This window comes from Psychrobacter immobilis, from assembly GCF_904846285.1.
Lineage (GTDB): Bacteria > Pseudomonadota > Gammaproteobacteria > Pseudomonadales > Moraxellaceae > Psychrobacter > Psychrobacter immobilis_D.
In genome coordinates this window covers 1-115,343 of the sequence record NZ_CAJHAD010000007.1, presented here as the reverse complement: position 1 = coordinate 115,343, position 115,343 = coordinate 1, and the positions used below count along the sequence as shown (strand labels likewise).

The 115,343-nt window shown below is 42.3% G+C and carries 117 protein-coding genes, 2 tRNA genes and 1 pseudogene (1 of these 120 running past the window's edge); 87 read left to right on the top strand and 33 right to left on the bottom strand.

Annotated features, from left to right (window positions below):
- Positions 1-981 carry the 3' portion of an adenosine deaminase gene (locus JMX13_RS06385; RefSeq protein WP_201611129.1) on the top strand. The gene continues 18 nt to the left of window position 1, outside the view, so the window shows 981 of its 999 coding nt (coding positions 19-999); the start codon falls outside the window, past its left edge; its stop codon occupies positions 979-981.
- 113 nt (positions 982-1,094) lie between these two features.
- Here JMX13_RS06385 and JMX13_RS06380 read toward each other — a convergent pair whose 3' ends face one another.
- Positions 1,095-1,895: an SIR2 family NAD-dependent protein deacylase gene (locus JMX13_RS06380; RefSeq protein ID WP_201611127.1), complete on the bottom strand. Its 801-nt coding sequence runs from the start codon at positions 1,893-1,895 to the stop codon at positions 1,095-1,097.
- 47 nt (positions 1,896-1,942) lie between these two features.
- On the opposite strand from JMX13_RS06380, the gene JMX13_RS06375 reads away from it, so the two are divergent.
- Entirely contained in the window at positions 1,943-2,296 is a 354-nt protein-coding gene (locus JMX13_RS06375; RefSeq protein WP_227686237.1) for a hypothetical protein, read from the top strand.
- 163 nt (positions 2,297-2,459) lie between these two features.
- Here the strand turns inward: JMX13_RS06375 and JMX13_RS06370 are convergent.
- Positions 2,460-2,536, bottom strand: a tRNA-Arg gene (locus JMX13_RS06370).
- A 370-nt stretch (positions 2,537-2,906) separates the two neighbouring features.
- On the opposite strand from JMX13_RS06370, the gene JMX13_RS06365 reads away from it, so the two are divergent.
- The 5 genes from JMX13_RS06365 (at position 2,907) to JMX13_RS06345 (ending at position 7,194) form a co-directional block, all read left to right on the top strand.
- Positions 2,907-3,569 (top strand): c-type cytochrome, encoded by a 663-nt coding sequence (locus JMX13_RS06365; RefSeq protein WP_201611123.1) that lies wholly within the window; start codon positions 2,907-2,909, stop codon positions 3,567-3,569.
- 388 nt (positions 3,570-3,957) lie between these two features.
- Positions 3,958-4,920, top strand: coding sequence for an ABC transporter ATP-binding protein (locus tag JMX13_RS06360; RefSeq protein ID WP_201546332.1), 963 nt, complete (start codon positions 3,958-3,960; stop codon positions 4,918-4,920).
- Positions 4,921-4,964: 44 nt separating this feature from the next.
- Positions 4,965-5,738, top strand: a complete 774-nt coding sequence (locus JMX13_RS06355; protein WP_201611180.1) for an ABC transporter permease — start codon at positions 4,965-4,967, stop codon at positions 5,736-5,738.
- A 75-nt stretch (positions 5,739-5,813) separates the two neighbouring features.
- Positions 5,814-6,686 carry an NADPH-dependent 7-cyano-7-deazaguanine reductase QueF gene (gene queF / locus JMX13_RS06350; protein ID WP_201611121.1) on the top strand — a complete coding sequence of 291 codons (873 nt, stop codon included), beginning with the start codon at positions 5,814-5,816 and terminating at the stop codon, positions 6,684-6,686.
- Between the two features lie 106 nt (positions 6,687-6,792).
- On the top strand, positions 6,793-7,194 hold the full coding sequence (locus tag JMX13_RS06345; protein WP_201611112.1) for a lysozyme inhibitor LprI family protein: 402 nt from the start codon (positions 6,793-6,795) through the stop codon (positions 7,192-7,194).
- A gap of 77 nt (positions 7,195-7,271) precedes the next feature.
- Here the strand turns inward: JMX13_RS06345 and JMX13_RS06340 are convergent, their stop codons facing one another.
- On the bottom strand, positions 7,272-8,990 hold the full coding sequence (locus JMX13_RS06340) for a proline--tRNA ligase (RefSeq protein ID WP_201611110.1): 1,719 nt from the start codon (positions 8,988-8,990) through the stop codon (positions 7,272-7,274).
- 661 nt (positions 8,991-9,651) lie between these two features.
- Here JMX13_RS06340 and JMX13_RS06335 point away from each other — a divergent pair.
- A complete protein-coding gene (locus JMX13_RS06335; RefSeq protein WP_201611108.1) occupies positions 9,652-10,392 on the top strand; it encodes a DUF4230 domain-containing protein in 741 nt (246 codons plus the stop codon).
- A 240-nt stretch (positions 10,393-10,632) separates the two neighbouring features.
- Positions 10,633-10,887: a hypothetical protein gene (locus tag JMX13_RS06330; protein ID WP_201611106.1), complete on the top strand. Its 255-nt coding sequence runs from the start codon at positions 10,633-10,635 to the stop codon at positions 10,885-10,887.
- Between the two features lie 61 nt (positions 10,888-10,948).
- Here JMX13_RS06330 and JMX13_RS06325 read toward each other — a convergent pair whose 3' ends face one another.
- On the bottom strand, positions 10,949-12,592 hold the full coding sequence (locus tag JMX13_RS06325) for a cryptochrome/photolyase family protein (RefSeq protein WP_201611104.1): 1,644 nt from the start codon (positions 12,590-12,592) through the stop codon (positions 10,949-10,951).
- 226 nt (positions 12,593-12,818) lie between these two features.
- Here JMX13_RS06325 and JMX13_RS06320 point away from each other — a divergent pair, with 226 nt between their 5' ends.
- The 7 genes from JMX13_RS06320 to JMX13_RS06290 all read left to right on the top strand — a co-directional run bounded on the left by JMX13_RS06320 (position 12,819) and on the right by JMX13_RS06290 (position 21,061).
- Positions 12,819-13,502: a phosphoribosylanthranilate isomerase gene (locus JMX13_RS06320; RefSeq protein ID WP_201611102.1), complete on the top strand. Its 684-nt coding sequence runs from the start codon at positions 12,819-12,821 to the stop codon at positions 13,500-13,502.
- A 99-nt stretch (positions 13,503-13,601) separates the two neighbouring features.
- On the top strand, positions 13,602-14,876 hold the full coding sequence (trpB, locus tag JMX13_RS06315) for a tryptophan synthase subunit beta (RefSeq protein ID WP_227686236.1): 1,275 nt from the start codon (positions 13,602-13,604) through the stop codon (positions 14,874-14,876).
- A 141-nt stretch (positions 14,877-15,017) separates the two neighbouring features.
- Positions 15,018-15,842, top strand: a complete 825-nt coding sequence (gene trpA / locus JMX13_RS06310) for a tryptophan synthase subunit alpha (protein WP_201611100.1) — start codon at positions 15,018-15,020, stop codon at positions 15,840-15,842.
- Between the two features lie 358 nt (positions 15,843-16,200).
- A complete protein-coding gene (gene accD / locus JMX13_RS06305) occupies positions 16,201-17,097 on the top strand; it encodes an acetyl-CoA carboxylase, carboxyltransferase subunit beta (RefSeq protein WP_413786304.1) in 897 nt (298 codons plus the stop codon).
- Positions 17,098-17,310: 213 nt separating this feature from the next.
- Positions 17,311-18,678, top strand: coding sequence for a bifunctional folylpolyglutamate synthase/dihydrofolate synthase (locus tag JMX13_RS06300; protein WP_201611096.1), 1,368 nt, complete (start codon positions 17,311-17,313; stop codon positions 18,676-18,678).
- 296 nt (positions 18,679-18,974) lie between these two features.
- On the top strand, positions 18,975-20,204 hold the full coding sequence (locus JMX13_RS06295; protein WP_201611094.1) for an SPOR and LysM peptidoglycan-binding domain-containing protein: 1,230 nt from the start codon (positions 18,975-18,977) through the stop codon (positions 20,202-20,204).
- Between the two features lie 326 nt (positions 20,205-20,530).
- Complete coding sequence (locus JMX13_RS06290; protein WP_201611085.1) at positions 20,531-21,061, top strand: DUF2726 domain-containing protein; 531 nt, start codon at positions 20,531-20,533, stop codon at positions 21,059-21,061.
- Positions 21,062-21,094: 33 nt separating this feature from the next.
- On the opposite strand, the gene JMX13_RS06285 is transcribed toward JMX13_RS06290, so the two are convergent.
- Positions 21,095-22,030: a DUF1853 family protein gene (locus tag JMX13_RS06285; protein ID WP_201611083.1), complete on the bottom strand. Its 936-nt coding sequence runs from the start codon at positions 22,028-22,030 to the stop codon at positions 21,095-21,097.
- A 141-nt stretch (positions 22,031-22,171) separates the two neighbouring features.
- Between JMX13_RS06285 and JMX13_RS06280 the strand changes: the two genes are divergently transcribed.
- Positions 22,172-22,474 (top strand): monooxygenase, encoded by a 303-nt coding sequence (locus tag JMX13_RS06280; protein ID WP_201611081.1) that lies wholly within the window; start codon positions 22,172-22,174, stop codon positions 22,472-22,474.
- Between the two features lie 360 nt (positions 22,475-22,834).
- Here the strand turns inward: JMX13_RS06280 and JMX13_RS06275 are convergent, their stop codons facing one another.
- Complete coding sequence (locus tag JMX13_RS06275; protein WP_201611079.1) at positions 22,835-23,650, bottom strand: hypothetical protein; 816 nt, start codon at positions 23,648-23,650, stop codon at positions 22,835-22,837.
- 925 nt (positions 23,651-24,575) lie between these two features.
- On the opposite strand from JMX13_RS06275, the gene JMX13_RS06270 reads away from it, so the two are divergent.
- From JMX13_RS06270 to JMX13_RS06250, 5 genes are all read left to right on the top strand, one after another.
- Entirely contained in the window at positions 24,576-26,948 is a 2,373-nt protein-coding gene (locus tag JMX13_RS06270; protein ID WP_201611076.1) for a type I restriction-modification system subunit M, read from the top strand.
- On the top strand, positions 26,948-28,273 hold the full coding sequence (locus tag JMX13_RS06265; RefSeq protein ID WP_201611074.1) for a restriction endonuclease subunit S: 1,326 nt from the start codon (positions 26,948-26,950) through the stop codon (positions 28,271-28,273). The genes JMX13_RS06270 and JMX13_RS06265 overlap by 1 nt, the downstream gene beginning before the upstream one ends.
- Positions 28,274-28,339: 66 nt before the next feature.
- Positions 28,340-29,098: a hypothetical protein gene (locus JMX13_RS06260; protein WP_201611069.1), complete on the top strand. Its 759-nt coding sequence runs from the start codon at positions 28,340-28,342 to the stop codon at positions 29,096-29,098.
- Between the two features lie 144 nt (positions 29,099-29,242).
- Entirely contained in the window at positions 29,243-30,133 is an 891-nt protein-coding gene (locus tag JMX13_RS06255) for a tetratricopeptide repeat protein (protein ID WP_201611068.1), read from the top strand.
- 144 nt (positions 30,134-30,277) lie between these two features.
- Positions 30,278-33,547 carry a type I restriction endonuclease subunit R gene (locus JMX13_RS06250; RefSeq protein WP_201611067.1) on the top strand — a complete coding sequence of 1,090 codons (3,270 nt, stop codon included), beginning with the start codon at positions 30,278-30,280 and terminating at the stop codon, positions 33,545-33,547.
- Between the two features lie 190 nt (positions 33,548-33,737).
- Here JMX13_RS06250 and JMX13_RS06245 read toward each other — a convergent pair whose 3' ends face one another.
- The 11 genes from JMX13_RS06245 to JMX13_RS13770 form a co-directional block, all read right to left on the bottom strand.
- Positions 33,738-34,082, bottom strand: a complete 345-nt coding sequence (locus JMX13_RS06245; RefSeq protein WP_201611060.1) for a hypothetical protein — start codon at positions 34,080-34,082, stop codon at positions 33,738-33,740.
- A gap of 190 nt (positions 34,083-34,272) precedes the next feature.
- On the bottom strand, positions 34,273-36,552 hold the full coding sequence (locus JMX13_RS06240; RefSeq protein WP_201611058.1) for a YfjI family protein: 2,280 nt from the start codon (positions 36,550-36,552) through the stop codon (positions 34,273-34,275).
- A 223-nt stretch (positions 36,553-36,775) separates the two neighbouring features.
- On the bottom strand, positions 36,776-37,030 hold the full coding sequence (locus tag JMX13_RS06235) for a helix-turn-helix domain-containing protein (RefSeq protein WP_201611056.1): 255 nt from the start codon (positions 37,028-37,030) through the stop codon (positions 36,776-36,778).
- 2 nt (positions 37,031-37,032) lie between these two features.
- Positions 37,033-37,329 carry a helix-turn-helix transcriptional regulator gene (locus JMX13_RS06230; RefSeq protein ID WP_201611054.1) on the bottom strand — a complete coding sequence of 99 codons (297 nt, stop codon included), beginning with the start codon at positions 37,327-37,329 and terminating at the stop codon, positions 37,033-37,035.
- Between the two features lie 127 nt (positions 37,330-37,456).
- Entirely contained in the window at positions 37,457-38,410 is a 954-nt protein-coding gene (locus JMX13_RS06225; protein ID WP_201611045.1) for a hypothetical protein, read from the bottom strand.
- Between the two features lie 123 nt (positions 38,411-38,533).
- A complete protein-coding gene (locus JMX13_RS06220; protein WP_201611037.1) occupies positions 38,534-39,772 on the bottom strand; it encodes a tyrosine-type recombinase/integrase in 1,239 nt (412 codons plus the stop codon).
- Between the two features lie 161 nt (positions 39,773-39,933).
- Positions 39,934-40,010: transfer RNA gene (locus JMX13_RS06215), tRNA-Pro, on the bottom strand.
- 114 nt (positions 40,011-40,124) lie between these two features.
- A complete protein-coding gene (gene gatB, locus JMX13_RS06210) occupies positions 40,125-41,654 on the bottom strand; it encodes an Asp-tRNA(Asn)/Glu-tRNA(Gln) amidotransferase subunit GatB (protein ID WP_201611035.1) in 1,530 nt (509 codons plus the stop codon).
- Complete coding sequence (gene gatA / locus JMX13_RS06205; RefSeq protein WP_201611033.1) at positions 41,654-43,150, bottom strand: Asp-tRNA(Asn)/Glu-tRNA(Gln) amidotransferase subunit GatA; 1,497 nt, start codon at positions 43,148-43,150, stop codon at positions 41,654-41,656. Before gatA ends, gatB begins: the two co-directional genes overlap by 1 nt.
- Before the next feature lie 69 nt (positions 43,151-43,219).
- The gene (gene gatC, locus JMX13_RS06200) at positions 43,220-43,534 is read right to left on the bottom strand and encodes an Asp-tRNA(Asn)/Glu-tRNA(Gln) amidotransferase subunit GatC (protein WP_201611031.1); all 315 of its coding nucleotides are present in this window, start codon (positions 43,532-43,534) and stop codon (positions 43,220-43,222) included.
- Positions 43,535-44,083: 549 nt separating this feature from the next.
- Positions 44,084-44,206 (bottom strand): hypothetical protein, encoded by a 123-nt coding sequence (locus JMX13_RS13770; RefSeq protein WP_265088398.1) that lies wholly within the window; start codon positions 44,204-44,206, stop codon positions 44,084-44,086.
- Between the two features lie 34 nt (positions 44,207-44,240).
- On the opposite strand from JMX13_RS13770, the gene JMX13_RS06195 reads away from it, so the two are divergent.
- The 33 genes and pseudogenes from JMX13_RS06195 to rplQ all read left to right on the top strand — a co-directional run bounded on the left by JMX13_RS06195 (position 44,241) and on the right by rplQ (position 64,199).
- The gene (locus tag JMX13_RS06195; protein WP_227679484.1) at positions 44,241-45,269 is read left to right on the top strand and encodes a rod shape-determining protein; all 1,029 of its coding nucleotides are present in this window, start codon (positions 44,241-44,243) and stop codon (positions 45,267-45,269) included.
- A 380-nt stretch (positions 45,270-45,649) separates the two neighbouring features.
- Complete coding sequence (mreC, locus tag JMX13_RS06190) at positions 45,650-46,510, top strand: rod shape-determining protein MreC (RefSeq protein WP_201611029.1); 861 nt, start codon at positions 45,650-45,652, stop codon at positions 46,508-46,510.
- Between the two features lie 133 nt (positions 46,511-46,643).
- Positions 46,644-47,129 carry a rod shape-determining protein MreD gene (mreD, locus tag JMX13_RS06185; protein ID WP_201611027.1) on the top strand — a complete coding sequence of 162 codons (486 nt, stop codon included), beginning with the start codon at positions 46,644-46,646 and terminating at the stop codon, positions 47,127-47,129.
- A 70-nt stretch (positions 47,130-47,199) separates the two neighbouring features.
- A complete protein-coding gene (locus JMX13_RS06180; RefSeq protein WP_201611024.1) occupies positions 47,200-47,904 on the top strand; it encodes a Maf family protein in 705 nt (234 codons plus the stop codon).
- Between the two features lie 119 nt (positions 47,905-48,023).
- Positions 48,024-49,613 (top strand): Rne/Rng family ribonuclease, encoded by a 1,590-nt coding sequence (locus JMX13_RS06175; protein ID WP_201611022.1) that lies wholly within the window; start codon positions 48,024-48,026, stop codon positions 49,611-49,613.
- A gap of 465 nt (positions 49,614-50,078) precedes the next feature.
- Complete coding sequence (gene rpsJ / locus JMX13_RS06170; RefSeq protein ID WP_010196670.1) at positions 50,079-50,390, top strand: 30S ribosomal protein S10; 312 nt, start codon at positions 50,079-50,081, stop codon at positions 50,388-50,390.
- A gap of 48 nt (positions 50,391-50,438) precedes the next feature.
- Complete coding sequence (rplC, locus tag JMX13_RS06165; RefSeq protein ID WP_201546354.1) at positions 50,439-51,077, top strand: 50S ribosomal protein L3; 639 nt, start codon at positions 50,439-50,441, stop codon at positions 51,075-51,077.
- Positions 51,078-51,091: 14 nt separating this feature from the next.
- The gene (rplD, locus tag JMX13_RS06160) at positions 51,092-51,694 is read left to right on the top strand and encodes a 50S ribosomal protein L4 (protein WP_201546355.1); all 603 of its coding nucleotides are present in this window, start codon (positions 51,092-51,094) and stop codon (positions 51,692-51,694) included.
- Positions 51,691-52,041, top strand: a complete 351-nt coding sequence (gene rplW, locus JMX13_RS06155; RefSeq protein WP_183621135.1) for a 50S ribosomal protein L23 — start codon at positions 51,691-51,693, stop codon at positions 52,039-52,041. The genes rplD and rplW overlap by 4 nt, the downstream gene beginning before the upstream one ends.
- Positions 52,042-52,052: 11 nt before the next feature.
- Positions 52,053-52,880, top strand: coding sequence for a 50S ribosomal protein L2 (rplB, locus tag JMX13_RS06150; protein WP_201546356.1), 828 nt, complete (start codon positions 52,053-52,055; stop codon positions 52,878-52,880).
- Positions 52,881-52,892: 12 nt separating this feature from the next.
- Positions 52,893-53,168, top strand: a complete 276-nt coding sequence (rpsS, locus tag JMX13_RS06145) for a 30S ribosomal protein S19 (protein WP_021813372.1) — start codon at positions 52,893-52,895, stop codon at positions 53,166-53,168.
- 10 nt (positions 53,169-53,178) lie between these two features.
- On the top strand, positions 53,179-53,508 hold the full coding sequence (gene rplV, locus JMX13_RS06140; RefSeq protein ID WP_068408473.1) for a 50S ribosomal protein L22: 330 nt from the start codon (positions 53,179-53,181) through the stop codon (positions 53,506-53,508).
- Between the two features lie 3 nt (positions 53,509-53,511).
- Positions 53,512-54,304: pseudogene (rpsC, locus tag JMX13_RS06135) on the top strand (30S ribosomal protein S3).
- Positions 54,244-54,657 (top strand): 50S ribosomal protein L16, encoded by a 414-nt coding sequence (gene rplP, locus JMX13_RS06130; RefSeq protein WP_201546358.1) that lies wholly within the window; start codon positions 54,244-54,246, stop codon positions 54,655-54,657. Before rpsC ends, rplP begins: the two are co-directional and overlap by 61 nt.
- Positions 54,657-54,854, top strand: coding sequence for a 50S ribosomal protein L29 (gene rpmC, locus JMX13_RS06125; RefSeq protein ID WP_011279794.1), 198 nt, complete (start codon positions 54,657-54,659; stop codon positions 54,852-54,854). The genes rplP and rpmC overlap by 1 nt, the downstream gene beginning before the upstream one ends.
- Positions 54,851-55,126 carry a 30S ribosomal protein S17 gene (rpsQ, locus tag JMX13_RS06120; protein WP_201546359.1) on the top strand — a complete coding sequence of 92 codons (276 nt, stop codon included), beginning with the start codon at positions 54,851-54,853 and terminating at the stop codon, positions 55,124-55,126. Before rpmC ends, rpsQ begins: the two co-directional genes overlap by 4 nt.
- Positions 55,127-55,308: 182 nt before the next feature.
- Complete coding sequence (gene rplN, locus JMX13_RS06115; RefSeq protein ID WP_010196702.1) at positions 55,309-55,677, top strand: 50S ribosomal protein L14; 369 nt, start codon at positions 55,309-55,311, stop codon at positions 55,675-55,677.
- A gap of 8 nt (positions 55,678-55,685) precedes the next feature.
- Positions 55,686-56,003: a 50S ribosomal protein L24 gene (gene rplX, locus JMX13_RS06110; RefSeq protein ID WP_010196703.1), complete on the top strand. Its 318-nt coding sequence runs from the start codon at positions 55,686-55,688 to the stop codon at positions 56,001-56,003.
- 21 nt (positions 56,004-56,024) lie between these two features.
- Positions 56,025-56,561 carry a 50S ribosomal protein L5 gene (gene rplE, locus JMX13_RS06105; RefSeq protein WP_201546360.1) on the top strand — a complete coding sequence of 179 codons (537 nt, stop codon included), beginning with the start codon at positions 56,025-56,027 and terminating at the stop codon, positions 56,559-56,561.
- A 12-nt stretch (positions 56,562-56,573) separates the two neighbouring features.
- Positions 56,574-56,879 carry a 30S ribosomal protein S14 gene (gene rpsN / locus JMX13_RS06100; protein WP_011279798.1) on the top strand — a complete coding sequence of 102 codons (306 nt, stop codon included), beginning with the start codon at positions 56,574-56,576 and terminating at the stop codon, positions 56,877-56,879.
- An 11-nt stretch (positions 56,880-56,890) separates the two neighbouring features.
- Positions 56,891-57,289, top strand: a complete 399-nt coding sequence (gene rpsH, locus JMX13_RS06095) for a 30S ribosomal protein S8 (protein WP_201546361.1) — start codon at positions 56,891-56,893, stop codon at positions 57,287-57,289.
- A 175-nt stretch (positions 57,290-57,464) separates the two neighbouring features.
- Positions 57,465-57,998 (top strand): 50S ribosomal protein L6, encoded by a 534-nt coding sequence (gene rplF, locus JMX13_RS06090; RefSeq protein ID WP_201546362.1) that lies wholly within the window; start codon positions 57,465-57,467, stop codon positions 57,996-57,998.
- Between the two features lie 11 nt (positions 57,999-58,009).
- Positions 58,010-58,360, top strand: a complete 351-nt coding sequence (rplR, locus tag JMX13_RS06085; protein ID WP_201546363.1) for a 50S ribosomal protein L18 — start codon at positions 58,010-58,012, stop codon at positions 58,358-58,360.
- A 2-nt stretch (positions 58,361-58,362) separates the two neighbouring features.
- The gene (gene rpsE / locus JMX13_RS06080; RefSeq protein WP_201546364.1) at positions 58,363-58,878 is read left to right on the top strand and encodes a 30S ribosomal protein S5; all 516 of its coding nucleotides are present in this window, start codon (positions 58,363-58,365) and stop codon (positions 58,876-58,878) included.
- A 20-nt stretch (positions 58,879-58,898) separates the two neighbouring features.
- On the top strand, positions 58,899-59,078 hold the full coding sequence (rpmD, locus tag JMX13_RS06075; protein WP_201540379.1) for a 50S ribosomal protein L30: 180 nt from the start codon (positions 58,899-58,901) through the stop codon (positions 59,076-59,078).
- Positions 59,078-59,518, top strand: a complete 441-nt coding sequence (gene rplO / locus JMX13_RS06070; RefSeq protein WP_201546365.1) for a 50S ribosomal protein L15 — start codon at positions 59,078-59,080, stop codon at positions 59,516-59,518. The genes rpmD and rplO overlap by 1 nt, the downstream gene beginning before the upstream one ends.
- Before the next feature lie 19 nt (positions 59,519-59,537).
- Complete coding sequence (gene secY, locus JMX13_RS06065; RefSeq protein WP_201611176.1) at positions 59,538-60,869, top strand: preprotein translocase subunit SecY; 1,332 nt, start codon at positions 59,538-59,540, stop codon at positions 60,867-60,869.
- 32 nt (positions 60,870-60,901) lie between these two features.
- A complete protein-coding gene (gene rpmJ / locus JMX13_RS06060) occupies positions 60,902-61,018 on the top strand; it encodes a 50S ribosomal protein L36 (RefSeq protein ID WP_010196721.1) in 117 nt (38 codons plus the stop codon).
- A gap of 256 nt (positions 61,019-61,274) precedes the next feature.
- The gene (rpsM, locus tag JMX13_RS06055; RefSeq protein WP_149490921.1) at positions 61,275-61,631 is read left to right on the top strand and encodes a 30S ribosomal protein S13; all 357 of its coding nucleotides are present in this window, start codon (positions 61,275-61,277) and stop codon (positions 61,629-61,631) included.
- A 20-nt stretch (positions 61,632-61,651) separates the two neighbouring features.
- A complete protein-coding gene (gene rpsK, locus JMX13_RS06050; RefSeq protein WP_045454458.1) occupies positions 61,652-62,041 on the top strand; it encodes a 30S ribosomal protein S11 in 390 nt (129 codons plus the stop codon).
- Between the two features lie 48 nt (positions 62,042-62,089).
- Positions 62,090-62,731: a 30S ribosomal protein S4 gene (gene rpsD, locus JMX13_RS06045; protein ID WP_011279807.1), complete on the top strand. Its 642-nt coding sequence runs from the start codon at positions 62,090-62,092 to the stop codon at positions 62,729-62,731.
- 81 nt (positions 62,732-62,812) lie between these two features.
- Positions 62,813-63,820, top strand: coding sequence for a DNA-directed RNA polymerase subunit alpha (locus tag JMX13_RS06040; protein ID WP_068408445.1), 1,008 nt, complete (start codon positions 62,813-62,815; stop codon positions 63,818-63,820).
- Positions 63,821-63,839: 19 nt separating this feature from the next.
- On the top strand, positions 63,840-64,199 hold the full coding sequence (gene rplQ, locus JMX13_RS06035) for a 50S ribosomal protein L17 (RefSeq protein WP_025652195.1): 360 nt from the start codon (positions 63,840-63,842) through the stop codon (positions 64,197-64,199).
- Between the two features lie 82 nt (positions 64,200-64,281).
- On the opposite strand, the gene JMX13_RS06030 is transcribed toward rplQ, so the two are convergent.
- Complete coding sequence (locus tag JMX13_RS06030; RefSeq protein WP_201611020.1) at positions 64,282-64,899, bottom strand: L-threonylcarbamoyladenylate synthase; 618 nt, start codon at positions 64,897-64,899, stop codon at positions 64,282-64,284.
- A gap of 284 nt (positions 64,900-65,183) precedes the next feature.
- A complete protein-coding gene (locus JMX13_RS06025) occupies positions 65,184-65,888 on the bottom strand; it encodes an elongation factor P hydroxylase (protein ID WP_201611010.1) in 705 nt (234 codons plus the stop codon).
- A gap of 201 nt (positions 65,889-66,089) precedes the next feature.
- Here JMX13_RS06025 and JMX13_RS06020 point away from each other — a divergent pair, with 201 nt between their 5' ends.
- The 6 genes from JMX13_RS06020 (at position 66,090) to lysM (ending at position 70,628) form a co-directional block, all read left to right on the top strand.
- The gene (locus tag JMX13_RS06020; protein WP_201611003.1) at positions 66,090-66,683 is read left to right on the top strand and encodes a YceD family protein; all 594 of its coding nucleotides are present in this window, start codon (positions 66,090-66,092) and stop codon (positions 66,681-66,683) included.
- Positions 66,684-67,014: 331 nt separating this feature from the next.
- The gene (gene rpmF / locus JMX13_RS06015) at positions 67,015-67,197 is read left to right on the top strand and encodes a 50S ribosomal protein L32 (RefSeq protein WP_011279813.1); all 183 of its coding nucleotides are present in this window, start codon (positions 67,015-67,017) and stop codon (positions 67,195-67,197) included.
- A 379-nt stretch (positions 67,198-67,576) separates the two neighbouring features.
- Positions 67,577-68,545 (top strand): ACP S-malonyltransferase, encoded by a 969-nt coding sequence (gene fabD, locus JMX13_RS06010; RefSeq protein ID WP_201611001.1) that lies wholly within the window; start codon positions 67,577-67,579, stop codon positions 68,543-68,545.
- Complete coding sequence (fabG, locus tag JMX13_RS06005; RefSeq protein ID WP_265088399.1) at positions 68,536-69,270, top strand: 3-oxoacyl-ACP reductase FabG; 735 nt, start codon at positions 68,536-68,538, stop codon at positions 69,268-69,270. Before fabD ends, fabG begins: the two co-directional genes overlap by 10 nt.
- A 284-nt stretch (positions 69,271-69,554) precedes the next feature.
- Positions 69,555-69,791, top strand: coding sequence for an acyl carrier protein (acpP, locus tag JMX13_RS06000; RefSeq protein ID WP_201546371.1), 237 nt, complete (start codon positions 69,555-69,557; stop codon positions 69,789-69,791).
- Between the two features lie 327 nt (positions 69,792-70,118).
- Positions 70,119-70,628 (top strand): peptidoglycan-binding protein LysM, encoded by a 510-nt coding sequence (gene lysM / locus JMX13_RS05995; protein WP_201610997.1) that lies wholly within the window; start codon positions 70,119-70,121, stop codon positions 70,626-70,628.
- A gap of 118 nt (positions 70,629-70,746) precedes the next feature.
- Here the strand turns inward: lysM and queG are convergent, their stop codons facing one another.
- Positions 70,747-71,988: a tRNA epoxyqueuosine(34) reductase QueG gene (gene queG, locus JMX13_RS05990; RefSeq protein WP_201610994.1), complete on the bottom strand. Its 1,242-nt coding sequence runs from the start codon at positions 71,986-71,988 to the stop codon at positions 70,747-70,749.
- Between the two features lie 194 nt (positions 71,989-72,182).
- Between queG and JMX13_RS05985 the strand changes: the two genes are divergently transcribed.
- Positions 72,183-73,952, top strand: coding sequence for an NAD(P)H-hydrate dehydratase (locus tag JMX13_RS05985; RefSeq protein ID WP_201610986.1), 1,770 nt, complete (start codon positions 72,183-72,185; stop codon positions 73,950-73,952).
- 67 nt (positions 73,953-74,019) lie between these two features.
- Here JMX13_RS05985 and JMX13_RS05980 read toward each other — a convergent pair whose 3' ends face one another.
- Positions 74,020-74,514 (bottom strand): DUF4124 domain-containing protein, encoded by a 495-nt coding sequence (locus JMX13_RS05980; RefSeq protein ID WP_201610984.1) that lies wholly within the window; start codon positions 74,512-74,514, stop codon positions 74,020-74,022.
- A gap of 845 nt (positions 74,515-75,359) precedes the next feature.
- Here JMX13_RS05980 and JMX13_RS05975 point away from each other — a divergent pair.
- The 8 genes from JMX13_RS05975 (at position 75,360) to JMX13_RS05940 (ending at position 84,284) form a co-directional block, all read left to right on the top strand.
- Positions 75,360-77,192 carry an acetolactate synthase 3 large subunit gene (locus JMX13_RS05975; protein WP_201611174.1) on the top strand — a complete coding sequence of 611 codons (1,833 nt, stop codon included), beginning with the start codon at positions 75,360-75,362 and terminating at the stop codon, positions 77,190-77,192.
- Positions 77,192-77,689, top strand: a complete 498-nt coding sequence (ilvN, locus tag JMX13_RS05970) for an acetolactate synthase small subunit (protein WP_201546375.1) — start codon at positions 77,192-77,194, stop codon at positions 77,687-77,689. Before JMX13_RS05975 ends, ilvN begins: the two co-directional genes overlap by 1 nt.
- 163 nt (positions 77,690-77,852) lie before the next feature.
- Positions 77,853-78,869 carry a ketol-acid reductoisomerase gene (gene ilvC / locus JMX13_RS05965; RefSeq protein WP_201546376.1) on the top strand — a complete coding sequence of 339 codons (1,017 nt, stop codon included), beginning with the start codon at positions 77,853-77,855 and terminating at the stop codon, positions 78,867-78,869.
- Between the two features lie 325 nt (positions 78,870-79,194).
- The gene (locus JMX13_RS05960) at positions 79,195-79,620 is read left to right on the top strand and encodes a hypothetical protein (RefSeq protein WP_201610982.1); all 426 of its coding nucleotides are present in this window, start codon (positions 79,195-79,197) and stop codon (positions 79,618-79,620) included.
- Between the two features lie 368 nt (positions 79,621-79,988).
- Positions 79,989-80,201, top strand: a complete 213-nt coding sequence (locus JMX13_RS05955) for a cold-shock protein (RefSeq protein ID WP_010196799.1) — start codon at positions 79,989-79,991, stop codon at positions 80,199-80,201.
- A 720-nt stretch (positions 80,202-80,921) separates the two neighbouring features.
- Positions 80,922-81,671, top strand: a complete 750-nt coding sequence (locus JMX13_RS05950) for an electron transfer flavoprotein subunit beta/FixA family protein (protein WP_201610980.1) — start codon at positions 80,922-80,924, stop codon at positions 81,669-81,671.
- Between the two features lie 140 nt (positions 81,672-81,811).
- Positions 81,812-82,744: an electron transfer flavoprotein subunit alpha/FixB family protein gene (locus JMX13_RS05945; RefSeq protein WP_201610978.1), complete on the top strand. Its 933-nt coding sequence runs from the start codon at positions 81,812-81,814 to the stop codon at positions 82,742-82,744.
- 334 nt (positions 82,745-83,078) lie between these two features.
- Entirely contained in the window at positions 83,079-84,284 is a 1,206-nt protein-coding gene (locus JMX13_RS05940; RefSeq protein ID WP_201610969.1) for a cupin-like domain-containing protein, read from the top strand.
- Positions 84,285-84,392: 108 nt separating this feature from the next.
- Here the strand turns inward: JMX13_RS05940 and JMX13_RS05935 are convergent, their stop codons facing one another.
- A complete protein-coding gene (locus tag JMX13_RS05935; protein WP_201610961.1) occupies positions 84,393-85,187 on the bottom strand; it encodes a TrmH family RNA methyltransferase in 795 nt (264 codons plus the stop codon).
- Between the two features lie 115 nt (positions 85,188-85,302).
- Entirely contained in the window at positions 85,303-86,286 is a 984-nt protein-coding gene (locus tag JMX13_RS05930; RefSeq protein ID WP_201610959.1) for a class 1 fructose-bisphosphatase, read from the bottom strand.
- A gap of 107 nt (positions 86,287-86,393) precedes the next feature.
- On the opposite strand from JMX13_RS05930, the gene JMX13_RS05925 reads away from it, so the two are divergent.
- The 4 genes from JMX13_RS05925 to JMX13_RS05910 all read left to right on the top strand — a co-directional run bounded on the left by JMX13_RS05925 (position 86,394) and on the right by JMX13_RS05910 (position 89,609).
- Positions 86,394-86,609 (top strand): hypothetical protein, encoded by a 216-nt coding sequence (locus tag JMX13_RS05925; protein WP_201610956.1) that lies wholly within the window; start codon positions 86,394-86,396, stop codon positions 86,607-86,609.
- Positions 86,610-86,713: 104 nt separating this feature from the next.
- Entirely contained in the window at positions 86,714-87,787 is a 1,074-nt protein-coding gene (locus tag JMX13_RS05920) for an aspartate carbamoyltransferase catalytic subunit (RefSeq protein ID WP_201610954.1), read from the top strand.
- Positions 87,788-87,847: 60 nt separating this feature from the next.
- Positions 87,848-89,059, top strand: a complete 1,212-nt coding sequence (locus tag JMX13_RS05915; protein ID WP_201610952.1) for a dihydroorotase — start codon at positions 87,848-87,850, stop codon at positions 89,057-89,059.
- A complete protein-coding gene (locus JMX13_RS05910; RefSeq protein ID WP_227686234.1) occupies positions 89,052-89,609 on the top strand; it encodes a DUF2127 domain-containing protein in 558 nt (185 codons plus the stop codon). The genes JMX13_RS05915 and JMX13_RS05910 overlap by 8 nt, the downstream gene beginning before the upstream one ends.
- 117 nt (positions 89,610-89,726) lie before the next feature.
- Here the strand turns inward: JMX13_RS05910 and JMX13_RS05905 are convergent, their stop codons facing one another.
- From JMX13_RS05905 to JMX13_RS05890, 4 genes are all read right to left on the bottom strand, one after another.
- A complete protein-coding gene (locus JMX13_RS05905) occupies positions 89,727-91,001 on the bottom strand; it encodes a cation:proton antiporter (protein ID WP_201610940.1) in 1,275 nt (424 codons plus the stop codon).
- A gap of 143 nt (positions 91,002-91,144) precedes the next feature.
- The gene (locus JMX13_RS05900; RefSeq protein ID WP_201611171.1) at positions 91,145-92,770 is read right to left on the bottom strand and encodes a DUF2254 domain-containing protein; all 1,626 of its coding nucleotides are present in this window, start codon (positions 92,768-92,770) and stop codon (positions 91,145-91,147) included.
- 250 nt (positions 92,771-93,020) lie between these two features.
- A complete protein-coding gene (locus tag JMX13_RS05895; protein ID WP_201611169.1) occupies positions 93,021-96,020 on the bottom strand; it encodes a M66 family metalloprotease in 3,000 nt (999 codons plus the stop codon).
- Between the two features lie 215 nt (positions 96,021-96,235).
- Complete coding sequence (locus tag JMX13_RS05890) at positions 96,236-97,789, bottom strand: YihY family inner membrane protein (protein ID WP_201610938.1); 1,554 nt, start codon at positions 97,787-97,789, stop codon at positions 96,236-96,238.
- 280 nt (positions 97,790-98,069) lie between these two features.
- On the opposite strand from JMX13_RS05890, the gene wrbA reads away from it, so the two are divergent.
- Both wrbA and JMX13_RS05880 read left to right on the top strand, forming a co-directional pair.
- Positions 98,070-98,687, top strand: a complete 618-nt coding sequence (gene wrbA / locus JMX13_RS05885; protein ID WP_201610931.1) for an NAD(P)H:quinone oxidoreductase — start codon at positions 98,070-98,072, stop codon at positions 98,685-98,687.
- Between the two features lie 53 nt (positions 98,688-98,740).
- The gene (locus tag JMX13_RS05880; RefSeq protein WP_201610921.1) at positions 98,741-99,238 is read left to right on the top strand and encodes a hypothetical protein; all 498 of its coding nucleotides are present in this window, start codon (positions 98,741-98,743) and stop codon (positions 99,236-99,238) included.
- Between the two features lie 109 nt (positions 99,239-99,347).
- On the opposite strand, the gene JMX13_RS05875 is transcribed toward JMX13_RS05880, so the two are convergent.
- Positions 99,348-100,118, bottom strand: coding sequence for a DUF3108 domain-containing protein (locus tag JMX13_RS05875; protein WP_201610919.1), 771 nt, complete (start codon positions 100,116-100,118; stop codon positions 99,348-99,350).
- A 573-nt stretch (positions 100,119-100,691) separates the two neighbouring features.
- Between JMX13_RS05875 and JMX13_RS05870 the strand changes: the two genes are divergently transcribed.
- Positions 100,692-100,985 (top strand): co-chaperone GroES, encoded by a 294-nt coding sequence (locus JMX13_RS05870; RefSeq protein ID WP_041757514.1) that lies wholly within the window; start codon positions 100,692-100,694, stop codon positions 100,983-100,985.
- 105 nt (positions 100,986-101,090) lie between these two features.
- Positions 101,091-102,737 carry a chaperonin GroEL gene (gene groL / locus JMX13_RS05865; RefSeq protein ID WP_201610917.1) on the top strand — a complete coding sequence of 549 codons (1,647 nt, stop codon included), beginning with the start codon at positions 101,091-101,093 and terminating at the stop codon, positions 102,735-102,737.
- Positions 102,738-102,832: 95 nt separating this feature from the next.
- On the opposite strand, the gene yaaA is transcribed toward groL, so the two are convergent.
- Complete coding sequence (gene yaaA, locus JMX13_RS05860) at positions 102,833-103,645, bottom strand: peroxide stress protein YaaA (protein ID WP_201610909.1); 813 nt, start codon at positions 103,643-103,645, stop codon at positions 102,833-102,835.
- 501 nt (positions 103,646-104,146) lie between these two features.
- On the opposite strand from yaaA, the gene JMX13_RS05855 reads away from it, so the two are divergent.
- From JMX13_RS05855 to JMX13_RS05830, 6 genes are all read left to right on the top strand, one after another.
- Positions 104,147-105,304 carry an NAD(P) transhydrogenase subunit alpha gene (locus tag JMX13_RS05855; RefSeq protein ID WP_201610907.1) on the top strand — a complete coding sequence of 386 codons (1,158 nt, stop codon included), beginning with the start codon at positions 104,147-104,149 and terminating at the stop codon, positions 105,302-105,304.
- Positions 105,305-105,420: 116 nt separating this feature from the next.
- Positions 105,421-105,768, top strand: a complete 348-nt coding sequence (locus tag JMX13_RS05850; RefSeq protein ID WP_201611167.1) for a proton-translocating transhydrogenase family protein — start codon at positions 105,421-105,423, stop codon at positions 105,766-105,768.
- 14 nt (positions 105,769-105,782) lie between these two features.
- A complete protein-coding gene (locus JMX13_RS05845) occupies positions 105,783-107,162 on the top strand; it encodes an NAD(P)(+) transhydrogenase (Re/Si-specific) subunit beta (protein WP_201611159.1) in 1,380 nt (459 codons plus the stop codon).
- Positions 107,163-107,316: 154 nt separating this feature from the next.
- Positions 107,317-107,856: an acyl-CoA thioesterase gene (locus JMX13_RS05840; RefSeq protein WP_201610899.1), complete on the top strand. Its 540-nt coding sequence runs from the start codon at positions 107,317-107,319 to the stop codon at positions 107,854-107,856.
- A 174-nt stretch (positions 107,857-108,030) separates the two neighbouring features.
- On the top strand, positions 108,031-108,240 hold the full coding sequence (gene iscX, locus JMX13_RS05835; RefSeq protein WP_201610897.1) for a Fe-S cluster assembly protein IscX: 210 nt from the start codon (positions 108,031-108,033) through the stop codon (positions 108,238-108,240).
- A gap of 101 nt (positions 108,241-108,341) precedes the next feature.
- Positions 108,342-108,842, top strand: coding sequence for a GyrI-like domain-containing protein (locus tag JMX13_RS05830; protein ID WP_201610881.1), 501 nt, complete (start codon positions 108,342-108,344; stop codon positions 108,840-108,842).
- A gap of 70 nt (positions 108,843-108,912) precedes the next feature.
- Here the strand turns inward: JMX13_RS05830 and JMX13_RS05825 are convergent, their stop codons facing one another.
- The 4 genes from JMX13_RS05825 to JMX13_RS05810 all read right to left on the bottom strand — a co-directional run bounded on the left by JMX13_RS05825 (position 108,913) and on the right by JMX13_RS05810 (position 112,246).
- Positions 108,913-109,638 (bottom strand): hypothetical protein, encoded by a 726-nt coding sequence (locus JMX13_RS05825; protein ID WP_201610879.1) that lies wholly within the window; start codon positions 109,636-109,638, stop codon positions 108,913-108,915.
- 17 nt (positions 109,639-109,655) lie between these two features.
- On the bottom strand, positions 109,656-110,861 hold the full coding sequence (gene dapE / locus JMX13_RS05820) for a succinyl-diaminopimelate desuccinylase (protein ID WP_201610877.1): 1,206 nt from the start codon (positions 110,859-110,861) through the stop codon (positions 109,656-109,658).
- Positions 110,862-110,968: 107 nt separating this feature from the next.
- Positions 110,969-111,433 (bottom strand): hypothetical protein, encoded by a 465-nt coding sequence (locus JMX13_RS05815; RefSeq protein ID WP_201610870.1) that lies wholly within the window; start codon positions 111,431-111,433, stop codon positions 110,969-110,971.
- A 57-nt stretch (positions 111,434-111,490) separates the two neighbouring features.
- The gene (locus JMX13_RS05810) at positions 111,491-112,246 is read right to left on the bottom strand and encodes a 2OG-Fe(II) oxygenase (RefSeq protein ID WP_201610862.1); all 756 of its coding nucleotides are present in this window, start codon (positions 112,244-112,246) and stop codon (positions 111,491-111,493) included.
- Positions 112,247-112,386: 140 nt separating this feature from the next.
- On the opposite strand from JMX13_RS05810, the gene JMX13_RS05805 reads away from it, so the two are divergent.
- From JMX13_RS05805 to JMX13_RS05795, 3 genes are all read left to right on the top strand, one after another.
- Positions 112,387-113,262: a 23S rRNA (adenine(2030)-N(6))-methyltransferase RlmJ gene (locus JMX13_RS05805; protein ID WP_183621181.1), complete on the top strand. Its 876-nt coding sequence runs from the start codon at positions 112,387-112,389 to the stop codon at positions 113,260-113,262.
- Between the two features lie 10 nt (positions 113,263-113,272).
- On the top strand, positions 113,273-114,190 hold the full coding sequence (pssA, locus tag JMX13_RS05800) for a CDP-diacylglycerol--serine O-phosphatidyltransferase (RefSeq protein WP_227686232.1): 918 nt from the start codon (positions 113,273-113,275) through the stop codon (positions 114,188-114,190).
- A 290-nt stretch (positions 114,191-114,480) separates the two neighbouring features.
- The gene (locus tag JMX13_RS05795) at positions 114,481-115,032 is read left to right on the top strand and encodes a hypothetical protein (RefSeq protein ID WP_227686231.1); all 552 of its coding nucleotides are present in this window, start codon (positions 114,481-114,483) and stop codon (positions 115,030-115,032) included.
- Positions 115,033-115,343 lie beyond the last annotated feature (311 nt).

Genomic DNA, 115,343 nt, shown 5'->3' with positions numbered 1-115,343 from the left:
AAACTGCCAAAAGCAGAGCTACATTTGCATATTGAAGGCTCATTAGAGCCAGAGCTGATGTTTAGATTGGCAAAAAAGAATAATATTGCCATCCCTTATAATGATATCGAAGATGTACGCCGCGCCTATAATTTTACCAATCTGCAAACCTTTTTAGATATCTACTATGCGGGCGCCAATGTCCTGATGACCAAAGACGATTTCTATGATTTGACTTGGGAATACATTCTGAAGTGTTTGCAAGACAATGTCATTCATACTGAGATATTCTTTGATCCGCAAACACATACCGCAAGAGGCGTGCCTTTTGAAACGGTTATTACGGGTATCAAAGAAGCGCTCGCTGATGCTAAAGCACAATATGGCATTACTTCTTGTATTATCATGTGTTTTTTGCGCCATTTATCGCAAGAAGAGGCATTTGAGACTTTAGAACAAGCGTTAGCGTTTAAAGACGACATTGTCGGGGTTGGTCTGGATTCTTCGGAATTAGGTAACCCTCCTGCCAAGTTTAAAGAGGTCTTTAAAGAGGCCAAAGAAGCAGGCTTTAAGCTGGTTGCCCATGCTGGCGAAGAAGCAGATTTTTCGTATATTTATGAAGCGTTAGATCTATTAGATATCAATCGAATCGATCACGGCGTGCAATCGATAAAAAGTGCCGCATTGATGCAACGCCTAAAAGAGGAGCAAATGCCGCTTACGGTTTGCCCAAATTCCAATATCGAGCTCAAAGTGTTTGCCAGCTATAAAGCGCATAATATCAAAACGCTGTTAGATTATGGTCTTAATGTCAGCGTCAACTCCGACGATCCTGCTTATTTCAAAGGCTATATCAATCAAAACTTTATCAATTTAGTTGAGAATCTGCCGTTAACGGAAGGCGATATTGTTACTCTGGTAAAGAATTCTTTTAGATCTTCATTTATAGATGATGAATTAAAAGAAGCGTACTTAGCGAAGGTTGATCTTGCGCTGCAATAAGCACTGACTGAATAAGGCGCTGATTGCATATATCTTTAATAAAAAAGTCTTAACGATTGATATCAATCGTTAAGACTTTTTTGCTAGGTACTATTATTTTTAGGATACATCCACTATAGCGCAGTGATTTTTTGGATTAGTAGCGGCATGATTATGCCTGCTTTTTCCGCCAAGGTAATATCAACGATAGTATTGGGTATCGGATTTGGATTTATCTCGATGATTTTGGCACCATTATCCTTTGCTAATTGCGCCAGCCCAGCAGCAGGGTAGACGAGACTTGATGTGCCAATACTGATAAATACTTCACAATGAGCCGCTGCTTGTTCTGCCGTCTGCCATGCTTGCACAGGTAACGCTTCGCCAAACCACACGATATCCGGTCTGATATAACCATCACAATGTGGGCAGCTAATCAGTGCGTCGCTGTAATCCATAGTGTCAGCGCTGCTATATGAGCCTCTAGATTGCTTTTGATAGGGGACTTCACATTGGCTACAACGATTACGCCATAAATGCCCATGCAGATGGGTTGCCGTACTGCCAGCTTGTTCATGCAAATCATCGACATTTTGGGTAATAAGCGTTAGGTGCTGGCCAGTTGATTGGCTATGGTACTGCCACTGCGCTAAGGCTTCATGAGCAGGGTTTGGTTTTTTATCAGCGACCACTTGTCTGCGCCACTGATACCATCCCCAAACCAGCTTTGGGTCACGTGCAAAAGCCTCAGGCGTTGCCAAGTCTTCAGCACCATAGTTTTCCCATAGGCCGGTTTGTTTGTCTCGAAAAGTGGGAATACCGCTTTCTGCGGAAATGCCTGCGCCTGTTAAAATACAAATACGCTGCTTTGTGACGAGTAGTTTGGCAGCACGGTCGACTTCTGCTATTAACGCTGCTGATAATTCTGCTAACATGACCTAACCCTTATTAACGATGGATATAGACTTCTATGATAGATGGAATGTGGTGGCTTTTCATATTGCTCGCGGTGGTTGTCGGACTATGGTTGTTAGCAAAATCGCGCGCACCTAAAGTTACTGATAAGCACAGTCTAAAGTTACAACGCACGAAAACACCGATAAATGATGCGCTGCAAAAAACCTCAGCTCTGGTGCAGCAGTATTTTCCTGACTATCGTGTCAACCGTAAAACCAATCATTTGCTGATCAGTAAGCAAGATAAAAAAATTGCTATGATTACGATTGATAAAAAGATTGCCGCCGGTCAGCGCCTTTTGGGTGACGTACCCGTGATTAATTACCATCGTGTACCTAGCCGCGCCCAATTAACGGCAAATTTACAAGATGCAGAATAGGGTTATATAGATTGAGCAAATTTAACAACTCTATGTACAACATTCCATAGATGTTAGCGCACGGTTATACGCAGCAATTAAGAACGCCAAGCGTTGCTGTTAAAGTATTACAGAGATGATGAGTGGGACTAGAAAAAGGTAAAAGAGTACTGATTATGGTGATTGGTGCGCTCGGCGGGAATCGAACCCACGACCCTCGGCTTCGGAGACCGATACTCTATCCAACTGAGCTACGAGCGCATAATTTATCGACTACCGCCAAACCAATTAACACTGAATATAAATGAATGTAATCAGTCGCAGTTAGAACTACAAGGCGTGTAAAATTAAGACCGCTTAGTCTAACAAATAAAAGCCATAAAGCCAATGAATGAAGGCCGCTATTGAGGTTTTTTAAGAAAAAACACCATAGTCAGCAAACAGGCATGGCAATCTACCTGTCTTTTCCCTTATAATGTCAGGGAGAATCCATATTTATAATCACCGATTACAAGCGCGCCTGCATGCAGGATGGCTGTTTGCTATTGATAACTGTTTGGTTGTCAAAGGAGGACAGACAGAATGTCTAAGCCGTGTTGGCCCTTGTATACGCAATAAGAGAACGTGACGAATGAGAAAAGTAGTTATGTTATCGGCAGCTGCCATTCTAGGAATCGCTAGTATCGCTGTGAGCCAAGCCGAAAGTGTTGTAGACACGCCTGTAACCGTATCTGATGTCGCAGAAGGGCAAGACGTTGTCAAAAATGCACCGCAAAAGTTGGGTGACGATACCCAAGCGGCTGCAGATACCACAGATAGCGCTACAGCTACTGATGAAACTGCGCAAGCAGACGCAACCGCTACAGATGCGCCAGCCGAAGCAATGGCCGCTGCTGAAGAGCCAATTCCAGAGGACACGCCGCAAGTACAAAAGCTGATTGCTTTGTATCCTAACTTGATTGCCCGTATCCAGCCTGTCGCTAAAGTATGCTTTGAAGACGATGAAGTCTGTGACGTGACCGCACGTTCTGCTGGCCCATCAGCGGGCGATGGTCCTCGTGATGGTAAAGCCGTTTATAGTGCTGTCTGCCAGACTTGTCACGCGTCAGGCTTACTTGGCTCGCCTATGTTAGGTGATGCTGGTGCTTGGGGACCTCGTATCGCAAAAGGTAAAGAGACTTTGTATACCCATGCTATCAACGGCTTCAATGCCATGCCTGCCAAAGGCGGCGCGGATATTCCTGATGAAGAAGTACAAAACGCAGTTGATTATATGGTTGGTGAAGCGAGCTAATTAGCCAATTAATATATAGCAGACCAAGAGACGATAAAATAGTTATCGTCTCTTGGTCTGTTTTCTTATCATTATTATGTTTAGCAGTTTAAACTCAACGTAATATTCTTTAGCTTGTTTTCAAATATAAGTGTTTTAAATAGCGTTTATATATAGTTAGCTTATAAAGCGCCTATTTCATTTAATGAGGTAGGCGTTTTTTTATGGTTGATGATTGATATTATTAATATCGTTAATATTATGGTTATGTAGTCGTTATGCCATACTAGCGTTGAAATCTGCCGGCACTAGCCTCACATCAAGACACGAGAGCAATGGTCAGAATATTAATTTGCTCAACTCAATTTTTATATTCTTTTATAGATAAATTACTAATAAAGAGGTATTCATGTCTGAAGTACCAGCGCTATCTATCCAGAACTTATCCAAAACTTATGATAACGGGTTTTCGGCATTAAAAGATGTCAGTTTAACGGTGCCACAAGGTGGATTTTTTGCGTTACTAGGGCCAAACGGGGCTGGTAAATCGACGATGATTGGTATTATTAGCTCGTTATTTAGGCCAACCAGCGGTAGTGTAAATATTTTTGGTGTTGACCTATTAGCCAATCCTTCAGTTGCCAAGCAATACTTAGGTGTGGTGCCGCAAGAGTTCAATTTTAATCAGTTTGAAAAAGTAGAAGATATTCTGATAACGCAGGCGGGTTACTTTGGTATACCTGCCAAAGAGTCAAAGCCACGTGCTGAGCGCTTACTAAAAGCATTGGGTCTTTGGGATAAGCGTGATAGTAAGTCGCGCGAGCTATCAGGTGGTATGAAGCGCCGCCTTATGATTGCGCGTGCGCTGATTCATAAGCCCAAATTATTAATTCTTGATGAGCCTACTGCTGGCGTAGATATTGAACTGCGCCGCTCGATGTGGGAATTCATGCAGCAAATTAATATCGAAGAAAAGACTACAATAATTCTCACCACGCATTATCTAGAAGAGGCTGAGCAGCTCTGTAAGCGCATTGCAATTTTGGATCACGGTGAGATTCGGATTAATACTGAGATGAAAGATTTACTGGCGCAGCTGTCGGTTGAGACCTTTGTGTTGGATTTGACTAAGCCGCTTACCCAGCCTTTACTCATTGATAAGGTAACAAAGATTACCCAGCCCGATGAGCTGACAGTCGAAGTGACGTTGAGTGAAGGAGAGACGCTCAATTGTGTTTTTGAGCAACTGACTAAACTTGATATTAAGGTTGCAAGCATGCGCAATAAGTCTAACCGCCTAGAAGAATTATTTATGCGGTTGGTGGATAAAAATATTCAGAATGAGGACAGTATGAAGGAGGCAGGATTATGAAACAGGACGTCACTCATGAAATTACTATCGATCCTAATAAGACGATGTCTAGCGCCAAAAAGTGGATTGCTTTTCAAACTATCTTGGTAAAAGAGATTCGTCGCATTCTGCGTATCTGGCCACAAACCTTATTGCCGCCGGTTATTACCATGGCTTTATACTTTATCATCTTTGGTAAGATGATTGGCTCGCGAGTGGGGGACATGGGCGGTGTGCCGTATATGCAGTTTATCGTGCCGGGTCTCATCATGATGGCGGTGATTACCAATAGTTATTCTAACGTGGTATCGAGCTTTTTTAGTGCTAAATTTACCGCCAGTATCGAAGAGCTATTAGTGTCTCCAGTCTCTAAACACGCCATATTAATGGGTTACATCGGCGGCGGTATTTTCCGCGGTCTGATTATTGCCCTTATTGTTTCTATCGTTGCCCTATTCTTTACTAAGCTGGGTATCGAGCATTTATTTGTCACGATATTTACGGTATTGGGAACGTCTATTTTGTTCTCACTTGGCGGTTTTATTAACGCGGCCTATGCACGCTCATTTGATGACATCACTATTATTCCAAGTTTCGTACTGACACCGTTGACCTTTCTTGGTGGAGTGTTTTATTCGATGGAGAATTTATCTTCATTTTGGTATAACGTCTCCTTACTCAATCCTATCGTCTATATGGTCAACGCCTTCCGTTTCGGTATCCTTGGCTATTCGGATGTCAATGTGTGGTATTCGATGGTAGCGATTTTTGTATTTTGCGTGGTGTTTTATGTCATCTCTTATCGTTTATTAAGTGATGGTTCACGTATTCGTTTGTAGTGCTGATCGCTTCAATTATTATAGTGAGTGAGCGGTCATTTAAAATGTTTTAATGTTTAATATTAGGAAGTGCCAATGAGTATTCACGGTATTTTGGGCGAGCAAACTACCGACTATCCGACTGAATATAGTCCAGAAATGTTATATCCGATTGCCCGTAGTATGGGACGTGATGTCATTGGCTGGCAAGATGATAAGCTAAAAGTGGGCGTCGATTGGTGGCAGGCATTCGAGATGTCTTGGTTAAATACGCAAGGTGTTTCGCAAGTGGCTATTGCGCGCTTTGGTATTCCGGCAAGCTCGCCATTTATCGTCGAATCTAAATCACTTAAGCTCTATTTAAATAGTATCAACTTTACTGAATTTTCCGACTGGTCAGAGGTGCAAACGCTGATTACTAAAGACTTATCAGCCTGCGTACAAGCAGCAGTAGAGGTTGAGTTATTCAGCTTAGAGAATGACAACTTACATTTTGAGGCAACAGGGCTACTCATTGCACGGCCTAATGGTGTCTGTATTGATGAGGCACTTGCAAATAGCAGCGAGAAAGTAGCGCTAACGGAACACCCTGATGCGTCACTATTAGTAAGTGATTCAGTAGGTTCTGAAAAAGAAGCTGGCAAAATTTTTAGCTTTTATTCTAATTTACTGCGTAGTAACTGTCCGGTGACCAATCAGCCAGATTGGGGCACGTTGGCGGTTTCTATTACCAGTAACAAGGCAGTCGATGAAGAGAGCATGCTACGTTATATCTTAAGTTTCCGTCAGCATAATGGCTTTCATGAGCAATGCGTTGAGCAGATATTTGCTGATTTGAGTCGATATTATGAGCCAAGTGAGCTGATGGTTAGAGCTTGGTATACGCGCCGTGGCGGTATCGATATCAATCCTTGCCGTGTCAGTGATATAACCTTGCTACCTAAACCAAGTCGCTTGATTCGGCAGTAAATGAATGTTCATTATTATGTTTAATAATTGAGATTTTTAGCTTTCATAGATGAGCATTCTTTTCTATACTCAATAAACCTTATTTTATTATTATTGAGATGCAGCTATGAAGTTAAAAACTGGCTTTTTAACCGCTCTAGGGACTGCTATTTTGTCTCTTTCTCCCTTGCAGTTATTACAGGCTGCATTTGTTGAAAATCACTATAACTGTGAAAATGCGTATATGGAAAAGGCTTATGATTGTGGTAACAATGCAATTATAGTCGAAAAAAACCGTCTTAATAAAATTTATCAGAGTGTTTATCGTACTTTGAATACGACACATCAACAGCGCTTGGATAAAGAACAGCGCGTATGGTTAAAGACCCGCAATCAGAAGTGTGACTTTGAATATGACGGTCCAATGAATAATTCTGTGGTGTACGCCCAGATTAGCGCTAATGTTTGTACCGCTAATGAGACACAGAAACGCAGTAAAGCCCTTGCTAAGAAATATAATATTAAATAGTTTATTTTAGACATAAAAAAGCGCCTATTTCATTTAATGAGATAGGCGCTTTTTATGGCATAGTTTTTTTTGAAAAACTATTTGCCGCTTACTTTCGCCATGACTTCTTCGCGGCTAAGCATTTGCTTTTCCGTTTCGCGGCGATTGACGTATTCGTATTTACCTTCAGCCAAGTTACGGTCTGAAACCACGATACGATGCGGAATACCAATCAATTCAAGATCGGCAAACTTAACGCCTGGACGCTCGTTACGGTCATCAAGTAGTACATTGATGCCTTGGGCTTTTAGCTCTTCATACAGCGCGGTCGCCGTCTGCATGACGGTTTCTTCTTTTGACTTCATCGGAATGATAGCCACTTCAAACGGCGCAATTGAATCATCAGCGGTTGGCGTTTTTGGCCACATGATGCCGTTTTCATCATTATTTTGCTCTATAGCAGCAGCAATAATGCGGCTAACACCAATACCGTAGCAACCCATCATTAGGGTGACAGGCTTGCCATCTTCACCAGATACAGTCGCATTCATCGCTTGTGAGTACTTATCACCCAACTGGAAGATATGACCCACTTCGATACCGCGTTTGATTTTTAGGCTGCCTTTACCATCAGGAGAGGGGTCGCCTTCCTGTACATTGCGTACATCAACGACGCGAGTAATGCTCGCATCACGCACCCAGTTCATACCGACGGTATGTTTATTGACTTCATTGGCGCCCGTGACAAAATCTGACAAGGTTGCGGCTGAACGATCGACAAATACCGGCATATCCAAATTAACGCCAATATAGCCTTTATGCAGACCAGCGGCTTTAAGCTCTTCATCAGAGGCCATCGTGAGCGGCACATTGGCTTCTTCGATTTTTTCAGCTTTGATAGTATTGAGCTGATGATCACCACGTAAGACGATAGCGATTAACTGCGGTTCACCTTCTTCAGTATGACCATGAACGATTAAGGTTTTAACTGTGGTTTCTAGTGGTACGCCTAAATGCTCAGCAACGATTTTACAGGTGGTCATATCTTCCGTTAAGACGTCTTCGCGCTCCATCTTCGGTGGCTGACGCTCAGCGATGATCACCGATTCAGCAAGTTCTACGTTGGCCGCATAATCAGAAGAATCAGAAAATGCGATATCATCTTCGCCGCTGTCTGCCAACACATGGAACTCGTGCGAAGCAAAGCCGCCGATAGAACCGGTATCTGCTTGCACGGCACGAAAATCTAAACCCAAACGGGTAAAGATGCGCGTATAAGCGTCATACATGTCATGGTAAGTCTTTGCCAATGAGGCTTGATCAACGTGGAACGAGTAGGCGTCTTTCATAGTGAATTCACGCGCACGCATCACGCCAAAACGTGGACGAATTTCATCACGGAATTTATTTTGGATTTGGAAAAAGGTAATCGGTAACTGCTTATAACTGCGCAGCTCACCTTGAGCAAGGTTGGTGATGACTTCTTCGTGCGTCGGACCCAAGACAAAATCGCGGTCATGACGGTCTTTGAAGCGCAATAGCTCAGGACCATAATCATTAAAACGACCGGTCGTCTGCCAAAGCTCGGCAGGCTGAGTCATTGGCATCAGCACTTCTTGAGCGCCGACGTTTTGCATCTCTTCGCGAACGATGCGTTCGACTTTTTGCAACACGCGCAAACCCATTGGCAACCAGATATATAGTCCAGAGGCGATTTTACGAATAAGACCTGCTCGCACCATTAATTGGCTTGAGGCGATATCAGCGTCGCTGGGAGTTTCTTTTAGCGTGGCAAACAAAAATTGACTGGCTTTCATAAATAAAGCATAACCTTATCAACGATAAAATAAATAAGAAATAGGAGGATATTGAGCGTGTGCTTTGATGGCCGACGCCAGCTTACCTTTTATCACTTTGTAATAGTCTAGGACCTGCCTAGCCAAAAAGTACTGCAACAAGCAGTACTTTTGTAGAAAGTGCGTCTATAAAACACCTTGCAAAAAGGTTGGAACTTTTATTTTTGTATCAATACATCAATATCGACAGCATCATATTCTCAGCATAAAAGCCAGAAAAATAGGTGCATGCCAACATTTTGCTTATACAATCTGACTATGTTAGGTAAAGTTCGCCTAAGACGCAATGACTTTTTGTTGTTTCATCCCAAACATTATATAAACCGGCCTGATTTGTTAAAAATAAGCCGCTTATTAGGTCGAAAATTAGTTATTTTTTGGCAAGTCGCTAGTCAAAGTTAGGCTTATTTAACGTGAAAGAATGGCTAGTAACTTTTCTTGTATAGATAGAGAGATATCAACTGTTATTTAAAAGCAGTTTGTAGAGAGTAGATTATAAATATGATTGTGTTGAGGATTGGTAGTAACTGCTTGAAATCGTTCTAAACAAATAGCATTAAAGGTTTAATGTTTAGCAATTCAATGCTGATAAAAATTAATATAAAACCTTGAGGTAGTTTACATGGTCAACCCTGATAACCACTCTCCTGTGGGTAATAATAACGGCAATCGTCCGCAAGTGAAAAAACCTATCGCACTGATGTCGTGGCTAGTATTGCTTATTGGTTTAGCCGCGCTCGCTTTTGCGATTTATAGCCTACAAAACCTCACTAAAGAAGAACCGATAGAAACCATTACCCGTGAAGGGGTGGTGATGCAAATCCAGAAATTAAATCGTTTAGAGACGGTGGCGTTTAGTGTCGATACGGTTATCACTAGCCAAAAACCAGGCAATTGGATGAAGCTGTGGCAAGATGAGCAAAAAGGCTTGTTTATCGCTCGTGGGCGCGTAGAAGCGGGGATTGATTTGAGTCAGTTGACGCCTGAGATGGTACAGGTGGTGCAGCCTGAGATTGATGTTGATAAGGTGCAGGAAGCTGATGCTAATACGCCCGTCTCAATGATGCCGAAAATCACTATTACCTTGCCGCCATCAGAGATATTTTCGGTTTATCTAGACGATATCGAAATCTATGATTGGCAAACGGGCGCTTTTGGTATGATGCAGGTCGATCCAAAGATTTTGCAACAAGCGCAAAGTATGGCAAAAAAAGAAGTGCTTGAGCGTGCTTGCCGCGGTGACGTGATGAATATGGCATTAGAAAATGCACAAACTCAATTGCAGCAGTTATTTTCATTGACTGGCGCCGTCGTAACGGTAACCACGCAGGGCGCAGGGGCGTGCCAATTGCCAACGGCTTAATGCTTAGGTTTTATTAATCTTAGATTCAAATAAGAAGCGCAAGGTTTTAGGGCTAGAATATGTTAGTACGAGTAGTTAACTCAAAATACTTTGACGAACCGCTACGCCGATTAACAGATGTTGCTTGAAATTATGGTTAATAGGGTTACTATATTATATAGCAGGACTTATTTATTATTAACGACAGCCTTATAAATGCTGTCGTTAAAATAAGCTTATATAATGTAAGAGGTGGCATCTATGACAACTCCTAATAATCAGCCGTCTGCTCATGAGAAGCGCAAATTAACCAAACACCGCAAAGAAAAAGAGTCACTGTCGTTTGCGACTTGGGTGCTGCTCATTATAAGCTTTACTTGTCTAGCGTATGCCATTTATACGATTCAGACTCGAATAGTAAAGCCGGCTATCGATACGGGTAATGCTAAGGCGGCACAAAGTAGTTTGGTACAAACTGGCAGTGCGCCGCAAAAGATAGCTAAAGTAGACAGCTAACGCTTTCTCCTGAAACATATCAGCTTTACGGGTTTTTTAAACTCATAACTGTTTTTTAAGTTCATGAATGTTTTTTAAATTCAGCAATCGCTAATTGCCGGGCTAGTTTATGCTCAACCATTGGTGCTGGATAATCTAGTTTGTTAAACATATCGGCGCTGTTGATTGCTTGACGTAACTTTTCTTCTGAATGCAAAATACTGCTTGCAACGTCTTTTAATTCTGGCAGCCATGTCTTAATAAATAACCCATCAGGATCATGGGTCTTAGCTTGGCTAAAAGGGTTCATAATACGGAAGTAGGGCGCTGAGTCCGTGCCTGTCGACGCGCTCCATTGCCAACCGCCGTTATTTGACGCAAAGTCGCCGTCTATTAGCTGCTGCATAAAGTAACGCTCGCCCACGCGCCAATCAATCAGTAAGTCCTTGGTCAAAAACATTGCCGTCACCATGCGCAAGCGATTGTGCATAAAACCTGTCGCATTGAGACAGCGCATCGCCGCATCGACCAATGGCACGCCTGTCTTACCTGTGCACCATGCATTAAAATCATCCTGATTATATGACCAGTTGATCTTGTTATCGGTCTCTTCTTTATACGCTTTATGGCGAATAAGCTCCGGCTTATAATCTAAAACATGACGATAAAAGTCACGCCAAGCCAACTCACTTATCCATCGATTAATATCATTGTTATCGGACTTATCAAAGCTATCAAAATTGTCGCTATCATTACCCTGTAATTTCTCTAGGGCTTTTGTGGCTTGTATATAGCAAAGTCTTGGACTGATTGCCCCAATAGTCAGGTAGGCTGATAGCTGGCCGGTCGCCTGTAAACTTGGCACATCACGGCTTATGTCATAGTTATCAATATCATCAGCGATGAAATCCTCTAAACGTTGGCATGCAGCCACTTCACCCGCAGGATACGCCGTCCTAGCTTGGTCAAGCTGAGTGTCAGTATTAAGGTGCTGATAATCTGCGGCAGTCTCTAACAGTTTTTGATAATCTTTGACGGCTTTATTACTTAGTTGTTCTATGTCTCTGATAGTATGAGCGCTGTCTTTTGCAGTTTTTAGGGTGGTTTTTGACTGGTTATTTACCGCCATGGCTTGGTGTGTTTGTAAGCTGCTAACGTCTAAAGTATGTCGCCATTTGTTATAAAATGGGGTAAAGACTTGATACATGCTATCGTCATTGGTGGTGATGGTTTTTGGTGGCAAGATACATTGGTCGTGCCAGCGGATGAATTCAATATCATTGTTTTCTAGTTGCTTGGTTAGTTCTCTATCGCGGTCAATCTCATTACCTTCATATTCGTGATTGGCCATTACGCAGCTGATATTATTTACCTCACACAACGTGGTTAGCGACCCAATACAGTCAGAAAAGCTTGCACAGAGCTGTAAGGTTAAGTTGATATTCAAGTGTTTTTTCAAAGAGGTTGCTAAGATTGGCAAGGTGCGGGCGATGTGGTCGAACTGAGGAAGTGACATATCATGCGCGTACCATTGCTCAGGCGTCATAAAGAAAATAGCACTTACTAAGGCGTTATCCTCATTTGCACGCTCGCAAAGCGCGGCCAATGCCGTATTATCATGAACTCGCAGGTCACGACGAAACCACATTAAATAATGTGCTGGGTTTACGCTCGTCGTATTATTGCTAGCAGTGTGATGAGGCGTTTCCGCGACCGTTTCAGACATTCTACTATTCCTATATTAATCAATCGCAATCATAAACAAAACTGTGAATAAAAGTATGCTAGGATAAGTTTTTGGATGCAATGGATTTGCCATTCAATTAACAAATCATCATATTTGCTTTTTAGCGTTGGCAATCAGTATTTATTGTCCGCTATTGTAGGCAAGCCAATTTATCAACATCATATTTAGTGTTATATCTACTCAGTGTTATATATAAGGTCACATTATGCAGGTTAAGTTTTGTGGTTTTACCCAGCCTAGTGATATTAAAATTGCTGCTCAGTTGGGTGTCGATGCCGTTGGCTTGGTGTTTTATCCACCGAGTCCGCGCGCAGTTACTATCGAGCAGGCGCAATTGCTAAGTGCTTCTTTGCCAGCTTTTATAAGTGTCGTGGCATTGGTGGTAAATATGCCGCGAGCAGAACTGATTGAACTGGCAAACCGTGTCTCTTTTGATATCATTCAATTCCACGGTGATGAAACGCCCGAGCAGTGTCAGCAGCTGGCAAGTGCGGTCAATAAGCGCTGGATAAAAGCGTTGCGTATCAATACGGAACAGCACACCGCTGCTAGCGTAAGTGCCGAGATTAATGAGTTTGCTGCCGCTGGCGCGAACAGTATCTTGTTAGATGCTTATCATCCTCATAAGTATGGCGGTACAGGTGCACGTTTTGACTGGAGTTTGCTACCGCAAGACAGCTCGCTGCCTATTATCTTAGCGGGTGGGCTTGACGCCGATAATGTCGCTGCTACTTTAGAGCTGCCTATTTATGCCGTTGACGTCAGCGGCGGGATTGAGTCTGAGAAAGGCAAAAAAGACGCTGCTAAAATGCGCGCCTTTATGAAAGCGGTCAAACGCGACCGATGGCAAAACGAGACGCTTAGCGAACCTTCGAATATAAGTAATTAGCTTTGTAGCCGTGAAATTCTAGCCGTGAAATAGCTAATTACGTAAAATATTTCCCCCTTATTTATTCTAAAAATACCACTTATTATAGTAGGAATTATCATGAGTCATGTCGCGAGCAAAGATGTATCTGCCACTGCTAAAGCCATCAATACCTTTACCAATCCAGAAAACGTACAAGACTTTAACCAATATCCTGATGCGCGTGGACATTTCGGCGTTCATGGTGGACGTTTTGTTTCTGAAACGCTGATGGCAGCATTAGAAGAGCTAGAGGCGCTATATACCAAAGTAAAAGCCGATCCGGCGTTTTGGGAAGAATATCATAACGATTTGGTTAATTATGTCGGTCGTCCAACACCGCTTTATCATGCCAAGCGTTTGAGTGATGAGATAGGCGGTGCGCAGATTTACTTTAAACGTGAAGATCTAAACCATACGGGCGCCCATAAGGTGAATAACACCATCGGGCAGGCGCTACTTGCCAAGATGAGTGGTAAAAAACGTATTATTGCTGAAACGGGTGCAGGTCAACATGGCGTAGCGACAGCGACTATCGCCGCGCGTTTAGGACTAGAATGTATCGTTTATATGGGCGCCGATGATGTCGAGCGCCAAAAGATGAACGTTTATCGTATGCGTTTATTGGGTGCGACGGTTGTGCCAGTAACCTCTGGTTCGCGTACGCTTAAAGACGCGATGAATGAAGCCATGCGCGATTGGGTCACCAATGTGGATAGCACTTATTACATTATTGGGACGGTTGCAGGCCCGCATCCTTATCCGCTATTGGTACGTGATTTCCAAGCGATTATTGGTAAAGAAGCGCGTATTCAGCATTTGCAAATGACTGGTAAATTACCTGATGCGTTGGTTGCTTGTGTTGGCGGTGGCTCAAACGCTATTGGTCTGTTCTTTGATTTCTTAAACGATACAGAAGTTAAGATGTATGGCGTTGAAGCGACAGGCGACGGTATTGAAACCGGTCGTCATTCCGCACCATTAGCCGCTGGTCGTATCGGCGTGCTACATGGTAACCGTACGTATTTGATGGCGGATGATGAAGGTCAAATTCAAGAGACGCACTCTATCTCTGCAGGTCTTGATTATCCGGGCGTTGGCCCTGAGCATAGCTTCTTAAAAGATATGAAGCGCGTTGAATATGTTGGCTGTACCGATAAAGAGTCATTAGAAGGTTTTCATGAAGTGACACGTAAAGAAGGGATTATCCCTGCGCTTGAATCTGCTCATGCCGTTGCTTATGCCTTGAAACTGGCTAAGACAATGACACCTGATCAAACCATCATTGTGAATATGTCAGGTCGCGGTGATAAAGATTTGCATTCAGTGATGAAAGCAGAAGGGATTGAGTTGTAGTTGCCATTGTTTTAGTAGTAATTGAATGATTCCTTATCAGAAAAATGACTTAGTAGTCTTTATTTTGTAAGAATTTTCTAATGAAGATTATTTATCAAATAAAGAGTCGAAAGTTCAGCTAATAATAATTAAGAGACCACTATGACCCGAATTGAAAGCACTTTTGAGACGTTAAAAGCCCAAAATAAAAAAGCCCTGATTCCTTATGTCATGGCAGGCGATCCAACACCTAATAGCTTTGTTGGTTTGTTACATGATTTGGTTAAGCATGGCGCAGATATGATTGAAGTTGGCTTGCCGTTTTCTGATCCAATGGCAGATGGTCCAACGGTCGCATTGGCTGGCGAGCGAGCATTAGCAGCAGGTACCAGTACGCGTGACGCTTTAAAAATGGTCGCAGAATTCCGTCAGCAAGACACACAGACGCCGATTATCCTCATGGGTTATCTCAATCCCGTTGAAATCATTGGTTATGATAACTTTGTCGCCTTATGTGAGCAATCAGGCGTTGATGGCATTTTGATGGTTGATTTGCCGCCAGCCGAAGCGGGTAGCTTTACTCAGCATTTAACTGAGCATGCGATGAATGAGATTTTCTTATTATCACCAACAACCTTACCTGAGCGCCGTGAGCAAGTACTGACTCATTGCGGTGGTTATATTTATTATGTGTCTTTAAAAGGTGTCACTGGCTCAGCAACGCTAGATACCGATGATGTTGCTACCCAAGTACAAGCAATTAAAGCCGAGACTGACTTGCCAGTATGCGTGGGTTTCGGTATTCGTGATGCAGCGTCCGCCAAAGCGATTGGTAAGCATGCCGATGGTATTATTGTTGGTAGTGCGCTGGTGCAGAACTTCGCTGATATAGATGCAAGCGACGCCTCTGCGGTGACGGCTGCTCAGCAAAAAATCATGGCGAAAATGGACGAGCTACGCGGCGCACTCGATAGTTTGACGGTCTAATATTATATCGAAGGTATTGGCATCAAAGTGTGAATGGCTTAGCAACGTCATTGTCTTATTATTCGTAAGAGGGTCGATAGCGGTTTTGTAGTAAGGTTTATCACAACTTTTATAACAATGTTTATAAAGACACCGTCAAATGACTTTGCTAAAGTTAGTTTACGTGTGTAAACTAACATCACATATAAATTGTTACAGTTGCGCGTAAGCGTGCTTTATAGCTGCTCATGTTATGAAGGTATGTGACTTTTAAACTGATTCTTATAAAATGACTCTTAGGGACAAGTAAACGAGCCAACTTGTCGATAAGCCTTTGATAATGGCGAATACTATGACTGATACGATAATAAAACCTGATATGACTACTTCTAACAATGTTAATACTGCTGGGCAATCATGGTTTAATCGTCCGATACCGGGCATTAAGCACCAATTGACTGCGCCTTTGACAGCGGTAGAGACCGAACCGTCAACCAAGTGTAGTAGCTGTCACTCCATGATTACCAATACGGCGCTGATTTTTAATTGTTACGTCTGCCCGCATTGTGATCATCATTTACCGATGAGTGCTCGTGAGCGCTTAAACTGGTTGCTCGATCAAGTAGATGGTGAGCTAGGACAAGAGTTTATTGCCAAAGATCCATTGAGCTTTGTCGATAGTAAGCCGTATCCGCAGCGTATGACGGAAGCACAAGAAAAGACAGGTGAGTCTGAGGCGCTGATTGTGATGTACGGCAAACTGCGCAATCTCAATATCGTAACCTGTGCGTTTGACTTCCGCTTTATGGGTGGCTCTATGGGGTCAGTGGTTGGTGACCGTTTTGTCCAAGCGGCCGAAAAAGCCCTTGAAGATAAAGTACCCTTGGTTTGTTTTGCTGCCTCAGGCGGTGCGCGTATGCAAGAGGGTCTGCTATCATTGATGCAAATGGCACGAACTGCCGCAGCGATTGAACGTTTGAGAATTGCTGGTATACCGTATATTGTGGTATTGACCAATCCTGTCTATGGCGGAGTGACGGCATCGCTTGCTATGCTAGGTGATATCCATTTAGCAGAACCAAAAGCCATGATTGGCTTTGCTGGCAAGCGCGTGATTGAACAAACCGTCCGTGAAACACTAGAAGAGCCATTCCAGCGCGCTGAATTCTTGTTAGAGCACGGCGTGGTTGATGAGGTAGTCCATCGTCATCAGTTGATTGATACCATCTATCGCTTGCTAGCAAAGCTATGCCGCGTACCTAATGTTGATGCTTAATATACTGAGCTACTCAACAAATAGGTGATTGAATTTATCACTGCGTACTATTTAGTAGCATGCTAAATTCTGCCAATTATATAAAGCTAACGAATAGCATTTATCGTCAATGACGGTAAATGCTATTTTTGCTTTTTGGTCAGGTAGTTATATACTGTCCTTATTTTTTAAATGAATATTTTCTAATTGACTATTTTAATATAGGTTCTTTCCATGTCTGACTCTTTAGTTTCTAAGCCTAATACTCCCACTACACATTCTAGTTTGAGCGAATGGCTCGATTATATGCAGCAGATTCATGTCTCGGCGATAGATATGGGATTGTCACGAGTATTGCCGGTTGCTGAGGCGTTAGGCGTGGTACAGTCAGCTAAAGACGATGCTTATGTGTTTACTGTGGCGGGCACCAATGGTAAAGGTTCGACAACCGCTGTCATTGCGCAGATGTGTCAAACGGCAGGTTATAAGACCGCCTTGTATCAATCACCGCATCTGAGTGTATTTAACGAGCGGGTGCGCATCAATGGCGAGATGGTCAGCGATGAGACATTAATTGATGCATTTAGCAAGGTAGAGGCGGCGCGTTTACAGTGTGCTTTAACTTTATCTTTTTTTGAGATGACAACGCTTGCCGCATTATTAATCTTTGCTGAAGCAGATTGCGATGTCTGGGTGTTAGAAGTTGGGCTAGGTGGGCGCTTAGATGTGGTGAATATCATTGATCCTGATATGGCGGTGATTACTAATATCGCTATCGATCATGTCGATTGGCTGGGGGATAATGTCGAAGATATTGGCTGTGAAAAAGCGGGTATTTTACGCGATGGCATTACCTTAGTTTATGGTGCTACTGCGATGCCAGCTAGTGTGCAACAAGCGATTGATACGCATCAGGCAAGCTGTTATCAAGCTGGGCAAGCCTTTGATTATCGTGAAGTGGATACCGACGTTTGGCAATATAGTAATGCTGCCGTCACCATGCAACTACCGCGCCCAGCGCTATCGTTGACTAATACCGCTAATGCTTTATCAGCGGTGCTAGCAAGTCCATTAAATATTGATAAAAGTGCTATCGAACAGGCATTGCAGACGGTCAAGCTGGCTGGTCGTTTTGATTATCGTAAGACCCATAATCGTCATTGGCTATTTGATGTAGCACATAACGAGCAAGGTGTTGAGTTTTTGTTGGCGCAATTATTACCGCTTTGGCAACAGCATCTAGCGAAGCAAAATAGTTCCGAACAAGTAACTAGTAAATTTGCCAGCATTAAAATGCTATTTTCTATGTTAGGCGATAAAGATATCAATAAAGTCGTGCAGCGTTTGACCGAAGCGGGATTGCCCATTAGTGATTGGTATATCGCTGAGATTGATTATCCTCGGGCGGCGAGCACTGAGCAGCTGCAAGGTATATTAGCAAGCTACGTTGATAGTGCGCAAATACATGAATTTAAACGTTTATCAGAAGCGACTTATGCCGTTATAGATGGTAGTCATGCGCAAGACTTAATCGTCGTATGTGGTTCGTTCCATACGATTGGCGAAGCGCTAGCGGCACTTGCGGTTGATAATTTAAATTAAAATCGTGCTTATTTAATGTTAGTCTTAGCAGTAGCATGATGGCAGACAGTAGGAAAAATATGCTTTATAATCAAATTGATTTAGCATCCTGCTATACAATGCTATGAAATAGAAGCTCCGCATGATATTTAAAAATGAATGGACGTAACCGGCGGCAATGGCAACTATTTAACTATCAAGACTGTTTATTAAAGCTATTTAAGCATAGTTTTGAGACGACATTTTTGAAATAACAGTTTTTAAACGACAGTTGCGCCGCTCAATCAACCTTATTACCAACTAAGAGACGTAAACGGATGAACTTTTCGAGACAAGCCTTATTGGGCATTGGGATGATTATAGGCGGTAGCGTGATGCTATACGCCATGGTGCAACAAATTGGTGATAGCAACAAACCTCAACCAGCATCAGCGATGATAGATAAACCAAGCCCCGCGCAAGAGTCTCCGCAGCCATTGACGACTGATATCGAGACTGAAAAGCGCATCTTGGCACAAAAACAAAAAGAGCGCGCCGCTCGGGTTGCTGAACAAGAAAAGCGCGCTCAGCAGTTTTTAAGTGAACAAGAAGCGGCTGAAGCCCAAGCATTGGCAAAAGCCCGTGCCGAAAGTCAGCAATATATGGCCAGTAGCGCACCAGCGGCTAAAGATACTGAAACGCTAGAAGCAGAAAAAAATAATGCTATAACGCCAACGGTAAAGCCTAATACTAATAGCAGTACGACGACTGCCTTAACTGAAAATGATGCAAATGCTCGTCAGCAGCAAAAAGCTGTACAAGCGCAACAAGAAGCTCAGCGCCAAGCCGCTCTTAAAGAACAAGCGGCTGCTAAGAAATTATCAGACAGTAAAAAGGAAACTGAGGCAAAAAGACAAGCTGAAGCTAAAAAACAGGCAGACGCCAAAAAACAAGCGGATGCGCAAGCTACCGCTGAGAAAAAGCGTGAGGCAGCGCAAGTAGCTAAAAATGAAGTCCCAAAATCGCCATCTGATTACCAAGTAAAAAGAGGCGATGGGCTGATTAAACTGGCAAGGCAATACAATATGCCGGTAGAGGTATTGGCACAAGCAAATAATCTTTCGCCATCGACATCTCTACAACTGGGTCAAAATATTACCATTCCATCTCGTCAGCAGGTTGATCGCTTAGCACGTGAGGCGGCAGCGGCTGAAAAAGCGCGTGAAGACAAGCATCAAAAAGAAGAAGCATTAGCCAAGAAGTCGACCGATGCCAAACGTGAAGCACAGCAAAAACTTAGTGAAGCGCGTAAAGAAGTAAAAGAAACCGATGCTAAAGGTAGCTTTGGGGTGCAAGTGGCACTGGCAAATGACCAAGCCAAAGCTGATGAGTTGGCAAAGAAATTCCAAGCTGCGGGTTATCAAGTTAGGACCAGTACTACCAGTCGCGGCGTACGCGTTGTCGTTGGTCCTGAGCGTGGTAAAGTGGCCGCATTGGCATTAAAAGATAAGATTAATAGTGACCCAAAAGTTAATACCACCAGTGCTTGGGTTTTATATTGGCGCTAAAATGAATTTAAGTTGCTGCAATATGATGGCCATTATCGCTAAATAAACAGCACAATTTTAATTAGGCTCATTGATATTTTTATCGTTCTTACTAATTTTATTCAAACACGACATCTATTGTCGTGTTTTTTGTTTTATCGTTTGCCGATTTGGGCAAGCTTGGTTACGATGAGCGCCGCTCTTTCCTGTTTCTTTCTGTTCCTCTCTGTACTGTATAACCTGTCAGCCTACAAAGGCTGCCGTGTTACGGTTGGCTATGTGTCGTCACTTTAATGACATCATCATGACACGTACCTGACAGCTTTCATTATCTATAAGGTAAAACCATGTCATTTGGCGTTATATTTTTAATACTGGCGGTTGGGTTTGTAGGGCTAATTACCCTGCCAAAACTGTTTTCTAACAAACAGGCCGCTGAGCCTGAGCCGCCACCTGTGCGCGGTGATGAGCTGGCTATTTGGCCCTTTGCGCCAATGCCTATCATGACGAACACGGAAGTGATATTTTTTAACAAGTTAAAAAATGCCTTGCCCGAATATCATATCTTTGTCCAAGTTCAGCTGTCACGCATCATCGAAGCCAATAGCAGTGAAACCTCCGAACGTAGCTTTTGGTTCAATCGTATTTGTCGTCAAAGCGTCGACTATGTCATTGTTGATATCGATGCTCAGACTACTTTGCTCGCCATCGAGCTTGATGATTGGACGCATAATAGTAAAGCGCGGCAAAAGGCGGACGATAAAAAGGATAAAGCGCTTGCCAGTGCCGGTATTGCTATCGTGCGCTTTCATGCCGAGCGTATGCCGAGTGCTGATATGCTGAGATATGAGCTGATGCAGGTGATTGAGAGTTATTAGGATTATAGTAAAAACTTAACCTTTATCTTTTGCTTAGTCGGGCTTTCTAGGATAAATAACAATTGGTCTATTACCTTCGAAGTATAGTCCTGTTTTTAAGATACCATTTTCAGACGTTACAAGTGGTAACTGGCGACCATCATAGAAGTCGCGCTTGCTAAACCATTCTATATAGTGAGCGGCGCGCAATGCGGCTATATCAATCGTCGCAATCGTTGCGCTATCGGTCTTATCACACCATTTGTGCATGGGGAAGCTGGATGTTAACCAACGAGGAGAGACGAAGCAAGTGATGCTCATTGGTAAGAAAAACCGCCCTTTTATCACGCCATAGCGCTTATCAATTTTCACCTTTCCATGATTTTTAGTATCCACCCAAACGCTACAAAACTGCTTGGTTTGCATGTGGGTCATTTTGCGCTGTAGATTGTCATTGGAATTGATACCAACCCAATTGATCGGCTCAAAAGGTGGGGAGCCCATAAAAAACTTAATCGCCAATTCCCAATGTTCCATTAGGTGTTCTTTATGATTGTACAAAATCAAATCCAACTCACCAATCGTCTGTTTCCCATTGTATAACTGTACGTTACTAGCAAGCGTCTCATACGGATGCAACTTGCGCGCAAAGCCATCTTGTAACCAAAACGATAACAAGCCTTCAAAGTGAAAACCCAAGCGATTGGGGCTCGGACGTTTTAATAAATAGCGGGTCAGCGCCTGATAAGCATTGGTGCTATCCAGTTCTTCTAAACGCCGCTGATAGGCTTCAAACTGCTGTCTCCAAAAGCTTGCGCTATGTACGAAGATAGCATGGGTATTTTGGTGCGGTGCGAAATCTAACCACTCCGTCAAGAGGTTAGGGCATGCAAGTACGTAGGCCAAATCACGTACGTAAGGTCGCCGGTAAGTTTCCCAAGGTGCATGAGTTGCGAGAGTTTCAGTGCGTAGAGTCTTAAGCTCAGACATAGGTCAAACCAAAGTAAACATACAGTATTTACCCTAGCGTTTCACTGGCTGAAAGTCTATAGGCAATCGTAATATGTTAAGATTGTAATCATCTGGCAGTATGTATTTTGCCGACTATTCAATAACAATGAGGGTTAAAAAATGAAATATCTTTTGCAAATAGACTTTCCTTATAGCGGACCTTTTGGCAGTGCATTTTTTGACGCCATGAAAGAGCTGGCCGAAGATATCGCCACCGAAAACGGTCTGGTCTATAAGCTATGGACAGAAAACGAAGAGACGCAAGAAGCGGGCGGAATTTATGTGTTTGATAATCTAGAGGATGCCAACAGATATTTAGAAAAGCATACCCAAAGACTGACTTCATTTGGATTTACAGATATTAAATCGAAGACCTTTATTATAAATGAAGCGCTAAGTGCGATTACTAAGGCGTCTTTGTAATATTTAATTAATAGCCATTGAACATAAAGAAAGCCAATCATTGATATCAATGATTGGCTTTTTCTTGTATGTTTAAATTTAAAATAGGATATTAACGGTATAAAAATTGAGTTGGATATCAGGTGTATTTGATAATAAAGGTATCAGAATAGTCAGTAATTTTAATATAGCAAACGACCATTGGGGTGGTTTGTTAAATAGCTTTTGGGTGGGTGATTTTTTGCTGGTTGAGGCTTCAGTTTTTTCTAAGTGTGTCATGTGTCTAGCTCCATAATTGCCGTAACTTGATTGATGCGGCTTATGATTGCTATTTTATGAGGTAGAGCGGTTCGATAGTTCTATATAGAGAATGGCGGAGTTCTATAGAACTTCATCAGCATTTTTCAACCACTTGGCGATGAAGTCTTTGCCTAAAGTTAAACCCAAACCCTCTGCTTTAGCTATTATTTCTTTGTTGATATTACCGTGAGGGTTCTCTAAGTCTTGTTTATCATAACTTGCAAGTTTAAGTAAAGTAACTACCAATGTTGCCATAGAATTAATAGTTTTATGATGTGTTGGTTCGTCACCATCTGATTTATCTGCCAATTCAACTTTGGCTTGTGCTAGTTGGTTCTGAAGGTCTGCTATCTTTTGTCTTAGCTTCTCGATAACTTCAGTTTTGGCTTCGGTTTGGTTGAAAAGTTTGGTTAGGTCTAATCTTGGATAAAGTAAATCGTGAAAAATAACTGAAAAATTCTCTTTTATTTTACGATAATAAAGAATGTTATTTTCACAAATTTCTTGCTTTCCCTTTACGTGATAAGGCTCAATAGTACAGTTGATAACATCAACATAGTTTGAACAGTTGTTTTCAATCAGCTTGTCAAAATTCTTATCACTAACGAAATAATAACCTCTAGAACTTATATCATAAGTGATACCTGTTAAGACTCTTTCATGGTTAATTAAACTATCTGATTTACTTGTTATTACTTTTTGTTCTAACCAATCTACATTACCTCTATAATAAAATACTGGGTGCAATTTATCATTTAGCACAAGTTGAATGATAGTTTCAATGAGTCTATCTTGGTCTATTGAACATTCTAAATTAAAGTTATAGTTACATTTATCTGTTAAGTATTCGGCAACATCATGCAATGTTAAAAATTCATTAATATCATATAAAGCCACTTTTCACCTCATACCCCAAACCTAAAAAAGGTGCAAGGCGCTGGCATCGTTTGAGGTGGTAAAAATGCCGTTCGGGTAATTAGCCCTAGCCTTACAGGATTTTTTTTTATTATTTGCTTAATGAACCATCATACAATCACCAGCCAAATTTAGCACAAAAAAAAGCCAACCATTTAAAACAATGATTGGCTTTTCTCTTTAACTACTATGTTTGGTCGGAACGGCAGGAAGTAAATTATTGGCTGTGGCCTTTGTTATTAAAGGGTTTTATTTTTATAAAATATAAATATACCGCAAAATATACCGCATTATGCAAAAGTCACTCTGGAATTAGCGGCCATCAGTATATAAAAATAACTAAGATCTGTTAACCGGTATAAATAACTAAGATTGCTTATTGTTACTTTTATTTACAAGTTTTCTTATATTTATCGGTTCCTTTGAAATATTTCTTAGTGCTTAGCAATAGATAAACGGATAAATTCGCATGTATTTTGAGTGTGCCATTCACTATTTAAGACGGTCACTAAAAAAAGTAGTAATTTCCCATTTTCTGCTTCCTAAGAAATCTTTTTATTCCAACGCTAGCTACCTATTTCATTGACTTAGAGGTGGTTTTTTATTTTGAAATAAAGGTCTAAAGTAGCGATTTTTTATTCCTATTATTCCTATTTTCATCCATTATGCTTCCAAAACTACCGCTTATTATTAATAAGAACTCTTTTATTTAAATAAGAATGCTTTTATTAAATAAGACTCTTAATTCCGCTTTCATGCTAGCGTTTATATCCTCTACTATCATACAATGATTTCTATAAACCGTCATAAGTCGATATACGCCATCGCAGTACGTGTGAGCCATTCTTTATGGCTGCCATATCATTCCAAGTATCTATCCCTGCTCAACAAACAATAAGACAATCACATGACCAAAAACTTCTCTCAAACAGCGGCTTTCATCTGGTCTGTTGCTGATCTATTACGTGGTGACTTTAAGCAATCCCAATACGGTCGCATCATTCTGCCATTCACGCTATTGCGCCGCCTAGAGTGTGTATTAGAAGAAACCAAAGCAAACGTCGTCGCTGAGAGTCAGCGTATCGCTGGCATGGGTCTGCCTGAGGAAGCGCAAGAGAAGTTCATCATTCGCGCCAGCAAGCGACCATTCTACAATATCTCGCCCATGGATCTAAGCAAGATGGGTCAAAGCGATATTAAGGATAACCTCAATACTTACGTGCAATCTTTCTCTAAAGACGCGCGTGAGATATTTGAGCATTTCAAATTTGAAGAGTTTGTCGGTCAGCTAGCGGATGCCAATTTACTGTATAAAGTGGTGCAGATGTTCGCCAATACCGATCTGAGCCCTGAGACTATCTCTAACCATGAAATGGGCTTTGTCTTTGAAGAATTAATACGCCGCTTTGCTGAAAGTTCTAACGAAACCGCAGGTGAGCATTTTACCCCGCGCGATATCGTGCGCCTGACTACCTCACTGGTATTTATGGAAGATGATGATGCACTCACTAAAGACGGCATTATTCGCACCATATATGACCCGACAGCGGGTACGGGAGGCTTCCTATCTTCTGGTATGGAATACGTGCTAGAGCTGAATCCTGACGCGGTGATGCGTACCTATGGTCAAGAGCTAAACCCTGAGTCTTATGCTATCTGTAAAGCCGATATGCTGATCAAAGGGCAAGAGGTTAATAACATTAAGCTAGGTAATACCTTATCCAATGATCAGCTGGTCGCTGAGAAGTTTGACTACATGCTATCTAACCCGCCGTTCGGCGTAGATTGGAAAAAGATATCAGGTGAGATCAATGATGAGCATACGCAAAAAGGCTTTGACGGCCGCTTTGGGGCTGGCTTGCCGCGCGTGTCTGACGGCTCACTATTATTCCTTATGCACTTGCTGAGCAAGATGCGTCCGATTACTGGTGATGATAAAGCGACAGATAGCAGCAGCACTCAAAACAACAATCAAGGCAGCCGTATTGGTATCATCTTAAACGGTTCACCATTATTCACGGGCGGCGCTGGTAGCGGTGAGAGTGAGATTCGCCGTTATATCTTAGAAGCGGATTTATTAGAGGCCATCATCGCCTTGCCAAATGATATGTTTTATAACACGGGCATTGCGACCTACATCTGGATATTAAGCAATAAGAAAGCCGCTGAGCGCAAAGGTCACGTGCAATTGATTGACGGTAGTAACCTATACAGCAAAATGCGTAAATCTCTTGGCTCTAAGCGTAACGAGATGAGTGATGACGACATCAAGACCATTACCCGCAGCTTTGGGGACTTTGAAGTGGTTGACGCGCGCGTACTCGATAAACCAGAAGAGGTGAAGTCTAACCGTGGCCGTCAGTCTGCCAATCCTAAAGCTGAGCCTGCTAAGACCTTTGCCAGTAAAATATTTGCCACCCATGAGTTTGGCTATCGCCGTATCACCATTGAGCGGCCGCTGCGTCTATCGGCGCAGTTATCTGATAGTGCTATCGAGAGCCTACGCTATGCGCCTAAGCCGTTCGATATGGTCATGCCAGCGCTCTATGAGAAGTTTGGCAGTGATTGGACAACTGATGATGATAGTAATAATTACGGTGACTTATCAGCAGTCACACTAGAAGCACGCGCAATGATAAAAGCGGACTTTAGCGAGTTGAAAGAAAGCCAAGTTAAAGACGTGCTGGCTGCCAAATTATGGCAGTCGCAGCTTGTATTAATGAATAAAGCTAAGGCATTACAAACGGCTATCGGCGCGCGCCAATTTGATGATTTCAATGAGTTTGAAAAAGTATTCAAGCAAGCGTTAAAAGACGCTGATGTGAGTCTTGATGCGAAAGAGAAAAAACAGCTGATGGATGCCATCACGTGGAAAAATCCTGAAGCAGAACCAGTCATTAAAAAAACGCTCAAGGTTGCCAATCCGCTCTATGGTGCGTTTAGCTATACCGATCCTGCCAGCAAGACCAAAATAGTCGAGTTCCAAACGGACAGTGATTTGCGTGATTATGAAAACGTGCCGCTGAATCCTGAGGTGACGACCACTGAATTGATTGAAAGCTACTTCGCCCGTGAAGTACAGCCGCATGTGCCTGATGCGTGGATCAATGCGGATAAGATAGATGCCATTGATGAAGAGATCGGCATTGTCGGATTTGAGATACCGTTTAACCGTCACTTCTATGTGTATGAGCCACCGCGTGCGCTACAAGAGATTGATGCGGATTTGGATGCGGTAAGTGCTGAGATTATGCAGTTATTGGGTGAGGTGCATTCATAATGGCGAAGTATCAGCAATATGATGAGTATAAGGATTCTGGGGTTGAGTGGTTGGGGGAGATTCCTAAGGATTGGGAAATGTGGAAGATAGCACATGCTTATTTGGAAATAGGTTCTGGTACTACGCCGCCTTCCAGTAACGAAGAGTGGTATGTTGGCGATATTCCGTGGGTAACTACAGGAGAGTTAAGAGAAAAACTGATCTTAGATACTAAAAAGAAAGTCTCTAAAAAAACCATCAAAGCATTTCCAACTTTAAGAGTATATCCAGTTGGCTCAATCGCTATTGCAATGTATGGTGCAACTATTGGTAGGCTAGGGATATTAGGAGTTGAAGCAACAACGAATCAAGCTTGTTGTGTCATGTCGCAATCAAGTGTGATATTTAATAAGTTTTTATACTATTGGATGCAAGCTTTTAAAGATGACATAGTGCGTTTATCTTCTGGTGGTGGGCAACCTAATATTAATCAAGAAACTGTAGCTTCTTTAAAGGTTTCCACGCCTAAATACAAAGAGCAAGTTCATATCGCCAACTTCCTCGACCACGAAACCGCCCAAATCGATACCCTAATCGAAAAGCAGCAAACCCTTATCCAACTGTTAAAAGAGAAGCGCCAAGCCGTTATCAGTCATGCGGTGACTAAAGGTTTAAATCCTGATGCGCCGATGAAAGATTCTGGGGTGGAATGGTTGGGTGATGTGCCTGAGTATTGGGAGCTACCGAAGTTGATTCATCAAACATCGAGAATTGGTGATGGCTTGCATTCAACCCCTCAGTATCAGGATAATACGGGATATTATTTTGTTAATGGAAATAATTTAGTCAATGGGCAGATAGTAGTTGGGAAAACATCTAAAGAAGTACCTGAAGATGAGTATAAAAAACACTATATTTATCTAGATAAATCTAGTGTATTGCTTTCCATTAACGGCACTATTGGCAACGTTGCTCGCTACAATAATGAGATGGTAATTCTAGGCAAAAGTGCCGCATATATGAACTGTTCTGATAATTTACTACCTGAATACTTAATGCTGTATTTACAAAGCAGCCAAGCACTTCGTTATTTTGATTTAGAAGTCACAGGGACTACTATTTTTAATTTGTCGCTAAATTCTATTCGTCAGATGAAGGTATGTGTACCACCTAAGCAAGAACAGTTCGAAATTGATAAGTTCTGTAAATTACAAAAGAAGAAATACAACACATTAATAGAAAAAGCCAGTGCTGCTATCAGATTAATGCAAGAACGCCGCACCGCTTTAATTTCCGCTGCCGTCACGGGTAAGATTGATGTTCGTGGCTGGCAAGCGCCTGAGTAGCTGTAAATAGAGATTAAGCGCATATTGCGTTTGATAAACAAGAAAATCAATAAAAGGAGTTATATCATGAAAGCAGTTACCGTAGCAGCTCTATTGGCATCAATGGCCGTGACCACCATCGCCCAAGCACAGACCTATAAATGGCAAGATGATTTTTGCAGTATGCAGGGTGACTTTGATAGTAAAAAATATACCGCTAAGCAAATCAAGAATTCACATTTAGTATTAGAAAGCTTAACCAGATCAAATCTAGAAAGCTTTTTTCCACCGATGGATATTGATGCACTAGACAAGTTATCGATGAAAGACTTAGACAAGCTTACTGAAGAATATATAAAAGTTAAGAATAATATTGAACGACTTGATGTGGTGCCTGACGCAAAAGGTTATAAGCAAGAGTTGGTCAAGTCTATTGACGGCGAATATAAACAAAATAAATTGACGATTTTGGGATATCTGAATCCCAGTGAGGCACTCAAGCAAAGCCCGCAAATGTGTAAAACTTATATTGAGCCGTTATTAAAGAATGAAAAGGCTGTGCAAAATAGATGGAAGCAGTTTGTTGAAGAGCAAATTCAAGAACAAGCAGATATCACAGACGATGGTGGTAAGTATTACCGCAGTTTGGCTACCAAGCGCTATCAGGAAGAAAAAGCCAGCAACCCTACTAAGTACGCCAAGATAAACTTGGTTACTTTTGGTTTTGGTAATTGCGTCAATGAGCAGGTCTATCATGCCGACTCTGAAGTGGTATTTAAAAATCAGCAAAAACTGAATAAAGCGTTATTTGGTAAAAGCTTTAAAGAGGTGTGCGATGAGCCGTAAAACTTGGATTACGTTTTTTAGTCAAACTAAATAAATTATTGAACTCATGCAAGAACACCGCACCGCTTTAATGTCGGCTGCCGTCAAGGGTAAGATTGATGTGAGCGGTTGGGTTGCGCCTGAACATAAAAAAAGAATAAATCTATGAAACTATTTGTCCCAATACGAAGCTTTACCTCTAAAGCAAAACTCTTAAACTTAATCTCTGCAAGCCTAATATTCATAAGCGCAGTATTTGGACTTTCGCAATTAGCGCAGGCAAGTGAGTCGGCTGCCAGTCAGGCACCAATCGATGACGGCTCTATCGCCGCTCAATATGAGATAGGCGCGATGTATGCCGCAGGTGAAAAAGTGCCTCAAGATTATGCCAAAGCTGCTGAATGGTTTCATAAAGCTGCCGACCAAGGGGATGCAACAGCACAATGGAATCTAGGTATTTTCTATAATTCAGGTCTAGGAGTAGCCCAAGATAGTTTTAAAGCGTTCCGATGGTTTGAGCAGGCTGCTAACCAAGGCGATCTGATGTCACAATATTACTTGGGGACTATGCACGAATATGGTCGAGGTACCAAGCAGGACTATGATAAGGCTCACAAGTGGTATAAAAAAGCTGCAGTCCAATCAAAAGCGACTATTCAAAATAACTTTGACTATTATTATGACAACGAGACTGCAGTCGACCAAGCCAATATTGAAGCGCTCGAATTATTACAAAAGTCAGTCGATCAAAACAATCCAACTAGCCAAAACAATCTAGGTGTGAGGTACTTAAAAGGTAATGGCGTAGCGCAGGACTACAAAAAAGCGTTTGAGCTGATCCAAAAATCAGCGGTTCAAAATAACAGGTATGCCAAGCGTAACATGGGGATGCTTTATATGGGCGGTGATGGTGTTGATCAAGATCGCGAACAAGCCATGAAATGGTTTCACAAAGCATGCGGGAGTGACGATCCTATGAGCTGTGATCTTTATGAAGCTTTGTTTTTGATGGATTATGAAGTTATAGCTTCTTTAGTCATGTCACAAGAGAGTTGAAATATATGATGTGCGCTACTTAAGCTGCTAACGATTTTATAAGGAAGTCGCTATCACTATACAAAACCCATATCCAATTTCAGAATTTATAGCGCTTTCGATCTAATTTTTTTACGCAAAATAATAAAACCAAACGGACTTAACATGACCAACGCTCACGACTTCACCTACGAAACTGTCTTTCAAGCCGATATTGTCACTCAGATGCAAGCGCACGGCTGGCAGCTCGGTCATGCTAGCGGCTATACGGCAGAGACCGCACTATACGAGAAAGACGTGCTGGACTTTGTGCAGACCACCCAGCCGCAGGAGTGGGAGAAGTTTTGTCGCACCTTTCCTATCGACTCTGAGCGTCACTTTATCGCCGCCTTGGTCAAGCAGCTTAATAAGGCAGACGCGCACGCCACCGATAGAGCCTCGCGCACTTATGGCACGCTAGGCGTCTTACGTCACGGTCTAAAGATTCGTAACGCGCGGTTTAGTTTGTGCCAGTTTAAGCCTGAACATAGCCTAAACCCTGAGACCATGGCGCGCTATGAGGCCAATATCTGCCGTGTTGTCCCTGAAGTGGTATATAGCCCGCATGCCAGCGTAAAGGATAGCACTGACGGAAAGGTCGCTAAGCGCAACCGTATCGATATCGTGCTATTCGTCAATGGCTTGCCTGTGACGACGATGGAGCTAAAATCCGAGTTTAAACAAGCGGTACAAAATGCCATCACTCAGTACAAGAAGACCCGCCTGCCTAAAGACCCTGATACTAAAAAGCCTGAGCCGCTACTGACGTTTAAGCGCGGCGCATTGGTGCATTTTGCCGTCAGTCAATATGAAGTCTATATGACCACAAGGCTGGCAGGTGACAGTACTTACTTTTTACCGTTTAATAAAGGCACTAAAGACGGCGGCGCGGGTAATGATATTCCTAGCGATAGCAGCCGCTATGCCACTGATTATCTATGGAATGAAGTACTTACCCCAGACAATCTATTGGCGATTCTTGGTCACTTTATGCATCTGCAAATTGAGGAAGAAGAAGACGCTATTGGGCGCAAATCTAAAAAGGAAACCATGATGTTCCCGCGCTATCATCAGTGGGATGTGGTGACTAAATTGGTCAATGCGGCCATTGATGAGGGCGCGGGTCAAAAGTATTTGATTCAGCATAGTGCAGGTTCAGGTAAATCTAACTCTATCGCATGGACAGCGCATCAGCTATCGACCTTATACAGCAGCGACGGTGATAAACAGTTTCACTCTGTCATTGTCATTACTGATCGCACCGTGCTTGATGACCAGTTGCAGGACACCATCTACCAGTTTGAACATGCCGATGGCGTGGTCGGTAAGATCAATAGAAAAGAGGGTGACGGCTCGAAGTCTGAGCAGCTTGCGGCCGCGTTGGTAAAATCGCAGCCGATTATCATTGTCACCATTCAAACTTTCCCATTTGTACTCAAAGCGATTGAAGATTCAAGCGTCCTAAAGTCGCGCCGTTATGCCATCATTGCCGATGAAGCGCACTCATCACAGACAGGCTCTACCGCACGCCAGCTTAAAGAAGTGCTAATCTCAGGTGATATAGAGAGTAATGCAGATGATGATGCGCCGCTATCTAGTGAAGATAGCCTTGATTTCATAATGGATGCCACGCTTGCCGCACGCCGTAGCAGTCCTAACCTAAGCTATTACGCCTTTACTGCCACGCCTAAGCCAAAAACTATTGAGCTGTTTGGGCGCTTGCCTAACCCTGACTTGCCAGCTGCTAGCGATAACTTGCCCGCCGCTTATCATGTGTATTCCATGCGCCAAGCCATTGAAGAAGGCTTCATCCTAGATGTGCTAAAAAACTACACCAACTATAAGGTTGTCTATCAGCTTAAGCAGAAGCTTGCTGCCGAAGATGATGAGGTCGATGCTCGCCGCGCCAAGATTAAGCTCAATAACTGGGTGCGCCTCCATGAGCACAATATCGCACAGAAAGTTAAGATCATCATTGAGCACTTTAACGACAACATTAAAGGCTTACTCGGCGGGCAAGCCAAAGCCATGGTCGTGACAGGGTCGCGTAAAGAAGCGGTACGTTATAAAATCGCCTTTGATAACTATATTGCAGATAGTGGCTATCGTGGCATCAATGCCATGGTCGCCTTCTCAGGGGAAGTTACCTTCAATGATAACGACCCTGACAGCGGCGCACTCATCGGTGAGAAGTTCACTGAGCACAATATGAATATTGGCCTAAAAGGCCGTGACCTACGTAAAGCTTTTGACAGCGATGACTATCAAGTGATGCTGGTGGCTAACAAGTTCCAGACAGGCTTTGACCAGCCGAAACTCTGCGCTATGTACGTCGATAAGAAGCTGACGGGTGTGGACTGCGTGCAGACCCTTTCACGGCTTAACCGTACCTATAAGGGCAAAGCGGAGAGTGGCACCTTTGTGCTCGATTTCTTTAATGACCCACAAGATATTTTAGAAGCCTTCCAGCCGTATTATGAGACCGCCACCTTAGCAGATGTGTCCGATCCCGATCAGGTGTATGACCTGTATGAGAAACTACGTGCCAGCGGCATCTTCTTATGGAATGAGGTCGAGCAGTTTGTTGAAGCCTTCTATAGCAAGAATAAGTCTAACGCGGCCATTAGTAATATCTGCAAGCCAGCGGTCGAGCGTTGGCAGAAGCGTTATAAGCTGGCGCGCGAACAAGCACAGCACGCCAAAGTGATGCTAGAGCGTACCAAAGCGACTGGTGATGTGGTGCTGATGACCAATGCCGAAAATGATTACAAAGGCTTTAAGGCCGATCAAGATGCGCTGGAGATCTTTAAAAAGGATTTAGGGACATTCACCCGCCAGTATGAGTTTATGTCGCAAATCGTCGATTATGACGATAAAGAGCTGGAAAAGCTGAGCCTATATGCGCGTAACCTACAGCCGCTACTGCGCGAAAGTGTGGACAACGAAGATGACGTTGATCTAAGTAATATTGTCATGAGTCATTACCGCGTCTCAAAGCTGTATCAACAAGATCTAAAGCTACAAGAGGGTAGTGGCGAGCTAGAAGCTGGCGGCGGTGGTGGTACAGGAAAGCCAAAGGATCAGAAAGAAGAGCTGCTGTCGAAAGTCATTAATAGATTGAACGAGGTGTTTGCGGGCGAGGACTTTACTGATAAAGACAAAGTTAATTTTATGAACACTATTTGGGATAAGGTCACGGAAAACGAAATTGTGGTCAAGCAATTCAGTAATAACAGTACCGATCAGATTATGCTTGGTGGTTATCCTGATGCCGCCGAAGACGCTATGTTTGAAGCGAAGGATGCGTTTGAAGATATGACTATGCACTTACTGTCTAATCCCAATCAGTTTAAGAAGTTTATTAGATTGATGCTTGATACGAAGTTGGGTGCTTAAAGGTTAGGTTTTTCACTTATGACATATGTTAATTAAGTTAAATCTGAGGTTTTATGAGGTTTTGACAAGTTTTTATTCTATATAGATGTTGGGTTTTAACCTTAAATTTTCTAAACCAATTACAACAAAAAAAGGCACTACTTCTACATAATGCCCTAATTTGAATAGAATATTTAAAATAGTCTAACTATCAATAACAGTAGCCTTTAGAAAGCTCCCACTGTTTACCGTCTTGGTCATAACCTTCGTTACCAAAGTAGCTAAGGTATCGATTATCAAGTTTAATGACCGTTGTACCATTATTACTCCAAAACATGACCGCATATTTTGAAAAGCTATCATAACAAGAATAGCAACTAGTCTTACTTTTAAGCTCACTGCCATCGATCAAAGTGGCACTTACTTTATAAGACTTTGACCATTCACCAAAAGCTTGCCTATATTTGGCACATACTTCTTCTACCTCAGCGGCATTTGCTAAAGGGATAAAACCTATAATAGCAAGAGTAATTAAAGGAGTTGTTAAGTATTTCATAAATATTCCATAAAATAAAAAATATAAATTATTTTTAATCTTCTGATTTTTAAACAATATCTTATAAATATTTATTTAAACGCTCATCCACCATTATACCATTATAATACAAATAGGAAATAATACAGATAAAAAGGACGCTATTTTTTTCAATAACGCCCAGATATTGCACTGACATAACTGACAGAACCTATTTAAGCTCAGTCAATCTTGTATTGATAGAATAACGCTCAGTCGGTCTACCTCCTTGTCCAGTACTGGACACAACTTTCCAGCTTAACCAGTTATGTTCGACTAATATTTCAAGCGCGTTCAATACGTCATCAGCATCATTTAGACCTTTCCACCCTTTGCGAATTAGCTGCCTTGCTGTAAATCCATGTTCAAACCAGTCGGTTGTGTCAGTTTTGTCAGCTCCCTTTCTGGCCATTTTCATTATTTTTTCTGATAAATAAGACGCTTTTATATTGGCGCTATCGGTGACAGTGCTATATATCCTCATCATGTGACTCTCTAATACTTCGCACCATGCTAGCGCCGCTCTGAGCGCATTGATATTGACTGCACCTAAAGAAGTACCATGTTCGAGACAATCGACTAAGTGAAAGACTAGGGCTAATGACGGCACTGTTTTAGTATATTTAATTAGATGCTCAGCTATGATGCTATGCTCAGCTTCACTAGCTCTAATTTTAATCGCATCATACCAATTCATAAATACTTCATAAGCTTCATCAGTAAAGCGGTAATAAGGTCGTTTGTGATATTCATCAATTGGGTTTGCCCCATAGCGCATGAAGTCACCTAACTGCATACTGTCAATCGTTTCAAACAAATTATAGATCGCATCACGACTTTGTTTGTCAGGTGGCAAGTCGCGCTCTTTACTGTTAGGTAGTGGGTCAGGATAGACCATTAATTGAAAACGCTGAATGAGGCCGTCATTGCCTAAACCTTTCATAGTCTTAGATAGATAATACTCAAGCTTATCAGGCTGAATGCCACCAATGACTGATAGACAGTGAGTACTTATAGGTATATGACCTCTGCCTATTCTATCAACTTTAAAATTACCTAACCCATTAAATCCCTCAAGAAAGAATGATTTGTTTTGACTATTAGCATCACCATCTAACGAAGCAAGCCATGCTGTTAGCTCGTCTCTTATAACTAACATTCCATTTTTATGTTTATTTTCAAGCTCTCCTATACTTTCAATCGTTCCATCATTTGTAGAGTAGCGTTTCATCTCAGGTATTAGCTCATCATTCTGTTTTGCCTCTGCCAACTCTTGCGCTTTGGCTTTGAGATCATCTTGACTGATCTCAGCATTGTCATCAGTTTGGGTCATAAGCTTTTTAGCAAGGTCACTGAGTTGTTTCTCAGTTACCTTTGCCATGTGCTTATTAAGCTCTTTTTGAGTGTCATGCTCAAGCTTTTCGTCAAGGTGGTTCTTTTCAGCAAGCGTTTCTAAGTAGCTAATAGGTTTTAATCCCTCAGTTAAAGATGGTGTTTTTTTACTTGATGGATTGCCTACGATTGCGCCATAAAAGTTAGGGACAACTTCCCAGTTATCATACATCTTTGGATAGATACTCAGCTTAGTCCCTATCACGCTACCAAACGATACTATTAACGGTATAGCTACGTATTCAATAGGTACGCTTAAGCGCTCAGCACTGTTTGAAGCATAATCCCATAGTAGTTTTGGCATCATAGCGCTTGTCAGCGTCTTAACTGGTGGTAGCGTTTGACTGATAGGTTTGGGCTTTGGTTTGCCTAATGCTTGCAAGTTTATGATCTCAGCATCAGCGATTAGATCATCATAATCAGCGTCAAAATCAAGCGCGTCATAAATAAGCGTATGCTCACAAACGATAGCTTCAACATTCACGCCTTTAAGCGGTGTTATTACTTTGGCTTTGTTTTGTGAGGTGGTCACGATGGTCACTTGCTGCACCTCTGCGAAGTGCTTTACCGTCCGATTAAATAGACTAGGTACAAGGCAAGTGAGTACCGTCACATCAATGCCTAGCTTGCAATAAGCGTTATAACACCTTACAGCCTCAGCTAAGTCAGCTATGATTATCCACTTACTATCTTCACTCATTGAGCCAATGACAAAAGCGCTTGGTATATCAGTATCAGATATAAAAATGTGTCCGTTATCCTCAAGCGGTATGCTGGCAAGTGTGACAGTCTCCGCTTGATTATTAACTGTTAGCAGTCCTATAGTACCAGCGGTATGGATCTGCTTTTCACCTGCCAGCCCACCTGTAAATATGGTAATATCTCTATCTAGATAAATGACTGAGTTTAATACACCATTGCTTAGTAAACTTTCTAATGTGTTATGACCTGCGACATCTGCAAATGTGGCGAGTCTAAAGTCTGCAATATATTGAGACAAGCCTGTGCTAATAGCATGGGCTTTTTCATGGTTGTTGTTTTGTCTGAGGCTAATTTTCATAGAACCTCCTGTTGCCACTCTAAGGAATTAGAAGTATTTGATGTATTTTCATCTATTATTTGAACGAGAGCTGGCGGCGGTTGATGCTGACACCTAGGAAGCCACAACACAATAAATAGACTTGCTAGAGCTACGGGTAATACCGTGAATAGTTGAACATTCCCTCGGTATCGTTGTTTACGATTATATGGCTGTAGAGTATTTTGAGTCTCGTTGTAATGGCTCATTGAGTTACCTCACAAAATTTATCTCTGTCAGTCTTATTTATCCAGTAAAGCTTATATTTTTCACCATTACGTTTAATAAACACATCTTGAATAGGTACTCCTGCAGCGCGTAACTCACTTATACGCCGCACAACGCTAGTTGTGTTATATAATTTATAGCCTTGCATATTTGATATGGTTCTACCTGACAACAGGTGATTCATAATTATTTGTATAAGAGTTAGTTTTTTAGGATTCGGTGTCATATTCATTATTACACCTCATTATTAGTAGAGGCAGCGTGAGACTCTAACCACTCGATAACCTCAGCATTGCGCCATGCCGTCATAGTAGGGGATAGTTTTACTGGTGCTGGAAAGCGTCCGTCGCGTGACCATGCCCATAAGGTACTGCTACCAAACGGTAATAATGGTATAAGTTGGCTGGCACGGCTCATACCTTGCGGTGGCAAGTGCTTAATGTTTAGGTTCGCGGATATTTGTTCGATGGTGTTTGAGGTGCTATCAGTGAAGGCGATAACGGGATTATTTATATTGGCGTGATCTGTCATGTCTATGACTCCATACTATGTACCACGACGGTATATCATGGCTTATCTTGTACGAGTCATCTTATGAGATAGAGTGCTTTATGGCATTGCAAATGCAATTCGAAAATTGCATTTGCAATTTACATAATCAATGTCTAGTATTCTTTTTGGCGTCAATTAACATATTGTCGGCCTTAGCGAAAATACTCTTAGTTAGTTCAGTGAAAGTTCTATTTGCATCAGCTAATAAGCCACTTATATTTCTAGTGCTTAAGCTTTTAATATACATATTAGCAATATGATTAACGAGTACAGCCTGTGTTGGTTCTTTTTTACCCTTGTCTTTATCAGTTTGGAACATGAATCCAGTAATTTCGGGGTCTAATAGTAATTCTTTTAGTACCGCTATTAAATAATATGCACTATCTTTAGGGTTTAAACTCCCATCTTTATCGACCGAATTTTCTAATTTATTTTGTAAAGCTAGGATCTCTTCTTGCTGTTTTTTAACCTCTATTCTAAGTTGCTTAACTAGATGGTTATCAGTGCTTGTTTTATCCGAACTAGAATAAGAAAGGAGATGGTCTATCTTTCTATCTTTATCTCTCAACTCATCGAGAAGCTCGTTAATTCTTTCTTCAAGTTCTATAATAATTTTGTTAGTATTCGAGGGCCGGTGGTCATTGGAACCGCCAAGATGTAGTATGCCTTCTAAAGGCTTAAAACTCAGAAGTTCTGATATCTTAAAGTAATAGTCAGCACGTAACTCAATAAAGTGCAGTATTTCGCTTCTAGTATGAGTAGAAAAGTTCTTTAAGCTTTCTTTATCACTATATATTAATATTTCATCTTTCCTGTCACCTAGTCTAATTGATTGTCTAATTACTTCGAGGAAATCACCTATATAATCCTTATCGTCTGAATTGAGCCTTTCAATTTTCTTATTCGAATCAATATAATATAAGTTTAATTTATTCAGGTCAGAATATAGTAAATATTGAACCACCTCGTAAAGCGGCTCGCTATTCATACTCGACAAATTAATAAGTAAGTCATTAGCTTTAATATAATCCTCTGTTTGCTTTCTAATAATTTCATCCATTAAGCCCACTTTTACACCCTCACACCCTTAAATCAAAGTAGGTGCAAGGCAGTGACAGCTTAAGGGTGTGAATAGCCGCCGTTCGGGTAATTAGTCCTAGCCTTGCATAGATGGTGCTAAGCATTAACCTAGCTGTTGAGCTTGCTGTTTGAAGTTTCCGTGTATAACGTTATCAATCTTGCCAGCGTATGCATCATCAATGAAGTTTGCCCACTGGTGCATCATTTTTGTTCTATAGGGTAGATGCTGCGCTCCGTTATATGCCTTGCTTACTTTGTTCTCTTTTTCATGTGCCAGTTGTAGCTCTATTGCTTCGTGCATGAATTCCTGTTCATGTAGGGTAGTGCTGGCAAGTCCACGGAAGCCATGACCAGTCATCTTGTCTTTATAGCCCATACGCTTCAACGCATTGCTGAACGCATTTTCACTATAGGGTTGATGCCTCTCGATATTGAAAAAGACATACTTGTCTGAAAGACCTAGATGTTTAATCTGTTCTAAGATAGCCATTACTTGAGGAGCAAGCGGTACTAGGTGTGGTCTATCCATTTTCATCTTGTCGGCTGGTATGCGCCATATATTGGCTTTGTAGTCTATCTCCGCCCATTCCATCATACGTAGCTCTTGTGTCCGCACAAATGTATAACACATTACCCAAAAGCCTAGCTTCACCAATAGGTGACCGCCGTAAGCATCAATATCTTGTAATAGTTTAGGTAATTGTTGGCTGGTTACACGTGGGTAGTGTTTCACCTTATGCGGTTTTAATGCTTCGGTTAAGTCGTTGGCTGGGTTATGAGTTATTAAGCCCTCACGTATGGCTTGTTTGAATATTTGTCCTGCTTGACGTATCGCTCTACGTGCCATATCGGTAGCGCCTCTTGCTTCAACGGCTTTACCAATGGCTAGAATGTTAGGCGCAGTGATGTCACCCACGTTCATTTCACCAATGAATGGCTTAATATCGCGTTGGTACTGTGAGTAGTCACGGCTATAGGTACTATGGACAATGTGAGATTTTCGGTCGTCATGCCAGCGTTGTGCTATGGCATCAAATGTCTTTGTACCATCAGTATCAGACTGCAAGCGCTTTTTTTCTTGCTTAGGGTTGATACCTTGGTCTATCAAATCTTTTATCTGTTGGTTACGCTGGCGAGCATCAGCAAGGCTCATCGATGGATATTTTCCAATGGTCAAGCTTTGACGTTTATCAGCATACTTGTAGTCACATACCCATACCTTGCTGCCAGTGCTACGCACCCATAAGCGTAGGTTATTACCGTCGCTATATTTGTCAGGTCGGCTAGGTGTACAAGTGTCGGATGGCTTAAAGCGTTTGATTTGGCTATCAGTTAATGGCATGACGGTATATTTCCATGACGGTATAAAATATACCGTAAAATATACCGCAATTTTACATGGATTACTATGTTTTATGATGGAGTGCTATGGAAGGTGTTTAGCCTAAAAGCTGGCAAAATAAAGGGTAGACGGTCAATGACGGTCTACCCTAATATTATGTTTGGTCGGAACGGCAGGATTTGAACCTGCGACCCCTACACCCCCAGTGTAGTGCGCTACCAGACTGCGCTACGCCCCGAATGACTGACTATTTTACGCAAAATTATGCATATTGCAAGGGCTATTTATTTTAGCCAAAATCTACAATCGTATTTTACTTATCATAGTCAGCATAACCAATGAGCAGTTAACCTTAACCCAACAGCTCTTTTAGGATTTGGTTCACTTGCTGCGGGTTAGCACTACCGCGACTGGCTTTCATCACTTGACCAACCAGACCGTTAAATGCTTTTTCTTTCCCGCCGCGATACTCTTCAACCATCGCTTGGTTTTTCGCAATAACGTCTTCAACGATGGCCTTAATTGCGCCCGTATCAGTTTCTTGCTTAAGACCTTTTTCTTCGATGATTTTATCTGCTGCATCATCAGCATCGCCGCCTTCACGCTCATAAAGAGCACTAAAGACTTTCTTAGCCAATTTGCCAGATAGGGTGTCGTCTTTGATACGCGCTAGCATACCAGCCAATTGCTTGGCGCTGATAGGAGAGTCGATGATGTCTTTATCATCTTTATTCAACGCTCCTAGCAGATCGCCCATGACCCAGTTAGCCGCCATTTTGGCATCTTGTTGCCCAACTTCAGCGACAACGGCTTCAAAGTAATCGGCTAGCGGACGGCTACCTGTTAGGATACGAGCGTCATATTCTGATAGACCAAGCGCCTCTTCAAAACGTGCACGACGGGCAACAGGCAACTCAGGCATTGCCGCCCGAATGCTATCAACGGTATGCTGCTCGATACGTACAGGTAGCAAGTCTGGGTCAGGGAAGTAGCGATAATCATTGGCGTCTTCTTTGGTACGCATGGTGCGAGTTTCATCGCGCTCTGGATCATAAAGCATCGTTGCTTGGATGACTTTACCGCCGTCCTCGATGATATCGATTTGACGTTCGATTTCACGATTGATAGCACGCTCGATAAAGCGAAACGAGTTTAGGTTTTTGAGCTCAGTACGCGTGCCCAATTCTGCACCCGGCTTACGAATAGAGACGTTACAGTCACAGCGGAATGAGCCTTCTGCCATGATGGCATCAGAGATACCAAGCCAAGTGACCAGTTGATGAATGGCTTTGATATAAGCAAGGGCTTCATGAGCTGAGCGCATATCAGGCTCAGAGACGATTTCGATTAATGGTGTACCAGCTCGGTTAAGGTCAACGCCCGTCATACCATCGACAGCATCATGCACTGATTTACCGGCATCTTCTTCTAAATGCGCGCGGGTGATGCCCATGCGTTTAGGGTATTCGTTTTTCTCGCCTTCATTGACTACGACATCGATATAGCCTTTGCCAACGATAGGGTTGGCCATTTGGGTGATTTGATAGCCTTTTGGCAAGTCAGGGTAGAAATAGTTTTTACGATCAAAGGTATTAAATAACCCTAGCTCAGCATTGACGCCGATACCGAATTTTAAAGCACGATCGACCACACCAGCATTTAGCACTGGCAAGACACCGGGTAAGCCCAAATCAACGATACTGGCTTGGGTGTTTGGCTCGTGACCAAAGTCGGTTGGCGCGCTTGAGAATATTTTACTTTCTGTATTTAGCTGGCAGTGAATCTCAATCCCGATGACCACTTCATAGCCATCGACGAACAGCTCTTTGCGGACGATATCTTGGTGAGCAGCATGATCAGTAGTAGTGGTTGCTGTATTCATTATACCGTCTCCTTCGCGATGGTAGAGTGTTGTAAATGGTGGTCTGTATGCTGCTGGAATAGGTGCGCGGTAGAGAGCAGTTTGCTCTCTTGCCAGTACTGACCAATCAATTGCAAACCGATTGGTAAGCCGTTTGAGGTCAAACCAACTGGCTGACTAAGGGCAGGTAGACCGGCTAAGTTGACACCGATGGTATAAACGTCACCTAAGTACAGCGTCGCAGAGTCAAGGTCTTCACCAAGCTTATAAGCAGCGGTTGGCGCAGTTGGACTGGCGATGACATCACAGTTAGCAAAAGCGTCTTCGAAGTCTTTGACAATGATACGGCGTACTTTTTGTGCTTTAGTGTAATAAGCATCAAAGTAACCAGCCGATAGTGCATAAGTACCGGTCAAAATACGACGTTGTACTTCAGGACCAAAGCCTTCCGAGCGTGAGCGCGTGTATAAATCGAGAAGGTCGGTTGGGTTTTCACAGCGATAACCGAATCGTACGCCGTCAAAACGTGACAGGTTCGATGATGCTTCAGCTGGTGCGAGCATATAATAAGTGGCAAGGGTAATCTCAGGGTCAGTGATGGTAACCTCTACAATGGTTGCGCCAAGCTCTTCGTATTTATTTAACGCTGCACGAGCCGCTTGTTCGACTTCAGCATCAAGACCTTTACTAAAGTATTCTTTAGCAACACCAATACGTAAGCCGGCAAATGGTTTATCCCCAGCGCTGGCTGCTGCCTCATTTAAGTCTTGTACATAATTAGGTATATCATGCTTGATAGAAGTAGCATCGCGTGGATCATGACCAATCATTGGTTGCAACAGATAAGCACAGTCCATGGCACTACGACCCACGCTACCCGCTTGATCAAGACTGGAGGCATAAGCAATCATACCAAAGCGTGAGATACGGCCATAAGTTGGTTTGATACCGGTTAAGCCGCAAAATGACGCTGGCTGACGAATAGAGCCACCTGTATCACTAGCGGTCGCAACTGGGACAAAGCCTGCGGCAACTGCTGCTGCACTACCACCTGATGAGCCACCGGGGACGTGCGCTAGATTCCAAGGATTGTGTACCGCGCCATAATGCGAGCTCTCATTATCCGAGCCCATCGCAAACTCATCCATATTGAGCTTACCAAGGCTAATCATGCCCGCTTTATCAATATTGGTGACGATAGTTGCGTCATAAGGTGAGATAAAGTTATGCAGCATTTTTGAGCCACAAGTCGTCAATACGCCTTGGGTACAAAAAATGTCTTTATGCGCCATCGGTACGCCAAGTAGCGGACGATTATCGCCTTGGGCACGCATCTCATCGGCCGCTTGTGCTTGCGCGCGCGCCGTTTCAGAGGTGTGAGTGATAAAACTGTTAATCTTACTATCTAAGGCGTCGATACGCTTGATATAGTGTTCAGTCAGCTCAAGGCTGCTAAATTGTTTGTCTTGCAAGCCCGTAATAAGCTGCTGGGTACTTAAGAGGTGAAGTTCAGACATAAGGTGTCGTCCGTCAAAATGTGAATAGCAGTAAATAGGATAAAATAAAGGTAAGAATTATTAGAATAATTATTCAATCACTTGTGGCACAAGGTATAGACCTGCTTCAACAGCAGGCGCCATCGATTGATTGCGCTCGCGATTGATATCGTGTTTGGCGACATCGGCGCGCAAATCTTGGCAAACTTCATGAATATTTGATAAAGGTTTGATGTCAGTGGTGTCTACATTGCCAAGCGTTTGCATCAGCTTTAACACTTTGCTGATATCATCGGCGTAACTGCTGGCGGTATCTTCATCGACACCTAAGCGTGCAAGGCGGGCAACTTCTAGAATTTCTTGACGGCTGACATTGCTTTCAGCTGCTGTGATTGGCTGTGACATAATTTCTCCAGTGAAGGACAGTTTTTATTAGAGTAGAGAATAAATCAAATAGGTCAGTGTTCAGACAAATAATGGCTAAAGCACCAAAACATATTAAAAAAGCGCATTATCTATATGTTTTATAGAGAGTGCCTTTATTATAAAGCATCTTACCCAAGATTACAGAGCATGGGCTTTGATTGCTGCACTAACTTTACTAAAATAAAGAGATTTGCAAAATTGACCAGATAGTTATGGATTGATTATCAATTGCTCACTATTTGGTTATGAAATACGTTACAGTATGCACGCACTGCTAAGCTCAACGTTAAGTAAGCTATTAAACAAACTGCTGAGCAAAATACCAAGTAAGGTACTTGGCAGCAAGGTCACATGGCTGTAGCACCTTGTTAGTTATTGAATTAAATGATGTTTGAGATAAGGGAGTGGTATTATTCGCCATTTCAAACTTTGTAACAATTTTTATAGCTTAAGCCCGAAATTCTAGCGTACTGATGCAAATATCTGTGTTTTTTTTGAGCTAAATCGGTATAATTTAGCTCAGTTTTTTCATTTCATCATTATTGCTTCGGTTTGACTGGTTGCGATGATAAACTCTCGCGACGGGTCATGTCCAACGACGACCTGCTTAATACTGACGAGTAAGCCCTCAGTCAATTTCGTTCGCCTCATTCGCCTCATTTGTAATACGCTGGATATATTAGTCATGAACCTGTTTGGATTCTTATCAAATAATATCGCAATCGACCTCGGTACTGCGAACACTCTTATTTTTATTCCTGGTAAAGGCGTGGTGCTCGACGAGCCTACGGTGGTCGCGCTACGCAGTAATCGTACCCAAAACCCTACCGTTGCTGCTGTTGGTATTGATGCCAAGCAAATGCTGGGTCGTACGCCTGCCAACATTACGGCGATTCGTCCGTTAAAAGACGGCGTAATTGCAGACTTTGAAGTGACGCAAAAAATGCTCAAGCATTTTATCACTAAGGTTAGAGCCAAGCGTTTTATGGCACAGCCTAACGTGGTGGTTTGCGTACCATGTAAGTCGACCCTCGTTGAGCGCAAAGCGATTCGCGAAGCGGTCTCATCGGCCGGCGCAAGCAAAGTATTGTTGCTAGAAGAGCCAATGGCGGCGGCAATCGGCGCTGGTTTGCCAGTTCATGAAGCCAGTGGCTCTATGGTGGTTGATATCGGTGGTGGTACCACTGAGATTGCCGTTATCGCACTGTCAGGTTGCGTTTATGCCGAGTCGATTCGTATCGGTGGCGATATGTTTGATGAAGCGATTATCACGCATGTGCGCCGTACCCATGGTTGCGTGATTGGTGAAACCACCGCTGAGCGTATCAAGCAAGAAGTTGGCTCGGCATTAAATGAAGACAGCCAGCTAGAAGTTGAAGTTCGCGGTCGTAGTATGGCAGAAGGTGTACCAAAGACCTTTACCGTAAATTCTGAAGAAGTGCAAAAAGCCCTCAGCGATCCATTAAGCGGTATCGTCAGCGCGGTAAAAACTGCACTTGAGCAAACACCACCTGAGCTGTCATCAGATATCGCAGAACGCGGTATTGTATTGACGGGCGGCGGCGCGTTATTAAGAGGTTTGGATAAGCTGATTTCAAAAGAAACGGGTTTACCTGTGACCGTTGCTGAAGACCCATTAACTTGCGTCAGCCGCGGCGGTGGTATTGCCCTTGATTTTATCAATAACAAAAGTCTAAATATGATTTTTGTCTAAATTGCTATTGTTCATATAATAGTGGGTATTGTTTATATAGGTGGTAATTGAGCATAGCTACATTTGCTGTGCTTGATAAACGCTAAAATAACATTGCGTGAGCGTTTTATCATAAAATCGTTTTTTCTTATTCGTTTTATTCTATTAAAGGTAGCCAATCAGGTTGCCTTTAATAACATTAACTCATACCAAAACCTATGCCAAAATTAACTAGCAGTACTATTTAGATTAACTGGTAATCGGTTTCTAACATTTATCACTGCTATTTGTAAGATGCTAAGTAAGAATTCGATAAGGTCATATTTTATAGCTTGATATTTGTCACTGTTATGTCAAGTAGCAATTATTGCTCACATTAAAACCTCTAGATTAGACCAACTATGATTCCAAGTATTTTTGCTCGCCAGCCACTCGCACTGCGTAAGACTGCTATTGTATTGATAGTGGCATTGGTACTGATGTGGTTTGATAGCAAAAATCCTGAATGGTTCAATCCGATACGTACCACCACCCATGCCGCTATGCAGCCCATTTATGAGCTGTCGTTATTGCCAAGCTATGCAAAACACTGGTCAAGCGGTAGCTTGCAATCTAAAGAAGCGCTACGCCGCGAAAATATGCAGCTCAAATCGCAACTCATCCATGCTCAAGCCAAGCTGCAACAGCAAGATTATATCTTGGCACAAAATGCCCGCCTACAAGGTATCCTCTCGACGACGCGTCCCGAACAATTTGATTTGAATTTGGCTCAAGTAATTGGTACCGATACCAATCTACTCAGGCAAATTGTCGTCCTTAATAAAGGCGAGCAAGATGGCGTGCAAGTGGGTCAAACGGTCATCGATGAAGACGGTATCTTAGGGCAGATTATTAATGTCTATCCCAATACCAGCCGCTTATTACTGATTACCGATGAGCAGCAATCTGTCGCCGTGACGGTCAAACGCACTGGACAGCGGGCTATTGTCACGGGTGAGGGTATACCGACGTCTTTACGCCTTAATTATGTTTTTAAAACCTCAGATGTGCGCGTCGGCGATGAGTTGGTGTCATCAGGATTGGGCGGACGTATACCAGCAGGCTATCGAGTTGGTCGCATTGCCCATGTTGAAGACACACAAGAGGATAACTTTAGAAGCATTGAAGTCACGCCAGCGGCAAACTTTATCGACAATGCTTACGTGCTGGTACTACAAGACAAGATGGTCAATAAAAATAACACAGACATTAAGGAAGATTGATAGGTTGCCTGCTGCTTTAACTCAATATAAATATAATAGTCACAGCTACCTCTTAACCACCGCTTTTATTTCCACCCATGCTAGATAAATCGTTACATAGCAGCCGCTAAATATTCGCTAAAGGTAAGTATTCATGGCATATCCTGATTCTGAACATGCAACGGGGCTGTTGCTTGCCGTGATTGTCCTGAGCTTTATTGTCGCCTCATCGCTCAGTGTTTATCCGTTAAGCCCAAGCATGGCAACATTGCGCCCGATGGTTATGATGATGGTGCTGATTTTTTGGCTCCTGTTTCAGCCCCGTTATATCGGAATTTTTAGTGCTTTTATCATTGGTATTATCGCCGATTTGTTAATGGACACACATTTAGGTCAGCAAGCTTTCGCCGCCGTGATGGTCGCAATGGTAATAAAAGTCACCAGCATTTATATCAGACAATTAAATACCATCAGCGCTTGGCTCATAGCAAGCTTAGGATTGGTCATATTCCAAGTGACTTTATGGATATTGCAGATGTTTATCCAAAATACCTTTGTCGCCCAATCTGCCTTATCCTTATTAATGAGTATCATAAGCTGGCCGTTGGTGCTATTTATATTACGCAAATTTGCGCGCTAACTTATACTCTCATCGGTCTGCAAAACTAAAAAAATCAAAAACCATAAATTTATAAAACAAGAGAATAGCGATGAAACTCATTTTAGCGTCTGGCTCACCGCGCCGTCATGAGCTGCTAACCAGGGCGCAACTCGACTTTACGGTGATGAGCGTCGATATTGATGAAACGCCGGATGCTAATGAATCTCCTAAAGATTACATTGAACGCATGGTCGCTACCAAGGCAGAGGCGGCACTCCAACAATTAAACAAAGAATTAAATAAAAACTTAAAAAACAATCAAACTGATTTACTTGAATCAATCATTATTTTAACCGCTGATACCATCGGTGTCTTAGCAGATGGCAAGACAGTATTGGTTAAACCAGATAATCGTAAAGATGCTTATCGCATGTGGCAGCAGATGTCCGATAATGTCCATGAAGTCTGGACAGCGGTGCAAGCAACTCAGGTGTCATTATCATTTAAAGCGGCTAACGACCTAAATCACGAACCAGTATTGCAAGTCGTTAATCAGCAACAAATCACTGAGCGCACCGAAGTGACTTTTATAGCGCTCAGCGCAGAGATGATGAGTGATTACTGGGACAGCGGCGAACCTGCTGATAAAGCGGGTGGTTACGGCATTCAAGGTTTGGGTGCAGCATGGGTGAGCCGTATCAATGGCAGCTATACTAATGTGGTTGGTTTGCCGCTTGCACAAACATTAGCGCTTATCAATGAGATACAAGAGGATAAAGCCAAGATTTTCAATTCGCTAAAATTAGATTCCTAATGCTTATGCACATAATGACACGGTAGGGTGATGGGCAAACGCAAGGCGCATTTGCTACACTGTGAGGCTACCAAACTATGAACGCTTCACAAGAAAGCTGAGTGATAAGAGAAAATATTATGTCCGAAGAGCTGCTGATTAATATTAGTCCCATGGAATCGCGCGTCGCCGTGTTAGATAACGGTATCTTAGGCGAGATTTATATTGAGCGTCATCATAAACTGGGTTTGGTCGGCAATATCTATCTGGGCACGGTAGTAAGGGTGCTTCCTGGTATGCAAGCGGCTTTTGTTGATATCGGACAATCGCGCACGGCGTTTTTACATGTCAACGATATGCAGCGTGAGCCGCGCCCAGTCGCTGAAAATAAAAATAAAGCCCATGACACTACCGATAATGAACCTACTGTCATAGAAGCCACTACTGATGACCTAGCTGTTACGCCGCCGGTTGTTATTCCACAAACTGAAGTCGTACCCGTTGCAAAAACCCTTATCCAGCATCGTCTGCACGAAAGCCAACGTATTTTAGTACAAGTGACCAAAGACCAGCTCGGTAGCAAGGGTGCACGCTTAACCACCAATATCTCGCTGCCGTCACGTTACTTGGTCTACCTGCCATCAAGTGAGCATATTGGTATATCGCAACGTATTGATGGCGATGAAGAGCGTACCCGTCTCAAGACTGAACTCACTAGCCTGATGCAAACCGTCAACCTAAAAGGTGGACTGATTGCGCGCACAGCAGCCGAGCGTGTCCCTGTCGATAAACTTGAAGAAGATATTTACTACTTATTGCAGTTATGGCGCACCATTTGTGCCCGCCGCCAAGAAATGAAGCCCAATCAAAGCTCCGAACTTATTTATCAAGAATTATCACTGCCGCTACGCTCTATTCGCGATTTGGTACATGCTGGTACCGAAAAAGTCGTTATCGATAACGAACAGATTTATGAGCAAGTCAGATATTTTGCTAAAGAGTTTGTGCCTTTCGTCTATGACCGCATTGTGCATTATACTGCTGAGCAATCACTGTTTGATGTGCACCGCGTCGAGGACGATCTGCGTGATGCCCTAAAACGGCGGGTTGACTTAAAGTCAGGCGGCTATCTGATTATCGATCAAACCGAAGCGATGACGACGATTGATGTCAATACCGGCTCTTTTGTTGGGGCACGCTCATTAGAAGATACCGTTTATAAAACCAATTTAGAAGCCACTCATGCCATAGCGCGGCAGCTGCGTCTACGTAATCTAGGCGGCATTATCATTCTAGATTTTATCGATATGCTTGAGCAGCAGCATAAAGACGATATCCTTGAGAGTTTGCAGTCACAGTTAGTACAAGACTACGCGAAAACCAAAATTACCCAAGTAAGTGAGCTTGGTTTGGTTGAGATGACCCGCAAGCGCACGCGAGAGTCGTTAGGTCAGCAGCTATGTGAGCCATGCTCGACCTGCCAAGGACGCGGTTTCGTCAAAACCGCTGAAACGGTCTGCTTTGAGATATTCCGTGAAATCATGCGCTGTGCTCGCACGTATAACTCACCAAAGAAATTTACCGTCGTTGCTCATGCCGCAGTCATTGATTTATTACTGACTTCAGAATCGGATACGGTAGCAGATTTAGAGTATCTACTCGGTAGGGTCATTACCTTTGATGTCGAGAATCTTTATACCCAAGAGCAGTATGATATTGTTCTAGATTAAGTATTTATTATTAAATACCCAAAGCAAGTAATGGAGAAACTAGCGACTGTATAAGTTAATCTTTAATGACCAATAATTCTATAAAAAGTAGGGACGTAGTGTACAAATAATGTTTTATATCAACTACTATCTGCCATCATTGCAAATAACCTCCTTGCAATGGGTTAAAAATTATGTATAATACAAACCACTGAATTATATATGCGCAGCCAATCAAACAGCTGGCGCTATGACAGCTAGAGCATCGTTTCTAGCACTATTTCATTATGCCTTTGCTGACATCCTATAATGGAAGGGTCGGCGGGGCTTTAAACTATTTTACTTTTAGTACGCTATAAGTTCCGTTAACGAACTCATTCTGGTTTAGAACAGAAGGCCGCTTTAAGTGAATATTTAACCAAACGGCTTTTGCTCATATCCTTGCAAAGCAAGAATGACAAAGGCACATATTAGGAGCTTGCTGGCATGGCTAACCAGAGAATCCGTATCCGTCTTAAGTCTTTTGATCATCGTCTGATTGATCAATCTGCACAAGAGATTGTTGATACTGCAAAGCGCACCGGTGCGCAAGTTTGTGGTCCTGTACCGTTGCCGACTCGCATTGAGCGCTTCAACGTTCTAACTTCACCACACGTAAACAAAGACGCTCGTGATCAGTACGAAATCCGTACTCATAAGCGTATGGTTGACATCGTTCAACCTACCGACAAAACTGTGGATGCGCTAATGAAGCTTGATTTAGCGGCGGGTGTTGACGTTCAAATTGCTTTGGGTTAATGCACATAAACACCCAACCCATTAATATAAGATATAAAGAGGTCTAAAATGGCGATCGGTTTAGTCGGTAAAAAATGCGGCATGACCCGTGTCTTCACTGAAGCAGGTGCATCTATCCCTGTAACAGTGGTTGAGATCAGTGCTAACCGCATTACTCAAGTAAAAAATACTGATGTAGATGGCTATCAAGCCATCCAAGTTACCACAGGTACCCGTCGTGACAGCCGCGTAACAGCAGCTCAAAAAGGTCACTTCGCTAAAGCTGGCGTTGCCGCTGGTCGTGGTGTTTGGGAATTTCGTGCCAATGACAGCGATCTTGAAGGTCGTGAGATTGGTGGTGAGATCCTAGCTGACTTGTTCGAACAAGGTCAGATGGTTGATGTCACAGGTAACAGTAAAGGTAAAGGCTTTCAAGGCGGCGTGAAGCGTCATAACTTCAGCATGCAAGATGCCACTCATGGTAACTCAGTCTCTCACCGTGCGCTTGGTTCAACTGGTCAAAACCAGTCACCAGGTAAAGTCTTCAAAGGCAAAAAAATGCCAGGTCAGATGGGTAACAAACGCGTTACCGTTCAAGGCCTAGAAGTGATATCGGTTGATGTTGAAAATGGGTTACTTGTCATCAAGGGTGCTATCCCAGGTGCCACCGGTGGCGATGTCATCGTACGTCCGTCAGTCAAAGCCTAAGCAAGGGGATTAACGTGGATTTAAAAACAGTTACAGGGGCGGCAGTTGAGCTTTCTGATACGGCTTTCGGTCGTGAATTCAACGAAGCATTAGTGCATCAAGTCGTCACCGCATATCTTGCTGGTGCTCGCCAAGGTACACGCGCTCAAAAGACCCGTGCCGAAGTTTCTGGTGGTGGCATTAAGCCATGGCGCCAAAAAGGTACTGGTCGCGCTCGTGCGGGTTCTATTCGTAGCCCAATCTGGCGTGGGGGTGGTCGTGCATTCGCGGCTAAACCACAAGATTGGTCACAGAAAGTTAACCGTAAAATGTATCGCGGTGCGATGCAGTGCATCCTAGCCGAATTGATTCGTCAAGATCGTCTAATTTTGGTTGAAGAGCTAAGTGTTTCTGGCCCTAAGACCAAAGAGCTGATTGCAAAGTTAAATGACTTAGGCGCACCTCGTGCACTAATCGTCACCAAAGAAGTTGACGAAAACTTATACTTAGCGGCTCGCAACATTCCACACGTCAATGTACTTGGTACAAACGAAGTGGATCCAGTGAGCTTGATTGCTTTTGATAAAGTAATCATGTCAGTTGAAGCTGCGAAACAATTTGAGGAAGCACTAGCATGAATAACGCAAGACTTTATCAGATCCTAAGAGGACCTGTATTCTCAGAGAAATCTCAAATGCTTGGCGATTCACTTGGTGTGCAGGTATTTAAAATTGACTCTAACGCTACTAAGCTTGAAGTCAAAAAAGCAGTTGAGATGATGTTCGAAGGTGTTGAAGTTTTAAAAGTAAACACATTGAATGTTAAAGGTAAGACAAAGCGTTTTGGTAAGAACATCGGCCGTCGTAATGACTATAAAAAAGCCTACGTTACCTTAAAAGCTGGTCAAGATGTACAAATGGCTGATGCTGGTGAAGACGTCGCAAAAACGACTGCTTCTACTAGTGAAACAGCGAACAACGAATAAGGATTACACTCATGCCTATCGTAAAAGCAAAGCCAACATCACCAGGCCGTCGTTTTGTTGAAAAAGTGGTGCATCCACACCTTTACAAAGGTCGTCCTTTTGCAGCGCTTCTCGAATCAAAAAGTAAAACTGGTGGTCGTAACAATAATGGTCGCATCACGACTCGTCACATCGGTGGTGGTCATAAGCAGCATTATCGTATTATCGATTTTAAACGTACTAAAGACAATATCCCAGCCACGGTAGAGCGTATTGAATACGATCCTAACCGTACTGCGCACATTGCTTTACTTAAGTACGCTGACGGCGAACGTCGCTATATCATTGCTGCTAAAAAGCAAGCAGTGGGCGATACCGTTATGTCAGGCGAAAACTCTCCAATCCGTCCAGGTAACTGTTTACCGCTGAAAAACATCCCATTGGGTACTGTGATTCACAATATCGAACTTAAAATCGGTAAAGGTGCACAGATTGCTCGTTCTGCGGGTGCCAGCGTTCAATTACTAGGTCGTGACGGTATTTATGCTATTCTACGTCTACGTTCTGGCGAAACTCGCCGTGTACACGTGAATTGCCGTGCTGTTATTGGCGAAGTTTCTAACACTGAAAACAACTTGAAATCACTTGGTAAAGCCGGTGCTTCACGTTGGCGTGGTGTTCGTCCTTCTGTTCGTGGTGTTGCTATGAACCCGGTTGATCACCCACATGGTGGTGGTGAAGGTCGTAACAAAGGTCGCCATCCAACCAGCCCTTGGGGTCAGAAGTCTAAAGGACTTAAAACGCGTCATAATAAGCGTACTGACAGTATGATCATCCGCCGCCGCGCCAAGAAGAAATAAAGGAAGAATTTCATGCCTCGTTCATTGAAAAAAGGTCCATTCATAGACGCGCACTTGTTTGCTAAAGTTGAGAATGCATTAGACACCAACTCACGCAAACCAATTAAGACTTGGTCGCGCCGCTCGATGATTTTGCCACAAATGGTTGGCCTAACTTTATCTGTTCACAATGGCCGTACTCATGTACCGGTTATCGTGAGCGAACAGATGGTTGGTCATAAACTAGGTGAATTTGCCCCGACTCGTACGTATCGTGGTCATGGCATTGACAGAAAAGCTAAGAAATAAGGTGCTTACCATGGAAGTAACTGCAAAATTACGCGGTGCCGCCATTTCGGCACAAAAAGTTAGACTCGTTGCTGATGAAGTTCGCGGCAAATCTATCGAGCGTGCTTTGGATATCCTAACGTATAGTAATAAAAAAGGCGCTGTGTTCGTTAAGAAATGTCTTGACTCAGCCATCGCCAATGCCGAACACAATAACGGTTTAGATATTGATACGCTTAAAGTATCAACCATCTACGTTGATGAAGGCATTACGCTAAAACGTATCCTACCACGTGCTAAAGGTCGCGCTGATCGTATCAGTAAGCGTACTTGTCACATCACTATAAAGGTAGGAGAATAAGTTATGGGACAAAAAGTACATCCAATCGGAATTCGTCTTGGTGTTGTCAAAAAGCATAACGCAAACTGGTATGCTAACCCTAAACAATACTCAGAATACCTGATCAATGACATCCAAGTACGCGAGTATCTACGCAAAAAACTAGATAATGCTATGATTAGCAATATCATGATTGAGCGTCCTACTGGTGCTGCTAAGATTACCATCGCCACTGCGCGTCCTGGTATTGTTATCGGTAAGAAAGGCGAAGATATTGAAAGACTTCAAAAAGAATTGACCAAAATTATGGGCGTACCTGCTCAGGTCAATATTGAAGAAATCACCTCGCCTGATCTTGATGCTCATTTAGTAGCACAAGGTATCGCAAGTCAGCTTGAGCGTCGTGTGATGTTCCGCCGTGCAATGAAGCGCGCGGTACAAAACAGCATGCGTTCTGGTGCTAAAGGTATTAAAGTTGAGTTGTCTGGCCGTCTTGGCGGTGCTGAGATTGCTCGTACTGAATGGTACCGTGAAGGTCGTGTGCCACTGCATACACTACGCGCCGATATTGACTATTCGTCAGTACGTGCGGAAACCACTTATGGCACCATCGGTGTAAAAGTTTGGATCTTCCGTGGCGAAATCCTTGACGGTATGAACAGCGTTTATAACCCCGTTAAAGAAGAGCAGACTCGTGCGCCAAAACGCCGTGGTCGTGGAAACGGAAACCGTCGAAACACAGACAGAGGTTAAACTATGTTACAGCCAAAACGTACCAAGTTTCGTAAAATGCATAAAGGTCGTAACACTGGGCTAGCTCATCGTGGAAGCACCGTTGCATTCGGACAAATTGGTCTAAAATCTTTGACTCGTGGTCGTATGACTGCCCGTCAAATTGAAGCAGCACGTCGTACCATCACTCGTAAAATTAAGCGTGGCGGTAAAATCTGGATTCGTGTATTCCCAGACAAACCAATTACCAACAAGCCATTAGAAGTACGTATGGGTAAAGGTAAAGGTCCTGTAGAATATTGGGTATGCGAAGTCAAACCTGGTAAAATACTATATGAACTTGAAGGGGTATCAGAAGAGCTTGCTCGCGAAGCCTTAACGCTTGCAGCAGCAAAACTGCCCTTTAAAACTACCATTGTTAAGCGGACGATAATGTAATGAAGATCAGTGAATTACGTGATAAATCATTAGAAGAACTGACTCAGTTACTTGATGAAAAGCAACTTGATGCTTTCCGTATTCGTATGGCTAAAGCAACCGGTCAGTTGGGGAATACCCATGAAGTACGTGTCAATCGTCGTGCGATTGCTCAGCTTCAGACTTTGATTAACGAGAAACAACGAGGCGACTCATGAGCGATAACAATCAAGCAACGACCAATGCTAGTGTTCTGACAGGACGAGTTGTCAGTGACAAGATGGACAAGTCCATCACGGTTTTGATTGAGCGTCTGGTTCGTCATCCTTTATATGGCAAACAGCTTCGTCGTTCTACCAAAATTAAAGCACATGATGAAGACAACGTTTGCCAACAAGGCGACCTTGTCCGTATCAAAGAAACGCGTCCAATCTCAAAAACCAAGTCTTGGACTTTGGTTGAAGTGGTTGAAAAAGTAGAAAAAATCTAAGTAAATTGCATTAAAAGCCAGAAGCTGTTAAAATGTCCGCCTTTTTAAGGATGCTGATTGCGCCGAGCGTATATCACTCACATTAAGAGTAAGCTGCGGTTATTTACATTAAATGCCGTCTACTCATACTGTGCTAGCGGCAGCAACTGGTTTTTATTGCTCATACGTGCGGAGTTAACGCTATGATTCAGGTTGAGTCAATGCTGGAAGTTGCAGACAATAGCGGTGCAAGACGAGTTCAGTGCATTAAAGTACTGGGTGGCTCTCATCGTCGTTATGCATCGGTCGGCGATATCATTAAAGTAACGGTTAAAGAAGCCATTCCTCGCGGTCGTGTTAAAAAAGGCGACGTGATGAATGCGGTAGTTGTACGTACCAAAAAAGGCGTTCGTCGCCCTGATGGTTCGGTATTACGTTTTGATGACAATGCTGCGGTATTGTTGAACCAAAACAAAGCACCGATTGCAACTCGTATTTTTGGACCGGTAACTCGTGAACTACGTGGTGATCAGTTTATGAAAATTGTATCACTAGCACCAGAAGTATTGTGAGGTAATCCATGTCAAAATTACGTAAAGGCGATACAGTTATCGTGATTGCCGGTAAAGATAAAGGCAAACAAGGTACTGTACAAGCTGTAAAAAACGATCGTATTAAAGTTGAAGGCATTAACATTGTCACTAAACATCAGAAGCCCAATCAGGCAACTGGCGTTGAAGGCGGCATTCTTAAGCAAGAAGCTTTTTTACACATCTCAAATGTCGCAATCTTAAATGCGCAAACCCAAAAAGCAGACCGTATTACTTATCAATTCGGCGAAGACGGCAACAAACAACGCGTCTATCGTTCGAACGGTGAAGTAGTGGCGACTGCGTAAGACACTAAGGGTGTAATGGTAATGGCAAGATTAAAAGCTTTATATAACGAAGAACTCAAGCAGAAGATCAAAGAAGAGCTTGGTTTAGATAACGTGATGCAAGTGCCTAAAATCACTAAAATCACACTTAATATGGGTGTAGGCGGCGCGTCTCAAGACAAGAAATTGCTTGAAGGTGCAGTAGCTGACATGACTGCTATCGCTGGTCAAAAACCTGTAGTCACCAAAGCGCGTAAATCAATTGCTGGCTTTAAGATTCGTGAAGAATGGCCAATTGGTTGCAAAGTAACGCTACGCGGTGAGCAAATGTACGAATTTTTAGATCGTCTCATTGCCGTTGCAATTCCTCGTGTTCGTGACTTCCGTGGTTTTTCATCTAAAGCCTTTGACGGTCGTGGTAACTACTCATTGGGTATCAAAGAACAAATCGTATTCCCAGAAGTAGACTTCGACAAGATTGATCGTATCCGCGGTATGGATGTGACCATCACTACGTCAGCTGCTACTGATGATGAAGGTCGTGCGTTGCTTAAAGCATTCGGCTTCCCATTTAAATAAGGTAAAGACGTTATGGCAAAGAAGAGCATGATTAACCGCGAATTAAAGCGCGAGAAAATGGTAGCTAAATATGCTGACAAGCGTATCAAGCTAAAAGAAACTATCAGTGATATGACTGCAAGTGACGAAACTCGTATGGAAGCGATGTTAGAGCTACAAGCTTTACCACGTAACGCATCACCAGTACGTCTGCGCAATCGTTGTGCTATCACAGGTCGTCCTCACGGTTACTTCCGCAAGTTTGGCTTATCACGCAATATGTTGCGTGAGCGTGTCATGCAAGGCGATGTGCCTGGTGTTCGTAAAGCAAGCTGGTAAGGAGTAACTATATGAGTATGCAAGATACCGTTGGGGATATGCTAACCCGTATTCGTAACGCACAAATGGCTAATAAAGTATCGGTAGCAATGCCGAGCTCTAAACTACGTAAATCTATCGCTGACTTATTGGTTAACGAAGGCTATGTAGCTAATGCTGTTGTTACTGAAGAAGACAACAACAAAGCAACTTTATCTATCGAATTAAAATACTTCGAAGGTAAAGCTGTTATTGAAACGATTCAACGTTTCAGCCGTCCTGGTTTACGCCAGCATCGCGGTAAAGACGCTATCCCTACTGTTAAACAAGGTATGGGTGTTGCTATCGTATCAACCAGCCAAGGTATCATGAGCGATCGTGCTGCACGCGCTGCTGGTATCGGTGGTGAAATCGTTGCATTTGTAGCGTAAGCTAAACGACGATAAAGTCTATTTGATGCTTGTTAGACTGCTATCAATTGAGTAATGATAAATTATTTCAAATTGATAGGTGTCTAACGCCATCAATTATGCTAAACTAACACGCTTTTTAGCCTGTTAGTTTTTTCGCTAATAGAAGTAAGTTAATTTTTTAAGGAATATTCCTATGTCTCGTGTGGCTAAAGCCCCAGTAGCACTGCCTAGCGGCGTAAGTGTTACTTTGAACGATCGGCAGGTCGAAGTTAAAGGCAAGAACGGCAATTTGTCTTTACGCCTGCATGAATTGGTCGAGCTGAAACAGGAAGATGATGCAATCATTTTCTCACCTACAGTCGATTCAAAAGAAGCCATGATGCACACTGGCACCATGCGCGCTTTGCTTAACAACTATGTTACAGGCGTGAATGAAGGCTTTGAAAGACGTCTTCAACTAATTGGTGTTGGTTATCGTGCTCAAGCTACTGGTAATAAAGTAACGCTAAACGTTGGTTACTCACATCCAGTAGAATATACGCTACCTGAAGGTGTGTCGGCTGAAACCCCAACGCAAACTGAAATTGTTTTGAAATCAAACAATAAACAGCAGCTTGGTCAAGCAGCGGCTAATATCCGCGCTTTCCGTCCACCAGAGCCTTATAAAGGTAAAGGTATTCGTTATAGTGACGAGCATGTGATTCGCAAAGAAGCCAAGAAAAAATAAGGTGAGTTGAAATGTTTGATAAAAAAGCAGCTCGTCTACGTCGAGCAAAGAAAACCCGCGCACATATCCGTTTCTTAGGCGTTCATCGTCTAACGGTTAATCGTACGCCAAGACATATTTATGCCCAGATTATCTCTCCGAACGGTGGTGAAGTGATTGCTCAGGCATCTACCTTAGACAGCAGCTTGCGTTCAGGCGCGACTGGTAACGCTGATGCAGCGACGTCTGTAGGCCAATTAATCGCAGAACGCGCAAAAGCAGCTGGTATTACTAAAGTTGCCTTTGACCGTAGTGGTTTTAAATATCATGGTCGAGTAAAAGCTTTAGCTGAAGCGGCTCGCGAAAACGGATTGGAGTTTTAATCATGGCTAGAAATGATAAAAATGATAAAAATGAACAGACTGACGGTCTAGTAGAACGCTTAGTTACCGTTGATCGCGTTGCAAAAGTTGTTAAAGGTGGTCGTATTTTCTCTTTCACTGCTTTAACCGTGGTGGGCGATGGCAATGGCCGTGTTGGTTTTGGTCGTGGTAAAGCACGTGAAGTGCCAGCTGCTATCCAAAAAGCGCTAGAAGCTGCTAAACGCAATATGATTACTGTTGAACTTAATGGTGCAACTTTATTCCATCCGATCAAAGCACGTCATGGTGCTAGTAAAGTCTATATGCAGCCTGCATCTGAAGGTACTGGCGTAATCGCTGGTGGCGCAATGCGTGCAGTATTAGAAGTTGCGGGTGTTAAAGATGTTTTAACAAAATCTCATGGTTCTACCAACACTGCGAACGTTGTACGTGCAACATTCAACGGTTTACGTGATATGTCAACTCCAGAAAAGATGGCAGCGAAACGTGGTAAATCTGTAGACGAAATCTTGGGTTAACTTAGACTAGGTGAGTTACGATGAAAAAAATGAAAGTCACTCAATTTAAATCGGGTGCCCATCGCCTCAAGAGCCACAAAGCGAGCTTGAAAGGATTGGGTTTACGCCGTATTAATCATACTGTTGAAGTAGAAGATACTCCTTCAAACCGCGGTATGGTCAATCGCGTTAACTACATGGTAAAAGTGGAGGAAGCGTAATGGGACTTAGATTAAATGAATTATCACCAGGTGTTGGCGCAAAGAAAACTGCCCAACGTCGTGGTCGCGGTATCGGTTCAGGCCTTGGCAAAACCGGTGGTCGTGGTGTAAAAGGTCAGAAATCTCGTTCAGGTTCTAGCATTCGCTCAGGATTTGAAGGTGGTCAAATGCCTTTATATCGCCGTCTACCGAAATTTGGTTTTACCAGTAAAATGGCCATGACGACTGCTGAAGTTCGTCTTTCTGAACTGAACCAAATCGAAGGCGATGTGGTTAGCATTGAAACATTAAAAGCTGCTAACCTTATCCGTCACGACATGAAGCGCGCTCGTATTATGTTGTCAGGCGAAGTCACTAAAGCTTATACTTTCAAAGGTATCAAAGTGACTAAAGGCGCCAAGCTAGCAATCGAAGCTGCTGGTGGTAGCATCGAGGAGTAGTAACGTGTCAAAGCAATCAATGTCATCGTCTGGTATACCGCTCAATCCATTTGCCTTTATACGTAAGTATGATGAGCTTTGGTCGCGTTTATTATTCTTAATCGGCGCATTGATTGTTTATCGTTTTGGGTCGCATATTCCAGTACCGGGTATCAACCCGGTTAACTTGGCTGATCTGTTTTCGCGCAACGAAAATACCATTTTGAGCATGTTTAACATGTTTTCAGGTGGTGCACTAGAACGTATGTCCATTATGGCGCTTGGCATCATGCCATATATCTCAGCATCGATTATTGTACAGATGATGTCTACGGTATTGCCATCGCTTGAAGCCCTCAAAAAAGAAGGCGAAGCGGGACGACGTAAGCTAAACAAGTATACCCGTCAAGGTACGCTTGCGTTAGCCCTAGTACAGTCATTAGGGATGTGTGCTGGTTTAATCAGCCAAAACCTTACCTTATCTTCTGGTCTGACCTTTTATATTCCAGCGGTTACCTCATTGGTAGCTGGCGCTATGTTCTTAATGTGGCTTGGTGAGCAGATTACAGAGCGCGGCGTAGGTAATGGTATCTCAATGCTCATTTTTGCGAGTATTGTGGCTGGTACACCAGGTATGATTTCGCAGTCTATCGAACAGGTCAATCAAGGGCAGATGAACTTGATTGTACTCTTTATCTTTGTATTGCTAGGCATCGCAGTGACTGCCGGTATCGTTTATATTGAACGTGCTCAGCGCCGTGTGCCAGTGAACTATGCACAAAAGCAACAGCAGGGCCGCAAGATATATGCTCAGCAGCAGTCACATTTGCCGTTGAAGCTGAACATGGCAGGGGTTATCCCAGCCATTTTTGCTAGCTCGTTATTGTTGTTTCCAGCAAGTTTAGGGCAGTGGGTTGGTCAATCGGCTGATCCTACCTTTACGCAAAAGATATTGCAAAATATGGCATTGGTGTTGTCCCCAGGGCAGCCGCTATATTTGGTTCTGTTTGGCGCAATGATTATTTTCTTCTGTTACTTCTATACGGCACTGGTATTTAGTCCGCGCGAAGTTGCAGAAAACCTTAAACGTAGTGGTGCGTATATTCCAGGTATTCGCCCCGGACAACAAACTCAGCGTTACCTCGATCATGTATTAAACCGACTGACCTTTATTGGCGCGATGTATATGACGGTTATTTGTTTAATGCCAATGGTCGTCCAGTCATCGTTTGGTGTACCGTTTCAACTTGGTGGTACGTCGCTACTGATTATGGTGGTTGTGGTAATGGACTTCATCTCGCAAATCCAAGCGCATTTGATGACCCATCAATATCATGATCAGACGTTAATTCAATCGCCCACTCAACCTTAAATGAGCGGTACGATATTTCAAAGGAGTATGCTATGAAAGTTCAAGCATCAGTTAAGAAGATTTGTGGTAGCTGTAAAGTTGTGCGCCGTAAAGGCCGTGTACATATTATTTGTACCGCAGAACCTCGCCACAAGCAACGTCAAGGTTAATATTTTTAATAGAACAATGCGCTAAGCTTGTGCTATTTACTAAATTAATACTTGAAAAATGACGGCGGATGGGATATCATCCGCCACTTGCCGTAGTTTATGCAAAACCTTTTATAAAATGTTCAATGAATAGATTGGTTTACCAACTCGAAGCAGTGATTATAATTATAAAAGCTTTAGTATTGACAGCAACAAATCTGAAAAGTAATGCCTTATCGATAGATAAAGCTTATTTTTCTTTAATGGAGAGAAATCAATGGCTCGTATTGCCGGCGTAAACATTCCGGATAATAAGCATGCTGTTATTTCACTAACTTACATCTTTGGTGTAGGTCGTACCACTGCTCAGAAAATCTTAGAAGCAGTTGGCATTGCCCCTACTACTAAAGTCAGTCAGTTAGATGATACACAGTTAGATGCTATCCGTGCACAAGTTGCAGAATACATGACTGAAGGTGATCTTCGTCGTGAAGTGTCAATGAACATCAAGCGCTTGGTTGATCTTGGTTGTTACCGTGGCATCCGCCATCGTCGTAACTTACCAGTTCGCGGTCAGAACACCAAGAACAACGCTCGTACTCGTAAGGGTCCGACACGCCCTCTCAAAAGATAATTAACTTAGGAAGCTAAAAGATGGCAAAAGACACTCGCAGTCGCAAAAAGGTGACTCGTCGTTCAGTATCGGAGGGCATTGCCCATATCCATGCGTCTTTTAATAACACCATTGTTACGATTACCGATCGTCAGGGTAATGCATTGGCTTGGGCCACTTCAGGTGGACAAGGCTTCCGTGGTTCACGTAAATCTACACCATTTGCAGCTCAGGTTGCAGCTGAAGTCGCTGGTAAAGCGGCTCAAGAATACGGTGTTAAGAATATCGACGTTTTGGTCAAAGGACCAGGACCGGGTCGTGAGTCTGCGGTAAGAGCACTAGGTGCATTGGGTTATAAAGTCAACAGCATCTCTGATGTAACCCCAATCCCACACAATGGTTGCCGTGCGCCGAAAAAGCGCCGCGTCTAATATTAAAGACGAAGCTTTTTATAATAAGAGCTTATAGGAGACATAACAATGGCCCGTTATATTGGACCAAAACTCAAATTATCACGTCGTGAAGGTACAGACTTAGGCCTTAAGTCTGGTGTTAAACCATACGACGTAAAAACGAAAAAATCGGCTCGTCCACCTGGTCAACATGGTGTTAGTCGTAATAAAAGTTCAGAATACTCTCTACAGTTACGTGAAAAACAAAAAGTTAAGCGTATCTATGGTGTATTAGAGCGTCAGTTTGCAAACTACTACAAAGAAGCTGCTCGTAAGCGTGGCGCTACTGGTGAAAACTTGTTAGCAATGCTTGAGAGTCGTCTTGATAACGTAGTATACCGCATGGGCTTCGGCTCAACTCGCGCTGAAGCACGTCAGCTAGTTAGCCATCGCACTGTGATGGTAAAAAAAGCTGGCCGTGATGAGTTTGTTCGTGTGAACATTCCATCAATTCAGTTGCAAGATGGTGATGTCATCGCTATCCAAGAGAAATCTCGCGAGCAATTACGTATTAAAAACGCAATTGAACTGGCTACCCAACGTGGTATTCCAGAATGGCTAGACGTTGACCACAGCAAACTACAAGGCACGTTTAAGAAAGCGCCTGATCGTATTGATCTACCTGCTGAAATCAACGAAAGCTTGATCGTTGAGCTATACTCTAAGTAAGTAACGTGATGCTCGATGTTATGAAAATAGCATTGAGCAATTGACGTTAATTAAACCAGTTTAATAAATCGAGGTGACATCATGATGCTAAGTGCAACTGAGTTTCTAACGCCGAATGCCATTAACGTGGATACGGTTAACGAAACGATTGCGAAAGTCACGCTCGAACCGTTAGAACGCGGCTTTGGGCATACCTTGGGTAATGCCTTACGTCGCATCTTGTTATCTTCATTACCTGGTGCTGCAGTCATTGAAGCTGAGATTGATGGTGTTGACCATGAATACTCAACGCTTGAAGGGCTACAAGAAGATGTGCTTGACTTGCTTTTGAACTTAAAAGGCTTGGCAATCACCCTTCATGACCAAAATGAAGTATTTTTGACCTTGGATAAACAAGGTCCAGGCACTATTACTGCTGCAGACATCACCTTGCCGCATAATGTTGATATTATCAATCCAGAATTGGTATTAGGCACATTAAGCGATCGTGGTCATCTTAAGATGCGTTTGCGCGTAGTAATGGGTCGTGGATATGAGCCAGCAAACCAGCGCCGTGAAGATGGTGACACTAAAGCGATTGGACGCTTAAAGCTTGATGCAAGTTTTAGTCCAGTACTGCGTGTTGCTTATCAGGTTGAGAACGCACGTGTAGAACAACGTACCGATCTTGATCGTCTTATCATTGAGCTTGAAACTAATGGCACTATAGATCCAGAAGAAGCAATTCGTAAAGCAGCCACTATTTTACAACAACAGATTTCTATCTTTGTTGACCTAGAAGCTGAAGAAGCGCCTGAGCCTGTGAAAGAAAAAGAAGAGGTCGATCCGGTGCTATTACGCCCTGTGGACGATCTTGAACTAACGGTTCGCTCAGCCAACTGCTTAAAAGCTGAAAACATTTACTATATCGGTGATTTGGTACAGCGTTCAGAGACTGAACTACTAAAAACCCCAAATCTTGGTAAGAAATCATTGACGGAAATCAAAGACGTATTAGCGTCTAAAGATTTAGAGCTCGGTATGCGCCTAGATAATTGGCCACCAGCTGACCTTCGTGTTGATGATCGCTTTTCTTATCGTAGCCGTTAAACTTTAAGGATTTTTGACTATGCGCCATCGTAAGAGTGGAGTCAAGCTGGGTCGTACCGGCAGTCATCGTAAGGCAATGTTTCAGAACATGACCAACTCATTATTTGAGCATGAACTGATCAAAACAACTTTACCAAAAGCAAAAGAGTTACGCCGTGTTGCTGAGCCATTAATCACTATGGCTAAAGAAGACAGCGTTGCTAACCGCCGTTTGGCGTTCAGCCGTATGCGTAGCAAAGCTATGGTAGGCAAACTATTTGGTACTCTTGGTCCTCGTTACCAAGCTCGTCCAGGTGGCTATTTGCGTATCGTAAAATGTGGTCACCGTGATGGTGACAATGCGCCAATGGCTTATGTAGAACTGGTTGATCGTGACTAATTTTACATGCTAATTGTAAGATAAAAAAAGCTCCAATTTATTGGAGCTTTTTTTTATGCGTTTTTTATCTATGTTTCTTTGTTTATAATAGCGAACTAACGTCAGCCGCACCTTGTCTGATGATTTCAGGCTGACCACTGGTCATATCTACAATGGTCGTCAGCTTGGTGGTTTTGATACCAGCATTAATGAGCCCGTCTATCTGATTGCCTAATAATTCTTCAATCTCGAAAGGGTCATCTAGAATTTCATCGCGATTCGGCATTATTAATGAGCTGGTCAAAATAGGCTCATTCATCGCCTCTAACAGCGCTTGAGCAATAGCGTTGCTTGGTACTCGAATACCAATGGTCTTTTTCTTGGCATGAGCCAGTTTCTTTGGCACATCTTTGGTGGCATTGAGGATAAAAGTAATAGGCGCGGGTGTATGTGCTTTGAGCTGTTTAAACTGGATGTTGTCTACGGCGGCATAATTAGCAATTTCGCTTAAGTCACGGCATAGCAAGGTAAACTGGTGCTTGTCATCAAGCGCGCGTATTTGCTTGAGTTTTTCCAATGCATCTTTTGCACCTAATCGACAACCAAACGCGTAACTGGTATCGGTAGGGTAGATAATCAGTTGATCTTTACGTAATAGGTCAGCTGCTTGTTCAATAAGTCGTGGCTGTGGATTCTCTGGATGAATGTAAAATACTTGCATAATCATTCCTTATTTTATAATTATAAATTATTTGATATGGTGTTTTTAATATAAAAGATTTAATGAATCATGATTGAATCGAACAATTTTAATATCAGATTTTTTTCTGGTTAGCTATGCTAATAAATTATTAAGTATAGAAAAGATTAAAACTACCTACCCAGTATAACGCAAAGCAAATATAAGTTTATTGGCAAGGCGTTACTATGAGTAGGGAAACGTTAACGTTATAAAATGGATTAATCGTGATAAGTAGCAAGTATGATGTGAGCAATATTATGCCGCTAAACAGCAGTACAGATAGTCAACAATGCCTGCAATAACGTTTTGGCATCACGCGGTAGTGTATGAGGCTCAGTAATGTACGCTTTGGCTTGTTGATACACATCATGCGCAAACGTACTAGTACTGGTATCGAAGTCTGCAAAGAGGTTATCCTGTGATACTTGAAAATCACGACCGCAAGCCAAGCTAAACAAACACTCAAGTGCCTGTGGTTTAATCTCTACACGCTCAAATGCTTGCTGCTGAGCTGCTGTGCGTCCATCAGGTGCATACCAGTAACCAAAGTCAGAGAGCTGTCTACGCTGTTCACCTGCAATAAAAAAATGGCTAAGCTCATGCAATGCACTTTGAAAAAAACCATGGGCGAATTCAATACGTGCTGGCTGATTGTCTTTAGCAGGGAAATATTCTGGCTCCCCATTACCGCGAACTAAAATAACCTGTTGTTCAGAAAATAGGGTATTGAATAAGCTTATAAGCCAGTCGGTCGCTGTTTTTTCATTCTCATCAAAAGCGTTTGTATCTTCAGCATGGATAATTTTATGCCATTGTTCTGACAGTGTTTGTAACTGCGGTTTTATTTTATTATCGAAATTAGCATTGGTTTTTTTACTGTTCAATTCATTGAGACGTTTTAGTAAGCGTTTAGCATCAGGCGTAGAAAGTAAGTGGGAAAAATTGGGGTTAACAGCAAGCGATATCATATTGAATAGCAACCAAGTAAAAGCAACCAAGTAAAAAAGTCAGAGCGCGTTATTTACAGACGCGAGCAATCTAAAGTAGATGCAAATCTACTGTGAAAACTAGTACCAAAAATCTTAACATACTAGCCCTAGCGCTAATCAGCGCTTTCCGTTAGTATGGCAGGCAATATTATACACCGTTTTTGATCAATGAGGCCGCGCATGTCAAGTACCCCAACAAACAAGCCGTCAGCGCTTCAGGCTGATAAATTATCAGCTCCTACGTCTGCCAATCTGCCAGAACATATCTCCTTAAGTAAATGGGAAGACAGTGGTTTTGAATGGGTAGGGCAAGTCGCACCGGGCTCTTTTGAGCGTCTTAATCCTTTACTGACGACCGAGCATTTGCAGTCAGACCTTCAGATTAATGCCAATCTCTATCGCCGTAATAATGTCTTGCATCTCTCTTTTACCTTGAGCGGTGAGATATGGTTAACCTGCCAGCGTTGTTTGCAACCAATTGTGATCGATTTGACCGATGATTATGATATTGCATTGCTCGATAACGAAAGCCAAGTGCGCTTGGTTGGTGAAGAGCAGGACTATTTATTGCTTGATGAAATTATCACTGAGCCGGCTCCTGAGCGCTTATTACCGCTTAAAAAACTGGTCGAAGATGAGATTTTACTCAAAACACCGATGGCACCAAAGCATGATGATTGTGAGATGAGTGTTGAGCAGTTTGGTGAAATACCTGAAGAAGAAGAAACGGAGAATCCTTTTGCCGCTTTAGCGTCTTTAAAAGGCAAGTTATAACCTTATAAACTGTATTAGTGATAAATAGGATGGAAGTTTTAGAGCATCTTTTTATCAGCTTTATGCAGAAGATTGAAAAGCAGGGCTTTATTAATCCGCTAAACATGCGTATAATGTCCCGTTTATTGCATTCTAGCAATCTGCTACTGGCAGATAGGCGCTGACCTTGCAAACTAACTATAGATTTTAGACGTTATCAGCACTTTAATACGTGGCAATCTATTTAACTAATGATGCGTAAGACTTAGGTTGTTGTGATTATATAGCCTCTGTCAGTGTCGATTAAAGCTGAATTTCAAGCTTATCCCCTTTTAAGTATAGGAGCTATATCATGGCCGTTCAAAAAAGTCGTAAAAGTCGTTCACGTCGTGACATGCGCCGTTCACATCACCGTATGGAAATTGCTGAAATAAGCATCGATGCTACTACTGGTGAAAAACATCGTCGTCATCACATGACTAAAGATGGTTTTTATCGTGGTCGTCAGTTGTTTAAAGTAAGTCAAGATGCTTAATTTATTGTTATTTGATGGCTGCTAAAGATTATGATGGTTCTCATGACTATCGATGTTCTTTATAACGCTATTATCCAGCAATTGGTTTGAGCTAAAGAAAGCCAAGTTATTTCGCTATCATATATTATGTGGCTAGATAACTTGGCTTTTTGCTATTCTTTTTTTAAGCAGTAATTATTATAAATAAACCATTTCACGCCAGTGCTTGTTGGCAGCTATGCTAATGGCCTGCGTCAGTGTATAGTTTAACCACCGTTAGCTGTCTTAAAGGAATAATGATAGCCATCACTTTATATCATAAATCTTCTAATTACTTTCTAACTCTATAATGCACCCCATTAATTTAGGGGTATTGCCAATTAAATAAGGAATATTGGTTATGGCCTCTGTACCCGATATGATAAAGAAACAACCTACTCGCATCGCAGTCATCTTCCCAGGACAAGGCTCGCAAGTCGTCGGTATGCTGAGTGAGCTTGCTGAAGCATATCCTGAGATTCGTGATACCTTTACTGAGGCGAGTACGGCGCTTGGTGAAGATTTATGGGCAATTTGTCAGGATGAAGACAAGCTTAATCAAACCCATTACACTCAGCCGGCCTTATTGACCGCTAGCATCGCCGTTTGGCGCATTTTACAACAAAAAATAGAAGACAAGCCTTGTTACCTAGCGGGCCATTCTCTAGGAGAATATAGCGCCCTCTGTGCCGCTGGTGTGATAACGCTTGCGGATGCCGTCAAGCTGGTGCATAAGCGTGGCCAATTGATGCAAGCGGCGGTAGTTGGTATTGATACCGCGATGGCTGCTGTGCTAGGTCTAGAAGACCACCGGGTTGAAAACTTGTGTGAGCAGGCCACCGAGCACGTCGATGATGCCATTGTCGGGGCAGCAAACTTTAACAGTCCAGGACAAGTGGTGGTTTCAGGTAATGCGGCAGGCGTCAACGCCGTCATTGATAAAGTTCAAAATACTGGCAAAAAAGCCATTCCATTAAAGGTCAGTGTGCCGTCACATTGTGCTCTTATGGAACCTGCAACCAGTGCCTTGGCCGAAGAGCTGGCGGCGATTCAATTTGATCAAGCGACTATTCCAGTCATTCAAAACCGTCATGCACGGGTTGAAACCAGTGCAACAGGTATCAAGCAAGCATTGACCGAACAGTTAAGTGAACCTGTCTTATGGTCAAAAACCATGCAAGAGCTGGCCGATAAACAAATTAATATTTTAATCGAGTGTGGCAGTGGTAATGTCTTGAGTAATTTAGCGAAGCGTCAAGCGCATCCTATTGCCAGTTATCCTACAGACAAGCTTGCCCGTCTAGATAAGTTAATGGAGGTATTATCATGAGTCGTACAATTACATTAGTGACGGGTGCTAGCCGCGGTATTGGCAAAGCCGTTGCCAAACGTTTTGCCAAAGAAGGTCATTTTGTCATTGGTACCGCGACCACGGAAAAAGGCGCGGCGCTTATTGACGAATATCTACACGATAGCGGCGGTATTGGTCGAATATTAGATGTGCGTGATACGGCGCAGATTGATAAACTGTTTGAAGAGATTGAAAGCGTCTATGGCGCGGTACAAGTATTGGTCAATAATGCCGGCATTACCCAAGATGGCTTATTGATGCGTATGAAAGATGAAGATTGGGACAATGTGATTGATACCAATTTGACCTCAGTTTATCGTATGAGTAAACGTGCGATACGCGGTATGATGAAAGCACGCCGTGGTCGTATCATCAATATCACCTCTGTTGTCGCCCAAATGGGTAATGCAGGCCAATCTAACTATGCGGCGACCAAAGCCGGTGTCGAAGGTTTTAGCCGTACCCTAGCGCGTGAAATAGGCTCACGGCAAGTGACGATTAACTGTGTCGCGCCAGGTTTGATTGAAACGGATATGACTGATGAGCTCGACGAGCGCTTATTGAACTCCATGCTCGATGCGGTGCCGATTAGCCGTCTTGGTCAGCCAGAAGATATCGCTGCGGCCGTCTCGTTTTTAGCAAGTGATGAAGCCAGCTATATTACCGGTGCGGTTATTCCAGTTAATGGTGGCATGTATATGTAGCGTTAGAGTTTATTATTCTAATGGAGCGTTACATAGTTATAATAAAAAACTCTGTGAACGAGTGTAAACTATAATAAAGAGTGCTATAATGACGGATACTTTTTCGTCAAAGCCCTGTATGATAGCAAGGCTTTACCAGACATTAGTCAAAACGTATAATTGGTTATAGTACACTCAGACAGCCATGCTAATCTGACTAGCCCATTTTATATACAATGCTATAGCCTCCAATCACGGCACTATAGTAATTTGTCAAAATAATAGATCAAAAAGGAGAAATCTACATGAGTAATGATACCGAGCTAAGAGTTAAAGCTGCAGTAGCGGAACAATTGGGTATGAATGTTGAAGACATCAACAACGATGCATCATTTATGGAAGATCTAGGCGCTGATTCGTTAGACCTAGTTGAATTGGTTATGTCATTTGAAAGCGATTTTGGCATCACTATTCCTGATGAAGCTTCAGCAGAACTAACGACTGTTCAAAAAGCCATTGATTACGTGCAAGCGCAGCTATAATTAGCGATTAGCTTAACGTGTTTGATATGACCGCTTATCTGTATAGATAGGCGGTTTTTTTTGCTGATTTTTTATGGATATCGGCTAGCTATTAATTATTGTCTTTCTTAATTTAGCTTAATAGCTTTTATAGATTACTCGTTACCACCAACGATTACGTTAACATAAGCTACGCCAAATCAACATTACTCAACATACTATTACTATTCATCGCTCATATCTTTGCTTATACTCATAATGGTAAGCAAAAAGAATGATGACCGATATGAGTTATCATTGTAATAATAACCATGAATAATAATTAATAATATCTCAAGGAGCAGTTATATGGGTATGTTCAGTTTTGCAAAAGATATCGGTGATAAAATCTTTAACCGTGACGATGCCAAGCATGACGCTAAAGCAGAAACCAAAGCGGATGCCAACACCCCAGTACAAAGCAATGAGCCTTCAGCTCAGTCAGTAGCCAATATTTTACTGCGTCGTATTCAGCAACAAAATCTGAATATCAGCGACTTAAAAATCAAATACAATGGTTCAACCGATACTGCTGAAATCAGTGGTAAAGCGAAAACGCAAGCAGACCGTGAAAAAGCCATTATTGCTATTGGTAACGTGCAAAACGTTGCTAAAGTCATCGACAACATCGATATTGAAGAAGATGCACCTGAATCTACTATGTATACGGTAAAATCTGGTGATAGCTTGTCTAAAATTGCAAAAGAAGTTTATGGTTCAGCGAATGATTATATGAAAATCTTTGAAGCCAATAAGCCAATGCTTTCTGAGCCAGACAAAATTTATCCTGGTCAAGTACTACGTATCCCTAAGCCATAAGATGATTTTGAATATAAAAGATAGATTTTTAAACATAAATATTTAAAGTTACATGCTAATAAAAATGCCTCTTACTAAATAAGAGGCATTTTTTTGTTTGATATATTTGATATAGAAGTTATGGCTCAAAGCTTTCTAACTTTTCCTGCTGCTCTTTGATAGACCAAGTAATATGTTCATCTAGCATAGCATTATGTATGGCTAATCTTGTACGAAGGTGAGTTATTATCTCTTTACTTCCATCTGCATTGCCGAGAGCAATGGCAATATTACGTAAAAAATTCACGTAACCTGTGCGTCTAAGTGGGCTACCTTCGGTCTTCTTCATAAACTCCGCTTCTTGCCATTGCCATAGTTCAAGCAAACTGCTGCTATCAAGATTGTGCCTTGGCGCAAAGTCTTCTACCGATGTCAGATTGGCATAGCGGTTCCATGGGCAAATAAGCTGACAGTCATCACAGCCAAAGATACGATTACCAATGGCGCGGCGATACTTGCTATCAATAATACCATCGTGCTCAATGGTGAGGTAGGAGATACAAGCAGAAGCATTCAGCTCGTAGGGCGCGACAATGGCTTTGGTAGGGCAGATGTCGATACAGGCGCTGCAGCTACCACAATGCTCTTTAACCGGTTCATCATCAGGCAGCTCGAGGCTCATAAATAGCTCGCCCAGTACAAAAAATGAGCCGGCTTGCTTATTGATGAGCAGGGTATGTTTGCCCGTCCAGCCGAGACCTGCTGCGTCGGCAATAGGGCGCTCAAAGATAGGCGCAGAATCACTAAAGGGTCTAAAAATAAAGTCTTGCTCTGAGCCGATATTAAGATGCTGCCATTCAGGAAGCATGGCTTCAATTTTTAATGCCAATTGCTTGAGACGACTACGCATTGTTTTATGATAGTCGCGTCCTCGAGCATAACGGGCAATGATACCTTGATTAGGATACGCATTATCAGTGACTGCTCGTGGCGTAGGAGTTTGGGTTAAGTAATCCATGCGCACGCTGATGATAGTTTTCGCGCCTTCTACCAGTTGTTCGGGATGGGCGCGTAGCTGGTGGTTATTATGCATAAACTGCAATTGCCCCTCATAACCCTTAGCTAACCATTGCTGCAGTCGCTCCGTTTGCTGGATAAATAAAGGGTGATGCACCGATAAAAACCCACAGTCAGCAAAGCCTAATGCTTGTGCTTGGGCTTTAATCCATTGCTTAACCTCGGCTGGCGTTGTAAATCTCAGTGTATTATTAACATCAATTTTGGTTTTTCGTGCATGATTGGACGCAGGCGTCTGCGCTGCTAACGTCTGTGTGTCTGGCTGTGTGAACTGAGACTGAGTAGATTGGGATTTGCTATTCATAATGAGCTATAAATGATAATGTGAATAGCAGTATGATAAGCCAGTGAGCTAAGAGCGCAAGTGGAAAAGTAAGTAAATCTGTATTTACACTGATACCTAATTGAACAAAACCTTTGATTAAGCTTATATGAATTACACGTCATCCTATTATTAGAATAATAAAACCACCAAATAAAAATAAGCGAGAATCAGCCATGCCAATACCAGCCAATTTATTAGCAAATACCACCATGCCTATCGCGCTTTATAACAGTAAACAACTTTATGCCATGGAGCAGGCATGGTTTGCTGAAGGTCATGACAGTTTTGGATTAATGAAACAAGCAGCATGGCAAATGGCACAGTATATTGCGGCGCTTTATGAGCAAAAAATGCTCAATACTCATGCATTAGCTAACGTTAAATTTTACCGTCGTCCTACTTATAAGCCTCGAGCTAGTATTTGGGTCGGGCGGGGGAATAATGGCGGCGACGGTTGGATGATTGCTTACTATTTGCAGCAAATGGGCTGGCCAGTAGAGGTAGTAACCGTTGGTTTTGATAGTCATCATTTTGCGATAAATGATACAACGCAACATCCTAACGAGAAAAAAGTGCTATCTGATGCGCAAAAAGCGCTACAAATAGCTTTGTCTACTAACTGTTCTTATCGGCGCTTTGAAGACGGTAATGATAATGATAAAGTAGGTAAGCAGCGGCAAGCGGATGTTTATATCGATGCATTATTCGGTATCGGTCTAGATCGTGCGCCTACAGGCATCTATAAACAGGCAATTTGTGCCTTTAATGCTGCTGCTCAGGATAATAGTGCTTTAACGATTGCGCTTGATATTCCTAGCGGATTGGTGGCCTCTACGGGTCAAGTATTTGACCAAATAGCGGTGCAGGCTGATGCGACGTTATGTTTAATTGCGCGCAAATTTGGTTTGCATACTAAGGATGGTATGGATTATAGCGGCGAGATTATTGATATACCGCTGATACCTTATCAAATGGGCAATAAAGCATTTAAGCCAGCTGCCAAATTAATCACGACTGCGCATGTTTTAAATCCTCGCCGGCAAAACAGCTATAAAGGCAGTTATGGACACGTATTAGTCATTGGTGGTAACCGTATTGATGGCTCACAAGGGATGGGCGGCGCTGCTATCCTTTCGGCCTCAAGTGCGATGGCAACAGGGGCAGGTAAAATAACCGTCGCCTGTCATGAGGCATTTCATGGGGCGCTCTTAACCTCACTGCCAGATGCGATGACGATAAATTTGCATGATGCAGATGGAATAAAGAACCTTATCATGGAAGCCAGTGTAATAGTTATCGGTATGGGGCTGGGCCGTGATGAAAAAGCAAAAGCAGTTTTTATGACTTATATTGAAACGGCGATAGTAGAAGGTAAGCCGATAGTTATTGATGCTGATGGTCTTTATCATTTGGCAGCATTGCATATAGATGAGCATCAACTGGTGTCGCAGTTAAAAGCGCATAGCGTTAAAAATCAGGTTTGTTTCACCCCGCATAGTGGTGAAGCGGCTAAGTTATTAAATAAAAAGGTTAATGAAGTAGAGGCTGATAGATTGGCAGCTATAAAACAGTGTACCGAAAACTATGGTGGTAACTGGGTGTTAAAAGGGGCAGGGTCTTTAGTTTTGGAGCAAAATAAAGAAGAACATCGCGTTTATGTTTGTGGCGTCGGTAACGCTGGCATGGCAAGCGCTGGGATGGGCGATGTGTTATCAGGTGTGATTGCAGGTCTGCTAGCTCAAGAAGATTTAAGCGAAGAAGCGGGTAGTTTGCACCAAGCGGTTCTCCTTCATGGATTGGCGGGAGACTGTTTAGTCAATAAGAAGGAAAAACTTGGCAGTATGACCAATAATGATAGGTCATTATTGGTCGGGCAACGAGGCTTACAAGCGCAAGATATGCCCGCTGCTATTCGTCATATTATGCAATTAATCACTGAGTAATTAATAACTGCTAAGAGTTTAAATAGAGCGGCACTAATATTATTGAAAGAAATAATTAAAACTAGGTTTAGGTACCATTACAATATTGATTGATGGCTTGCTGTACGCGCTCACGCTTGAGCTCAATCTCACGGCCATCTAAGTATTGACGTTTACCATTGGCATCCATCTCATAGATACGTCCGCCAACATTTAGATTGGTCAAATTATTACGTAATGATTGGCAACGCTGGGCATTTGCCTGCGTCTCTTGCTCTTTGATACGCGCCTCTAACTGTGCAACCCGTTGTTCTTCTGCGCTTTGCGGTGCCGCTTGATTGGCTTCAGTTTTACCTGCCAACTGTCCGGCGTTACTTTGTCTGCCGTCACTGCGGAATTCAATCACTTCGATATTTTTACCGTTTTGCGGTGCATGTTGGCTGTATTTCACCTCACCATGCGCACCGATAGATTTATAAACCTGAACGGCATAACTGGCATTGATTGGCAGCATGAGCATACACGCCGTACTGATACTCATAAGCAGTTTGGCAGCGGTATTTATGGTAGACGCATATTCCATAGTAACAATCCTCTTAATAGGTAAAAAACGTATGTATTTATCAGTTAAGGATAATATTTAAACGTCTTGATAACAATATAAATACATTAGCGTTTGATTTTAGCAAATATTACTTATAAATGTACATTATTTAATAACTAATAGTTAGGGATGGGGTTTAGAAGTTTTTCTTGACAATGGTGGCTAAACCATCGAATATAATAGCAGTTGATTGGTCAGTGAGCGGCTTTTATGATATTGCCGTGGCACTTGAAAATAAGGACTACGGATTACTTATCAGTAGCTCGCTTAGCTTTATTTTCTTTGTGACAAAAATATAAAATATATGGTCATTATCGTAATGGTTATCAGATTCTATATTTATTGTCTCCGGACTTATCCGTCTACAATGACTAAGATAAACTTATTATTACTGTGTTTGCTAAGATTTGGCTGTAACAAAAATAGGGCGTAACGTGTGGTTATAACATTTACTCATCAAACAGGTTATAAGATTTAAAAATCTTATAATGCGGTAACTATTTTGAGATTTGTTTTTTCATGCGGTATCGATTTATTTATTACTGGCGTAAGCACGTATCTATTACAAATAATAAGCCTCTTTTATAGATGCACTCGCATCTTGTCACTGTCTATCGATAAAATCCTGTCACAACGCTGACCTGACATATATTGCTGTGTTTGAGTGGCTTGCTGTCTTATAAAGCAGCGTTGCTTAAATATAGTGGGCACACATTCTTGATATGGATAAGGATTCGTATTTATTTTAAGAGCCAGACAACTCTGTGCAAATACCGTTGTTTTCTCTTATGAATGAACGCCAATTCCTACCACAAAAAAAGGTGATGACAGTGACGCAAACCACGCAAAGTCCAAATATGACTGGACATACCCAAACGGGCAATGCCGCCAAAAATTTTGAAGAGAAGCAACAACGCCTTGCTGAAGGTAGCGCCGAGCCTGTAATGCTATCTGGCGCTGAGATGCTGGTGCAATCACTCACAGATGAAGGGGTCAAATATATTTTTGGCTACCCAGGCGGCGCTGTTCTGCATATTTATGACGCCTTGTTTCAACAAGAAAATATCGAGCATATCTTAGTACGTCATGAGCAAGCAGCCGGTCATATGGCCGATGCTTATTCGCGAGTCACGGGTCAGACTGGTGTGGTCTTAGCGACGTCAGGCCCTGGTGCCACCAATACGGTGACAGCTATTGCCACAGCATTTATGGATTCTGTGCCGATGGTCGTCATCGCAGGCCAGGTACCTAGCAGCCTAATCGGTGAAGATGCTTTCCAAGAAACCGATATGATTGGTGTGTCGCGTCCTATCGTCAAGCATAGTTTTCAAGTACGCCATGCTAGCGAAATTCCAATGATTGTTAAAAAAGCATTTTATATTGCGCAGGCTGGACGTCCAGGTCCTGTTGTAATCGATGTGCCAAAAGATATGACGGCGCCTAGCGAAAAATTTGCTTATGAATACCCAAAAGAGGTGTTTATACGCTCGTATCAGCCGTCATTAAAAGGTCATAGTGGTCAAATCAAAAAAGCGGTTGAAACACTACTTGCTGCTAAGCGCCCGATTATTTACTCTGGCGGCGGTGTTGTTTTAGGCAATGCACATAAGGAGCTGACTGATCTTGCGCATCGCTTAAACTTACCCGTAACCAACACCTTAATGGGCTTGGGTGCGTTTCCTGGTTCTGATAGCCAGTTCTTGGGTATGCTTGGTATGCATGGCACCTATGAAGCCAATATGACCATGCATCACGCCGACGTAATCTTGGCAATTGGGGCACGGTTTGATGACCGCGTGACCAACAATGTGAAAAAATTCTGTCCGAATGCGACGATTATTCATATTGATATTGATCCTACCTCCATTTCAAAAACGATTAATGCGCATATTCCGATTGTAGGCGATGTTAAATCTGTGCTTACCGATATCATAGAAATTGTCGGTGAAGATAAAGAGCTAGAGCAACATGCATTGTTAGATTGGTGGTCACAGATTAATGAGTGGCGTAAGCGTCATGGCCTACGTTATGACACTAGTACCGATAATGGCATTAAGCCACAAGCGGTCGTACAAGCCTTAGATAAAGTGACTAATAGCAACGCGATTATCACCAGTGATGTCGGTCAGCATCAGATGTTTGCCGCGCTTTACTATACTTATAATGAGCCGCGCCAATGGCTAAACTCAGGTGGTCTTGGTACCATGGGCGTCGGCCTGCCATACGCAATGGCAGCAAAACTTGCTAATCCTGAGCGCGATGTGGTTTGTATTACTGGTGAAGGCTCTATTCAGATGAATATCCAAGAACTCTCAACCTGCTTGCAATATGATTTGCCAGTTAAAATCCTAAACCTAAATAACGCTCAGTTAGGTATGGTGAAGCAGTGGCAAGATATGTTGTATGAAGGCCGTCACGCCCATTCTTATATGAATTCATTACCAGATTTTGTCAAATTGGCTGAAAGCTATGGTCACGTCGGTATGAAGATTACTGATCCTGCAACTATGGAAGCACAGTTGGCGGAAGCTATGGCAATGAAGGATAAGTTGGTATTTATCGACGTTTATGTCGATCGTAACGAGCATGTGTATCCGATGCAGATCGCTGGGCAAGCGATGCGTGATATGTGGTTAACCAAAGGGGAGCGTACCTAATGCAACAACAACATCTGATTTCGGTATTGATGGAAAACGAAGCGGGTTCGTTGTCGCGAGTGGTCGGTTTGTTCTCTCAACGTGGCTACAACATTGAAACGCTAAACGTTGCACCAACAGATGATCCGAGTATTTCTCGCTTAACGTTAACAACGATTACCTCACCTGAAAAGATAGAGCAAATCACCAAGCAATTGCATAAATTGATTGAAGTGGTTAAAGTGCTTAATCTATCAGATACCGTACACGTCGAACGCGAACTGATGCTAATCAAAGTGCGAGCGACAGGCGGAGTACGTGAAGAGATTAAACGCAGTGCCGATATTTTCCGTGCACAAATCGTTGATGTGAATTCAAACCTTTATACCATTCAAATCGTCGGTGACGAAGCCAAGCTTGACGGCTTTATCGATGTGATTGGCCGTGAACGTATCATGGAAGTCGTGCGTTCGGGTGTGATTGGTATTGCACGCGGCGAAAAAACGCTGAGCTTATAGGCAGCGTTTATCGCAAAATATATGGTTTAAAGCGTGGTATTTTAAATTTAATTATTCAACACTTAGCATAACGCTTATATAGCAAATCACTTTACGATAGTGACTGTAATCTAAGCGTTTATTTATCCATGGCCAGCCATGATTTAGGAAAAGGACTCTATTTATGAACGTTTATTATGATAAAGACTGTGATTTATCAATTATCCAAGGCAAAAAAGTTGCGATTATTGGTTACGGTTCACAAGGCCATGCACACGCGCTTAACCTGCAAGATTCAGACGTCGATGTGACCGTTGGTCTACGTGCCAACTCTGGTTCATGGAAAAAAGCGGAAAACGCTGGTCTAAAAGTTGCTGAAGTAGAAGAAGCGGTAAAAGCTGCTGACGTCATCATGATTTTGACGCCTGACGAATTCCAAAAAGAGCTATATCAAAACGAGATTGAGCCAAATATCAAACAAGGTGCAACGCTAGCTTTTGCTCATGGTTTTGCGATTCATTACAACCAAGTCGTTCCACGTAGCGATCTTGACGTTATTATGGTTGCGCCTAAAGCACCAGGTCATACTGTACGCTCAGAATTTACTAAAGGCGGCGGTATTCCAGATTTGATCGCTATCTACCAAGATGCATCAGGTCAAGCTAAGCAGTTAGCCTTATCTTATGCTGCGGGTGTTGGTGGTGGTCGTTCAGGTATCATCGAAACCACGTTTAAAGATGAAACTGAAACTGACCTTTTTGGTGAGCAAGCAGTTCTTTGTGGTGGCGCTGTCGAGCTAGTAAAAATGGGCTTTGAGACCCTAACAGAAGCAGGCTATGCCCCAGAAATGGCTTACTTTGAGTGTTTACATGAGCTAAAGCTTATCGTAGATCTGATGTATGAAGGCGGTATCGCTGACATGAACTACTCAATCAGTAACAACGCTGAATACGGCGAATATGTGACTGGTCCTGAAGTTATCAATGAGCAATCACGTGAAGCCATGCGTAATGCACTAAAACGCATCCAATCTGGTGAATATGCAAAAATGTTTATCTCTGAAGGCGCAACCAACTATCCATCAATGACCGCACGTCGTCGTAACAACGCAGAGCATCAAATCGAAGTGACTGGCGCTAAATTGCGCGGCATGATGCCTTGGATTGGTGGCAACAAAATCATCGATAAAGACAAAAACTAATTTGCTAGAAGGCGATTAAGCGATTAATCAACTGTCTATCATTTTAATCATCTAGAATCCAAAACCCGTGCTGTCACTTGATAGCACGGGTTTTTTAATGGCTATCATTTCAATAAGCTAAGTAAGGTTTTCATGTCAATTGCTTTGAGATTGGTTGAAAACGTATAATCGCTACCTCATATAGACAGCCTTCATCATTTTTACTTAAAGCGTTATTTCGTTTATTGCTCCATTTAAGCAACTGTTAGTAGAACCAATCGGCTACTAAATCTTAAAGTGATTGTTTTTCTTATTCTTATTTTTTATTGATTACAGGTTGTCTGTTGTGCAAATACCAAATCCAAACTGGCTAACGCCGCAATTCGCATATATTACTCTGAGTGCTGTCGTGGCTGTACTAATATGGATAGAAGGGGAGATGCTCAAAAGCAATCAGGGTAAACTGCCAAAGTCCAAATTTTTTCAAATTAGCTCCCTAATTGATACCGCTTGGTTTTTTGTATCAACAGTGGCGTTATACCTCATTGATCTAGCGCCATTAGCGCTCGCAGTTCCAGTCGCTTATAGCATTTATACCATCTATGGTTGGATATACGGCACACGGCTACTCAAACGTAAAGGCATACCCAACTCACCCAAAGACTTGGTCGTTCCCGCTAAGTACATCGCTTATAGCCAATCGTTTTCCTTGATATTTTTTGCTCTATGCCTACTGGTATTATCGTCACCATGGCTACCGTTACCGCAATAGATATCTAGCTAAACCGTCAATTCATTGAATTTATCGCTTAGAAAAATATCATTAGTGTTCGTTATATCTTGCTAAGTAAATAAAAATAGTCATATAAATCAATATTTTAGATAAAATAGCGATATGCTAATCATTACCTTTACATAAGAAGTGAATTATTTACAAAAAAAAGTAATTTAATCTGTTGCCGTTGAGAAAAGCTGTTATAATCAGCCTGTACTCAAAGGATTTGAGGCAAGAACAGATAGTATATCTTATAGATATATCAAGGGTTTAAGTCGACGCATTCAGCAGAAAATACTTGAGTATATATCAATTAATCGGTGATGACACACGTCTCGCCAACAGTTAAAGAGTTAGGAAAATTTATGTCAGATAAAGTTGAAGGCACTGTAAAGTGGTTTAATGAAGCTAAAGGTTTTGGTTTTATCGCGCAAGATAACGGCGGACAAGACGTATTCGCTCACTACAGCGCTATCCAAGGCGGTGGTTTCAAAACTCTAGCCGAAGGCCAAAAAGTGTCTTTCATCTTAGGTGATGGCAAGAAAGGCCCACAAGCTGAGCAAATCGAAGCTATCTAATCTAATTTGTTATTAAGTAAGCTGATTTCAGCAAGCCTAATAATAGTAAGATTAATCAATATGCATTGATACCTTTGTTTGTTAAAACAATAAAAATACTGTTTAGACTTTAAAAAGAAGCAACCTCTCATCAGGTTGCTTTTTTTATACAATTTTTCTAATAAAACAGACCAAATATTTAAGGCTATGAAGCTTATCGTCATTAAGGTTGCAAATAGAATGGTAGGTTTTCAATATAATGACAGCTTTAAGTAAGGGATAGCCGACTAGCAGTTAGTCTACAAAAGGCGGAAAGCGTGATAAATATTGTACTGGTTAAAGCCTTTAATAAGATAAATGGTTAATTAATGCGCTTATAGACGCTTTTTGCAATAATGGTGACAAATTTATGACGCATTATTCACGGCGTTGTCTTGACCTTATGAGCCTGCTCACGCAAGATAGATAGGTCTGATAATAACGGTTGGCTTAGCTTTAACAGCAAATTTTAATGCTTTACTCTTAAATTTCTATTTTTAGTAAATGCAAAGTAATGAGTAACAAATATCATGGTGATATACTTTTAGTGATTGGCTTATGAGTGTTTATTTAAAATTTCTGTTAATGTAATAAAAAGCTTTAGTAATATTTTGAACGACAATTTGAACAACAGTTTAAAAAAATGAACCCTTGGTTCTTAACTGGCAATTTTAATTCATAACATTAATAAACGAGGAACGTATGAAAGCATTAGTAGCGGTCAAGCGTGTCATTGATTACAACGTAAAAGTTCGTGTAAAAGCTGATAACTCTGGCGTAGATTTATCTAACACTAAAATGTCAATCAACCCTTTTGATGAAATTGCTGTTGAAGAAGCGGTTCGTCTCAAAGAAGCGGGCGTGATTGATGAAATCATTGTGGCATCGATTGGTCCAAAAGAATCACAAGAGCAAATTCGTGCCGCTTTAGCATTGGGCGCTGATCGTGGTATTTTGGTCGTGTCTGATCAAAAACCTTATCCATTACAAATTGCTAAAATACTCAAGAGCATTGCTGAATCTGAGTCCACTGATATCATCCTTTTGGGCAAGCAAGCGATTGATGATGACAATAACCAAACTGGTCAGATGCTAGCCGCATTGATGGGCATTGGTCAGGGTACGTTCGCGTCAGAAGTAAAAGTTGACGGTAGTAAAGTAAACGTCACACGTGAAATTGACGGTGGTTTGCAGACCCTAGCGCTTGAGCTACCAGCGGTTATCACCACTGACTTACGTTTAAATGAGCCACGTTACGCTAAATTGCCTAATATCATGAAAGCTAAAAAGAAACAGCTTGATGAGAAAACGCCTGCTGATTTCGGTGTTGATATGACATCTAAGCAAGAAATTATCAAAGTCGTACCACCTGCTGAGCGTAAAGCTGGCATCAAAGTGGGTTCAGTTGACGAGTTGATCGATAAGCTAAGAAATGAAGCAAAAGTTATTTAATGATTGAATAATTTGCTACGGCATATCATGTACAACGTTGTGAAGTTTGAGTAGTTTAGTATTTAAGCTAAATCGATAAATAACGCTGTACACAAACAACCGCATGAATAGATGATACGAATAAATAAAGGACAAAAACAATGGCAATTTTGGTATATGCAGAACATGACAATGCCAGTCTAAAAAAGGCAACTTTGAACACAATCGCTGCTGCTCAGCAAATCGGCGGTGATGTGCATGTATTGGTCGCTGGTAGTGGCGCACAAGCGGTCGCTGATGAAGCGGCTAAAGCGGCAGGCGTGACTAAAGTATTATTAGCAGATAACGCCGCTTATGAGCATCAATTGGCTGGTAACGTTGCGTTATTGGTTGCTGATATTGCTGGTGATTATAGCCATATCATTGCACCTGCTACCACCACTGGTAAGAACTTTATGCCACGTGCAGCGGCTTTACTTGACGTAAGCATGTTGTCAGAAATCTCTGCTGTGATAGATGCACAAACGTTTGAGCGTCCTATCTATGCAGGTAACGCCACGGCAACCGTCAAGACTACAGAAGATAAAGTCGTCATGACAGTACGTACGACAGCGTTTGATCCAGTAGCAAGTGAAGGCGGTTCAGCGACTGTTGAAGCTATCGACAACGTGCAAGAGACTGGTAAAGCAAGCTTCGTTAATGAAGAGATGGCCAAATCTGACCGTCCTGAATTGACATCAGCAAGCATCGTTGTTTCTGGTGGTCGTGCATTGGCAAATGGTGAAAACTTCACTAAATACATTGAGCCACTAGCTGACAAGCTAGGCGCTGCTGTTGGTGCATCACGTGCCGCTGTGGATGCAGGCTATGTACCAAACGATATGCAGGTTGGTCAAACGGGTAAAATCGTTGCTCCAGACCTATATATCGCAGCTGGTATCTCTGGTGCCATTCAGCATTTAGCTGGTATGAAAGATTCTAAAGTCATCGTTGCTATCAACAATGACCCAGAATCACCAATCGCTAGCGTTGCTGATTACTTCTTAGAAGCTGATCTGTTTGAAGCATTACCTGAGCTGACTAGCAAGATTTAATTGTTACCTCTTGCATAAGTAATGAAGCAAAAAAGACCCGCTATAAAAATAGCGGGTTTTTTTATGTCTATTCTGAAGTCTTATTGAAACATTTATTTATATTGTCTGAGGTTGCTATTTTATAGGATAATCTTCTATAGTAGACTAAAGTAATATCTAGCTATTAAGTGATACGTTTTTTATAAATGATATTATCATTATGGCGCTATATGATTATCTATTTTGAATAAACGGAATCAAGAATCTAGGTCAAATACAGTTTTTTAATGATAAAAATTTATTTTATAAGCTTATCAATATGCTAATTAATTTTTTAAATAGTTAGGAGGAAAGGATGAATGTAGCAATGGATTTTACAGAACAGTTACCTAAAGAATGGGATGATTGGATTACGACAAATATTATGCGGGGTATTTCAAAAGAGGTAATTATACAGACATTAAAAGACAATAATTTTTCAGATACTCAAATTCAAATAGCTTTGAAGAAAGGTTTAAATAGAGATACAAATGAAAGTATACAAAATATTAGGAAACTGCCAAACAATTTGAAAGAATGGGTGGGTTTAAATTTACTACAAGGAGTGAGTAAAGATAATATCGCCCAAGTATTATTGCAACAAGGTTATACTCATGCAGAGGTTTTACTAGAACTAGAAACCGCATCTAAAAGCCCTTATTTGAAAGCCGGACTTAAACCTACTAAAATTTTAAATAAACGAGAATGGCTTCTTCAGACCTGCGACGATCTAGCTAGATTGGATCCCGGATACAATCAAAAAATTGATGTCATCGATACGCCAGCGTTTGAAACCTTTATTAGAGATTATTATAGCAAGCACAAACCTGTGGTACTAAAAAATGGTATTAATCATTGGCCTGCCCTCAAAAAGTGGAGTCCACAGTATTTTGCTGATACTTTAGGGGAGGTAGAAGTTCAGATTCAATTTAATCGTGAAAGTGATATTTTATTTGAACGCAATTCTAATAAACATCGCAAGTCCATGCGTATGGCTGAGTTTGTCGATATGATTGAAAATCATGGTGATAGTAATGACTATTATATGACAGCTAATAATACCCAACAAAATGTCGATGCCATTAAACCGGCGTTTGAAGATATTGGTGACTTCGGTGACGGTTATCGGAAGCTAACCGACGACCCCTCTTTTAGTACATATTTTTGGATGGGCCCCAAAGGTGTTTTTACACCTTTACATCATGATTTAACCAATAACATGCTAGTTCAAGTTTATGGAACTAAGAAAGTTACTTTGATTCCAGCTTGGCAAGTGCCTTGGCTCTATAATGACTTGCACGTGTATAGTGAAGTAGATTTTCCTAATTTCGATCTAAAAAAGCACCCATTAATGCAGCATGTAACGCCAGTTGAAGTCAATATTGAAGCTGGTGATGCATTATTTATTCCTATTGGATGGTGGCATTGTGTTAATGGACTAGAAAAATCTATTAGCATCAGTTTTACTAATTTCAATGCACCGAATAACTATTCTGCGAGCTTCATGGAAGCACAAGGTTAATGCGTTTATAGAGTTAAACAAATAAGCCTTAAATAAAAATGACTGAATAAATACAATTATTTATTTAGTCATTTTTTTTAATAGATTCTACATATATGACAGTAAGTTTTAAGAGTAGCTTCTTTGGCGCAACGTCTCATACAAGCACAATGAGCCTGCAATCGCTACATTCAAGCTTTCTTGCCCATTAGGCTGCGGTAGAGCGATAGGGGTGGCACACTGTATCAACTCATCACAAACGCCTTGCCCTTCATGTCCCATAATCCAAGCAATAGGTTGCTTTAAATCATGCTGATAAATGACTGTATCGGTATGCGAGCTGGTCGCAAATAGCGGCGTTTGTACATAATCCAAAATATCTTGCACACTTAGATCTTCATAAATGGTTAGGGCAAACTGTGCGCCCATACCTGCTCTAAGCGTCTTTGGTGACCATGCTTGCGCGGTACCACTGGTACAGAGGATATTGCGTATGCCAACTGCGGCGGCAGTGCGCAACAGCGTGCCAACATTCCCATTGTCTTGTACATCATTAAGAATCAGACAGTCATCACTGATTGCCGCTAAGCTCGGCACTGGTATAGTAATCAGCGCCATAATGTCGATACCGGTACCCAAGCTACGAATACTCTCATACAGTACATCGGACAAAGTCAAAATAGGCGTGTAGGTTGGCAGTCGAGTCAAAATCTGCTGAACCTCAGGATGCTGATGCGCTGAGTCTGCAAGCAGTATTTGCACGAACGGATAATCGCTACGCAAAGCCGCATCGATTAAGTGCACACCTTCGATTACAGTTTGACCTTGCTTTTTGCGTTGGCGCGCTTGCGTCAATAAGCCTTTGACAAGCTTAACGGTCGTGTTTTTATCTGAAGTAATAAGCTCGGTGGGATTTGCTACCATAATGGTTCGCTTAGAAAAATATAGAAAGTTTGAACCGTCATTATAAGGACTATCAATATAGGGTATATCGATTATATTGCTTTGTAATGACGGTTAGCAGATTGGCTCGACCGAATTATTTATCAGTGTAATTTACATGTAAATTCTTAGCATACTCGACTTCATTTTTGCTACCAAGTACCACAGGCACACGTTGGTGAATATCAGTTGGTGCTATATCCAAGATACGATTGACTGCGTCAGTAGCTGCGCCGCCAGCACGCTCAATCAACAAGCTCATGGGATTGGCCTCATACATGAGGCGTAACTTGCCCGCTTTATTAGCATATTTTGTATCAAATGGATAAGTGAAAAGCCCGCCACGGCAAAGAATACGATGTACATCGCCGACCATCGCCGCCACCCAGCGGGTATTGAAATCACGACCACGCACACCAGTTTTGCCAGCGATGAGTTCGTCGATATACTGCTGCATCGGCGCGCGCCAGTAGCGATAGTTTGACGCATTGATAGCGTATTCGCTGGTATCAGCATCGATGGTTACATTTTCTTCTATCAGCACATACTCATTGGTATCAGGGTCTAAGCTAAACATCACGACATTATCGGCGATGGTCAGCGCCAATACCGTAGAGGTACCATATAATAAATAACCGGCGGCTAACTGTTGATTACCAGCTTGTAAGAAGTCGCTATTTTTACTGATTTGACCTTGGCGTTGGTACGGTAAAATAGAGAAGATAGTACCGACGGCCATATTAATATCGATATTTGATGAGCCATCAAGTGGGTCAAACAATACCAATAAACTGCCATCGGCATTAGCAGGGGTGGCATCATCGAGCTCTTCTGAAGCGACGCCCGCACAATGGCTGTTTTTTGCCAACGCATCTAATAATAAATCATTAGCCAATACGTCGAGTTTTTTCTGTTCTTCACCTTGAACATTTTGATTGCCAGCTTCACCTAAGATATCTGCCAAAGCGCCTTTTCTCAATAACTGCGAGATGGTCTTACCGACATTAGTCACGGTAGTAATCACGTCATTAAGTGCAGGGTTGCTGGCATGAGCGTCTAGATAGTTTGCTAAGGTTGTCATAAGGGTTCCTGATAAAAGCTATTAAAATGAATGTTTTTAAAATTAAGGCAAGTGAGGGTAAAGAGTATATAAAGGCTTGAGAAATCTTTTAGGTCACACTTAATGGCATGAAATCTGGTAAATTTTTAAATACCCCGCAAGGCATCTTTGTCCTGACCACAAAATCAGCTACACTAGCGCTATTATTATTTATTTATCGTTTGGCTAAGCGGATTTCTAATGGTGATTTTGACAAGTCTACGGTTATTGCCCAAGATGACAAAGACGTCTGTTTTTGCGGCGCTATGTCTGTCATTGCCATAGGTGCAAATTGTAGCAAATAAGTGCTGAAATGTCCTTGTCTCCGTGCTTATCGACCATAAATCGCCAGAAAACGCATCAATGATGCTTAGCAAATCATATAAACCAACAATAAAGACCTGCCATTATGCCAAATTCTACCGATAACCGCTCAACCCAGACAGTCTCGCCAACGGATTATGCTAAATTCGACCCTGATACCATTCATGAGAAACTTGATGCGTCGTTGAGTCGTCCGCAGCTGAATGCTGATGGTAGCATTCGCCATTTTTTGGGTGTGGAAGGTCTTAATAAAGCGCAGTTACAAGCAATTATTGCCAAAGCAGAGACATTCTTTGATGAAAACGGGCAGCTGATTAACCGTCCTGAGCTTGAAGGCTATACGGTGATGAATTTGTTTTTTGAACCATCGACGCGTACCCGTACCACTTTTGAAGTCGCCGAAAAGCGTCTCGGTGCCAATGTGCTCAATATCGATATCGAGCGCTCTAGTACCAAAAAAGGTGAAAGCTTGCGCGATACCTTGTGGAATCTACAAGCGATGACGGCAGATATCTTTGTGGTACGGCATTCAGCGTCGGGCGCAGCACATTTCATGGCCACAGAAGTAACACCAGATATTGCCATTATTAATGGCGGTGATGGCTGGCATGCGCATCCAACGCAAGGGATGCTTGATATGCTGACCATTCACCGTGAAGCGCCGCGCCCATTTGAAGAGTTGTCAGTGGCTATCGTCGGTGATATTAAGCATTCACGTGTTGCACGCTCAGATATCAGTGCGCTACAAACCTTGGGTGTAAAAGACATCCGCGTCTGCGCGCCGCGTACTTTGTTACCGAAAGGTATTGAGCGTTTCGGCGTACAAGTCTATGAAGATATGAATGACTGTGTCACGGACTGTGATGTCATTATGGGATTAAGAATACAAAACGAGCGTATTGGCTCGCCGCTGCTGGCATCATCGAGTGAATATTATAAACACTATGGTATTACACTAGAGCGCATGGCATTGGCTAAGCCTGATGCCTTGGTGATGCATCCAGGGCCGATGAACCGCGGTGTTGAGATTGCCTCAAGCGTCGCCGATGGTGTGCAATCTGTGATTTTAAAGCAGGTAAATAACGGTATCGCTATTCGTATGGCTGTGTTGTCACTGGCAATGGAAGGTCAGCGCGCTCATCAAGCAGCAAGTAAGTAAATCTCTGCCACGCTGCTTTATATTTATTTATCCCATTTTATTGATACGGTAATAACGCTCATGACCACTATGTTAAATACGGATGCACCAATAATTAACCATCTTCCTCAAGCATTTAAAGACTCATTACCAAATGCTGCAACAGATAAATTAGCTGCAGTTGCAGCGGGCCGTGAAATGTGGCTGCTACCGCCATTAGTTGATTTATGCGCGCGCCTACGTGAGCCGGGGCAACAACAACACGGCACTTTAGAGTCAGAAGGGCGCGCTGCCCGTGGCAATGGTTTTTTGCATGTGGTGATTCCGCCTGATACCAATCCTATTTTAGAAAACGGCTCGCTGTTAAAAGGTTTACGCGAGCGTGCGCTTGATGATGGCGGTATTTATTTGCATATTTTAGGTGCGTTGACAGAAGGACTTCGAGGAGAGAATCCATCCAATATTGCTGGTCTTAAAAAAGGCGGCTGTATTGCGGTCTCTAATGCACGTCGCCCTTTTCGCAATGACTTAGTGTTACTGCGTACCTTGGAATACGCTGCTACTTTTAATATGAAAGTATTCTTTTATCCTGACGAGCCAAGTCTATCTGGTGATGGGGTGGCACATGAAGGCTATATCGCGTCATATCACGGTCTGCAAGGGATTCCTTGGATTGCTGAGACAGTTGCATTATCAACGCAGCTATTAATGGTAGAAGAAACGGGTATCGCGGCGCATTTTAGCCAGTTATCTTGTAAGTCTTCGATTGAGCTGATGCGCTGGGCGAAAGACAAAGGTTTGCCGGTGACTTGTGATGTGGCGATGCATCAGCTTTATTTAACCGATGATAATCTAAAGGGCTTTAATGCCCAAGCTTATGTACTACCACCGCTGCGTAGTAATACCGATCAGCAAGCTATCCGCCGTGGTTTAAAAGACGGCACTATTGATGCCATTTGCAGTCACCATGAGCCGCTAAATAGTACCGCTAAAAAGGCACCGTTTGCTGAAAGTACGCCCGGTATCTCGAACTTTGATACGTTTATGGCGCTGGCGTGTCAGCTAGTACGTGATGAGGTATTAACGCTTGAGCAACTGGTCGATAAAATCTGCCTTAATCCGGCAAAAATCGCAGGTATTAGCGAGCAGTATGAAAGTATCGGCGGCGCCGTGTTGGTCGACCCTAATATTGAGTGGCAAGTGACCACAGAATCCATGCTGTCAAATGGTAAAAATACGCCATTCTTCAATGAGCAGTTGCAAGGGCGTGTGGTGGAGACTTTCTTTGGCTAATTTGCCTAGGCAGGATGATAATCTGCAACCATCCTCCAAGGATAACGACCAAGATTTAACCAGCCAGCAGCATAGACCGCTCAGTGGCGCTAGTACCTCTAGCGAATCTATTAAAGCGGTCGCAATATATGAAGTGGTCAAAGGCGTCGGTGCGTTATTAGGGGCGGCAGCTCTATGGTCATGGCATACTGACCTTGAGCATTGGCTAACGACAGCGACCGCTTCTTGGCAACAGACCTTTGGGCAGCTACTGGCACCGCAAGTTGATAGTGCAGTACGCATAGCCCAGCAGGCAAGTAAAAATTGGCCAGTATTCTTGTTAATCATTTTTGCTTATGCCAGTTTGCGCTTTCTTGAAGCCTATGGTTTGTGGCAAGACAAAACCTGGGCCTATTGGTTTGGCGTATTAGGTTACGGGATATTTATTCCTATTGAGATTTACTATCTGTTTGCTAGCCCATTTGACTGGTTTAAACTTGCCATCTTAGTATCAAATATTATTATAGTCATCGTGGTTTATCGCAATATGAAGCGCAAGGGTTTGATATAACTAGGCTGTTATACAAACGAATCAACGAGTTCAATAGACCTAAAAAAGCCAGTATAAGATATTATCTTATACTGGCTTTTCTTTTACTAAAACGACTAAATCAAAACTATTTAAAGGCTATATCTCTGCGACTTTCTCATCCGTACGGATGGTTCTAGCCACTTTACCGACGCTCAAACCTTGTACTAAGATAGAGAATATCACCACCGCATAAGTCAGCGCCAATAAAATATCGCGCTCGCTGCCTGCCGGTAGCTGCAATACCAAAGCAACCGAAATACCACCACGTAATCCGCCCCATGTCAGAACTTTCCATGCGCCTGTCGGCAAATCAAGCTGACGATGAAAGGTTTTGGTCGTCATGCCAACCACAATAAATCGTGCCAGTAGGGCAATAATAATTGTCAAACCAGCGGCTATAAATAAATTACCCGAATAAGCAATCATTACTACTTCAAGACCAATCAACACAAATAAAATAGCGTTGAGGATCTCATCAATTAATTCCCAAAATAAATCAATATAATGACGCGTCTTATCGCTCATTGCCAATGCCCGTCCGCGATTACCCACCATTAATCCCATCATCACCATCGCAAGTGGCCCTGATAAATGCCAATGGCTGGCGAGTGCATAGCCGCCTATCACGCCTGCCAACGTTAATAAAACTTCTTCTTGGTAGCTGTCGATGCTTTTAAGCATGTAATACAAAATTGCCCCGAGTACCAGACCAAAGATAATACCGCCACCAGCTTCAACGGCTAATGTATGGGCGACATAATTTGCCGTTGGAATATCGCCGCTCGATAAAATACCAAGCAGCAGTACGAAAATAACCACGCCAATACCATCATTAAATAATGACTCACCGGCGATGACGGTTTCAATACTTTTTGGCGCGCCAGCCGATGCCAAAATACCCATCACGGCAATCGGATCAGTTGGCGATATCAAAGCGCCAAATAATAAGCACCACAAAAACGGCAGCCCAAAACCAAAGAGCGGCAGCATAAAGTATAGGGCAGCGGCAATTAATAGCGCCGATACGATTGTGCCAATACAGGCAAGGATACCAATAGGTAATTTATAACGTTTTAAATCGCCAATATTGACATGTAACGCGCCAGCAAAGAGCAACATAGACAGCATGCCGTCTAATAAGACTTCGGTAAAATCAAGCTGCTCCAATAAACTTACTTCGTAATCAATCAGCTGATCAAAACCTAAAAAGCCCAAAAATATCGCACCGATAGATAATAAAATGGAGATAACCATCACGCCAATAGTCGTTGGTAGGCCGATAAAGCGATGATTCACATAAGTTAATAAGGCAGTAATCGATAAAAAAATAGCGCTGATTTCTAATACGGTCAAGCTGCTGGTAGGGGCCATAAAAAGGTCTCAAATAATGATAGAAAATCGTCCCAATTTTAGGACTTAGAAAGGTTAACGGGTTTTTATTTTAGTTATTTTTGCGTTGGCTTGCCAGTTATGAATAGCACACTTGTTTTTAGTAATAAAGCCTGTTTTAGATATTACCTTGATTGTGTTTGTAGTGCTTGATGAATGTGAGCATCAAACTTAGGGACATAAGCAAAGTATTGATGTTGGGCGTCTTTTTCAAGGATAAATTGTTTGGCTTGTCGGCACATGGCGATTAAGTCATCGACCAATTCTTGATAGCTGAGATTGTCTTGTCCCGCACGTTCAATCAATGTCAGCTCATGCAATAGCGTTTGCTGCTGAGCATTATTAACTTTAGCGTAATTAAGATCTACCAATGCCTGACAAAGCGCCTTTAATACCATTAAGTCTGCGGTTGCGTAACGCCGTATCTCGCCAAGCGATGTATCAATGAAGTCGGATATTTTGGGGGTATGAGTCACGACGGCTAATATGGCGACGCGTGGTTTATTGCCTACGCTTTCAACAATGCTGCTGTCTGAGTTTGCTTTATATGGGGTCGGTTGATGTGACCTTGATTGATTTAATAACTTCGACTTATCTGGGCTTGATAGATAGAAGTGATAGGGACTGGGTGGCTGACGACGCATCATAATACTTAAACAAGTGGTCAAAGACTGAACACAATTGACCGCTGTTTTTGGATCATTGATACCCGGTGATAGGGCGCGTACCGCAATCTCAGTCATTTGTCCTAAGCTATAAGCGATATCGTTGGAGTGGCTTAAGCGTTGCTCAATACGTATACAGCTAGCAAAGCGCTGCCAGAACAACCCATTAGGCGCACGTGGGACGATAGCAAGCTTTGGTGTGTTGGTTTGATGGCGATTGTCTGAATGGGCGGCTGGACGCTTATAAAAATAGCCAATAATATTTCTATCAGTGACAAAATCACCAAGATTTGCATTAATATGCACCATGCCGCCATAATCTTGGGTCAGGGTGATAAGAGACTCAAGGTAGATTTGCTGAATATAACCTGAGCTTGGTGGATAAATCGGCGTGGCAGGCCAAGTATGGAATTGTTCGACATCATGATGCTCAACGTCACGTTGATGCTCTATATCGCAGCGGTCTTTATACCAATAGTGAATGTTTTTAATCGCCTCATTACTTGCGCCTTGAATCACATGCGATGCCTGAATCGCATGCACCATATGCTGCACAAAATAAACCAATAATAAAGCGCAAATAATCGCCATGATAATGGCAAAGGTCACCGCCAATTGCGGCACCCCAAAACCAACATCATATTTATGAATCGCTTTTAACACCAATAAACTATAGCTAAAGGTGCCAATAAACGCACCTAAGACAAACTGATTGGGCGTATCTGTCAAAAAATTATGTAGCAATCGGGGGCCAAATTGTGAAGATGCCATCGACAACACGGCAATCGTAATCGAAAAGGTGGTACCGGCAACACCTAGTACGGCGCCAGCAATGGTGGTCATAATAGCGCGAGCGGCATCATCATCACCCGTAAAAGCAAAGGTAAGTTCTCTAACCGTTTTGCGGTCGAAATGTTCATCAATGGTGACCAATAAAGGTGCCAGTAAAATACCTACTACTACGCAAGCGGTTGGAATAAACCAATAAGAGCCAATAAGCTGTTGCCATAGATTTCTTAGGCGATCAGGTAAATCGGTCAGCGTCTGTAGCGACCAGAGCTGGGTCAATTGCTTTAGCCTGTGCATGATTATGAGCAATGCCGATTTAAGCCAGCCATTTTTAGGGTGTTTGTCCAATATTATATGCTCCAAAAACGACCTAAAAACCTACCTTGTTAATAATCCCACTATTATTAACAAGGTAGGGATTCTATTTGGCTAATAAAATCTCTTAAAAGTAAATTACCTTACCATATAAGCCATAAAAATTTAGTAAAAAAATAAGCCCCTATGATAGGAGCTTATTTTTAACGTTATGAATCTTATGTGCTTTCTATTAACTGACTAGATCATTAATCCAAGTACTTATCGCGGCGCTTACTTTCTCTAATACTGACGGATCTTCTATGCTATCGACGCTTAATGACTGCACTTGTCTACTAGCCATAGCTATTGGTTGCTTTTGCATACTCTCCACAATCAAGGGTAGATTTTTACCAGCTGACGATAATATTAAACTTGGGTTCTGAGTTAACATCGTCCATCTCTGATTACCACCATTGTTACAACCATAACGAATTAAGCGCGCCCGATTATTATTTAAATAACCATTTTCTAAGTCAAAGCACTGATTACCTTGTTTGATGGCGTTGGTTGTTACATCCATTTGCCAAACTTGCGCGCTTGCTTGGTCGTTACAAGGGGCTAGATTAATGACATTACCGCCTTGAGGTATTAGGCATTGATCTATCGCCATTTTACTATGGATTCTACCTTTTGTATCTTGAATCCATTGCTCAGAATCGTCTCCTGTGCAAGCACTTGACCCGCTGATAAAGGCATTTGGCTTACCATCTTCCAATGTTTCAACTTTAAGACAGTTTTTACCATTCATGAGTGGGCTGACGTTTGCTAAAGGCTTGTCATCCTGTAAATCTAGCTCTTTGACAAATTTCTGAAAGGCAGTGATTACTTCAGGCCCGCTCTCGACTAAATCATTACGATAAACATTGACCCAACGATTTAAGCGCTGCATCGTTTGTTGTTGCTGCTCATAACGCTCTAACGCTTGGAATGCTTGCTGGCTGAACTCTTGACGTAGCTCATTACGATCATCTTTATAAGAGTTGTATATTAATTCACCATTAGCGTCCAAACTAATAGTCGGGTTTGCAGCTTGGGCGATAAGTTGTTGCTCTAATACTGGTAATTCGATTTTTCTTAATGCGCTAAAACCATTTCCTTTACCAAAGGTAACGGCTGGTTTGATAGTATCGCTATATTGGCTAATAGTCGTTGAAGATAATAATACCTGCGCTTCGTTGGCCTTTTTACAGTAAAGATCGATCTTGCTAGGGTTTTCAGAAATCGCTAGGTTGACATGAAATTTATTAGCATTGCTATTGCCATTCATTCGATTAGGTGCCAAAGCAATATTATTAACCATGTTGTTACTATAAGTAACCGTTAACCAGCAGCTAGCGACGTCAGTTGCCGTATTCGCCGCAGGCAAATCAAAAACGTTACCCCAGTTACCGCGTGCTTCTGGATAAATAATACCCTTTTGCTCGACAGGATCATAACCACCTAAAATAGTATAGACAGGCACGCCCTGCAACCGCGGTCTTAAATAGTTTCCATCTGCACTGTTGTACCAAACGTTAGTGGATTTTGGCACTTTTGGTTGCGCAGCTTGCATCTTTCTAAGGCTAGCATCCCACTTTTTGTAACCAGTCGCTGAATCACTGGCAAACATATAACGATCGAATGCTGGTTGGATCTTGGTTTTCGTACTATAACCGGTGTAATGGGTATAACGTGAAATATCACTGTTATTAGAGCCACCAGACATGGCGTCACGACCATAGCCATATTGGGCTAAGAAAGTAGGTGAGTCCTCAGTACCGGCACCGACATCTTTTCGCCACCATTCAAAGTTACCTCGCATTCTATTTCTAAGTGGCATAAAACCCCAACCACTATCTGCATGGTGTTCTGACCAGAACTTTTTATCGTCAACTTTACCCGGATAATGCCCTAATCCATAATGATGGCCAATTTCATGACTAAACTCATTACCGACCGAATCAATCAAAGTCAGCATGCCATTACCACCGCTTAAGCCATGGTTGAATATACCGTTGGCGTATTTGCCACGGGCATGGTGTGCATTGACATTTTGGGTAAGTTGCGGCTGCTCTTGGCTTAGCATCGATGCGCTGGTGACGCCCCAGTTCGCCAGATTAATACCAACACCAAAGGTTGATTTACCCGTGTTTTCGCGCATATCACCGCTATAAACGTCACCAGTTGAAGCACTACCTGAAGCCACATCATAGATAGTACCATTCGCGACCATCACTCGATCAAGCACGACGTCATCATATTTAGCGACAGTCATTTGTGCTGCTGGGATGGTCTGGAAATAATCTGCACCAGCCTTTTCTGGCTGTAGCAGCATATAATGACCATTGTTATTTACAGTCACTGGACTCAAAAGACCAAGACGAATATTGGTTAATACCAGCTCGCCTGGAGCCGCAAAGTCTATTTTATTTTCTGATAGTTCACCGCTACGATTTTTTTCATCGACAATGCGAATTTTGAGACCAGCTTGTACTTCATCCCAGTTCAATCTTGTTGACCAAGCACGCTTACTATAGGCAACACGTGGTCTATCATCGCTATTTGTTTGGTCAGAAAGTGGAAGATGAGTCGGGTCATCCAAATTAACCTTGCGTAATATAAATCCGTCTTTGTAAATTTCAGCAACCAATTGATCGACTGCCCCCATCTCAAGCGTAGGGGTTACCAATAAAAGAGCTTCTTTCTCTGCTGTTAGGCGCGGCATGTTTTTTGCTTCGTTGCCTTGAGGATCTACCGTATGATTTTGCCCAAATTGAATCATGGCTTGGAAAGAGCCCAGTAAATCAGAACGGATTTCTCGCGTCTCACCCACACCGTTATAGTCAAAGAAACCCAATAGATAATAATCAGCAATGTCTTTTTTTGGTTCTGGATATTTTATAGGCGTACTTGGCTCAAGCGGTGTTAGCGGCACGCTTGGTTTTATAGGTGTGGCTGGCACAAGTGGCGTAGCAGGAATACTGGTTACTGGTGGATTGATAGGCGTACTTGGCTCAAGCGGTGTTAGCGGCACGCTTGGTTTTATAGGTGTGGCTGGCACAAGTGGCGTAGCAGGAATACTGGTTACTGGTGGCTTGATAGGCGTACTTGGCTCAAGCGGTGTGGCAGGAATACTCGTTCCAGGTGTAGTAACAGGTGGGTTTACTATTGGAGGAGGAGTGTCACTGCCTTCACCACAAGCAGAAAGCATGATGGAAATAATGCCAATGCTTAATGCTTTAGTTTGAAATGCCCTTATATTTTTCAAGTAAACCCCCTTATTAGTATAATTTGGGGAGTAATATAACAACTATGTTATTAATTTGTACGACATTTGTTCTATACATTAGTATAATTTTGCATTCCTAATGCTATTGCAAAAATATAGTTATTAATAGCTCTATTTGCTATATCAGAAATTATCTATCATTTCGCTGTTGGATTATCCGCTTCAGTAATGATATCGCCTCTATTGGTAGCAAGTTTACTCTCAGCATTGACTTTATCATCGCCTATGTCTTTAGGAATGATAATTTCATTATTGCGCTCATCGCATTCTATATCGCTGTCTTTGTCATAAGCGACCGGATCAAAGCGCGGCGTGTCGTTATCACTGCCTTTATTTTCTTTAGATAAATGGCTAGGCGTAGCGGCGCTCGATTTTCTAAAGATTTTAGAGCGATCTTTTTTAGCTAAATCGGCTTCATTTTCCGCTGATTTTTTACGTGGTTCACTGTGAGCAAAGATAGCATTTAGCGGCACATTTAATTGCTGTTTGGCATAGGCTTCGGTGTTCTCAAAGCGATTGACCAATAAGCTTAGCCAAGGCTTTTGATCCTTTGGATTCATCTCATCAAGCTCATCTTTGATAGGCAATGGATAAGGCAAAGTGCGATAAAAGTCCCACAAGGTCATTTTGCTCAAATCCTTTTTCAGCACATAATCTTCTTCTTCCGTCATGGTGATTAAATTGCTGTCTTGCAGATATTTAAGATAGGTATACCATTTTGGCAGCTCTTTGCGCCCCAATACATTGCGTAGCGCCTGTTCACTGACTGCCTCGCCTTTTAAATGATGGGTATAAACGAGATTTAACATATCGAGTAAACTTAAGAGCGGATGGCGTGGATAGACTTCTTCGGTCTCGAAAATAGTCAAGGTATAACTAATCTCAACGCCCAACAAAATCAAATTCCAAGACAGGTATATCCATAATAAGAAAATTGGCAGCGCCGCAAACGCACCATAAATGACTTCATAGCTGGTAAAGTTTGCCATCACGGTACCAAAAAGATTTTTCATTAGCTCAAAGATAATCGCGACAAATACACCGGCAATAGCGGCGTTTTTTGCAGGGACACGGGCTTTTGGAATGAACCAATACATACTGATAAAACCAGCGACCGTAATACCAAAGGAGACGACTTGTACCCAAAATGACCAGTCGATGCCATAACCTGCAATTTGTCGGTTTAAAAAACTTAGGCTTTGTACGGCACTTGAGGCAAGAAATGCGGTACCCAACACTAACGGCCCCAACGTGACGATGGTCCAATAGCGCAACATACTTTTCATACCGCCAGAGCGATTTTCTACCCGCCAGATTTGGTTAAAAGCACGCTCAATGGTGGTCAAAGTCATGATGGTGGTAAAGACTAAAACCATCGCGCCAATAATAGTCAGGTTTGATGATTGCTCAGCAAAGGTATTGATATATTTACTGACCTGTAAGCTCGACTGGGGCAGCAAGTTGCTATATACCACCTCATAAATCTGCGCTCTGACGGAAGCCAAGGCTGGAACTGAGGATAGAATCATCAAAAGCACGGTTAATATAGGCACAATGGATAATAAAGTCGTGTAGGTGAGTGACGCAGCTTTTTGTTGGCAGTCGTCTTCAAAAAAATGCCGAGTGAGAAAACGCAGAAACTGAAACCAACGTTGGTGTAAAAAAGGGAGTTTTTTTAATAGATTTTCCATGACAACCATTTAGCAGGAATAAGAGTGCAAATAGTGTAGCAAAAATGGCCGTCCACAATCTGCCACTTAATTGTGTCAAAATGCATTAAGTAATCGTAAGTTTAAGGTTGTCTATACCATCTGTACAATTATAATGCTAAGTGCGCTTTGTTTGCATGTCAGTGAATGACTCGGGCATAATGTGTACATCAATTTATAATGCTTGTTGTCTGCTATATATAGCTGAAATAACACATATATCAAATAACAACATCAATATTTTTAGAAGGAAGTTTTGCTAATGAGTCAGACCGCCCCTTATGTTTTGGTGCTTTATTATTCAAATTATGGTACGACTAAGACATTAGCATATGCCATCGCCCAAGGTGTTGAAGACGCTGGTATGACGGCGCGTATTCGCACCGTGCCGACAGTTGCGCCTGAAACTACTGCAAGTAAGCCTGCCATTCCTGATGAAGGCGACCTTTATTGCACCATGGATGATTTAAAAGACTGTAGTGGCCTTGCGCTTGGTAGTCCGACGCACTTTGGTAATATGGCAGCGCCCATGAAGTATTTTTGGGACAATACTGTGACGCTATGGCTAGCCGGCAATCTACAAAACAAACCGGCAGCCGTATTTACCGCCACCGGTTCGATGCACGGCGGACAAGAAACGACATTGCTGACCATGATGATGCCGCTGTTGCATCATGGCATGATGATTGTGGGCGTCCCTTATGCTGAGCCTGCTCTAAATCGCACTCGTGGTGGTGGCTCGCCCTATGGTGCCAGTCATGTGAGCGGCGCTTTACATGATCAGCCTGTATCAGGGGATGAGCGCGAGCTGGCGATTGCCCAAGGGCGTCGCTTGGCGATTACGGCGTCTGCATTAGCCCAAGCCAATTGGAAGTGTTAATTGCCCTCATCCGTTGCTGCTTGTTGCTATCAATTAGGAAATAAACATCTCTCATGGCTACTAACCGCTCCAATCAGGACAGTAAAATAAAAACGCCAGCAGAAAACATACCTCAGGCTATTAATGCTGTGAAGGCGCAAAAACCGATAACACCTATCCGGCAGCGTTTGATGGTGACATGGTTGGTTTGGCTGGTTTTTAGATTATTGGCGCTGCCGATTTTAATCAGTATTTTTAATCCCAGTAATCCAGATATTATCGGCGGTATTGCTTGGCAAGGGCTATGGTTGGTACCAGCATTTGTCTTAACGCCATCGATACTACGCGGGCGTTCGCCTTATGCGCTATTGATAGATAGCATGTTTACTCTGGTTTATCTCGGGGCAAGTGGTGTAGTGCTATTCACTCGCATTTATGGCAGTAGTTGGGCTGAAATAGTCGTATATCTGCTTGATTTTGTTTTATTACTGGCAATTAACGTCTGGTTATTTATTCTACTAAAACGCCTACCGTCAATGAATAATGTCGTTAAGCAGCCACGTTCTCGCTAGATGAGTTTTGATATCCTGTATTGTTGTATCCGATATTTAACATAAAAAAGCGGCGCTCTAATATAGAGCGCCGCTTTTTTATGTTAAATATTTATGCAGAAATAATGGCTTAATTAACTTTGGTTAATTCTAAATCCATCTTTTTACCATCATTAATTTGACTGACTTTTACCGGTAAGTAATCTAAGCTTGGCGCCAACCAAAAACTGGTCGAGCGACTGTTATCATCATGTACACGGTCGACACGTACGGTATCAAAGGTACCCGCTGGCACGGTAATTTTAGTATTACCCGATTTTTTAAAGGGCGTTTTCTCAATCTTATCTTTTTTCGCCATGTAATAGTTGCCAGAGAATTTACCGTTTAATAAATCTTGGCGAATTTGTATCTCAAGGCTCAAATCATCAAAAGCTTGTTGCGTCATGTTCAGGGTTGTTGATTTGCCTTTATAGTTACTCACTACTTTTTTAGTGCTTGGGTTAAAGTCCAATTTGTGTGTGCGACCAACGCCTAATAGTTTATAAGTGGTACTGGCTTGGGTTGGGATAACACTATTACCATTAATGGTAAAGGTGCTATTTTGCGCAGCGGTCGCGACACCAGCCACCCGAGCATCGACATTGTATTTCCACGTATTGCCAGACTTATTCAAAGTACGAGTAGCAGTACCTTTATATTTATCTTCAATGGTAAAGCTGTAGTTGGCGCTTGACGGTTCAATGTTCTTGGCGCTGGCAAGGGTAGGTGTGGTCATACTTAAAGCTCCAATCGCAGCAATACTCACCCCTGTGGTTAGGGCGCTTAAAAGTTTAGATGGGCTGCGTTTTGGGTTATTAGAATCATTTGCTAGAGATTGCTTATTTTGTGATAAAAAACTCATGGATATTCCTTAATTTGTTTTCAGGCTGTGATATCAGCTGTCATCAGTAACTGTTGTATTTTTATAAATCTTATTATGTGCTCAGCCTTATATATTGTCATACTCTGTTACATTTTCAAGGGCAGCGTTGGAGGCAAGCGTTTGGCTATTGTAGTCAATGTTGCTGGTTTCGCTAAACAGTGCATGAGCAGTAACGTGCTGTAAGCTTATTAAGCACTGGTCAGTTATCGACGAGGTGTAAACGATATAGTGTAATTTATAAGTATTGCAATACCAATGTACCATTCAAATCTATACTTTTAAAATCATGCTAAAGCCTTTAAAGCAGGGTTTTCTAAACAAATCACTTTTAATCCATGATATTCACCACTGAATAAGCGACGATGTGCAAAATTCTTGTAAATTTTTGGCCTTTACACTTGAACCGAACTCACCTTGCCCCCACTTTTTGATACAAGCTCAAAGCTTATCTTAAAGATGCTGCTTTTAAGTAGTCATTCTGATAGATCTTGGTATTGAGATCATTAATTCAAATAAACCCTTACTTTAAATAACCAACTTATTGGAGACATATTGATGAATATTCGTCCTTTACATGATCGTATTGTTGTCCGCCGCATAGAAGAAGAAACAAAAACGGCTGGTGGTATCTTGCTTCCTGGTTCTGCTCAAGAAAAACCTTCACAAGGTGAAGTGCTAGCAACTGGTAACGGTCAGATTCGTGACAACGGCGAAACTCGCGCGTTAGATGTAAAAACTGGCGACAAAGTCTTGTTCGGTCAATATGCTGGTCAAACGGTGAAAGTTGACGGCGAAGAACTATTGATTATGAAAGAATCTGATGTATTGGGTGTGTTAGAAGGCTAGTCCTTTTTGAGTATTTTTATACTCAGCGCATTTTGACAACATTATTGAAAAATTATTGAAACATTTAATTGCATTCTCATACTTATAATAGTGGAGTAATTTAACATGGCAAAAGACGTAAAATTCGGCATTGATGCCCGTAAACAAATGATGGATGGCGTAAATATCCTAGCAAACGCAGTGCGTGTGACTTTAGGTCCTAAAGGTCGTAACGTAGTTATCGATAAGTCTTTTGGCGCGCCTACCATCACTAAAGATGGTGTTTCAGTTGCCAAAGAAATCGAGCTTGAAAACAAATTCGAAAACATGGGCGCTCAATTAGTCCGTGAAGTGGCTAGCCGTACTAATGATGTTGCTGGTGATGGTACAACGACTGCAACTGTATTGGCTCAGTCAATCTTGCAAGAAGGCATGAAGTCAGTTGCTGCTGGCATGAACCCAATGGATCTGAAACGCGGTATCGATAAAGCGGTACGTGCAGCGGTTGAGCAAATTCATTTGCTATCAACCCCAGCTGATGATTCAAAAGCGATTGCTCAAGTTGGTTCTATCTCTGCTAACTCAGACACCAAAATTGGTGAGTTGATTGCTGAAGCGATGGAAAAAGTCGGTAAGCAAGGCGTTATAACGGTTGAAGAAGGTTCAAGCTTTGAAGATACCTTGGAAGTTGTCGAAGGTATGCAGTTTGACCGTGGTTATATCAGCCCGTACTTTGCTAATAAGCAAGACAGCCTAACCGCTGAGTTTGAAAACCCATACATCTTGCTGGTTGATAAAAAAATTAGCAATATCCGCGAAATCGTACCATTACTTGAGCAAGTGATGCAGCAGAGCAAACCTTTGCTAATCATCGCTGAAGACGTCGAAAACGAAGCCCTAGCAACGTTAGTAGTCAACAACATGCGTGGCGGCTTAAAAACTTGTGCCGTTAAAGCACCAGGTTTTGGCGATCGTCGTAAAGCTATGCTAGAAGATATCGCAACGTTAACTGGCGGTACCGTTATCTCTGAAGAGATTGGTCTGAGCCTTGAGACTGCTACTCTTGAGCAATTAGGTACGGCTAAAAAAGTCACTATCGGTAAAGAAAACACGGTAATCGTTGATGGCGCTGGTAACAAAGCTGATATCGAAAACCGCGTTGAATCTATCAAACGTCAAGTAGAAGAATCAACGTCTGACTACGATAAAGAAAAGCTTCAAGAGCGTATGGCGAAACTGGCTGGCGGCGTTGCCGTTATCAAAGTTGGCGCTGCGACTGAAACTGAAATGAAAGAGAAAAAAGATCGCGTTGATGATGCACTACATGCGACTCGCGCTGCGGTTGAAGAAGGCGTTGTACCTGGCGGCGGTGTTGCCCTAGTTCGTGCAATGAATGCATTGTCTGAGCTACGTGGAGATAACGATGACCAAAACGCGGGTATCAATATCTTACGTCGCGCAATGGAAGCACCATTACGTCAAATCGTGACCAACTCAGGCGAAGAAGCTTCAGTTGTGGTTAACGAAGTGAAGAGCGGTACTGGTAACTACGGTTACAACGCAGCTTCTGGCGAATACGGCGATATGCTAGAAATGGGTATCCTTGATCCAGCCAAAGTTGCACGTTCAGCACTAGAAAACGCTGCGTCTGTTGCTGGTCTTATGCTTACGACCGAAGTCATGATTACTGATTTGCCGCAGGGTGATGATGGTATGTCTGGCATGGGCGGCGGTGGAATGGGCGGTATGGGTGGAATGGGCGGCATGATGTAAGCTGCGCTAACACTTATTAAACCTAGTTCAAATAAAGCCCCGATAGGCTAAGCTTATCGGGGTTTTTTTATGCAAATTAGATATTGTTTTAAAAATTACTGACTTGCTTCCTCTCGTCTAAAGGTCCAATTTTTATCATCAGATGCATCTTCACAATAATAATATCCTGCCAAATTAAACTGCTTTAATTGCTCAGCATTGGTGAGTTTATTATCGGCAGCATATTTCACCATCAGTCCACGAGCTTTTTTTGCATAAAAGCTAATCACTTTATATTGACCATTCTTTTCATCTTCAAATCTCGGCGTGATAATTTCCGCATTCAGTGCTTTCTTTTTTATTACCTTAAAATATTCATTAGAAGCTAGGTTAATTAAAACTTTGTCATCACTATCTGCCATGCGTGCATTGACAATATTAGTCACTGCTTCGCCCCAAAACTCATATAAGTTATCACCGCGCTCATTTTTCAGCTTGGTGCCCATCTCTAGGCGATAAGGTTGAATTAAATCTAACGGTTTAAGCACACCATAAAGTCCTGACAAAATACCCAAATGTTCATTGACATAAATAGCCGTATCTTCGTCCATGTGATACATATCAAGTCCTGTATAAACATCACCATCGAATAAATAACCCGCAGCTTTGGCGGTATTACCAGATGCATCATCTGTAAAATGTTCATTTTCACTCCAAGCCCAGTCTTGATTACGCTTAGCATTAAGCTGCGCCAAATCGTCAGAGATGCTCATCAGCTCTTGCAAATCAATCGGCTCTTTTGCTTTTAAGTTTTTCATGAGGGTTTGCGAGTGTTCAATCAGCTCGGGCTGACTATAGTAGTTACCAAGATTAACTGGCACAACATCTTTCTCATTAAGAGATTTGGCAGGGGAAAGTAAAAAATACATGGTTATTCCTTATTTATAATGAGTTAAAGGGCGTTCTAATTAAGTGTCAAGTTTTCTTATTATACGGTAGACAGTATTTTATCTTGACTTAGTCGTAGCTGTTTTGTATTTTTAAGCGTCATCGTAGACATATGTCAAATATTAGAACAATTTATGCGCTAGCTCAGAGCTAATAGATTACAGGCTTTGCGCGCTTTTGGAAAAAATAAAAGTTTTTAATATAACAATAAAAGTTATGATGATGGTGTAAATACCTAACTTTTTATTTTACTTGTGGGTCATCATTAGACAATGAAAGTTAGCAGACGATATCTCTATAATAAAAAGCCATGATGGCAAAGCAGTCATCATTTATTAAATTGATAATCTTTGGTCTTAAGTGTTAAACCAACCATGACCAAAGATTTTTTTGTCCCCTGTGCTTTTTAAATGTGCGTTGAGGGTGTTAAAAGGTAGTCATTAGACGTGAGTATAGTCATTAGACGTAAGTAAGGAGACGGTATGAGAATCGGTGTTATTAGTGCAGATAGCGCAAGTGAAAGTCGGGTAGCGCTAACCCCAGACGCGGTAAAAAAATTACGTAAACTAGGGTTTGAAGTCGTCATTCAGTCAGGTGCAGGTCAAGCAGCATATTATGCTGATGAGCTGTATCAAGCGGCGGGTGCTGACATTGCTAGCAATAGTACCGAGGTCGTCAGCCAGTCGCAGATTATTACTACCGTCAATGACTTGCCAGCGACAGTAACTGAACATTTAACGGCCGGTCAAGTGGTTATCGGGATGCTTGACCCGTATCGCAATAGCCAGCTAGATACTTATGCGGCAAAAGGCGCCACCGTCTTTGCAATGGAGTTATTGCCACGTACTTTGTCGCGCGCACAAAATATGGACGTCTTGTCATCACAAGCCAACCTTGCCGGTTACAAAGCAGTATTGCTAGCTGCCAACGAATATTCGCGTCCGTTCCCCATGTTTATGACTTCAGCCGGTACGGTTAAACCTGCCAAAGTCGTTATCTTAGGCGTTGGCGTTGCAGGCTTGCAAGCGATTGCCACAGCGAAGCGTTTAGGCGCTGTCGTTGAAGCAAGTGATTTACGTCCGACGGCTCGCGAGCAAGTAGAATCCTTAGGTGGTAAATGGCTTGATGTACCGATGAGTGCAGAGGAAGCTGAGACAGCTAAGTCTACAGGAGGCTATGCTTGGACACCATCAGAGCAATATGTCAAAGACCAAGCAGCAGTGGTTGACAAGGCATTGAGCAATGCTGATATCGTCATTACCACAGCGCAAATTCCTGGTCGTAATGCACCGCGTTTGGTGCATGGGGCGACGCTTGCCAAAATGAAAGCGGGCTCAGTGCTGATTGATATGGCGGCTGGTACCGGTGGCAACGTCGAAGGCAGTGTACCAGATGAAACGATTACCACAGCAAATGGCGTGCGTATTGTTGGGGCGGCTAATATTCCATCGCAACTGGCAGCGCAGTCTTCAGATTTATATGCCAACAACCTTGTTAATTTTATCACCACTTTAATTGCTCCTGCAGCTACAGACGACGCTTCAGCGAAGACACTGGCACTAAATTTAGATATGAATGATGAGATTCAGGGGGCGTTAGCGGTGACGCATGACCACCAAGTACGCCTTGCTAAACGCTAAGCCTTAAACCTTAAGCCTCGACTACCTCATTACCCTACATTTGCCAGACACGAACAAATTTTTAGGAGGATTAGATGATTGCCACTATTTTAGCTGCAGCGCCAGCCGGTGCGGCCATGAGTAGCACACCGTTTGTAGCGATTTTTACCGTATTTGTACTCGCTATTTTTGTCGGCTACTACGTCGTTTGGGGCGTTACCCCTGCACTACATACACCATTGATGGCGGTCACCAACGCTTTATCAAGTATTGTCATCGTCGGTGCGATGCTACAGACCGTCACTATTGACGGTTCAATGTTTACCCCGACCAGTTTACTAGGTGCCTTTGCGGTATTTTTAGCCAGTATCAATATCTTCGGTGGTTTTGCCGTGACTGAGCGTATGCTTGCGATGTTTAAACCTAAAGCGAAAAAAGCACCTGCTCTTGAAACTGGGACGACTGAAAGCGGAGGCGATGCATGAGCGATTTAACAAATATGATTGCAGCAAATGCAGATTGGTTTTACTTAGTGGGTGCCATTCTTTTTGTCTTAACCTTACGGGGTTTATCTAGTCCAAAAACTGCTATTCGCGGTAACCGCTTTGGTATGGTGGCGATGGCGATTGCCGTAGCAACGACATTCTTCTTAGCGAAAGGTCCCGTGCTTTGGTTGATTATCGGTGCGATGGTATTGGGTGCACTCGTCGGCATGTGGAAAGCAAAAACGGTCGCCATGACCCAAATGCCAGAAACCGTGGCCTTGATGCATTCATTTGTTGGTTTGGCAGCGGTGGCGATTGCATTAGCAACGGTACTGCATACTGAACAACAGCATGGCGCGGTTGCCCGTGTTGAATTGTTTATCGGTTGTTTCATTGGTGCGATTACTTTCTCAGCGTCGGTCTTTGCCTTTGGTAAATTGGCAGCGAAGAGTTGGGCGAAAACTTTGGTTGGTAGTTGGGTAAAACCCGTACAGGCACTGTTATTTATTGCTATGATTGGTTTTGGTATCGTCTACTTTATGACCGATTCATTGCCAGCATTTTATGCGATGGCAGTGATTGCAGTCATCTTTGGTTGGATGTGGATTGCGCCAATCGGTGGCGGTGATATGCCAGTGGTTGTGTCACTATTGAACTCGTTCTCAGGTTGGGCAGCAGCAGGTATTGGTTTCACCCTTGGCAACTCGATGCTCATTATCGCAGGTTCGCTTGTTGGTTCATCAGGTGCGATTTTATCTTATATCATGTGTAAAGCCATGAACCGCTCATTGCTTAATGTCTTGTTTGGCGGTATGGGTACGACAGCTGCCGCAGCGGGTGGCGATGATGGCGCACCAAAGAATTATAAAGCAGGCTCAGCAGAAGATGCTGGTTTCTTAATGGCCAATGCCAGTAGTGTGGTCATTGTACCGGGTTACGGTATGGCGCAAGGCCGTGCACAAAACGCGGTCAAAGAATTGTATGAGCTATTAAAAGAAGAAGGCGTCAATGTACGTTTTGCGATTCATCCGGTCGCTGGTCGTATGCCAGGACACATGAACGTACTATTGGCTGAAGCCGATGTCCCTTATGATGATATTCTTGAGATGGATGAGATTAACTCTGACTTCGCCAGTACTGATGTGGTATTAGTCATAGGTGCCAATGACGTTGTTAATCCTTCAGCAAAAGATGATCCATCGTCGCCAATCTTTGGTATGCCGATTTTAGATGTCACCAAAGCGCAAACAGTGATGGTCATCAAACGTTCGATGAACACGGGTTATGCAGGTCTTGATAACAGCTTATTCTATATGGACAAAACTATGATGATCTTTGGTGATGCCAAGAAAATGGTCGAAGAGATGGTCCGTAGTATCAATGGCGCGCATTAATCCATAAAGTAAGTGATTAAAGATAAGTTATTAAATCTAAGCTTTGCCATAAAAAAGTCACTGAGGTGGCTTTTTTTGCGTTAAGGTAGGCAGCATTTACATTCAACTATATCCAATCATGATTAATAAATAATAATAGTTAAGAGATATCCCTATGAACATGTTGATACGTTTTTTTATTATGGTCAGCTTATTAAAGCAGCAGCTTAAACAGCAAGCAGTTAGCGAACACTTAAGTGTCGAAACCTTGACGGCACCAATTGTACGTCACTATCGAGTGTTGCCACATGACATGGGCTTTCGTGATCATCTACCCAATTATCGCTACTTATCTTTTATTGAGTTAAACATCACCAACTGGCTGATGGCGTGCTGTCATCAAAAGGGCATTAAAAATCTCGGCTGGATTATCGCCATGCAAGAAATGGTCTATCTCAAAGAAATTAAGTTTCTGAGAAAAATGACCGTAAATAGTGCGCTTGTCGGGTGGGATAAAAAATACGTTTATTTTGAAACGCGCTTCTTTGTGAAAGACCAGTTGATGGGCGTCGGTATGACTAAGTTTGTATTGACCAATAAAAAAGGTAAATGTGTGCCAGAGATATTGGATATGACAGGCGCGCATACAAATGAGATCATTGATTCTTGGAATCAGCATCAAGTAGCGATTAAGTCTTATGAATCTGCTAAATAGAGAAAATAAGCTAAATCAATAAAGGCTGCATGACGAACTTGTCTATAATCAGCGGGCGAATTTTGCTACGATAGAGGGTATTAAATGGTCAAGAAAATGGTTAAGCAAATAACCAGTCAAGCTGACCATCAATTCGATGACATTTATAAAATGATGACAAGTTAAGGATCTACCATGACCCCGCAAAAATTAAAATGGACAGACAGCTTAGATATTGCTATTGAGCTTTACGAAAAATTTCCAGAGACCGATCCGCAGTATATTCGCTTTACCGATTTGCATCGCTGGGTGACTGAACTTGAACGCTTTGATGATGACCCGCAGCGCTCAAACGAAGGTATCTTGGAAGCCATTCAAATGAACTGGATTGATGAGGCAGATTAGAGTAATGCTGCAATATCAATTGTATAAACACTCATTTCAAATATTTTTTTAAATAGCATTTTAAATAAAAATCAGCATTAATATATAGGACATGCCCAATTATGACATCAGAAATCAAAGAGCTACTCGAAGCGATAGCGTGCAAAGGCATCAGCGTTCGCACCACCAATAATGCTGAAATTAGCCATGAAACGGCAAAATTGGGCCGGTTATGGCAAAAGTTTTATCAAAACTACATGGGTGATTTGCCTGAAGGTCAGGATATTTATGGTATCTACCACAATTATGAAAGTGCTGATTTAGTAGGAGCGTTTGATGTTGTCGCTGGTTGGGAAGTGGACAATGAGCAGGCGCCGCCGGATAATGCGGCGGTCGCCAATACAAGTAACCTTGTAACAATAGCCATTCCTGCAGGGAAATACTTGGTCTTTTCCGAAACAGGCAATATGCCTAATACAGTCATGAATGCGTGGGAGAAGGCGTGGGAGTACTTTAACGACCCAAGCTGTGAGCATACTCGCACTTATAATGTCGATTTTGAGCACTATATTGATGGTAATTTAGAGTATGGACAAGTTGATGTTTATATTGGGATTGAGTAGATTATTTAAGTATAAAGGTGGGTTAGCTCAAGCTTAACTCACCAATTGAATGATTGTATATAAAGGTAGGTTAAAGCGGCTTAATACTTATACTCTTTCTAAACACGATGACATTAACACCCGTTAGCTGCTTTAACTCTCTTTCTAAATTTTCAAAATCAGACTTGGTAAGATTTTTGGGGTAGTAGCTGATTGAGAGGTTGAGTTCTGAATCGCCTGAGTAACCAAGAGATTGTAATTTAGCGCCGTAGCTTTCTACAATACTCGCTACTTCGTTAACATGTTCGTCATTATAAATCGAAAAATTTTCTATCTGATCTTGGTTAATTGCTGATAGCTCTGAATTTTTCAGGCTTCCTATCTCATCAATTACTTTACTTTCTAAAATGTTTATTACGATAGATGTCCCTACCAAATCTGATAATGTTTTAGTTAACTGTAACCGTTTAGCGTCTGATATATCAGCATTTAGGACATAAACATCAGCTACCGTTATGATCCCTGTATCTGAATAAGCCAGCCCTTGCAACTCACCGCCATAATTTTCGATAATACGTTTTATCTCATTAACTTGTTCATCGTCATTGAGTGCAGACCATTCTAGTTGAGTAATAGAGTGGTTAATAGAAGCGGATTGATTAGAATAGTCGTAGCTAGTAGTACTGCTTCCAGATTCTGTTTTATTAGTATAGATGTTAGGATATATTTTTTGTGCATTGTCGCAGGCACTTATTGTTAAACTAAAGCCAGTGGCTACATAAATTAAAAGAGGTTTATTGATTTTAAATATTTTCATAGCCGCTTTCCTATAGATTACTTATCACCTAATAACAAATTCTCTAAAATCCCTTCATATATCTGCGCCAATTTCCCCAAGTCATCTATTTCCACCTTTTCATCGACCTGATGAATGGTGGCATTACGTACGCCAAGCTCAACCACTTGCGCACCGGTTGGCGCGATAAAGCGTCCGTCTGAAGTACCCCCTGATGTAGATAATGTGGTATCAACATCGGTCACAGATTTAATCGCTTGCTGGCAGGCTGAGACCAATTTGTTTTCAGGGGTTAAAAATGGCTGACCGGATAATTTCCAATGAATATCATAACTGGCTTTGCTATTCTCAAAATGCTTATCAAAAATAGCATGAGTTCTTACTTTTAATTCTTCTTCCGTCGTTTCTGTGGAAAAGCGGAAGTTAAAGATAACGGTTAGCGTTTCAGGAATAACGTTGGTTGCGCCCGTACCGCCATTGATATTAGAGATTTGCAGGGAAGTCGCAGGGAAATACTCGTTGCCGTTATCCCAAGTGGCATTGGTTAATTCTGCTAATGCCGCCATTGCCGCATGAATCGGATTGCAAGCCAGATGCGGGTAGGCAACATGACCTTGTTTGCCAGTGACGGTCAGCTCGGCGCCTAATGAGCCGCGGCGACCGTTTTTAATGATATCGCCAAGCGTGTCGGTACTTGATGGTTCGCCAACGAGGCAATAGGTAATTTTCTCATTGCGCGCTTCTAAGGTTTCAATGACTTTGACCGTGCCATTGATGGACGGGCCTTCTTCATCTGCGGTGATAAGCATCGCAATAGAGCCATTGTGCTTAGGATGATTAGCGACAAAACGCTCGGCGGCAACGGTAAAGGCTGCAATGCCAGTTTTCATATCAGCAGCACCGCGCGCCCATAAATAACCGTTTGCAATGGTTGGGGTAAATGGCGGATAAGTCCAATTTTTTTCATCACCCGTAGGCACAACGTCGGTATGACCAGCAAAACAAATAACTGGATCAGTAGTGCCACGGCGCGCCCATAAGTTTTTGACTTCAGCCTGCTCGCCTTTTGCCTGTCTATCACCGTAATACATAAACTCACAGTCAAACCCTGCTTGTTGCAAGCGCTCTGACAATATATCTTGGCAGCCGTCATCATCTGGGGTGACGGAAGGACGTTCAAGTAGGGCGATACTTAATGCTAAGGTTTGCTGTTGATGGGTTTTACTATTATTTTCTGAACTCATGACATTCCTAGATAAGTTGATTTAATATTTCTTGTGATATAATCTGGCTTATTTTTATAAGATTTATCTAATACTGATGTTTATCAACTCTGATGGTCAAAATAACTTTAGTTTTTATCCAAGTAAATTTTCTCATAATCGCCGTAATATATTGCTAGATACTCTGTAATGCACTTTTCGGCTGGGGTATTATTATAGTTTTTAACTTTGTCACTGTTGTAAGCACTCACATAGCCACCTGCAGAAATGACATCACCCATTTTATAACTTGTTCCTAATAATTTTAAAGTCTTATAATGACTATCAAAAGTTGCTTGTCCTTCGGGAAATACGGGTGTCATCCATCTGCTTCCGTCAAATGCAAGTAGACACTCGTCCTCATATTTGAATTCAGTAGTAATAGCGGTCGGATTAATTATTAGAGGTTTTTCAGGAGTGGATTTTGGTAAATAGTAGGTAAAAAAGAACTCATTGTGTTGTTGAGTAGGGGTTTGATGATTAAGCGTCTCGCAGCTAACAATTAGAGGAAACATAACAATTAAGAGTAAGCTTCTAAATAAGGTTTTATGCATTGTCATTATCCTTAATTAACAAGGCTTATTTAAAGTAAAAGTAATAGCTGATGAATTTTAAATATTGTCTTCAACAAAAGGCACTAGACCATCACGGCGCATCCAAGTCGCGATAGAATAACGCTGACGATGAGCAATTTGTACTTGATGTTGTAGGTCACTATCAAATATGACCAGTCTATTGGCAACAGGCATGACATTATGATGAATGCCATGTTTATCGACGATTTCTAAAGCGCCGCCGTCACTATCGCTCCAATCATCATTGAGATAAAACACCGCCGAGATAACGCGCTCATCACGCCCAGCCGGATTATCGCTATGCCATTGATAGCCAAAACCCACTGGATAACAAGCATAATGCGCCTCACTATGGCGAATACCAGCAAACAAACTGCGATTAAACAACGCGGCAAGCGCATTGATACTTTGCAGATAGTAAAACCCTGCAAAGAAGTTTTCGGTAATCCAGCGGATGCGGTCGCCGCGAATATCACTGATACGCACACCCGCAGTTAGCTCTGCGTCACGATACTCAATAAAACCGCTCTCGGACTGCAAGGCTAACAGTGCTTTATTCTCAAACACCCCGTCAATAATCATCCAACCATCATCTACAAACTTATCTAGCTGTTTATCCGTTAGCTTATTTTGCCAATCGACATCAAAGTCGGATAACGCTAATACGTTCTGAGTTGGTGGCTTTTGGTTATCGTCGCCATCATGAGGAAACAGTAATGGAGGATTGTCTTGTCCAATCGGATTCTCAACGACTAGCTGTGTCACCTCAAGATTGCTAATAATCTGCGTCATTTTGTCTCGCCGTTATCAATAAACATGCCATTCGCTGTCAATACACAGCCAATCCATGCCTTTTTACCAAAACCATCGTTATCTTTTACCCTGTCTATGCTACCATAGATGCAATTTTTCTTATTTAAACTTTTGATCTTATGAATTATAAACACGCCTATCACGCTGGTAACTTTGCCGATGTCGTTAAACACATTTTATTGGTACAACTACTGAATCAAATGGGGCAAAAAAACAAACCTTTTTATGTGCTGGATGCTTATGGCGGTCGTGGACTGTATTCGCTCGGCAGTGAAGAGGCGCGCAAAACAGGTGAATCCAAAGGCGGTATCCAAGCCTTGGTAAAAGCTGACGTCGAAAAAGCACCGACGGCAGTCAAAGACTATATGGAAGGCATTAAGCAAGCGCGTTTCACTTATGACAAAAAAGTCTATCCCGGATCGCCGTGGTGGATTGCGCATCATGTGGAGAAAAATCCAGATGCTGGTGTACGCGCTGAAGCGTTTGAGGCCAAAGCCAGTGAATATGATGCACTGAATTATCAGCTGCATAAATTGCCAATTGGTATTCATCATCGTAATGCCTTTGAAGGTATCGCTGCTGTGATTCCGCCAAAAGAGAAGCGTGGTCTGATTTTCCTTGATCCTCCTTACGAGCAAGAGCACAAAGACTTTACACGCCTGATTAATCTATTGGTCGCCTCTTATGAGAAATGGCCACAAGGTACTTATGCGTTATGGTATCCCATTAAAAACATCGAAGCGGTTGAGCTGTTCCATAAAAAGCTTAAACGTACCGAGATGAGACGTCAATTGGTCTGTGAGCTTAATATATATCCTAACGATATCGCCGTCGGTCTGAATGGTACAGGTTTACTGATTATCAATCCGCCTTGGCAGTTTGACAATCATGCACGTGAGATATTACGCTTTTTACAACCGGTGTTAAAAGTTGAAGATGCGCCAGACTTGTCTGCAGACAGTGCTACTAATGTCCGCTGGCTAGTTGGCGAATAAGGATATCTTTATGACGACTGATCACTCATCAAATAGCTTAGTAACCGACAAGGTTATGAATGACGGTTTGGTAAAAGAGCCACTATTACAAGATAGCGCTGCCACTCAGCCGCCTTTTGTCGATGAGCATGAGTTCAATATTCGCCTAGCGGATAATGACAATTATGATGGCTTAACCTTTGAGGTGATTGAAGCAGAAGTTGCTGAAGGCAAGCGCGTGGTCAGTCGCGGTGTGTATTTAGCACCCAATCTCATCACGACTTTATCGTTACTATCAGGTTTCTATTCTATTTTAGCCAGTACCCAAGGCGAGTTTTATAAAGCATCACTGGCGATTTTCTTATCCGCCATTCTTGATGGTGCCGATGGGCGAGTTGCACGTATGCTGAATGCGCAAAGCCCTTTTGGCGAGCAGTACGACTCACTCGCTGATATGCTAGCTTTTGGCGTTGCACCTGCGATTTTAATATATAGCTTTGCTTTAGAGCCTTTAGGTCGGATTGGTCTTGGTTGCGCTTTCGTCTTTACCGCTTGCGCCGCTTTCCGCCTCGCGCGTTTTAACGTTCAAGTTGGTATTGTCGATAAAAAGTACTTTGTCGGCTTGGCAAGTCCGCTCGCTGCTATATTAGTGACAGCAGCGGTGATGGTTGCGGTCGATCATAATGAATGGATCGGACAATACGATACTGGCGTTATGTTTTTATTTGCCGCTTGGGTCGTTATCTGCGGCTTATTGATGGTCAGCAACGTCAAATACTATAGCTTTAAAGAGTTCGATAAAAAGAAAGTGCCTTTTGTTGTCCTCATTATCGGCGTATTGGTGATGAGTATCATCTTATATGATATCCCTGTAGGCATCTTAGCAATTGGTATTATTTATGCCTTGTCAGGTATTGTTACCACCTTACAAACCAAAGTTAGCAGTTAACGCTATGACTGCTTTATAGTAGATTTTAGCTTAAGACATGCACATACGAACCGCCTATTTTTTAATAGGCGGTTCGTATGTGGGAAATGTTTATAGGATAAATAATAAGATTGAAAGTTCAGAATATAAGTAGAGGGGTTTAATACAAAAGACTAAGAATGAATTTTAATAGGATGCCTTATAAAGTGCTATGGTATAGATTCTTCATTCAATATTGAAGTATCGTTTTAAAAAGTATCATTCTAACATTGGTATTTCTATGACTTCATATAATCAAAGTCGAGGTTATTATGCTGAACTTACCTAGTTTTAATCGTCCATTGTCTATCTCAAATGTATCAGCGCACCTATTAAAAGGGTTAATGGCAAGTACTTTACTTTCATTGTCATTCGTTTCAATATCTTCACATGCTGCTACTAGCAACTCAGTAAGTGCAATATCTCGCGCTGAAGCGGCCAATCCTGCTAACTTTTATCATTTAAATATCAATGCTGGCGCCGTTACTTCTGCATCAGCGCCGTGTTCTACGAAAAAAGGACTGATTACTTGTGGACTTGAAAAGCTTAAACTCATCAATAGCAGTATTAATGAAGTAGATGCTGACTATGATTTGGCACAAGCTTTTTACTATCCGTCAAAATCACAGCCTAAGACAGCTGTCGTTGTTATTACTCGCTCTGGTCTAATGGATGATAGTGTTAGCGCAGAACGTTATCGTATTAGCTTTGCGTTAAGAGGTAAGTCGTCTGATTTAAATTGGCAGTGGGTGCAGTATGGGGTTCAATATCAATGTCTGCGCGGTAACAAAATAGGAAAATGGACGAAGAATCTTTGCCCTTAATATCGTCTCAAATTTAAATCGTAAGCAATCAAGGGGTTAGGCTATATATTAATTTAAACCTCCAGACCCCCTTGACCCCCTACTAAAACCGCGTATAATGCCACCCAGTCGGAAGGGAAGGCAGATTGGAGAATGATTTATTATTCTAATCAACCTAACCAAGACTGAGTAAATCATTATTAGTTTAAACCCAGTTTCAAACTAAATAAAAATAACCTCTTGACTTACTGATTAAAGCGTCTATAATACGCACCTCATTAAGACAAACGGAATGACTTATATGTGAATTTACATATAACAAACCTGACTAA

Bases quoted from the DNA above. Each gene is read 5' to 3' on its own strand.
- JMX13_RS06380 (WP_201611127.1), bottom strand. From the start codon at position 1,895: ATGTTAGCAGAATTATCAGCAGCGTTAATAGCAGAAGTCGACCGTGCT.
- JMX13_RS06375 (WP_227686237.1), top strand. From the start codon at position 1,943: ATGTGGTGGCTTTTCATATTGCTCGCGGTGGTTGTCGGACTATGGTTG.
- JMX13_RS06365 (WP_201611123.1), top strand. From the start codon at position 2,907: ATGAGAAAAGTAGTTATGTTATCGGCAGCTGCCATTCTAGGAATCGCT.
- JMX13_RS06360 (WP_201546332.1), top strand. From the start codon at position 3,958: ATGTCTGAAGTACCAGCGCTATCTATCCAGAACTTATCCAAAACTTAT.
- JMX13_RS06355 (WP_201611180.1), top strand. From the start codon at position 4,965: ATGTCTAGCGCCAAAAAGTGGATTGCTTTTCAAACTATCTTGGTAAAA.
- queF (WP_201611121.1), top strand. From the start codon at position 5,814: ATGAGTATTCACGGTATTTTGGGCGAGCAAACTACCGACTATCCGACT.
- JMX13_RS06345 (WP_201611112.1), top strand. From the start codon at position 6,793: ATGAAGTTAAAAACTGGCTTTTTAACCGCTCTAGGGACTGCTATTTTG.
- JMX13_RS06340 (WP_201611110.1), bottom strand. From the start codon at position 8,990: ATGAAAGCCAGTCAATTTTTGTTTGCCACGCTAAAAGAAACTCCCAGC.
- JMX13_RS06335 (WP_201611108.1), top strand. From the start codon at position 9,652: ATGGTCAACCCTGATAACCACTCTCCTGTGGGTAATAATAACGGCAAT.
- JMX13_RS06330 (WP_201611106.1), top strand. From the start codon at position 10,633: ATGACAACTCCTAATAATCAGCCGTCTGCTCATGAGAAGCGCAAATTA.
- JMX13_RS06325 (WP_201611104.1), bottom strand. From the start codon at position 12,592: ATGTCTGAAACGGTCGCGGAAACGCCTCATCACACTGCTAGCAATAAT.
- JMX13_RS06320 (WP_201611102.1), top strand. From the start codon at position 12,819: ATGCAGGTTAAGTTTTGTGGTTTTACCCAGCCTAGTGATATTAAAATT.
- trpB (WP_227686236.1), top strand. From the start codon at position 13,602: ATGAGTCATGTCGCGAGCAAAGATGTATCTGCCACTGCTAAAGCCATC.
- trpA (WP_201611100.1), top strand. From the start codon at position 15,018: ATGACCCGAATTGAAAGCACTTTTGAGACGTTAAAAGCCCAAAATAAA.
- accD (WP_413786304.1), top strand. From the start codon at position 16,201: ATGACTACTTCTAACAATGTTAATACTGCTGGGCAATCATGGTTTAAT.
- JMX13_RS06300 (WP_201611096.1), top strand. From the start codon at position 17,311: ATGTCTGACTCTTTAGTTTCTAAGCCTAATACTCCCACTACACATTCT.
- JMX13_RS06295 (WP_201611094.1), top strand. From the start codon at position 18,975: ATGAACTTTTCGAGACAAGCCTTATTGGGCATTGGGATGATTATAGGC.
- JMX13_RS06290 (WP_201611085.1), top strand. From the start codon at position 20,531: ATGTCATTTGGCGTTATATTTTTAATACTGGCGGTTGGGTTTGTAGGG.
- JMX13_RS06285 (WP_201611083.1), bottom strand. From the start codon at position 22,030: ATGTCTGAGCTTAAGACTCTACGCACTGAAACTCTCGCAACTCATGCA.
- JMX13_RS06280 (WP_201611081.1), top strand. From the start codon at position 22,172: ATGAAATATCTTTTGCAAATAGACTTTCCTTATAGCGGACCTTTTGGC.
- JMX13_RS06270 (WP_201611076.1), top strand. From the start codon at position 24,576: ATGACCAAAAACTTCTCTCAAACAGCGGCTTTCATCTGGTCTGTTGCT.
- JMX13_RS06265 (WP_201611074.1), top strand. From the start codon at position 26,948: ATGGCGAAGTATCAGCAATATGATGAGTATAAGGATTCTGGGGTTGAG.
- JMX13_RS06260 (WP_201611069.1), top strand. From the start codon at position 28,340: ATGAAAGCAGTTACCGTAGCAGCTCTATTGGCATCAATGGCCGTGACC.
- JMX13_RS06255 (WP_201611068.1), top strand. From the start codon at position 29,243: ATGAAACTATTTGTCCCAATACGAAGCTTTACCTCTAAAGCAAAACTC.
- JMX13_RS06250 (WP_201611067.1), top strand. From the start codon at position 30,278: ATGACCAACGCTCACGACTTCACCTACGAAACTGTCTTTCAAGCCGAT.
- JMX13_RS06245 (WP_201611060.1), bottom strand. From the start codon at position 34,082: ATGAAATACTTAACAACTCCTTTAATTACTCTTGCTATTATAGGTTTT.
- JMX13_RS06240 (WP_201611058.1), bottom strand. From the start codon at position 36,552: ATGAAAATTAGCCTCAGACAAAACAACAACCATGAAAAAGCCCATGCT.
- JMX13_RS06235 (WP_201611056.1), bottom strand. From the start codon at position 37,030: ATGAATATGACACCGAATCCTAAAAAACTAACTCTTATACAAATAATT.
- JMX13_RS06230 (WP_201611054.1), bottom strand. From the start codon at position 37,329: ATGACAGATCACGCCAATATAAATAATCCCGTTATCGCCTTCACTGAT.
- JMX13_RS06225 (WP_201611045.1), bottom strand. From the start codon at position 38,410: ATGGATGAAATTATTAGAAAGCAAACAGAGGATTATATTAAAGCTAAT.
- JMX13_RS06220 (WP_201611037.1), bottom strand. From the start codon at position 39,772: ATGCCATTAACTGATAGCCAAATCAAACGCTTTAAGCCATCCGACACT.
- gatB (WP_201611035.1), bottom strand. From the start codon at position 41,654: ATGAATACAGCAACCACTACTACTGATCATGCTGCTCACCAAGATATC.
- gatA (WP_201611033.1), bottom strand. From the start codon at position 43,150: ATGTCTGAACTTCACCTCTTAAGTACCCAGCAGCTTATTACGGGCTTG.
- gatC (WP_201611031.1), bottom strand. From the start codon at position 43,534: ATGTCACAGCCAATCACAGCAGCTGAAAGCAATGTCAGCCGTCAAGAA.
- JMX13_RS13770 (WP_265088398.1), bottom strand. From the start codon at position 44,206: ATGAGGCGAACGAAATTGACTGAGGGCTTACTCGTCAGTATTAAGCAG.
- JMX13_RS06195 (WP_227679484.1), top strand. From the start codon at position 44,241: ATGAACCTGTTTGGATTCTTATCAAATAATATCGCAATCGACCTCGGT.
- mreC (WP_201611029.1), top strand. From the start codon at position 45,650: ATGATTCCAAGTATTTTTGCTCGCCAGCCACTCGCACTGCGTAAGACT.
- mreD (WP_201611027.1), top strand. From the start codon at position 46,644: ATGGCATATCCTGATTCTGAACATGCAACGGGGCTGTTGCTTGCCGTG.
- JMX13_RS06180 (WP_201611024.1), top strand. From the start codon at position 47,200: ATGAAACTCATTTTAGCGTCTGGCTCACCGCGCCGTCATGAGCTGCTA.
- JMX13_RS06175 (WP_201611022.1), top strand. From the start codon at position 48,024: ATGTCCGAAGAGCTGCTGATTAATATTAGTCCCATGGAATCGCGCGTC.
- rpsJ (WP_010196670.1), top strand. From the start codon at position 50,079: ATGGCTAACCAGAGAATCCGTATCCGTCTTAAGTCTTTTGATCATCGT.
- rplC (WP_201546354.1), top strand. From the start codon at position 50,439: ATGGCGATCGGTTTAGTCGGTAAAAAATGCGGCATGACCCGTGTCTTC.
- rplW (WP_183621135.1), top strand. From the start codon at position 51,691: ATGAATAACGCAAGACTTTATCAGATCCTAAGAGGACCTGTATTCTCA.
- rplB (WP_201546356.1), top strand. From the start codon at position 52,053: ATGCCTATCGTAAAAGCAAAGCCAACATCACCAGGCCGTCGTTTTGTT.
- rpsS (WP_021813372.1), top strand. From the start codon at position 52,893: ATGCCTCGTTCATTGAAAAAAGGTCCATTCATAGACGCGCACTTGTTT.
- rplV (WP_068408473.1), top strand. From the start codon at position 53,179: ATGGAAGTAACTGCAAAATTACGCGGTGCCGCCATTTCGGCACAAAAA.
- rplP (WP_201546358.1), top strand. From the start codon at position 54,244: ATGTTACAGCCAAAACGTACCAAGTTTCGTAAAATGCATAAAGGTCGT.
- rpmC (WP_011279794.1), top strand. From the start codon at position 54,657: ATGAAGATCAGTGAATTACGTGATAAATCATTAGAAGAACTGACTCAG.
- rpsQ (WP_201546359.1), top strand. From the start codon at position 54,851: ATGAGCGATAACAATCAAGCAACGACCAATGCTAGTGTTCTGACAGGA.
- rplN (WP_010196702.1), top strand. From the start codon at position 55,309: ATGATTCAGGTTGAGTCAATGCTGGAAGTTGCAGACAATAGCGGTGCA.
- rplX (WP_010196703.1), top strand. From the start codon at position 55,686: ATGTCAAAATTACGTAAAGGCGATACAGTTATCGTGATTGCCGGTAAA.
- rplE (WP_201546360.1), top strand. From the start codon at position 56,025: ATGGCAAGATTAAAAGCTTTATATAACGAAGAACTCAAGCAGAAGATC.
- rpsN (WP_011279798.1), top strand. From the start codon at position 56,574: ATGGCAAAGAAGAGCATGATTAACCGCGAATTAAAGCGCGAGAAAATG.
- rpsH (WP_201546361.1), top strand. From the start codon at position 56,891: ATGAGTATGCAAGATACCGTTGGGGATATGCTAACCCGTATTCGTAAC.
- rplF (WP_201546362.1), top strand. From the start codon at position 57,465: ATGTCTCGTGTGGCTAAAGCCCCAGTAGCACTGCCTAGCGGCGTAAGT.
- rplR (WP_201546363.1), top strand. From the start codon at position 58,010: ATGTTTGATAAAAAAGCAGCTCGTCTACGTCGAGCAAAGAAAACCCGC.
- rpsE (WP_201546364.1), top strand. From the start codon at position 58,363: ATGGCTAGAAATGATAAAAATGATAAAAATGAACAGACTGACGGTCTA.
- rpmD (WP_201540379.1), top strand. From the start codon at position 58,899: ATGAAAAAAATGAAAGTCACTCAATTTAAATCGGGTGCCCATCGCCTC.
- rplO (WP_201546365.1), top strand. From the start codon at position 59,078: ATGGGACTTAGATTAAATGAATTATCACCAGGTGTTGGCGCAAAGAAA.
- secY (WP_201611176.1), top strand. From the start codon at position 59,538: ATGTCATCGTCTGGTATACCGCTCAATCCATTTGCCTTTATACGTAAG.
- rpmJ (WP_010196721.1), top strand. From the start codon at position 60,902: ATGAAAGTTCAAGCATCAGTTAAGAAGATTTGTGGTAGCTGTAAAGTT.
- rpsM (WP_149490921.1), top strand. From the start codon at position 61,275: ATGGCTCGTATTGCCGGCGTAAACATTCCGGATAATAAGCATGCTGTT.
- rpsK (WP_045454458.1), top strand. From the start codon at position 61,652: ATGGCAAAAGACACTCGCAGTCGCAAAAAGGTGACTCGTCGTTCAGTA.
- rpsD (WP_011279807.1), top strand. From the start codon at position 62,090: ATGGCCCGTTATATTGGACCAAAACTCAAATTATCACGTCGTGAAGGT.
- JMX13_RS06040 (WP_068408445.1), top strand. From the start codon at position 62,813: ATGATGCTAAGTGCAACTGAGTTTCTAACGCCGAATGCCATTAACGTG.
- rplQ (WP_025652195.1), top strand. From the start codon at position 63,840: ATGCGCCATCGTAAGAGTGGAGTCAAGCTGGGTCGTACCGGCAGTCAT.
- JMX13_RS06030 (WP_201611020.1), bottom strand. From the start codon at position 64,899: ATGCAAGTATTTTACATTCATCCAGAGAATCCACAGCCACGACTTATT.
- JMX13_RS06025 (WP_201611010.1), bottom strand. From the start codon at position 65,888: ATGATATCGCTTGCTGTTAACCCCAATTTTTCCCACTTACTTTCTACG.
- JMX13_RS06020 (WP_201611003.1), top strand. From the start codon at position 66,090: ATGTCAAGTACCCCAACAAACAAGCCGTCAGCGCTTCAGGCTGATAAA.
- rpmF (WP_011279813.1), top strand. From the start codon at position 67,015: ATGGCCGTTCAAAAAAGTCGTAAAAGTCGTTCACGTCGTGACATGCGC.
- fabD (WP_201611001.1), top strand. From the start codon at position 67,577: ATGGCCTCTGTACCCGATATGATAAAGAAACAACCTACTCGCATCGCA.
- acpP (WP_201546371.1), top strand. From the start codon at position 69,555: ATGAGTAATGATACCGAGCTAAGAGTTAAAGCTGCAGTAGCGGAACAA.
- lysM (WP_201610997.1), top strand. From the start codon at position 70,119: ATGGGTATGTTCAGTTTTGCAAAAGATATCGGTGATAAAATCTTTAAC.
- queG (WP_201610994.1), bottom strand. From the start codon at position 71,988: ATGAATAGCAAATCCCAATCTACTCAGTCTCAGTTCACACAGCCAGAC.
- JMX13_RS05985 (WP_201610986.1), top strand. From the start codon at position 72,183: ATGCCAATACCAGCCAATTTATTAGCAAATACCACCATGCCTATCGCG.
- JMX13_RS05980 (WP_201610984.1), bottom strand. From the start codon at position 74,514: ATGGAATATGCGTCTACCATAAATACCGCTGCCAAACTGCTTATGAGT.
- JMX13_RS05975 (WP_201611174.1), top strand. From the start codon at position 75,360: ATGACAGTGACGCAAACCACGCAAAGTCCAAATATGACTGGACATACC.
- ilvN (WP_201546375.1), top strand. From the start codon at position 77,192: ATGCAACAACAACATCTGATTTCGGTATTGATGGAAAACGAAGCGGGT.
- ilvC (WP_201546376.1), top strand. From the start codon at position 77,853: ATGAACGTTTATTATGATAAAGACTGTGATTTATCAATTATCCAAGGC.
- JMX13_RS05955 (WP_010196799.1), top strand. From the start codon at position 79,989: ATGTCAGATAAAGTTGAAGGCACTGTAAAGTGGTTTAATGAAGCTAAA.
- JMX13_RS05950 (WP_201610980.1), top strand. From the start codon at position 80,922: ATGAAAGCATTAGTAGCGGTCAAGCGTGTCATTGATTACAACGTAAAA.
- JMX13_RS05945 (WP_201610978.1), top strand. From the start codon at position 81,812: ATGGCAATTTTGGTATATGCAGAACATGACAATGCCAGTCTAAAAAAG.
- JMX13_RS05940 (WP_201610969.1), top strand. From the start codon at position 83,079: ATGAATGTAGCAATGGATTTTACAGAACAGTTACCTAAAGAATGGGAT.
- JMX13_RS05935 (WP_201610961.1), bottom strand. From the start codon at position 85,187: ATGGTAGCAAATCCCACCGAGCTTATTACTTCAGATAAAAACACGACC.
- JMX13_RS05930 (WP_201610959.1), bottom strand. From the start codon at position 86,286: ATGACAACCTTAGCAAACTATCTAGACGCTCATGCCAGCAACCCTGCA.
- JMX13_RS05925 (WP_201610956.1), top strand. From the start codon at position 86,394: ATGAAATCTGGTAAATTTTTAAATACCCCGCAAGGCATCTTTGTCCTG.
- JMX13_RS05920 (WP_201610954.1), top strand. From the start codon at position 86,714: ATGCCAAATTCTACCGATAACCGCTCAACCCAGACAGTCTCGCCAACG.
- JMX13_RS05915 (WP_201610952.1), top strand. From the start codon at position 87,848: ATGACCACTATGTTAAATACGGATGCACCAATAATTAACCATCTTCCT.
- JMX13_RS05905 (WP_201610940.1), bottom strand. From the start codon at position 91,001: ATGGCCCCTACCAGCAGCTTGACCGTATTAGAAATCAGCGCTATTTTT.
- JMX13_RS05900 (WP_201611171.1), bottom strand. From the start codon at position 92,770: ATGCACAGGCTAAAGCAATTGACCCAGCTCTGGTCGCTACAGACGCTG.
- JMX13_RS05895 (WP_201611169.1), bottom strand. From the start codon at position 96,020: ATGCTTTCTGCTTGTGGTGAAGGCAGTGACACTCCTCCTCCAATAGTA.
- JMX13_RS05890 (WP_201610938.1), bottom strand. From the start codon at position 97,789: ATGGAAAATCTATTAAAAAAACTCCCTTTTTTACACCAACGTTGGTTT.
- wrbA (WP_201610931.1), top strand. From the start codon at position 98,070: ATGAGTCAGACCGCCCCTTATGTTTTGGTGCTTTATTATTCAAATTAT.
- JMX13_RS05880 (WP_201610921.1), top strand. From the start codon at position 98,741: ATGGCTACTAACCGCTCCAATCAGGACAGTAAAATAAAAACGCCAGCA.
- JMX13_RS05875 (WP_201610919.1), bottom strand. From the start codon at position 100,118: ATGAGTTTTTTATCACAAAATAAGCAATCTCTAGCAAATGATTCTAAT.
- groL (WP_201610917.1), top strand. From the start codon at position 101,091: ATGGCAAAAGACGTAAAATTCGGCATTGATGCCCGTAAACAAATGATG.
- yaaA (WP_201610909.1), bottom strand. From the start codon at position 103,645: ATGTATTTTTTACTTTCCCCTGCCAAATCTCTTAATGAGAAAGATGTT.
- JMX13_RS05855 (WP_201610907.1), top strand. From the start codon at position 104,147: ATGAGAATCGGTGTTATTAGTGCAGATAGCGCAAGTGAAAGTCGGGTA.
- JMX13_RS05850 (WP_201611167.1), top strand. From the start codon at position 105,421: ATGAGTAGCACACCGTTTGTAGCGATTTTTACCGTATTTGTACTCGCT.
- JMX13_RS05845 (WP_201611159.1), top strand. From the start codon at position 105,783: ATGATTGCAGCAAATGCAGATTGGTTTTACTTAGTGGGTGCCATTCTT.
- JMX13_RS05840 (WP_201610899.1), top strand. From the start codon at position 107,317: ATGAACATGTTGATACGTTTTTTTATTATGGTCAGCTTATTAAAGCAG.
- iscX (WP_201610897.1), top strand. From the start codon at position 108,031: ATGACCCCGCAAAAATTAAAATGGACAGACAGCTTAGATATTGCTATT.
- JMX13_RS05830 (WP_201610881.1), top strand. From the start codon at position 108,342: ATGACATCAGAAATCAAAGAGCTACTCGAAGCGATAGCGTGCAAAGGC.
- JMX13_RS05825 (WP_201610879.1), bottom strand. From the start codon at position 109,638: ATGAAAATATTTAAAATCAATAAACCTCTTTTAATTTATGTAGCCACT.
- dapE (WP_201610877.1), bottom strand. From the start codon at position 110,861: ATGAGTTCAGAAAATAATAGTAAAACCCATCAACAGCAAACCTTAGCA.
- JMX13_RS05815 (WP_201610870.1), bottom strand. From the start codon at position 111,433: ATGCATAAAACCTTATTTAGAAGCTTACTCTTAATTGTTATGTTTCCT.
- JMX13_RS05810 (WP_201610862.1), bottom strand. From the start codon at position 112,246: ATGACGCAGATTATTAGCAATCTTGAGGTGACACAGCTAGTCGTTGAG.
- JMX13_RS05805 (WP_183621181.1), top strand. From the start codon at position 112,387: ATGAATTATAAACACGCCTATCACGCTGGTAACTTTGCCGATGTCGTT.
- pssA (WP_227686232.1), top strand. From the start codon at position 113,273: ATGACGACTGATCACTCATCAAATAGCTTAGTAACCGACAAGGTTATG.
- JMX13_RS05795 (WP_227686231.1), top strand. From the start codon at position 114,481: ATGCTGAACTTACCTAGTTTTAATCGTCCATTGTCTATCTCAAATGTA.